The organism is Thermomonospora sp. CIF 1 (genome assembly GCF_001896795.1).
Lineage (GTDB): Bacteria > Actinomycetota > Actinomycetes > Streptosporangiales > Streptosporangiaceae > Thermomonospora > Thermomonospora curvata.
The window spans coordinates 1-112,333 of the sequence record NZ_MOYN02000027.1 but is presented as its reverse complement, the minus strand read 5'-3'; the positions used below and the strand labels follow the sequence as shown (position 1 = coordinate 112,333).

The 112,333-nt window shown below is 70.6% G+C and carries 103 protein-coding genes, 3 tRNA genes, 1 other RNA gene and 4 pseudogenes; 59 read left to right on the top strand and 52 right to left on the bottom strand.

Going from position 1 to position 112,333, the window contains the following annotated elements; all coding sequences use genetic code 11:
* The first annotated feature begins 132 nt into the window (after window positions 1-132).
* Window positions 133-840 (top strand): hypothetical protein, encoded by a 708-nt coding sequence (locus tag BUE48_RS24330; RefSeq protein ID WP_012855265.1) that lies wholly within the window; start codon window positions 133-135, stop codon window positions 838-840.
* Between the two features lie 103 nt (window positions 841-943).
* Here the strand turns inward: BUE48_RS24330 and BUE48_RS24325 are convergent, their stop codons facing one another.
* The gene (locus tag BUE48_RS24325) at window positions 944-2,416 is read right to left on the bottom strand and encodes a CCA tRNA nucleotidyltransferase (RefSeq protein ID WP_012855264.1); all 1,473 of its coding nucleotides are present in this window, start codon (window positions 2,414-2,416) and stop codon (window positions 944-946) included.
* Between the two features lie 188 nt (window positions 2,417-2,604).
* On the opposite strand from BUE48_RS24325, the gene BUE48_RS24320 reads away from it, so the two are divergent.
* From BUE48_RS24320 to BUE48_RS24295, 6 genes are all read left to right on the top strand, one after another.
* Window positions 2,605-3,129 (top strand): aminoacyl-tRNA deacylase, encoded by a 525-nt coding sequence (locus tag BUE48_RS24320; protein WP_012855263.1) that lies wholly within the window; start codon window positions 2,605-2,607, stop codon window positions 3,127-3,129.
* A gap of 117 nt (window positions 3,130-3,246) precedes the next feature.
* On the top strand, window positions 3,247-5,550 hold the full coding sequence (locus BUE48_RS24315; RefSeq protein ID WP_353745312.1) for a DUF6049 family protein: 2,304 nt from the start codon (window positions 3,247-3,249) through the stop codon (window positions 5,548-5,550).
* A gap of 22 nt (window positions 5,551-5,572) precedes the next feature.
* Window positions 5,573-7,252 carry a murein biosynthesis integral membrane protein MurJ gene (murJ, locus tag BUE48_RS24310; RefSeq protein ID WP_052305614.1) on the top strand — a complete coding sequence of 560 codons (1,680 nt, stop codon included), beginning with the start codon at window positions 5,573-5,575 and terminating at the stop codon, window positions 7,250-7,252.
* 193 nt (window positions 7,253-7,445) lie between these two features.
* Window positions 7,446-9,044, top strand: coding sequence for a phosphopeptide-binding protein (locus BUE48_RS24305; RefSeq protein ID WP_012855260.1), 1,599 nt, complete (start codon window positions 7,446-7,448; stop codon window positions 9,042-9,044).
* Window positions 9,045-9,282: 238 nt separating this feature from the next.
* A complete protein-coding gene (gene sigM / locus BUE48_RS24300) occupies window positions 9,283-9,912 on the top strand; it encodes an RNA polymerase sigma factor SigM (protein ID WP_012855259.1) in 630 nt (209 codons plus the stop codon).
* The gene (locus tag BUE48_RS24295; RefSeq protein WP_286991130.1) at window positions 9,909-10,700 is read left to right on the top strand and encodes an anti-sigma factor family protein; all 792 of its coding nucleotides are present in this window, start codon (window positions 9,909-9,911) and stop codon (window positions 10,698-10,700) included. The genes sigM and BUE48_RS24295 overlap by 4 nt, the downstream gene beginning before the upstream one ends.
* 51 nt (window positions 10,701-10,751) lie before the next feature.
* Here BUE48_RS24295 and BUE48_RS24290 read toward each other — a convergent pair whose 3' ends face one another.
* On the bottom strand, window positions 10,752-11,321 hold the full coding sequence (locus BUE48_RS24290; protein WP_012855257.1) for a dienelactone hydrolase family protein: 570 nt from the start codon (window positions 11,319-11,321) through the stop codon (window positions 10,752-10,754).
* 182 nt (window positions 11,322-11,503) lie between these two features.
* Between BUE48_RS24290 and trxB the strand changes: the two genes are divergently transcribed.
* Window positions 11,504-12,463 carry a thioredoxin-disulfide reductase gene (gene trxB / locus BUE48_RS24285; protein ID WP_012855256.1) on the top strand — a complete coding sequence of 320 codons (960 nt, stop codon included), beginning with the start codon at window positions 11,504-11,506 and terminating at the stop codon, window positions 12,461-12,463.
* A 234-nt stretch (window positions 12,464-12,697) separates the two neighbouring features.
* Window positions 12,698-13,849, top strand: a complete 1,152-nt coding sequence (locus BUE48_RS24280) for an NDMA-dependent alcohol dehydrogenase (protein WP_012855255.1) — start codon at window positions 12,698-12,700, stop codon at window positions 13,847-13,849.
* Between the two features lie 120 nt (window positions 13,850-13,969).
* Here BUE48_RS24280 and BUE48_RS24275 read toward each other — a convergent pair whose 3' ends face one another.
* On the bottom strand, window positions 13,970-15,049 hold the full coding sequence (locus tag BUE48_RS24275) for an inositol-3-phosphate synthase (RefSeq protein ID WP_286991129.1): 1,080 nt from the start codon (window positions 15,047-15,049) through the stop codon (window positions 13,970-13,972).
* A gap of 46 nt (window positions 15,050-15,095) precedes the next feature.
* Complete coding sequence (locus BUE48_RS24270; protein ID WP_012855253.1) at window positions 15,096-15,734, bottom strand: PadR family transcriptional regulator; 639 nt, start codon at window positions 15,732-15,734, stop codon at window positions 15,096-15,098.
* A gap of 72 nt (window positions 15,735-15,806) precedes the next feature.
* Here BUE48_RS24270 and BUE48_RS24580 point away from each other — a divergent pair.
* The 4 genes and pseudogenes from BUE48_RS24580 to BUE48_RS24260 all read left to right on the top strand — a co-directional run.
* Window positions 15,807-16,157: pseudogene (locus tag BUE48_RS24580) on the top strand (DUF5318 family protein); the annotation flags it as partial.
* Window positions 16,108-16,383 carry a DUF5318 family protein gene (locus BUE48_RS24575; protein WP_217265430.1) on the top strand — a complete coding sequence of 92 codons (276 nt, stop codon included), beginning with the start codon at window positions 16,108-16,110 and terminating at the stop codon, window positions 16,381-16,383. The pseudogene BUE48_RS24580 and the gene BUE48_RS24575, both read left to right, overlap by 50 nt.
* Window positions 16,384-16,809: 426 nt before the next feature.
* Window positions 16,810-19,251, top strand: coding sequence for a transglycosylase domain-containing protein (locus tag BUE48_RS24265; RefSeq protein ID WP_286991128.1), 2,442 nt, complete (start codon window positions 16,810-16,812; stop codon window positions 19,249-19,251).
* Window positions 19,252-19,362: 111 nt separating this feature from the next.
* Window positions 19,363-20,568, top strand: coding sequence for a mannosyltransferase family protein (locus BUE48_RS24260; protein ID WP_286991127.1), 1,206 nt, complete (start codon window positions 19,363-19,365; stop codon window positions 20,566-20,568).
* A gap of 67 nt (window positions 20,569-20,635) precedes the next feature.
* Here BUE48_RS24260 and BUE48_RS24255 read toward each other — a convergent pair whose 3' ends face one another.
* From BUE48_RS24255 to BUE48_RS24245, 3 genes are all read right to left on the bottom strand, one after another.
* Window positions 20,636-20,923 (bottom strand): hypothetical protein, encoded by a 288-nt coding sequence (locus tag BUE48_RS24255; protein WP_286991126.1) that lies wholly within the window; start codon window positions 20,921-20,923, stop codon window positions 20,636-20,638.
* Window positions 20,924-21,009: 86 nt separating this feature from the next.
* Window positions 21,010-21,780 (bottom strand): deoxyribonuclease IV, encoded by a 771-nt coding sequence (locus tag BUE48_RS24250; protein WP_012855249.1) that lies wholly within the window; start codon window positions 21,778-21,780, stop codon window positions 21,010-21,012.
* Window positions 21,781-21,840: 60 nt separating this feature from the next.
* Window positions 21,841-22,143 (bottom strand): hypothetical protein, encoded by a 303-nt coding sequence (locus tag BUE48_RS24245; protein WP_012855248.1) that lies wholly within the window; start codon window positions 22,141-22,143, stop codon window positions 21,841-21,843.
* Window positions 22,144-22,492: 349 nt separating this feature from the next.
* Here BUE48_RS24245 and BUE48_RS24240 point away from each other — a divergent pair, with 349 nt between their 5' ends.
* From BUE48_RS24240 to BUE48_RS24215, 6 genes are all read left to right on the top strand, one after another.
* Window positions 22,493-22,672, top strand: coding sequence for a hypothetical protein (locus tag BUE48_RS24240; RefSeq protein ID WP_012855247.1), 180 nt, complete (start codon window positions 22,493-22,495; stop codon window positions 22,670-22,672).
* A gap of 154 nt (window positions 22,673-22,826) precedes the next feature.
* The gene (gene rpsF / locus BUE48_RS24235) at window positions 22,827-23,117 is read left to right on the top strand and encodes a 30S ribosomal protein S6 (RefSeq protein WP_012855246.1); all 291 of its coding nucleotides are present in this window, start codon (window positions 22,827-22,829) and stop codon (window positions 23,115-23,117) included.
* 44 nt (window positions 23,118-23,161) lie between these two features.
* Window positions 23,162-23,674: a single-stranded DNA-binding protein gene (locus tag BUE48_RS24230; protein WP_012855245.1), complete on the top strand. Its 513-nt coding sequence runs from the start codon at window positions 23,162-23,164 to the stop codon at window positions 23,672-23,674.
* Window positions 23,675-23,919: 245 nt separating this feature from the next.
* Complete coding sequence (rpsR, locus tag BUE48_RS24225; RefSeq protein WP_012855244.1) at window positions 23,920-24,156, top strand: 30S ribosomal protein S18; 237 nt, start codon at window positions 23,920-23,922, stop codon at window positions 24,154-24,156.
* Window positions 24,157-24,170: 14 nt separating this feature from the next.
* Entirely contained in the window at window positions 24,171-24,617 is a 447-nt protein-coding gene (gene rplI, locus BUE48_RS24220; RefSeq protein WP_012855243.1) for a 50S ribosomal protein L9, read from the top strand.
* An 846-nt stretch (window positions 24,618-25,463) separates the two neighbouring features.
* Complete coding sequence (locus tag BUE48_RS24215) at window positions 25,464-26,285, top strand: peptidoglycan recognition protein family protein (protein ID WP_012855242.1); 822 nt, start codon at window positions 25,464-25,466, stop codon at window positions 26,283-26,285.
* 493 nt (window positions 26,286-26,778) lie between these two features.
* Here BUE48_RS24215 and BUE48_RS24210 read toward each other — a convergent pair whose 3' ends face one another.
* Window positions 26,779-26,967 carry a hypothetical protein gene (locus tag BUE48_RS24210; RefSeq protein ID WP_012855241.1) on the bottom strand — a complete coding sequence of 63 codons (189 nt, stop codon included), beginning with the start codon at window positions 26,965-26,967 and terminating at the stop codon, window positions 26,779-26,781.
* A gap of 71 nt (window positions 26,968-27,038) precedes the next feature.
* A complete protein-coding gene (locus BUE48_RS24205) occupies window positions 27,039-28,385 on the bottom strand; it encodes an MATE family efflux transporter (protein ID WP_286991125.1) in 1,347 nt (448 codons plus the stop codon).
* Between the two features lie 393 nt (window positions 28,386-28,778).
* Between BUE48_RS24205 and dnaB the strand changes: the two genes are divergently transcribed.
* Window positions 28,779-31,604 (top strand): replicative DNA helicase, encoded by a 2,826-nt coding sequence (gene dnaB / locus BUE48_RS24200; RefSeq protein WP_286991124.1) that lies wholly within the window; start codon window positions 28,779-28,781, stop codon window positions 31,602-31,604.
* A gap of 67 nt (window positions 31,605-31,671) precedes the next feature.
* On the opposite strand, the gene BUE48_RS24195 is transcribed toward dnaB, so the two are convergent.
* The 5 genes from BUE48_RS24195 to BUE48_RS24175 all read right to left on the bottom strand — a co-directional run bounded on the left by BUE48_RS24195 (window position 31,672) and on the right by BUE48_RS24175 (window position 33,957).
* Window positions 31,672-31,758: transfer RNA gene (locus tag BUE48_RS24195), tRNA-Ser, on the bottom strand.
* A 41-nt stretch (window positions 31,759-31,799) separates the two neighbouring features.
* Window positions 31,800-32,237, bottom strand: coding sequence for a tRNA adenosine(34) deaminase TadA (tadA, locus tag BUE48_RS24190; RefSeq protein WP_041440391.1), 438 nt, complete (start codon window positions 32,235-32,237; stop codon window positions 31,800-31,802).
* A gap of 141 nt (window positions 32,238-32,378) precedes the next feature.
* Entirely contained in the window at window positions 32,379-32,816 is a 438-nt protein-coding gene (locus BUE48_RS24185) for a tRNA adenosine deaminase-associated protein (RefSeq protein WP_012855237.1), read from the bottom strand.
* Window positions 32,817-32,925: 109 nt separating this feature from the next.
* Entirely contained in the window at window positions 32,926-33,411 is a 486-nt protein-coding gene (locus tag BUE48_RS24180; RefSeq protein ID WP_083790033.1) for a tRNA adenosine deaminase-associated protein, read from the bottom strand.
* A 363-nt stretch (window positions 33,412-33,774) separates the two neighbouring features.
* On the bottom strand, window positions 33,775-33,957 hold the full coding sequence (locus BUE48_RS24175; protein WP_286991123.1) for a hypothetical protein: 183 nt from the start codon (window positions 33,955-33,957) through the stop codon (window positions 33,775-33,777).
* A gap of 78 nt (window positions 33,958-34,035) precedes the next feature.
* On the opposite strand from BUE48_RS24175, the gene upp reads away from it, so the two are divergent.
* The 4 genes from upp (at window position 34,036) to BUE48_RS24155 (ending at window position 37,614) form a co-directional block, all read left to right on the top strand.
* A complete protein-coding gene (gene upp, locus BUE48_RS24170; protein WP_041440390.1) occupies window positions 34,036-34,674 on the top strand; it encodes a uracil phosphoribosyltransferase in 639 nt (212 codons plus the stop codon).
* Between the two features lie 251 nt (window positions 34,675-34,925).
* Complete coding sequence (locus BUE48_RS24165; protein ID WP_012855233.1) at window positions 34,926-35,216, top strand: hypothetical protein; 291 nt, start codon at window positions 34,926-34,928, stop codon at window positions 35,214-35,216.
* A 225-nt stretch (window positions 35,217-35,441) separates the two neighbouring features.
* Window positions 35,442-35,966 carry a PH domain-containing protein gene (locus tag BUE48_RS24160; RefSeq protein ID WP_012855232.1) on the top strand — a complete coding sequence of 175 codons (525 nt, stop codon included), beginning with the start codon at window positions 35,442-35,444 and terminating at the stop codon, window positions 35,964-35,966.
* Window positions 35,967-36,150: 184 nt separating this feature from the next.
* Window positions 36,151-37,614: a helix-turn-helix transcriptional regulator gene (locus BUE48_RS24155; RefSeq protein WP_012855231.1), complete on the top strand. Its 1,464-nt coding sequence runs from the start codon at window positions 36,151-36,153 to the stop codon at window positions 37,612-37,614.
* Window positions 37,615-37,627: 13 nt separating this feature from the next.
* On the opposite strand, the gene BUE48_RS24150 is transcribed toward BUE48_RS24155, so the two are convergent.
* Together BUE48_RS24150 and BUE48_RS24145 are read right to left on the bottom strand one after the other, a co-directional pair.
* Window positions 37,628-38,662, bottom strand: coding sequence for an EamA family transporter (locus BUE48_RS24150; protein WP_286991122.1), 1,035 nt, complete (start codon window positions 38,660-38,662; stop codon window positions 37,628-37,630).
* On the bottom strand, window positions 38,662-39,348 hold the full coding sequence (locus tag BUE48_RS24145) for a B3/B4 domain-containing protein (RefSeq protein WP_012855229.1): 687 nt from the start codon (window positions 39,346-39,348) through the stop codon (window positions 38,662-38,664). Before BUE48_RS24145 ends, BUE48_RS24150 begins: the two co-directional genes overlap by 1 nt.
* 255 nt (window positions 39,349-39,603) lie before the next feature.
* Here BUE48_RS24145 and BUE48_RS24140 point away from each other — a divergent pair, with 255 nt between their 5' ends.
* Window positions 39,604-40,167 (top strand): helix-turn-helix domain-containing protein, encoded by a 564-nt coding sequence (locus BUE48_RS24140; protein WP_012855228.1) that lies wholly within the window; start codon window positions 39,604-39,606, stop codon window positions 40,165-40,167.
* Between the two features lie 145 nt (window positions 40,168-40,312).
* Window positions 40,313-41,584 (top strand): beta propeller repeat protein, encoded by a 1,272-nt coding sequence (locus BUE48_RS24135; protein WP_286991121.1) that lies wholly within the window; start codon window positions 40,313-40,315, stop codon window positions 41,582-41,584.
* A gap of 384 nt (window positions 41,585-41,968) precedes the next feature.
* On the opposite strand, the gene BUE48_RS24130 is transcribed toward BUE48_RS24135, so the two are convergent.
* The 4 genes from BUE48_RS24130 to BUE48_RS24115 form a co-directional block, all read right to left on the bottom strand.
* Entirely contained in the window at window positions 41,969-42,268 is a 300-nt protein-coding gene (locus tag BUE48_RS24130; protein ID WP_012855226.1) for a type II toxin-antitoxin system VapB family antitoxin, read from the bottom strand.
* A 500-nt stretch (window positions 42,269-42,768) separates the two neighbouring features.
* Window positions 42,769-43,230 (bottom strand): hypothetical protein, encoded by a 462-nt coding sequence (locus tag BUE48_RS24125; protein ID WP_286991120.1) that lies wholly within the window; start codon window positions 43,228-43,230, stop codon window positions 42,769-42,771.
* 297 nt (window positions 43,231-43,527) lie between these two features.
* A tRNA-Ser gene (locus BUE48_RS24120) sits at window positions 43,528-43,615 on the bottom strand.
* Window positions 43,616-43,625: 10 nt separating this feature from the next.
* Window positions 43,626-43,949: a DUF952 domain-containing protein gene (locus BUE48_RS24115; protein ID WP_012855224.1), complete on the bottom strand. Its 324-nt coding sequence runs from the start codon at window positions 43,947-43,949 to the stop codon at window positions 43,626-43,628.
* A gap of 128 nt (window positions 43,950-44,077) precedes the next feature.
* On the opposite strand from BUE48_RS24115, the gene ffs reads away from it, so the two are divergent.
* The 5 genes from ffs to bagB all read left to right on the top strand — a co-directional run bounded on the left by ffs (window position 44,078) and on the right by bagB (window position 49,851).
* Window positions 44,078-44,173: signal recognition particle sRNA small type (ffs, locus tag BUE48_RS24110), an RNA gene on the top strand.
* A 21-nt stretch (window positions 44,174-44,194) separates the two neighbouring features.
* Window positions 44,195-46,342 carry a DNA polymerase III subunit gamma and tau gene (locus tag BUE48_RS24105; RefSeq protein WP_286991119.1) on the top strand — a complete coding sequence of 716 codons (2,148 nt, stop codon included), beginning with the start codon at window positions 44,195-44,197 and terminating at the stop codon, window positions 46,340-46,342.
* Between the two features lie 95 nt (window positions 46,343-46,437).
* Window positions 46,438-47,457, top strand: a complete 1,020-nt coding sequence (locus tag BUE48_RS24100; RefSeq protein ID WP_286991118.1) for a pyridoxal-phosphate dependent enzyme — start codon at window positions 46,438-46,440, stop codon at window positions 47,455-47,457.
* Between the two features lie 189 nt (window positions 47,458-47,646).
* Complete coding sequence (gene bagA, locus BUE48_RS24095; RefSeq protein ID WP_286991117.1) at window positions 47,647-48,642, top strand: ATPase BagA; 996 nt, start codon at window positions 47,647-47,649, stop codon at window positions 48,640-48,642.
* 48 nt (window positions 48,643-48,690) lie between these two features.
* Window positions 48,691-49,851: an ATPase BagB gene (gene bagB, locus BUE48_RS24090; RefSeq protein WP_012855220.1), complete on the top strand. Its 1,161-nt coding sequence runs from the start codon at window positions 48,691-48,693 to the stop codon at window positions 49,849-49,851.
* A gap of 386 nt (window positions 49,852-50,237) precedes the next feature.
* Here bagB and BUE48_RS24085 read toward each other — a convergent pair whose 3' ends face one another.
* Entirely contained in the window at window positions 50,238-50,546 is a 309-nt protein-coding gene (locus tag BUE48_RS24085; protein WP_041440384.1) for a WhiB family transcriptional regulator, read from the bottom strand.
* Between the two features lie 305 nt (window positions 50,547-50,851).
* Here BUE48_RS24085 and BUE48_RS24080 point away from each other — a divergent pair, with 305 nt between their 5' ends.
* Window positions 50,852-53,140, top strand: coding sequence for a penicillin-binding protein (locus BUE48_RS24080; RefSeq protein ID WP_148233122.1), 2,289 nt, complete (start codon window positions 50,852-50,854; stop codon window positions 53,138-53,140).
* Between the two features lie 102 nt (window positions 53,141-53,242).
* Here BUE48_RS24080 and BUE48_RS24075 read toward each other — a convergent pair whose 3' ends face one another.
* A complete protein-coding gene (locus BUE48_RS24075) occupies window positions 53,243-53,698 on the bottom strand; it encodes a GatB/YqeY domain-containing protein (RefSeq protein ID WP_041442932.1) in 456 nt (151 codons plus the stop codon).
* A 263-nt stretch (window positions 53,699-53,961) separates the two neighbouring features.
* On the opposite strand from BUE48_RS24075, the gene BUE48_RS24070 reads away from it, so the two are divergent.
* Both BUE48_RS24070 and BUE48_RS24065 read left to right on the top strand, forming a co-directional pair.
* Window positions 53,962-54,834, top strand: a complete 873-nt coding sequence (locus tag BUE48_RS24070) for a metallophosphoesterase (RefSeq protein WP_052305732.1) — start codon at window positions 53,962-53,964, stop codon at window positions 54,832-54,834.
* 94 nt (window positions 54,835-54,928) lie between these two features.
* A tRNA-Pro gene (locus BUE48_RS24065) sits at window positions 54,929-55,002 on the top strand.
* Window positions 55,003-55,053: 51 nt separating this feature from the next.
* On the opposite strand, the gene BUE48_RS24060 is transcribed toward BUE48_RS24065, so the two are convergent.
* Complete coding sequence (locus BUE48_RS24060; RefSeq protein ID WP_012855215.1) at window positions 55,054-55,719, bottom strand: TetR/AcrR family transcriptional regulator; 666 nt, start codon at window positions 55,717-55,719, stop codon at window positions 55,054-55,056.
* Window positions 55,720-55,971: 252 nt separating this feature from the next.
* On the opposite strand from BUE48_RS24060, the gene BUE48_RS24055 reads away from it, so the two are divergent.
* The 7 genes from BUE48_RS24055 to BUE48_RS24025 all read left to right on the top strand — a co-directional run bounded on the left by BUE48_RS24055 (window position 55,972) and on the right by BUE48_RS24025 (window position 63,062).
* Window positions 55,972-57,228 (top strand): YncE family protein, encoded by a 1,257-nt coding sequence (locus tag BUE48_RS24055; protein WP_012855214.1) that lies wholly within the window; start codon window positions 55,972-55,974, stop codon window positions 57,226-57,228.
* A gap of 313 nt (window positions 57,229-57,541) precedes the next feature.
* On the top strand, window positions 57,542-58,330 hold the full coding sequence (locus BUE48_RS24050; protein ID WP_041440382.1) for a CARDB domain-containing protein: 789 nt from the start codon (window positions 57,542-57,544) through the stop codon (window positions 58,328-58,330).
* Window positions 58,331-58,789: 459 nt separating this feature from the next.
* The gene (locus tag BUE48_RS24045; protein ID WP_052305613.1) at window positions 58,790-59,560 is read left to right on the top strand and encodes an EcsC family protein; all 771 of its coding nucleotides are present in this window, start codon (window positions 58,790-58,792) and stop codon (window positions 59,558-59,560) included.
* Between the two features lie 109 nt (window positions 59,561-59,669).
* Window positions 59,670-60,566 carry an oxygenase MpaB family protein gene (locus tag BUE48_RS24040; protein ID WP_012855210.1) on the top strand — a complete coding sequence of 299 codons (897 nt, stop codon included), beginning with the start codon at window positions 59,670-59,672 and terminating at the stop codon, window positions 60,564-60,566.
* Between the two features lie 244 nt (window positions 60,567-60,810).
* The gene (locus BUE48_RS24035) at window positions 60,811-61,122 is read left to right on the top strand and encodes a hypothetical protein (protein ID WP_012855209.1); all 312 of its coding nucleotides are present in this window, start codon (window positions 60,811-60,813) and stop codon (window positions 61,120-61,122) included.
* A gap of 33 nt (window positions 61,123-61,155) precedes the next feature.
* Window positions 61,156-62,421: a hypothetical protein gene (locus BUE48_RS24030; RefSeq protein WP_012855208.1), complete on the top strand. Its 1,266-nt coding sequence runs from the start codon at window positions 61,156-61,158 to the stop codon at window positions 62,419-62,421.
* Window positions 62,418-63,062 carry a hypothetical protein gene (locus BUE48_RS24025; protein WP_286991116.1) on the top strand — a complete coding sequence of 215 codons (645 nt, stop codon included), beginning with the start codon at window positions 62,418-62,420 and terminating at the stop codon, window positions 63,060-63,062. The genes BUE48_RS24030 and BUE48_RS24025 overlap by 4 nt, the downstream gene beginning before the upstream one ends.
* Window positions 63,063-63,180: 118 nt before the next feature.
* On the opposite strand, the gene BUE48_RS24020 is transcribed toward BUE48_RS24025, so the two are convergent.
* Entirely contained in the window at window positions 63,181-63,660 is a 480-nt protein-coding gene (locus BUE48_RS24020) for a YbaB/EbfC family nucleoid-associated protein (protein ID WP_012855206.1), read from the bottom strand.
* Window positions 63,661-63,952: 292 nt separating this feature from the next.
* Window positions 63,953-64,237, bottom strand: coding sequence for a hypothetical protein (locus BUE48_RS24015; RefSeq protein WP_286991115.1), 285 nt, complete (start codon window positions 64,235-64,237; stop codon window positions 63,953-63,955).
* Between the two features lie 229 nt (window positions 64,238-64,466).
* Here BUE48_RS24015 and BUE48_RS24010 point away from each other — a divergent pair, with 229 nt between their 5' ends.
* Both BUE48_RS24010 and BUE48_RS24005 read left to right on the top strand, forming a co-directional pair.
* Window positions 64,467-65,768 carry a helix-turn-helix domain-containing protein gene (locus BUE48_RS24010; protein ID WP_012855204.1) on the top strand — a complete coding sequence of 434 codons (1,302 nt, stop codon included), beginning with the start codon at window positions 64,467-64,469 and terminating at the stop codon, window positions 65,766-65,768.
* Window positions 65,769-65,779: 11 nt separating this feature from the next.
* Complete coding sequence (locus tag BUE48_RS24005; RefSeq protein WP_041440379.1) at window positions 65,780-66,256, top strand: hypothetical protein; 477 nt, start codon at window positions 65,780-65,782, stop codon at window positions 66,254-66,256.
* Window positions 66,257-66,286: 30 nt separating this feature from the next.
* Here the strand turns inward: BUE48_RS24005 and BUE48_RS24000 are convergent, their stop codons facing one another.
* On the bottom strand, window positions 66,287-68,551 hold the full coding sequence (locus tag BUE48_RS24000; RefSeq protein ID WP_286991114.1) for a hypothetical protein: 2,265 nt from the start codon (window positions 68,549-68,551) through the stop codon (window positions 66,287-66,289).
* Between the two features lie 694 nt (window positions 68,552-69,245).
* Entirely contained in the window at window positions 69,246-69,869 is a 624-nt protein-coding gene (locus tag BUE48_RS23995; protein ID WP_286991113.1) for an SGNH/GDSL hydrolase family protein, read from the bottom strand.
* 177 nt (window positions 69,870-70,046) lie between these two features.
* On the opposite strand from BUE48_RS23995, the gene BUE48_RS23990 reads away from it, so the two are divergent.
* From BUE48_RS23990 to rfbD, 4 genes are all read left to right on the top strand, one after another.
* A complete protein-coding gene (locus BUE48_RS23990) occupies window positions 70,047-70,577 on the top strand; it encodes a hypothetical protein (RefSeq protein ID WP_286991112.1) in 531 nt (176 codons plus the stop codon).
* Between the two features lie 442 nt (window positions 70,578-71,019).
* A complete protein-coding gene (locus BUE48_RS23985; RefSeq protein WP_286991111.1) occupies window positions 71,020-72,096 on the top strand; it encodes a glucose-1-phosphate thymidylyltransferase in 1,077 nt (358 codons plus the stop codon).
* Between the two features lie 87 nt (window positions 72,097-72,183).
* The gene (rfbB, locus tag BUE48_RS23980; RefSeq protein ID WP_286991110.1) at window positions 72,184-73,152 is read left to right on the top strand and encodes a dTDP-glucose 4,6-dehydratase; all 969 of its coding nucleotides are present in this window, start codon (window positions 72,184-72,186) and stop codon (window positions 73,150-73,152) included.
* Window positions 73,149-74,006: a dTDP-4-dehydrorhamnose reductase gene (gene rfbD, locus BUE48_RS23975; protein WP_353745313.1), complete on the top strand. Its 858-nt coding sequence runs from the start codon at window positions 73,149-73,151 to the stop codon at window positions 74,004-74,006. The genes rfbB and rfbD overlap by 4 nt, the downstream gene beginning before the upstream one ends.
* Window positions 74,007-74,033: 27 nt before the next feature.
* On the opposite strand, the pseudogene BUE48_RS23970 reads toward rfbD, so the two are convergent.
* Together BUE48_RS23970 and BUE48_RS23965 are read right to left on the bottom strand one after the other, a co-directional pair.
* Window positions 74,034-75,821 (bottom strand): annotated as a pseudogene (locus BUE48_RS23970) (ABC transporter ATP-binding protein); the annotation flags it as partial.
* Between the two features lie 446 nt (window positions 75,822-76,267).
* Complete coding sequence (locus tag BUE48_RS23965) at window positions 76,268-76,501, bottom strand: hypothetical protein (RefSeq protein ID WP_286991109.1); 234 nt, start codon at window positions 76,499-76,501, stop codon at window positions 76,268-76,270.
* 397 nt (window positions 76,502-76,898) lie between these two features.
* Between BUE48_RS23965 and BUE48_RS23960 the strand changes: the two genes are divergently transcribed.
* Entirely contained in the window at window positions 76,899-77,828 is a 930-nt protein-coding gene (locus BUE48_RS23960) for a serine hydrolase (RefSeq protein ID WP_286991108.1), read from the top strand.
* A gap of 28 nt (window positions 77,829-77,856) precedes the next feature.
* Here BUE48_RS23960 and BUE48_RS24570 read toward each other — a convergent pair.
* Window positions 77,857-78,468: pseudogene (locus BUE48_RS24570) on the bottom strand (WD40 repeat domain-containing protein); the annotation flags it as partial.
* Window positions 78,395-78,730: pseudogene (locus BUE48_RS24565) on the bottom strand (protein kinase domain-containing protein); the annotation flags it as partial. The pseudogenes BUE48_RS24565 and BUE48_RS24570, both read right to left, overlap by 74 nt.
* A gap of 220 nt (window positions 78,731-78,950) precedes the next feature.
* On the opposite strand from BUE48_RS24565, the gene BUE48_RS23955 reads away from it, so the two are divergent.
* Window positions 78,951-80,714 carry a S9 family peptidase gene (locus BUE48_RS23955; protein ID WP_286991107.1) on the top strand — a complete coding sequence of 588 codons (1,764 nt, stop codon included), beginning with the start codon at window positions 78,951-78,953 and terminating at the stop codon, window positions 80,712-80,714.
* Between the two features lie 332 nt (window positions 80,715-81,046).
* Here the strand turns inward: BUE48_RS23955 and BUE48_RS23950 are convergent, their stop codons facing one another.
* Window positions 81,047-82,657, bottom strand: a complete 1,611-nt coding sequence (locus BUE48_RS23950; RefSeq protein ID WP_012855195.1) for a right-handed parallel beta-helix repeat-containing protein — start codon at window positions 82,655-82,657, stop codon at window positions 81,047-81,049.
* Window positions 82,658-82,932: 275 nt separating this feature from the next.
* Window positions 82,933-83,601: a TetR/AcrR family transcriptional regulator gene (locus BUE48_RS23945; protein ID WP_012855194.1), complete on the bottom strand. Its 669-nt coding sequence runs from the start codon at window positions 83,599-83,601 to the stop codon at window positions 82,933-82,935.
* 270 nt (window positions 83,602-83,871) lie between these two features.
* Between BUE48_RS23945 and BUE48_RS23940 the strand changes: the two genes are divergently transcribed.
* Window positions 83,872-84,492 (top strand): TetR/AcrR family transcriptional regulator, encoded by a 621-nt coding sequence (locus BUE48_RS23940; RefSeq protein WP_012855193.1) that lies wholly within the window; start codon window positions 83,872-83,874, stop codon window positions 84,490-84,492.
* 85 nt (window positions 84,493-84,577) lie between these two features.
* Here BUE48_RS23940 and BUE48_RS23935 read toward each other — a convergent pair whose 3' ends face one another.
* The 4 genes from BUE48_RS23935 to BUE48_RS23920 all read right to left on the bottom strand — a co-directional run bounded on the left by BUE48_RS23935 (window position 84,578) and on the right by BUE48_RS23920 (window position 90,800).
* Window positions 84,578-85,549 carry an NADPH:quinone oxidoreductase family protein gene (locus tag BUE48_RS23935; RefSeq protein ID WP_012855192.1) on the bottom strand — a complete coding sequence of 324 codons (972 nt, stop codon included), beginning with the start codon at window positions 85,547-85,549 and terminating at the stop codon, window positions 84,578-84,580.
* Between the two features lie 176 nt (window positions 85,550-85,725).
* The gene (locus BUE48_RS23930) at window positions 85,726-88,233 is read right to left on the bottom strand and encodes a S8 family peptidase (RefSeq protein WP_286991106.1); all 2,508 of its coding nucleotides are present in this window, start codon (window positions 88,231-88,233) and stop codon (window positions 85,726-85,728) included.
* Window positions 88,226-89,206 (bottom strand): AAA family ATPase, encoded by a 981-nt coding sequence (locus tag BUE48_RS23925; protein WP_012855190.1) that lies wholly within the window; start codon window positions 89,204-89,206, stop codon window positions 88,226-88,228. The genes BUE48_RS23930 and BUE48_RS23925 overlap by 8 nt, the downstream gene beginning before the upstream one ends.
* Window positions 89,207-89,465: 259 nt before the next feature.
* Window positions 89,466-90,800: an NsdA family TPR-like regulatory protein gene (locus BUE48_RS23920; RefSeq protein WP_012855189.1), complete on the bottom strand. Its 1,335-nt coding sequence runs from the start codon at window positions 90,798-90,800 to the stop codon at window positions 89,466-89,468.
* A gap of 582 nt (window positions 90,801-91,382) precedes the next feature.
* Here BUE48_RS23920 and BUE48_RS23915 point away from each other — a divergent pair.
* Complete coding sequence (locus tag BUE48_RS23915) at window positions 91,383-91,664, top strand: hypothetical protein (protein WP_286991105.1); 282 nt, start codon at window positions 91,383-91,385, stop codon at window positions 91,662-91,664.
* 566 nt (window positions 91,665-92,230) lie between these two features.
* Here the strand turns inward: BUE48_RS23915 and BUE48_RS23910 are convergent.
* The gene (locus BUE48_RS23910; RefSeq protein WP_012855187.1) at window positions 92,231-92,791 is read right to left on the bottom strand and encodes an NADPH-dependent FMN reductase; all 561 of its coding nucleotides are present in this window, start codon (window positions 92,789-92,791) and stop codon (window positions 92,231-92,233) included.
* A gap of 492 nt (window positions 92,792-93,283) precedes the next feature.
* Here BUE48_RS23910 and BUE48_RS23905 point away from each other — a divergent pair, with 492 nt between their 5' ends.
* Window positions 93,284-94,309: a hypothetical protein gene (locus BUE48_RS23905; protein WP_286991104.1), complete on the top strand. Its 1,026-nt coding sequence runs from the start codon at window positions 93,284-93,286 to the stop codon at window positions 94,307-94,309.
* A gap of 191 nt (window positions 94,310-94,500) precedes the next feature.
* On the opposite strand, the gene BUE48_RS23900 is transcribed toward BUE48_RS23905, so the two are convergent.
* The 3 genes from BUE48_RS23900 to BUE48_RS23890 all read right to left on the bottom strand — a co-directional run bounded on the left by BUE48_RS23900 (window position 94,501) and on the right by BUE48_RS23890 (window position 98,243).
* Window positions 94,501-95,556 (bottom strand): aspartate-semialdehyde dehydrogenase, encoded by a 1,056-nt coding sequence (locus BUE48_RS23900; RefSeq protein WP_012855185.1) that lies wholly within the window; start codon window positions 95,554-95,556, stop codon window positions 94,501-94,503.
* Window positions 95,553-96,821, bottom strand: coding sequence for an aspartate kinase (locus tag BUE48_RS23895; protein ID WP_012855184.1), 1,269 nt, complete (start codon window positions 96,819-96,821; stop codon window positions 95,553-95,555). Before BUE48_RS23895 ends, BUE48_RS23900 begins: the two co-directional genes overlap by 4 nt.
* Window positions 96,822-97,106: 285 nt before the next feature.
* Window positions 97,107-98,243: a hypothetical protein gene (locus BUE48_RS23890; RefSeq protein ID WP_286991103.1), complete on the bottom strand. Its 1,137-nt coding sequence runs from the start codon at window positions 98,241-98,243 to the stop codon at window positions 97,107-97,109.
* Between BUE48_RS23890 and BUE48_RS23885 the strand changes: the two genes are divergently transcribed.
* The gene (locus BUE48_RS23885) at window positions 98,221-99,474 is read left to right on the top strand and encodes a hypothetical protein (protein WP_286991102.1); all 1,254 of its coding nucleotides are present in this window, start codon (window positions 98,221-98,223) and stop codon (window positions 99,472-99,474) included. The genes BUE48_RS23890 and BUE48_RS23885 overlap by 23 nt on opposite strands.
* A gap of 346 nt (window positions 99,475-99,820) precedes the next feature.
* On the opposite strand, the gene BUE48_RS23880 is transcribed toward BUE48_RS23885, so the two are convergent.
* The gene (locus tag BUE48_RS23880) at window positions 99,821-99,964 is read right to left on the bottom strand and encodes a hypothetical protein (protein WP_286991101.1); all 144 of its coding nucleotides are present in this window, start codon (window positions 99,962-99,964) and stop codon (window positions 99,821-99,823) included.
* A gap of 556 nt (window positions 99,965-100,520) precedes the next feature.
* On the opposite strand from BUE48_RS23880, the gene BUE48_RS23875 reads away from it, so the two are divergent.
* Both BUE48_RS23875 and BUE48_RS23870 read left to right on the top strand, forming a co-directional pair.
* Window positions 100,521-101,294, top strand: coding sequence for a hypothetical protein (locus BUE48_RS23875; RefSeq protein WP_286991100.1), 774 nt, complete (start codon window positions 100,521-100,523; stop codon window positions 101,292-101,294).
* A gap of 61 nt (window positions 101,295-101,355) precedes the next feature.
* Window positions 101,356-102,093 carry a hypothetical protein gene (locus tag BUE48_RS23870; protein ID WP_286991099.1) on the top strand — a complete coding sequence of 246 codons (738 nt, stop codon included), beginning with the start codon at window positions 101,356-101,358 and terminating at the stop codon, window positions 102,091-102,093.
* A gap of 22 nt (window positions 102,094-102,115) precedes the next feature.
* Here BUE48_RS23870 and BUE48_RS23865 read toward each other — a convergent pair whose 3' ends face one another.
* A complete protein-coding gene (locus BUE48_RS23865) occupies window positions 102,116-102,865 on the bottom strand; it encodes a MerR family transcriptional regulator (protein ID WP_286991098.1) in 750 nt (249 codons plus the stop codon).
* A gap of 331 nt (window positions 102,866-103,196) precedes the next feature.
* A complete protein-coding gene (locus tag BUE48_RS23860; RefSeq protein WP_286991097.1) occupies window positions 103,197-104,093 on the bottom strand; it encodes a LysR family transcriptional regulator in 897 nt (298 codons plus the stop codon).
* Window positions 104,094-104,193: 100 nt separating this feature from the next.
* Here BUE48_RS23860 and BUE48_RS23855 point away from each other — a divergent pair, with 100 nt between their 5' ends.
* Window positions 104,194-104,583: a YybH family protein gene (locus BUE48_RS23855; protein WP_286991096.1), complete on the top strand. Its 390-nt coding sequence runs from the start codon at window positions 104,194-104,196 to the stop codon at window positions 104,581-104,583.
* Here the strand turns inward: BUE48_RS23855 and BUE48_RS23850 are convergent.
* From BUE48_RS23850 to BUE48_RS23835, 4 genes are all read right to left on the bottom strand, one after another.
* Window positions 104,549-105,019, bottom strand: a complete 471-nt coding sequence (locus BUE48_RS23850) for a PaaI family thioesterase (RefSeq protein ID WP_012855176.1) — start codon at window positions 105,017-105,019, stop codon at window positions 104,549-104,551. The genes BUE48_RS23855 and BUE48_RS23850 overlap by 35 nt on opposite strands.
* Before the next feature lie 271 nt (window positions 105,020-105,290).
* Window positions 105,291-105,473: a GntR family transcriptional regulator gene (locus tag BUE48_RS23845; RefSeq protein WP_353745311.1), complete on the bottom strand. Its 183-nt coding sequence runs from the start codon at window positions 105,471-105,473 to the stop codon at window positions 105,291-105,293.
* A gap of 275 nt (window positions 105,474-105,748) precedes the next feature.
* Window positions 105,749-106,168 (bottom strand): GntR family transcriptional regulator, encoded by a 420-nt coding sequence (locus BUE48_RS23840; RefSeq protein ID WP_012855174.1) that lies wholly within the window; start codon window positions 106,166-106,168, stop codon window positions 105,749-105,751.
* A 24-nt stretch (window positions 106,169-106,192) separates the two neighbouring features.
* On the bottom strand, window positions 106,193-106,471 hold the full coding sequence (locus BUE48_RS23835; protein ID WP_286991095.1) for a winged helix-turn-helix domain-containing protein: 279 nt from the start codon (window positions 106,469-106,471) through the stop codon (window positions 106,193-106,195).
* A gap of 788 nt (window positions 106,472-107,259) precedes the next feature.
* Here BUE48_RS23835 and BUE48_RS23830 point away from each other — a divergent pair.
* A complete protein-coding gene (locus BUE48_RS23830; RefSeq protein WP_286991094.1) occupies window positions 107,260-107,460 on the top strand; it encodes a hypothetical protein in 201 nt (66 codons plus the stop codon).
* 171 nt (window positions 107,461-107,631) lie between these two features.
* Here BUE48_RS23830 and BUE48_RS23825 read toward each other — a convergent pair whose 3' ends face one another.
* From BUE48_RS23825 to BUE48_RS23815, 3 genes are read right to left on the bottom strand one after another with little or no spacing between them, the layout of a single operon-like run.
* Entirely contained in the window at window positions 107,632-108,189 is a 558-nt protein-coding gene (locus BUE48_RS23825) for a DUF5063 domain-containing protein (RefSeq protein WP_012855171.1), read from the bottom strand.
* Window positions 108,182-108,781, bottom strand: a complete 600-nt coding sequence (recR, locus tag BUE48_RS23820; RefSeq protein ID WP_012855170.1) for a recombination mediator RecR — start codon at window positions 108,779-108,781, stop codon at window positions 108,182-108,184. Before recR ends, BUE48_RS23825 begins: the two co-directional genes overlap by 8 nt.
* Before the next feature lie 48 nt (window positions 108,782-108,829).
* The gene (locus tag BUE48_RS23815; protein WP_012855169.1) at window positions 108,830-109,189 is read right to left on the bottom strand and encodes a YbaB/EbfC family nucleoid-associated protein; all 360 of its coding nucleotides are present in this window, start codon (window positions 109,187-109,189) and stop codon (window positions 108,830-108,832) included.
* Between the two features lie 273 nt (window positions 109,190-109,462).
* Here BUE48_RS23815 and BUE48_RS23810 point away from each other — a divergent pair, with 273 nt between their 5' ends.
* A complete protein-coding gene (locus BUE48_RS23810) occupies window positions 109,463-109,981 on the top strand; it encodes a hypothetical protein (RefSeq protein WP_286991093.1) in 519 nt (172 codons plus the stop codon).
* A 13-nt stretch (window positions 109,982-109,994) separates the two neighbouring features.
* Here BUE48_RS23810 and BUE48_RS23805 read toward each other — a convergent pair whose 3' ends face one another.
* Window positions 109,995-110,513, bottom strand: coding sequence for a hypothetical protein (locus BUE48_RS23805; RefSeq protein WP_286991092.1), 519 nt, complete (start codon window positions 110,511-110,513; stop codon window positions 109,995-109,997).
* A gap of 147 nt (window positions 110,514-110,660) precedes the next feature.
* Here BUE48_RS23805 and BUE48_RS23800 point away from each other — a divergent pair, with 147 nt between their 5' ends.
* The gene (locus BUE48_RS23800) at window positions 110,661-111,740 is read left to right on the top strand and encodes an alanine racemase (RefSeq protein WP_286991091.1); all 1,080 of its coding nucleotides are present in this window, start codon (window positions 110,661-110,663) and stop codon (window positions 111,738-111,740) included.
* The last annotated feature ends 593 nt before the right edge of the window (window positions 111,741-112,333 follow it).

The window sequence follows — 112,333 nt, the reverse complement described above, 5'->3', positions numbered from 1 at the left end:
CGACAAGACAACCGGTTCAGTGCGCGAAGCGTCCCTTTGATGAATGAGTTAACCAAGGGGATGAAAGAGGACAGGGCTAACATCTAGACTCTCTGAAACAGAGAGATATTGGTCAACGAAGGAGTTGCGCCGATGAAGCGTTCAGTCACCTTGCTGGCCGCCACGGCGACGCTGGTCCCGCTCCTGTCGCCCGCCACGGCTCACGCGGCCCCCGCCGCCACCCTCAGCGTCAGCCCGAAGACGGTCGTCCTGACCGCCCAGAAGTCCACCACCCTGACGATCAAGCTCAAGGCCCCCGGCCTGTCCGACGAGTCGTGGGTGAGCTTCGACCTCCACGGCCCCCAGGGGGACTACAAGTACGGCGGCACCGCCGAGGACCCCGACGGCGACGGCGTTTTCGTCTCCTCGGTCCGCTTCGACCGTTACGACGCGGCCGGCAAGTGGATCGTCGAGACGGAGCTCTACGACTACGACAGCGGTGAGGACTACGTGGGCCCCTCCGCTTCCTTCTACGTCAAAAGGGGCACCCGCCTGACCGCCAACGCCGGGCCCGAGCCGATCAAGAAGGGCAGGACGCTCAAGGTCACCGGCAAGCTGACCCGGCTGAACAGCACCTACCCCTTCAAGTACGTCGGCTACAAGGGCCAGCGCGTCTACATCTACTTCAAGCGCAAGGGCACCAAGAAGTGGGTGCTCAAGGGGTACGCGACGACCAACAAGAAGGGCGTCTACCTCAAGAAGTTCAAGGCCCGGCACGACGGCTACTGGTGCGCCCGCTTCAAGGGCACCACGCTGCACGCGCCGGTGCTGAGCTCCGGAGACTACGTGGACGTCCGCTGACGTCCACGCCATGACGCGGTGGCCGATCGCGGAGTGGGGATGGACCGGCCACCGCCCGGCGCCGCAGGGGCTGCGGCGCCCGCGGGCCTGCGGCCGCCTGCGTTCACGATGACGACGCCGGCGGCTGCAGGCCCTGTTCGGCCGCCCAGCGCAGCAACTCGGCGGTGGCGGCCTCCTTGCCGATCATGCCGCGGTCCAAGCGCAGATCCAGCAGGAATTTGTAGGCCTTGCCGACCAGCGGGCCGGGCTTGATGCCCAGGATCTGCTGGATCTCGTTGCCGTCCAGCTCGGGACGGATCTTGGCCAGCTCCTCCTCGGCGGCCAGCCGGGCGATGCGGGCCTCCAGGTCGTCGTAGGCGCGGCGCAGCCGCTCGGCCTTGCGCCGGTTGCGGGTGGTGCAGTCGGCGCGGGTCAGCTTGTGCAGCCGGTTCAGCAGGTGACCGGCGTCGCGCACGTAGCGGCGCACCGCCGAGTCGGTCCACTGGCCGTCGCCGTAGCCGTGGAAGCGCAGGTGCAGCTCCACCAGGCGGGAGACGTCGGCCACCACGTCCTTGGGGTAGCGCAGCGCGCTCAGCCGGTGCCGGGCCATCTTGGCGCCCACCACCTCGTGGTGGTGGAAGGTCACCCGGCCGCCCGGCTCGAACGAGCGGGTCTTGGGCTTGCCGATGTCGTGCAGCAGCGCCGCCAGCCGCAGCACCAGGTCCGGGCCGTCCTCCTCCTGGGCGATCGCCTGCTCCAGGACGATCAGAGTGTGCTCGTAGACGTCCTTGTGCCGGTGGTGCTCATCGATCTCCAGCCGCAGCTTGGGCAGCTCCGGCAGCACGTGCTCGGCCAGCCCGGTGTCCACCAGCAGCGTCAGCCCGGCGCGCGGCCTGGGCGCGCAGATCAGCTTGGACAGCTCATCGCGGATCCGCTCGGCGGAGACGATCTCGATCCGGCCGGCCATGTCGCGCATGGCGGCCACCACCTCGGGCGCCACCGTGAAGCCGAGCTGGGCGGCGAAACGCGCCGCGCGCATCATCCGCAGCGGGTCGTCGTTGAAGGAGTCCTCCGGGCGGCCGGGGGTGCGCAGCGTCTTGCGGCGCAGGTCGCCCAGCCCGCCGAACGGGTCGACGAACTCATGGCCGGGCAGCCGCGCCGCCATCGCGTTCACCGCGAAATCGCGCCGCGCCAGGTCCTCGGTCAAGGACTTGCCGTAGGAGACCTCCGGCTTGCGCGACTTGGGGTCATAGGACTCGCTGCGGTAGGTGGTGATCTCCAGCTGCAGGTCGCCCTTGCGCAGCCCGACCGTGCCGAACTCGATCCCGATCGTCCAGATCGCGTCCGCCCAGCCCTCCACCAGCTGCAGCACCTGCTCGGGCGTGGCGTCGGTGGTCAGGTCGACGTCCTTGCCGGGACGGCCCAGCAGCGCGTCCCGGACCGGTCCCCCCACCAGCGCCAGCTCGTGCCCGGCGGCGGCGAAGCGGCGGCCCAGCTCGTCGGCGGCCGGCGGGATCACCCGGCCGAGCAGTTCCCGGATCGCCTTGAGCTGCTGCGCGGTCGGTTCTTCGGGGGAAGACGCGGTGGGCACGGGCATCGAGCGTAGAACCTCACAAGACGGCTTACAAACAAAAAATCTTGGCGGCGAACGCCCAATAAAGTGAAGGACTTTTGCTGCCGCTCTTCACAGGGCGCTATCTCCGAGTTACGTTCTGGGCACCCCGTGGTCATCCAGTGAATCACGCCGGGTACGCGGACGGTCCACCTCGGCACCGGAGGTCGACGATGAAGGACGCCCTCACCATCCACCGGACCCTGCTGGAGCGGGAAATCGCACATGAGATCGTACGGCTTCCCCGCCCCATCGCGCACGCCGACGACCTGCCCGGGGCGCTGGGCCTGCCGCCCGAACGCTGCCCGGTCACCCGCATGTACCACTGCCTGGACGCGCTGCGCGGCGAGCGGTTCCTGGCGGCGCTGATCACCCCCGCCGGCAGCCGGACCGTCCTGGAACCGGTGCGCCGCGCGCTCGGCGCCCGCCTGATCCGGCCCGCCCGCCCCGACCTGATCAACTCCGTCACCGACTACCACGCCGACCTGGTGTGCCCGCTGCTGCTGCCCGATGCCGTGCCGGTCCTGATCGACCGGGCCGGCCTGGGCGGGGTGGCGCCCGATGAGGTCGTCTACACCCCCACCGGGGAGCCGCTGACCGCCCTGGCGGTGCGCATGGCGGATCTGCGCGAGCTGAGCGGCGCCAAGCCCATCGGGTCCGCCTGGGAGGAGGAGCTTCCGGCCGCCCGGCCCGCTTAAGGCCCGTCCCGGCCGGACGCACCGCGGGGCCGCCGTCCCCTCCGGCGACCCCGCGGTGCGTCGCCCACCCGGTGCGTTGCGTGAACAAACCGTGCGAAGGGGGCATCTACCTGGTAGATGGTCTGCAACGGTCGGAGGGATCATCCGGCGGCACTACCATCGAGCCGTGATCCGGAGCTCCGGCACCCTTCGCAAATGGACGGTTGTGGCTTGAGGGTGTGGCGACGCGCGGCCCTTTCAGCCGTGCTTTTCTGTTGCGTCACCGCGACTCCCGCGCTGGCGTCTCCCCAGCAAGCCCAGGTGAGCCTCGCCCAGTCCCGGCTCGCGCCGGCGGCCGCCCCGGCAGGCCAGGCCACCGGGGCGCAGACGGTCATGGCCGGGCGCAGGCAGACCCCCGTGAGCCTGTCGATCACCGCCATCGCCCCCCGCACGGTGACCGCGCGCAGCAAGATCACCCTGCAGGGGCATGTGGTCAACCGCTCCGGCCAGCCGCTGGCCGGCGTCCGCTACCGGCTCCGCTACAGCAACCGCGCCGTCGTCAGCCGCGGCCGGCTCGCCCAGCTCGCCCAAAGCGACGTGGCGGCCCTGCCGGGGGTGACCGCCGACCAGATGCTGGGCGACGGGACGCTGGCCGCCGGCGACGCCCAGGTGCCCTGGAAGATCCAGGTGGCGGCCAAGTCCCTGCACCTGGAGAACAAGTTCGGCACCTTCCCGATCGGCGTGGAGTTCTACACCCAGGCCGGGCAGGTGCTGGCCGGGCAGGTCACCTTCCTGGTCTGGCAGCCCCCGGGCCGCAAGTGGTTCAAGAAGACCTCCATCGGCTGGGTGTGGCCGCTGGCCGACCGGATGCACCGCTCGGCCGACCACATCTTCCTCGACGACCGGCTGGAGACGGACCTTTCGCCGAACGGGCGGCTGGGCCGGCTGGTGGCCGCCGCCGAGAGCACCGACACCCCGCTCACCTGGGCGATCGACCCGGCGCTGCTGGACGACGCCCGGGCGATGACCGCGTCCAAGGGCTACACCGTCCGGCCCCCGGGACGCGCCCCCGCCAAAAAACCCGCCAGCGCGACCGCCCGCGCCTGGCTGGATCGGCTCAAGCGCGCCTCCTCCCGCGACTCCTACTTCGCCCTGCCGTACGCCGATGTGGACGCCGACGCGCTCGTCCGCAACGACCTGACCGGGCACCTCAAGGCCGCCTACAACCACCGCCGGGTCGCCCAGGAGGTGCTGGGACGTCCCGCCGACGCCCAGATCGCCTGGCCGGTGCCGGGGGTGTCGGAGAACCGGACGCTGGCCTGGATGTCCCGGCTGGGCAGCGACACGTTCCTGATGAGCAGCGCGGTCTTCCCGCCGGCCGGCAACGTGACCTACACCCCCAGCGCCACGGCGTCCCTGCCGACCCCCTCCGGCCCGCGGCCGGTCGTGGTCTACGACCAGACGCTCAGCAAGATCGTCAGCGTCGACACCACCGACCCCGGCCAGCGGCTGCTGGCCGAGCAGCGCTTCCTGGCCGAGACCGCGATGATCACGGCGGAGCTGCCGCAGCTGGCCCGCACCATCGTGATCGCCCCCAGCCGGTACTGGAACCCCGGCCCGCAGTTCGCCGAGCACCTGCTGGAGTGGACCGCCAAGGCGTCCTGGCTGCGGCCGGCGAAGATCGGCGACATCGCCCGGGCCCGGCCGCAGCAGCTGACCTTCACCGGCTACCCGGACTCTTATGCGGCCTATGAGCTGGGCCCCAAGTACCTCGGCGAGGTCCGCAAGATCGCCGGCCGCGCCAACGGCTTCGCCGCCATCCTCAACCCGGTCAGCTACCCGCATGCGCGGGCGATCCTGCGGATGGAGTCCGGCTCCTGGCGCGGCAGCCGGACGCTGGCCCAGCGCGCCCGCTCCGCCCGCGACCAGCTCGGCGACCACGTCGCGGCGGAGATCAACCGGGTGGGGCTGGCCCGCCGCGACAACGTCGTCCAGCTCGCCGGGCGCACCGGCAACTTCCTGCTGACCATCAACAACGAGCTGAGCGATCGCAGCGTCCGGCTGCGCATCGAGATCACCCCGCGGATCCCGGCCCGGCTGCAGATCGGCGAGTATGAGTCCGACATCGTGCTGGGCCCCAACGAACGGGCCTCGATCGACGTCGAGGTGGAGTCCTTCGCCCAGGGCCCCACCCAGGTGGACGTCAAGCTGCTCACCCCAGAGGGCAAGACGTACCGCACCCACGTCCTGACGATCAACACCACCGGTTATGGGACCGTCGCCCTGCTTATCACCGGGGGCTCGCTTGCCGTACTCTTCGTCGGCGTCGGGTTCCGAGCGATGAGGGCGCGGCGCCGCAACAAGATGGAGGCATCTGGTGACGGGTCACCCGGAGGCGAATCACCCTGGGCACAGGCCCCCGGCCGGCCCACCGGCGGGTGATCCGGCGCCCGCCGCGCCGGCCGTGCAACCACCGCCTCCCCGGCCCGCACAGGACGGGGCGCCCGCCGGGGACGCCCCGGGCGGCGGGCGGGCGTCCAGCCTGCTGAGGTCCGGGGCGCTGATGGCGCTGGGGACGCTGACCTCCCGGGTCACCGGTTTCCTGCGCACCGCCATCCTGGCCGCGGCGCTGGGCACCGCCGCGCTCGGCGACGCCTACAACACCGCCAACACCATCCCGGTCATCGTCTACGACCTGCTGCTGGGCGGCATCCTGACCGCGGTGGTGGTCCCGCTCATCGTCCGCGCCAAGGAACGCGACCCCGGCTACGGCGTCCGGTTCGAGCAGCGCCTGTTCACGCTGGCGGTGGTGGGCCTGGCGGCGATGACCGTGGTGGCCATGCTGCTGGCCCCGGTCTTCATCGACTACATCTACGGACGCGACTTCACCGGCGACAAACGCGACCTGGCGGTGCTGTTCACCCGCCTGTTCGCGATCCAGATCTTCTTCCTGGGGCTGAGCGCGTTCTGCGGGGCCATCCTCAACACCCGCAACCGGTTCGCCGCGCCGATGTGGGCGCCGGTGCTCAACAACATCGTCATCTGCTGCACCGGCGTGCTGTTCATCCTGGTGACCACCGGCACGGTCACCCCCGAGTCGATCAGCGGGACCGAGGTGGCGATCCTGGTCTGCGGCACCGTCGGCGGGATCGCGACCCAGACGCTGGCGCTGTGGCCGTCGCTGCACGCCTCGGGGTTCCGCTGGCGGCCCCGGCTGGACTTCCAGCACGGCGAGCTCGGCCAGATCGGCCGGATGGCCGGCTGGAGCCTGGTGTACCTGGTGCTGACGCAGACCGGTTTCGCGGTCACCACCTCGCTGCTCAACAGCGCCGGTGAGCAGGCCCCCGGCTACGGCTACAGCCCTTACTCCTACGCCTACCAGCTCTTCCAGCTGCCGTACGCGATCATCGGCGTCACCGTGATCACCGCGCTGCTGCCGCGGATGAGCGCGCACGCCGCAGAGGGCAAGTCGGCGCTGGTGCGCGACGACTTCTCCAGCGGGGTGCGGCTGGCCTCGGTGATCATCCTGCCCGCCGCCGCGCTGATGGTGGTGCTCGGGCCGGAGATCATCGCGGTGGCCCTGGAGCACGGCGAGGTCGACCGCGAGGCCGGGCTGGCGATCGCGCACATCATGCAGGTGTTCGCGGTGGCGCTGGTGCCGTTCGCCGCCTACCAGCTGATGCTGCGGGTGTTCTACGCGCACAACGACACCCGCACCCCGGCGTTCATCGCCGTGGCCACCGTCGGCACCAACATCGCCGCGGCCATCACCGTCTACAACGTGCTGGAGGCCGAGAAGGTCGCCATCGGCATCGCCGCCGGCTTCGCCGTGGCCAACACCGTCGGCCTGCTGGTGTCGTGGGCGGTGCTGCGCCGCAAGCTCGGCGGGCTGGACGGGCGGCGCATCACCGGCACCCACCTGAAGCTGCTGGTGGCGGTCTGGCCGCTGGTCGGTTTCGCTTATGCCGCCCAGGCGGTCATGGAGGCCTGGCTGGGCACCGGGTTCGTGGCGGCGCTGCTGGCGCTGATCATCGGCGGCACCGGCGGGTGCGCCCTTTATGTCCTCTTCGCCCGGCTGTTGCGGGTCGCGGAGGTACAGACGATGCTGTCCATGGTGGCGCGTCGGCTGCCCGGACGGGGCTGAAGGCCGCCGAGGCCGATGGCGGGCGGCGGCCAAGAGCTACGGCGTTTGTCCCGTCCGATCAACCGGGCAACCACTACCATGTTGGAGAATACGGCTTGCCGGGCTACACCCTGCGGACTGCAAAGAGGAGGGCCGGAGGCGTAAGCTGCCACGCCACGATGATGGGATCTGATCACTTGCGCAGGACGTTGCCGTGAGCACGTCCATCATCGAACCCGGCACTCGTCTGTCCGGCCGGTACCGACTTGAGGAACGGGTCAGCCAATCGGGCGGATCCACCCTGTGGAAGGCGACCGACGAGATCCTGGCGCGTGCCGTGGCCGTGCGGACCTTCGACCCGGGGTTCCCCCGCGTCAGCGAGGTGGTCACCGCCGCCCGCGCCGCCAGCCGGCTCACCGATCCCCGCCTCACCCAGGTCTTCGACGCCGACGACAGCGGTGAACAGGCCTATGTGGTCAGCGAGTGGGCGGCCGGCGAGAGCCTGGAGGGCATGCTCAAGCGGGCCCCGCTGGAGCCCGGCCGTGCCGCCACCTTGCTGTATGAGGCGGCCGAGGCCATCGCCGCCGCGCACGCCGCTGGGCTGTCCCATCTGCGGCTGTGCCCCCGCGACCTGCTGTGGACCACCGGCGGCACGGTCAAGCTGCTGGGCGTGGCGGTGGACGCGGTGCTGGCCGACGTCCGCTCCGAGAACCCGGCGCTGGAGGACACCCGCGCGCTGGGCCGCATGCTGTATGCGGCGGTGACCGCCCACTGGCCGGGCGACCCCGCCGACTGCGACCTGCCGCCGGCGCCCAAGGGCGAGGACGGGGCCTACCGGGCCGCCCGCCAGGTGCAGGCCGGGGTCTCGATGCTGCTGGACGGCATCATCTGCCGGGCCGTCGGCCTGCCCGCTCCCGACGGCCGGCCGCCGCTGACCACCCCGGCCGAGCTGGCCGCCGCGCTCAAGAGCGTGCCGCGCACCCCGCTGCCGCTGTTCGCCGGACCCACCGTGGGCCCGCCGCCGGCGGTCGTCCCCAGGCCGTCGCGGCCCGCACCGGCCACCGCGGGCCGCCCGCCCGCCGAGCCGCGGCCGCCCGCGGCCTCCCAGCCGTCCCCGCAGCCCCGGCAGCAGGGCTTCCCGCCCGCCGCCGCGGCCGGTCCCACCCGGCCCACCACGGCGCCGGCGCCCCAGGGCGGGCAGCAGCTCAGCCGGCCGCTGCTGGCCGTCGCCGCCGCGGCCGTCACGGTCATCGTCGGCATCGGCGCCTGGGCACTGTTCGGCGGCGGAAACAAAGACGGCGCCCCGCAGGCCCAGCAGAAGACGCCGACCGCGAGCGCCTCGGCGCGCCCGGCCGCCAAGAAGCTGCCGATCGAGAAGGTCACCAGCCGCTATGAGAACCGGCCGGGGCAGGGCGACCACCCCGACAGCTCCATCGTGCGGACGGTCCGCGCCATCAACGACGGCAAGGAGCGCACCGTCTGGCACTCGCAAAGCTACGCCGACCCGGAGTTCGGCAACTACCTGACCGGCCTGGGCGTGGTGCTGGACATGGGCTCCAGCGTCAGCATCGACCGGATCGAGCTGACCGTGCCGCCCGCGGGCGCCGGCGCGGCGCTGGAGGTCAGCGTCGGCGACAGCAACGTGCGCGAGTCCATGCAGAAGATCGGCGACCGCAGCACCAGCGCCGGGACCTTCCAGATCACGCCCGGCAAGACCGTGCGCGGCCGGTACGTCCTGCTGTGGTTCACCCGGCTGCCTCCCAGCAATAAGGTGCAGGTCGGCGAGGTCGCCGTCTACGGGTGGGCGAACTGAGAGGGCCGCCTGCGGCGGTGCGCGCCGGCCGCTTCCGCCCTTTGGCGAGGGCGCTCGGGACGTTCGGGCGCCGCCCGCCCGGGATGTCCCGCTTGTGCCGGGGCGGCCGGTGATGTGACGGGTCGTGCCCGGCGAGGGCTTAGTCGGTATCGTTCCTGTGAGTGAACATGTCCCCATCCCCCCTGGAAACCGTGGTGTCGTCTCCAATGACCGCTACCGAGAACCAGGACGCTCGGCCGTGGCGTCCGTGAGCGCGTCGCCCGTGGACGAGCTCTCCGACAAGGAGCTGATGTCCCGGCACGCTCAAGGAGACCCGCACGCCTTCGGCCAGCTGATCGTCCGGCACCGGGAACGGATGTGGGCGGTGGCGATGCGGACCCTGGGCGACCAGGAGGAGGCCGCCGACGCCCTGCAGGATGCGTTCCTGTCGGCCTACCGGGCGGCCGGACGGTATCGCGGGGACGCGGCAGTGACCACCTGGCTGCACCGCATCGTGGTCAACGCCTGCCTGGACCGGTTGCGCCGCAAGTCGATCCGCCCGGCCACTCCGCTGGGCGACGAGGCCAAGATCGACGCGCTGGCGCCCAAGCTGCCGGACCCCACCGAGGGGCACGGCACGCTGCTGGAGGTGACCGCGGCGCTCGGTGAGCTGCCGTTCGAGCAGCGGGCCGCGTTGATTCTGGTCGACATGCTGGGGTACGGCGTGGACGATGCGGCGGAGTTCCTGGACGTTCCGCCCGGCACGATCAAGAGCCGCTGCGCCCGCGGCCGGGCCCGCCTGGCCCGCCGGCTGGCGCATCTGCGGAACCGTGCAGGGCGCGCAAACGTCGAAGGTTCGAAGAAGGAGGGAGGTGGCCTGCCCAAGTGAACCCCGCGCACCTGGACTATGAAGCCCTGGCTGACCTGGCCGAGGGGCTGCTCGACGACGATGAAGCCGCCTCCGCCAACGCGCATCTGGACGATTGCGCCCTGTGCCGGGAGCGGTCCGCCGAGATCGCGGACGTCTCCCGGCTGCTGGCGGACGTTTCCGTGCCCCCGATGCCCGAGGAGCTGATCGAACGCATCGACGAGGCCATCCGGGCCGAGGCGGAGAAGTCCGCCCCGGTCGCGAGCCTGCCGCACCGCGCCCTGAAGCGGCAGCGGGCCGGCGGGTGGCGCTCCCGGTTCACCCCGCTGCGGCTGGTCTCGGCCGCCGCGGCCGCGGTGGTCGTGCTCGGCGGCGGGGCGGTCCTCGGGGGCGTCCTGCTCAACGGCTCGCTGAGCGGCGACGACCACGCCTCTCACGTGCCGGCCGACAGCAGCCGGGGCAAGGCCGCGGTGCTGGCCGAGGGGTCTTTCACCGTGCGGCGCAGCGGCACGGTCTACCGCAGCGCCACCTTGGCCCAGCAGGCCGATGAGATGGTCCTCAAGGCCGGCTCCCTGCCCGTCCTGGAGGACTCCCCGGGCCGTCTGGTCGGGTGCGTCGACCAGGTCGCCTTGGGCATCAAGCCGGTGCTGGTCGATGTGGCCCGCTTCGAAGGCCGCGAGGCCACCGTCATCGTGGTGCCCACCGAGGGCTCCACCTGGCGGGTGGTGGTCGTCGGCCCCAAGTGCACCGACACCACCTCCGATGTGATCGAGGAGACCACCATCCCCGCCCACCGCACCACTCCCTGACCGCGCCTTGGGACGACCCGCGCTGCTCGTCCGTCCGCCTCGGCCGGGCCGTCACAGCCCGGCCAGGAAGTCCTCGACGATCCGCCAGGTGCGCTCGGCGGCCTCTGCGTCGTAGTCCGGCAGGTCGGGGTCGGTGTACAGGTGGCCGGCGCCCCGGTAGCGGAAGACCTCCACGTCGGCTCCCGCCCGGCGCATCCGCAGGTACCAGAAGTTGAGCCAGTCGTCGGTCTCATACGGGTCGGGGTCGGCCACGTGCAACTGGACGGGGATGTCGGTCGAGACGTCCTCGGGCAGGTCCGAGGTGCCGTGCAGCAGCACCAGCCCCCGGGCGTGCTCGTCGGCCAGCGCCAGGTTCTGGGCCAGCGCCCCGCCCAGTGAGAACCCGGCGTACACCAGGCCCTGTTCAGAGTGCGGGGCCGCCGCGGCCACCGCCCGGCGCAGCAGCTCGTCCCGGCCCAGTTCCGCCCTGATCTTCTCGGCGTCCTCGGGCGTGTCGGCCACCTTCCCGGCGTACAGGTCCGGGACGTGCACCTCGTGCCCGGCCGCGCGCAGCCGGTCGGCCGCGGCGTGGACGGCCGGGCGCAGCCCGTACATCGAATGCAGCAGCAGGATCCGCGCCACTGTCCCCCCTGTTCGACCGTTTCGGACGGGGGCATCCTCCCACCATCCGGGCCGCAGGGCACGCCGGGAATCCCCCGGCCCTAGGATCGGTTGACGCCACTGGCGGACCCGGTCACGCCAAGGCCGCGCCGGGTGGCGGCGGCCCGAACCGACCGATTTGCAGGGAACGAAAGGCGCACAAGTTGAGCGACGTCCGCAACGTCATCATCATCGGCTCGGGCCCGGCGGGGTATACGGCCGCGATCTACGCGGCGCGGGCCGACCTCAAGCCGCTGGTCTTCGAAGGCTCGGTGACCGCCGGCGGTGCCCTGATGAACACCACCGAGGTGGAGAACTTCCCCGGCTTCCCCGACGGGATCATGGGGCCGGACCTGATGGACAACATGCGCAAGCAGGCCGAGCGGTTCGGCGCCGACCTGATCGCCGATGACGTCACCGAGGTGGACCTGACCGTCCACCCCAAGGTGGTCAAGACCGGCGACACCGAGTACCGGGCCAAGGCGGTGATCATCGCGACCGGCTCCGGCTACCGGGAGCTGGGGCTGGAGAACGAGAAGCGGCTGTCGGGCCGCGGGGTCTCCTGGTGCGCCACCTGTGACGGGTTCTTCTTCCGCGACCAGGACATCGCGGTGGTCGGCGGCGGCGACAGCGCGATGGAGGAGGCCATCTTCCTGACCAAGTTCGCCAAGAGCGTCACCGTGGTGCACCGCCGGGATCAGCTGCGCGCCAGCAAGATCATGCAGGACCGGGCCTTCGCCAACGACAAGATCCGCTTCGTGTGGGACAGCGAGGTGGTGGACATCCTGGGCGAGGACCGGGTGACGGGGGTGCGCGTCCGCAACCGCAAGACCGGCGAGGAGAGCACCCTGCAGGTCACCGGCCTGTTCATCGCGATCGGCCACGACCCGCGCAGCGAGCTGTTCAAGGGCCAGCTCGACATCGATGAAAACGGGTACCTGGTGGTGGACTCCCCCAGCACCCGCACCAAGATCCCGGGGGTGTTCGCTTGCGGCGACGTGGTCGACCACACCTACCGGCAGGCGATCACCGCGGCCGGCAGCGGGTGCGCGGCGGCCATCGACGCCGAGCGCTGGCTGGCCGATCAGGGCGAGGCCGAGCTCGTCCACCAGCCCACCGCCTGATCGTTCCATGTCTGCAGGGCCCCGCCGGACCGGGCTTTCCGGCGGGGCCCCGCTGCGTTGTGGGCGAGTCCAAAACGGTCCGAAGAGAGTGGTGTTTCCCCTGGTGGGGGGTGGACTACCGAATCGAATTCGGATATGAACTTATTGACTTTCACCGTGCCCAGTCGGGAGCATCCCGGCACAGCCCTTGCCAGAGGGCGATCCCGGCAAACGGGCCGATCCGAGGAGGCGCAAGTGCAGACTCGAGCCGCGATCCTGTGGGAGCCACACACCGAGTGGAGCGTCGAGGACATCGAGCTCGACGACCCCAAAGCGGGAGAAGTCAAGATCAAGCTCACGGCGTCGGGTCTGTGTCACTCCGACGAGCACATGGTCACCGGGGACATGGCGATGGACCCCGAGGTGGCCAAACTGATGCAGGTGGAGCAGTACCCGATCATCGGCGGACACGAGGGCGCCGGTGAGGTGGTCGAGGTCGGCCCGGGCGTCACCACCCTCAAGGAGGGCGACCACGTGGTGCTCTCCTTCATCCCGGCCTGCGGCCGCTGCCCCTCCTGCGCGCAGGGCCGCCAGCACATCTGCGACCTGGGCGCGGTGCTGCTGGCCGGGCGTCAGATCAGCGACATGACGGCCCGGCACCACGCCAAGAAGAACGGCGCGGACCTGGGCATCATGTGCTGCACCGGCACGTTCGCCCCCTACACCGTGGTCAACGAGGCCACCTGCATCAAGATCGACCCCTCCATCCCGCTGGACAAGGCCGCCCTGGTCGGCTGCGGGGTGACCACCGGGTGGGGCTCGGCCGTGTACGCCGCCGACGTCCAGCCGGGTGAGACCGTGGTGGTGATCGGGCTGGGCGGCATCGGGATGAACGCGGTGCAGGGCGCGGCCTTCGCCGGCGCCCGCTACGTGGTCGCCGTGGACCCGGTGGAGTGGAAGCGGCAGAAGGCCCTGGAGACCTTCGGCGCCACCCACGCCGCCGCCTCCATCGAGGAGGCCATCTTCCTGGTCAACGAGATCACCTGGGGCGCCAACGCCGAGAAGGTCATCTTGACCACCGGGGTGGCCACCGGCGACCTCATCGCCCCGATGATGAGCATGGTCGCCAAGGGCGGCCGCGGCGTCGTCACCGCGGTGGCCCCGATGTCCCAGGAGGACGTCAAGCTCAACCTGTTCGAGCTGGCCATGACGCGCAAGGAGCTGGTGGGCTGCATCTTCGGCAACGCCAACCCCCGCCGCGACATCCCGCGCCTGCTGCACCTGTACCAGGACGGCAAGCTCAAGCTGGACGAGCTGGTCACCCGGACCTACACCCTGGACGAGATCAACCAGGGCTACCAGGACATGCGCGACGGCAAGAACATCCGCGGCATGATCAAGTACTGAGCCCGACCGGTGCGCCGGGCGTCCCGTCCGGCGCACCGCGCCCGGCATGGGAAAGGCCCGGCCGGAACCGAGTCCGGCCGGGCCTTGTCAGCCGTTCAGCCTTGCACGGCAGGGCTCAGCTCAGCGCTCGACCTCGCCGCGGATGAAGGCCTCCACGGCCTCGCGGGCCTCGTCGTCGCTGTACTGGACCGGCGGGGACTTCATGAAGTAGGAGCTGGCCGACAGGATCGGGCCGCCGATGCCGCGGTCCTTGGCGATCTTGGCGGCGCGGATGGCGTCGATGATCACGCCGGCGGAGTTGGGCGAGTCCCAGACCTCCAGCTTGTACTCCAGGTTCAGCGGGACGTCACCGAAGGCCTTGCCCTCCAGGCGGACGTAGGCCCACTTGCGGTCGTCCAGCCACGGCACGTGGTCGGACGGGCCGATGTGCACGTCGCTCTTGGCCATCTCCCGCGGGATCTGCGAGGTGACCGACTGGGTCTTGGAGATCTTCTTGGACTGGAGCCGGTTGCGCTCCAGCATGTTCATGAAGTCCATGTTGCCGCCGAAGTTGAGCTGGTAGGTGCGCTGCAGCTCAACGCCGCGGTCCTCGAACAGCTTGGCCATCACCCGGTGGGTGATGGTCGCGCCGATCTGCGACTTGATGTCGTCGCCGACGATCGGCACCCCGGCGTCCTCGAACTTCTTGGCCCACTCGGGGTCGGAGGCGATGAACACCGGCAGCGCGTTGACGAACGCCACCCCGGCGTCCAGGGCGCACTGGGCGTAGAAGCGGTCGGCCTCCTCCGAGCCCACCGGCAGGTAGGACACCAGCACGTCGGCCCGGGTGTCCTTGAGGACCTGCACCACGTCCACCGGCTCGGCGTCGGACTCCTCGATCATCTGCCGGTAGTAGTGGCCCAGCCCGTCGAGGGTGTGCCCGCGCTGCACGGTCACCCCGGTCGGCGGGACGTCGCAGATCTTAATGGTGTTGTTCTCGCTGGCGACGATGGCGTCGGCCAGGTCCATGCCGACCTTCTTGGCGTCCACGTCGAAGGCGGCCACGAACTCGATGTCACCGACGTGATAGTCGCCGAAGCGCACGTGCATCAGGCCAGGCACCCGTGAGGCCGGGTCCGCATTCTTGTAGTACTCAACGCCCTGAACGAGCGAAGCGGCGCAATTGCCCACGCCGACGATGGCTACGCGCACCGAACCCATCCGAATGCTCCTTCTCGTGATCAGGTGGGACGTACAACCGGCCTGCTTAACGGTCGTCGTCCGAGCTGGTGTCTGCGGACTTGCCTGACGGCTTCTCCCGCTCGGCCCGCTGGTGCTCTCCTTGTTGCTCGGCGCGTTCCCGGCCGATCAGCTCGTTGAGCCAGCGGACCTCGCGTTCGACGGATTCGAGCCCGTGGTGGTGCAGCTCGAGGGTGTAACTGTCGACCCGTTCCCGGGTCCGCGCCAAGGCGGCGCGGAAGCTCTCCAGCCGCTCCTCCAGCCGGCTGCGCCGGCCTTCGAGAATGCGCAGGCGCACGTCGGCGTCGGTGTGACGGAAGAAGGCGAAGCGCACGCCGAACCCCTCGTCCTCCCACGCCGCCGGGCCCGCCTCGGTGAGCAGCTGCTGGAGCCGCTCCTTACCGTCGGCGGTGAGCTTGTAGACGATCTTCGACCGCCGACTCTGCAGGCTCAGCGCGACATTGGGCTCCTCCGGCCGGTCCTCCACGATCAGCCCCTGCTCCAGGAGCTTCTTGAGGCACGGATAGAGGGACCCGTACGAGAACGCCCTGAACATGCCGAGCAGCGCGTTGAGGCGCTTGCGCAGTTCGTAGCCGTGCATGGGGGCCTCGTGCAGGAGTCCGAGCACGGCGAGCTCCAGCACCTCCGTGCCCCTCCTGCCTGCCATGCCGTCCTCCGCATCCACGACCTCGTTCGCTGCGCGGCGGTCTCGGCCGTCTCGTTCAGATGTATCGCGCCAATGTATCGCTTCGATACATCGATACGATACGTACTCGTTAAGCCTCTTCGCAAGCGGGCATCAACTTCGCGATTTTCCCCGTTGTCGGGACGGGATGCACGGAACCCGGCGCCTTCGTCCGGGCCGGGTTGCGGGAGGGCGCCCACCACGGCGGGGAAGCACCGGTGCCCCGGACCCCGGGGCCGCCCCGGCTGCGGCACGGTGGTCACGCGCTCACAGAGAGAACGATCCCCCTTGCAACGCCTCTGTAAAGCGGACATATGTGACGTCCGCCCCTGCCCCCTTCGGGTGGCCAAGTACCATGACGAGCCGACCGACAAGAGGTGTCCGGTCTGCCGCAAAGGGAGGCTCACCCAATGTCACCTGCGTCTACGGCGACGAACTCGGACCTTATGCCGGTCGTGTCAAGCCAGCCCACTGTGAACTCGCTGACATGGCCCGTGAATATGGTGAATTCTGGGTCTTTGTGGGCGAAGTGTGCGAAGGTTGTACTTGGAACCACTTGACGGTGTCGTACGTCCTCGGTCATGGCACACGGCCCCGCAGCCGGCGGGGACCGATGGCCAAGGGAAGCTGAGGGAACCCGAACCGCTCCGCAACGTCGCGGGGCGACCAGATCGTGCGTTCCTCCACCGGCGGCCTCCCGTGGCCGAGGGCGGGATCGGACGCTGCACGGCGGTCGCCCCCTCATTCGCCTGCGCAGTACTGTCGGACGACGCACCAACGCCGTATCCCAGTAGCCGAACGAGGTCGCGTGAGTTACCCAAGCCAGAACGGACCGCAACGCGGACCGGGAAGAGCGGGGATGCCCGGCGTCCCCACCCCCGGCCACCGGTCCGGTGCATCCGGCGGCATGCCGGGTGGCTCGGCCGGGCGCGGGCGAGCCATGGCATCCGGACCGGGCGGCGCTCCCGGACGCCCCATGGGCCCAGGCCGGCACGGCTCTCCCGGCGCACCCGGCAGCAGGCCTCGCGTTCCCGCGGGCAACCAGATGGGGCCGGGCATGCCCGGCCGTCCTCCTCGTCCCGGCGGCCCGGGCGGGCCCCGGCCGGGCCGTCCCGGCGGCCCGGGAGGCCCCCCCGGACCCCCTGGACCCGGCGGGCCGGGCGGCCGCGGCGGATCGGGCGGCCGCGGCCGGCGCTCCGGCGGCGACAAGCCGGAGAAGACCGGCTGGCGGCGCTTCGTGCCGTCGTGGAAGGTCATGCTCGGCGTGCTGGGCCTGTGCATCCTCAGCTTCTGCACGCTGATCGGAGTGGCGTACGCCATGACGCCGGTGCCCGAGGCCGGCAACGAGGACGCCACCAAGACCGCGGCGATCTTCTACTACGACGACGGCAAGACCGAGATCGGCCGCATCGGCACCAACCGTGAGCTGGTCGATCTCAAGGACGTGCCGCTGCACGTCCAGGAGGCCGTGATCGCGGCCGAGAACCGCAGCTTCCGCACCGACCCGGGCTTTTCCGTCAAGGGCATCCTCCGCGCGGTGTGGGTCAACCTCACCGGCGGCGAGATGCAGGGCGGTTCGACGATCACCCAGCAGCTGGCCAAGAACTACTACCTGTCCAACGAACGGACGATGAGCCGCAAGTTCAAGGAGCTGTTCATCTCCGTCAAACTCGGCCAGCAAAAGGGCAAGGACCAGATTCTCGAGGACTACCTCAACACCATCTACTTCGGCCGGCAGGCATACGGCATTCAGGCCGCGTCCAAGACCTATTTCGGCGTTCCGGTCAACAAGCTGCGCCCCGACCAGGGGGCGATGCTGGCGGCGATCATCCAGCGTCCCGGCCAGCTCGGCACCGAGGACTACGAAAAGGAGACCCTGGACCGCTACCGGTACGTCCTGGACGGCATGGTCAAGACCGGTGCCCTGACCAAGGCCGACTACGACAAGTACCAGGCCCGCCTCCCCAAGACGCGGCCGATCAACAGCGGCCAGACCTTCGCGGGCCAGAACGGCTACATGATCCGGCGGGCGCTCAAGGAGCTGGAGCGCGACCAGGGCATCACCGAGGACGAGATCATCCGCAACGGCCTGCACATCGTCACCACCTTCAACCAGGCCAAGATGAAGGCGGCCCAGTACGCCGCCGAGCGGACGATCTCCTCCCTGCACCCCAAGCGGAAGTCCGAGCACATCCGGGTGGGCATCGCCTCGGTGGAGACCGGCACCGGCCGGGTGGTCGCCTTCTACGGCGGTCCCGACTACCTCAAGCAGGAGTTCGACAACGTGTGGGCGGGCTCCGCGCAGGCCGGGTCGGCGATGAAGCCGTACGTGCTGGCCACCGCCCTGAAGGAGAACTGGAGCCTGAAGACCCTGGTGGAGGGCCGCTCGGGCATCGCCTTCGACAGCCAGGGCAACCCGGTGCCGCCCGGCACGCCCGGGGCCACCATCCCCATCCCCAACGGTCACCGTGAGCCCCCGGCGATCGACCTGATCGAGGCCACCAAGAACTCCATCAACACCGCCTACGTCCAGCTCGGCATGAAGGTCGGGCTGGGCGATGTGATCGAGACCGCGACCGACGCGGGGATCGCCAGCGACCTGCTGGAACCGCACCGCCACGCCTACGGTCTGTCGCTGGGCATCAACGACATCCGCCCGATCGAGCAGGCGGCCGGGTACGCGACGTTCGCCAACGGCGGCACCTACTACCAGCCGCACGTGGTCGACAAGGTCCTCACCAAGGACAAGAAGACCTACAAGACCCTCAAGTGGAAGAAGCGGGAGAACATCTTCTCCAAGGAGGTCGCCGCCGACGTCACCTACGCGATGCAGGCGGTCGTCAACGGCGGCACCGGCACCGCGGCCAAGCTGGCCGACGGGCGGCCGGTGGCGGGCAAGACCGGTACCACCGACAAGAACGTCGCCACCTGGTTCGTCGGCTACATCCCGCAGCTGTCCACCGCGGTGGCGGTCTACAACGACCAGAAGGAGACGCTGGTCCTGGACGGCGCGGTGGTCCAGGGTGGCACCGTCCCGGCCAGGCTGTGGAACGTCTACATGACCCAGGCCACCCGGGGCATGGAGATCCAGCAGTTCCCGCCGCCCGCCTATGTCGGGGTGGCGCAGAAGTTCGCCACCGTGCAGCCGTCTCCCTCGGAGACCCCGATGTGCGAGCCGGGGCAGGAGAGCACCGAAGAGGAGCCCTGCCGGGAGCGGCCGCGCCGGCACCGGCCCTGCATCCCGCCGGGCTGCGGCGGCAACCGGCCGCCGGAGGACAACGACCCGCCCGGTCTGTGCGAGCGCTTCCCGAACGCGCCGGGCTGCCGCAACCCCGGTCCGACGCCGAACCCGAGCCCCAGCGGCGACGGCGGCGGTGACGACGGCGGCGGTGGCCCCGGTGACGGCGGTGGCGGCCCCGGTGACGGTGGCGGTGGCCCCGGTGACGGTGGCGGCGGCCCCGGCATGGGAGGGGCGCAGGCCGTCAGACCGCCCGACTGAGCAAGGGTGCAAGCGGCTGTGGCGGGCCCGTTCGACGGCGGGTCCGCCACAGCCGTTTCACATGGCGGGCTTTATGCCCGGCTTACCTTCGAGGCCGCAGGTTAGGATCCCGTGACGTTGCTCCACGACCACGACAAGGACGCCGCGACGCCCGTCCCGCACAAGGGCGCCGCGGTTTTCTCACGCATCCGGCCCGTCGATCGCCTGGCACTGTCCGTGTGGGCGGGCGCGTGGGCCGGTGTGATGTTCTTCGTCGCGGTCATCCCCAGGGTGCTGCCGACCATCTACGACGGTCGCTCCTATCTGGAACGGTGGGCGCAGTGGGACGCCGTCCGGTTCATCAACCTCGCCACCTACGGCTATGACGGGGTGCCGGGGCAGCCGGACCCCGGGTGGCCGGCCTTCTTCCCCGGCTACCCGCTGCTGTTGCATGCGCTCGGGATGGTGATCCCCGACCTGCGGATCGGCGGGCTGCTGCTGTCGGACTACCGGTTGATCGGGCTGGCGGTCTCGCTGGTGGCCGGGGCGATCGCCATGGTGGCGCTGGCCCGGCTCGGGGAGCGGGAGGGCGGCGCGGGCGCCGGGCGCCGGACGGTGATCGCGCTGCTGGCCGGGCCGCCCGCGGTGTTCCTGTTCGCCGGCTACTCCGAGGCGGTGTTCCTGGCGCTGGCGCTGCCCGCCTGGCTGCTGGCCCGCCAGGGGCGGTGGGCGGCCGCCGCGCTGCTGGCCACCCCGGCCTCCGGGGTGCGGATCACCGGGCTGTTCCTCGCGCTGGCCCTGATCGTGGAGTTCTGGGCGGGCGAGCACGGCCGCCGCGCGGTGGGGTGGCGTCCGGCGGCCTGGCTGGCGCTGCCGTTCACGCCGCTGCTGGCCTACTCCTGCTACCAGTGGACGCGCACCGGAGACTGGCTGGCCTGGCAGCACGCCCAGGAGGCGGGCTGGGACCGGCATCTGGTGTGGCCCTGGGAGTCGTTCATGACCACCTGGCGGGCCGCGTTCCAGACCGACTATGAGTTCACCCTGGCGTTCCGGATCGAGATGTTCGCCGCGCTGGTCGGCGTCCTGCTGTGCGGGTACCTGCTGGTCAGACGGTGCTGGCCGGAGCTGACCTACGTGGGGCTGCAGCTGGCGGCGCTGCTGCTGTCGTCGTACTACCTGTCGGTGGGGCGGGCCATGCTGCTGTGGTGGCCGCTGTGGATCGCCCTGGGGCGGCTGGGCGCCCGCCGTCCTGCGCTGTATGCGGCCATCGTGGCGGCCTCCGTGCCGTTCGCGGTCCTGATGCTGCTCACCTTCACCTCGGGAGGCTGGGCGGGCTGACCGGGAGGAGGCCCGGCTGTGCCGAGGGACGGCGTCGCCGTCGCCGGGTCAGGCGGGGAAGCGCCGGTCAGAGGAGAAAAACGGCCAGGACCACGGCGACGACCGCGAGTGCGTCGACCACCGCGAAGATCCCCCACGACCAGGCCACCAGTTTGCGGGCGCTCTGCGGGTCGGTCTGCACCCGCTCCAGCCCTCTGTCGTTGAGGACGATGCCCAGTACCCCCAGGGGCAGGGCGGCGAAGACGGCCAGTGTGCCCAGCACGAAGGCGATCGGGACGGCCCTGGGGGTGAGCGTGCCGTCGGCCTGGACGCCGAGCGGCAGTCGGGTCGTCCCGGGGGCGGGGGCTCCGGTCATGGCGTCACCTCGGGGTGGGGTGGTGTCCGAAAGGTATGACCCGGGACACACTTCCCTAAACCCTCGGCGGCCCGCCGGGGCCGGGGTCAGGTGAGCGCGGCGCGCAGCAGGGCGATGTCGGCGGCCTGACCGGCCGGAGGGGTCTCCACCACCACCGGGGCCCCGGCCGACCGCACCACCGACACGATCAGCTCGGTGTCGATCGTGCCGCTTTCCAGGTTGGCGTGCCGGTCGGCGCCCGAGCCGAAGGCGTCCCGGCTGTTGTTGCAGTGCACCAGGTCGATCCGGCCGGTGATCGCCTTGATCCGGTCGACCACGTCGATCAGTTCCTCGCCGGCCGCGTGCGCATGGCAGGTGTCCAGGCAAAAACCGAGCTTGCCGTCGATGCCGGGGACCTGGCCCAGCACCTCCCACAGCCGGGCGATCCGGTCGAGCCGGCGGGCCATGGCGTTGCCGCCGCCCGCGGTGTTCTCGATGTAGATCGGGATCGGGCAGTCGATCCGCTCGAAGACCTTGCGCCAGTTCTCAAAGCCCACCTCGGGGTCGTCGCCGGACAGCACGTGCCCCCCGTGCACGATCAGCGCCTTGGCGCCGATCTGAGCGGCGGCCTGCAGCTGCTCGCTGAGGATCCGGCGGCTGGGCACCCGGATCCGGTTGTTGGAGGTGGCCACGTTGACCACGTACGGGGCGTGGATGTAGACGTCCACCCCGGACCCGTCCAGTTCGGCGACCGCCTCGGGCACCACCGGCTTCTTCCAGCCCTGCGGATCGCCGAGGAAGAACTGCACGACCTCCGCCCCGACGGCGCGGGCGCCCGCCAGGGGGTCGTGCTGGTCGACGTGGGCTCCGATGCGCATGAACTCGAGCCTAGCCGTCGCAGGTGACAGCGGGCGCCCGGTGGCCGCGGCCCGCCCGGATCACAGGGAGAAGCCGCCGTGGCGCAGGGCGAAGGCGGCCCCGACGAACGCGCAGATCATCGCGATGACGTTGAAGAAGCGTTCACCCGTGGTGTCCGAGATGAGCTGCGCGTACAGCGCGACCGGCAGCCCGATCACCCCGGCCAGCGCGCCGAAGAAGTGGGTGGCCGGGATGAATCCCAGCACCAGCGCGGCCACTCCCAGCACGAAGGCGGTCAAGGTCAGGGCGTTCTGCAGCGGGTGGCGTCCGCCGTCGGTGTTGAGCAGCCGGCGGCCGCGCCGCTTTTCGAGAGTGTCCGGCATGGGGAGCACCCCTCTCCTGGCTGGGGACAGGGACTGAACCTTTTCCAACATGTGGCCCAAGGCCCGGGGACGGGACCCTCGAGGGTCTCCGGCGCCGTGACGCTGCGGGTCACGGCTTCGCCTCAGACTGCGAGGCCCCGTCTCGGCCTGCGGAGACGTCGTGTTGGAAAAGGTTCACTGGCCGGGTGAGGATGCCCGCCCCGGCCGCCGTCAATCCAGAGCGGGGGGAGGCTATGCGGCCGGTTGCCGTTCCGGCGGCGCCACGGCCGAGAATGTCGGTGCCTGCAGGTAGTCTCGGAGATGACTTCGAACATCGCTTCGAATCATGAACGGATTCGAAAGGTGCCCGATGGACAACAGGGATCTCGCGCTCATCGGCGACGCGGAGCTCATCGAGGAACTGTCGATGCTGACCACCCAGACGGCCCGGATGCGGGCCCGCATGGCCGACATCATGGCCGAGCTGGACCGCCGTCGCGCAGCCGGCGCGGGACGCCCCGCCGGGCCGGCCCACCGGGTTCGGCGATGAACTTTCCAGTTGGCCTCGCCAAGGTCCGGCCCTTGGTAGCCTGGATCGGTTCCCGCAGGCCGCGTCCCAGCAGCGCGGCCCGCGGCCGGCGCCAGAGCCCTCCTGTCACGGAAGCGCCGTGACCGCATCAGTCCAGAGGAGGTAGGGACACAACATGCGTCGCTACGAAGTCATGGTCATCCTCGACCCCTCGATCGAGGAACGGGCCGTCGCCCCCTCGCTCGACCAGTTCCTCAGCGTCGTCAAGAACGGCGGCGGCACGGTGGAGAAGGTCGACATCTGGGGTCGCAGGCGGCTGGCCTACGACATCCAGAAGAAGAGCGAGGGCATCTACGCGGTCGTCGACCTGACCGCCGAACCCGCCGTCGTCAAGGAACTGGACCGCCAGCTCAACCTGAGCGAGTCGGTTCTGCGTACCAAGGTCATCCGCCCCGAGGTCCACTGAACACCCTCTTACGGTGGGCCGCCCCGACAGATGGAGCCAGCCCCATGGCAGCAGGCGACACTCAGATAACACTCGTCGGGAACCTCGTCGAGGACCCGAACCTGCGCTTCACCCCTAGCGGACAGGCGGTGGCGACCTTCCGCGTCGCCTCCACGCCGCGCTTTTACGACCGGCAGAGCGGGGAGTGGAAGGACGGCGAAGCCCTCTTCCTGACCTGCAATGTCTGGCGGCAGGCGGCCGAGAACGTGGCCGAGAGCCTGACCCGCGGCATGCGGGTGATCGTGCAGGGTCGCCTGAGGCAGCGGTCGTATGAGACCCGTGAGGGCGAAAGGCGCACCGTCTACGAGGTGGAGGTCGACGAGGTCGGCCCGTCGCTGCGCAACGCCACCGCCAAGGTCAACAAGACCCAGCGGCAGGGCGGCGGCTTCGGCGGCGGCGGGGGCTTTGACTCCGGGGGCGGCTTCGGCGGAGCTCCCGCCGGTGCCGGCGCTCCGGGAGGAGCGCCCGCCGACCCCTGGGCCACCGGCGGCGGTTTTTCCGACGACCCTCCGTTCTAGGCGAGCGCCCGCTGGTCCTGGGCGCGGCCCGGCCGGCCGCCGTCGCAGGACCGGGCGCCGCGAAAGCGGGCTCGCTTTCGTCCGGGTGAGAGCGAGCCGAACGTTCCGCCTTCGGGCGGGACGAGAACCAAGGCCCTCCGGCCGTGGGTCGGCCCGTGAACGGGTCGGCGTGCGGCCTTGCAAGAGGGGTCACTGACCGACAGACCATTCCCGCGCAAGCGGGGCTCTCGAACAGGAGCACCACGATGGCCAAGTCACCGCCGCGCAAGCCCAAGAAGAAGGTTTGCGTGTTCTGCCAGGAGAAGATCTCCTACGTCGACTACAAGGACACCGGCCTGCTGCGCAAGTTCATCTCCGACCGCGGCAAGATCCGTGCCCGCCGGGTGACCGGTAACTGCACCCAGCACCAGCGGGACGTCGCCACCGCGATCAAGAACGCCCGTGAGATGGCGCTGCTGCCCTACACCAGCACCGCGCGCTGAGGGGAGGACGTTCGATGAAGCTCATTCTCACTCAGCAGGTCAGCGGGCTCGGTGAGCCGGGCGACGTGGTCGAGGTCAAGGACGGCTACGGGCGCAACTACCTGGTGCCCCGCGGGCTGGCGATCCGCTGGACCCGCGGCGCCCAGCGGGAGGTCGACGCGATCAAGAAGGCCCGCGCGGCCCGTGAGATCGCCACTTTGGAGCAGGCCCGCGAGGTCGCCGAGCAGCTCGGCTCCCTGAAGGTGGTGCTGCGCAGCCGGGCCGGCTCCGGCGGCCGGCTGTTCGGCTCGGTGACCGCCGCCGACATCGTCGAGGCCGTCAAGGGCGCCGGGGGTCCGGAGCTGGACAAGCGCCGCATCGAGATCCGCAACCCCATCAAGACGCTCGGGGCCCACAAGGTCACCGTCCGGCTGCACCCCGAGGTCAGCGCCACCATCGACCTCAACGTGGCCGCCGCCTGAGGCACGCCGCACGGCAGGCCCGCTCGCAGACCGCTAAGCGGCCGGGACCTTCCGGATGCGCCGGGGAGAGGCATCACTCCCCAAGCTCCCGGAGGGCTCCCGGCCGTTTTGCGTGCATCGCGCGACCATGACCTGCCAGGCCTTGGAGACTTTGCCGGAGAACGGCTCGGGGTCTCCGCCGAGACGGCGCACTCGGGGAGCCGGCCTTCATCGCACCGAGGTCAACGATCGGCGCCGTCGAGATGCGGTGATGGGGCAGGAGGTGCGCGGACGTGGCGCCGCCGGTTTCGGGCGCCGGCGTCCGCCGGCCGGTCCCGGCGTGCCGCTGCCCGAAAGCGGTGGGGCTCAAGTGGGCGTTCCTTTTCGCTGAGAAACCTCGCCGATCTTTTCACCGGGCGACCGCAAGCGCCGACGGCAAAGCCCTGACGCCGCCCGGAGCTGCGACGTCCCTGACGGCCGGGCTGCTGCATACGAGCCGTGGGGCGGCGTGTTGAAAGATTCTCTGAGGAAACCCCGTCAAGCTCCTTTTGGATTCTGCGTGCGGGCTTTGCAGAGCCGAGGCCGAGCTGACGGAAACCCTTCGGAGAAAGTCACGGAAGCGGTGCCGGACCAGGTGGTTCACCGATGCTCCGTTGACCATTGGAGAGGGCGGTGAAAAACATTTGGCGGTGAGATCGAGTTGGAGGAATTTCAGCTGCCGATGTGCTGAGAGTGCAGCGTTCGAAATCCGGTTCCTGCCGTCGGTAATGGATGTCCGTTGTCCGTCAAGAGTCGGCGTAGACGCTTCGGCGGCATCCTTCCGGTCGCTACCTTCCGTAGCCGGATCGTGCGGCGGAAGGGGGACTTGTGACCGCATGTTCGCAGGGCTGGATCAGCCGCCGGACGTTTTTGAGCAGCGCGGCGGGGACCGGGCTGATCATGGCGTTTCCGCTGGTCGATCAGGCCGAGGCGGCGGAGCGGGGAGGCGGGGACACCCGGCGGCTGCTTCGCGTGCACGCCCGTGAACAGTGGGACGCCAGGCCGCCGCGGCAGCGGGCGCAGATTCTCAACCGGCCCCCGAACCGCATCGTCATTCATCACACGGCGACCGCCAACACCAAGGACTATTCACTGGAGCATGCATACCGCTTGTCGCGCCTGCTGCAGCGATTCCACATGGAACGCAACGGCTGGGACGACATCGGGGAACAGCTCACGATCAGCAGAGGCGGTCATGTGATGGAGGGGCGCAACCACACCCTGGCGGCCATCAAATCCGGCCGTCATGTGGTGGGCGCCCAGGTACGTGGCCACAACCACCACACCATCGGCATCGAGAGCGAAGGCACCTACTCCAACGCCCCGATCCCGGCGCCGCTGTGGTATTCGCTGGTGGACACATGCGTGTGGCTGTGCCACGCCTATGATCTCAACCCTTTCCTCGCGATTCGGGGCCATCGCGACTTCAATGCCACCGAATGCCCGGGCGATGTCCTGTACGCGGCGCTGCCCTACCTCCGCAAGGAGGTCGCCCGCCGTCTGCGGCGGCTGAACAAGTGGCTGCCGGCGCACGGCACCCGCCCCATCAGGCCGAACATCAAGGTCCCGGCGTTCCCGAAGCCGCCGCCACCGCCGAAGCCGCCGAAGATCCCCATCGTGGGCCGGACGAAGAACCGCACCGGCCGATGACCTCCTGACCGCGCGGCTTCACCGCCTGGTCCGGCGAGAGGCCCGAGTGAGGCGTTCCCGGCGATTCGGTGCCTTGGAGGACGGCGAGAGGGCCGAGGCCAGAGCGAGGTCCCTGGTGGGGTGCGGCAGGACGTCACCGGGCCGTACCGCTCACGGCCAGAGATGGGGAGAGAAGACGGCTGGGCCCGGCCGGTCGCGCCACGGCCCTGGCCGGGGGTGTCACGGTGCGAGGCGGGGTTCACTGAGAAAACTTCAGGGGGCTGCAGCGTTCTGCTGAGGGCGGTCTTTTCAGCGTGCGGCTTCGAGCGCCGGGGGCGGAAGGGCTTGGCGGCGCCCGGCGCTGTGATGAGCCTTTCCGGCCTGTGGTCTTGGAGGGCCGGGACGGGAGCCCTGAGGTCGGGACGCCGCAGCTCACGGCGTCGTCCCCGACCGCGGTGCCCCGTCCCGGCCCTCCGGGGAACGAGGTGGTGAAAGGCTCAGCGGACGGATCGGATCAGCACTCCGCAGGGGTGTAGCGGGTCCGGCGACGGGCGATTTCGGGGTCGATCCCCTCTACCAGCGACCAGATCCCGGCGACCCGCTCGGCCAGCGTCTCAGGTGGCAGGCCGACCAGCCCTTCGGTCGCCAGCTCGTCGATCGCCTGGGCCAGCCGGGCCAGCCGTTCACCCTTGTTGGAACACATGTTCGAATCTTAGCGGAGCCCGCTCGTTGTTCGAGCATATTTTCGAAAAGCTGTCACCAGGGTCACGCCGGTCAGCCGCGCACCGCACCGGTCACCAGCCACGCCTCGCCGCGCGCCCGCAGGCCGAGCGTGACCAGCCGGGTGAGCATCCACAGCCCGAGCGCCGTCCACAGGCCCGTCAGCCCGGTCTCCAGCCGGTAGGCCGCCAGCGCGGCCGGCAGGAACACCGCCGTCGCCAGGGCGGTGGTGGCCGCCAGGTACCGCATGTCGCCGGCGCCGATCAGCACCCCGTCCAGGACGAACACCACCCCGGCGACCGGCTGCAGCGCCGCCACCGCCAGCAGCGCCGCCAGCAGCGCCGAGCGCACCCCCTCATCGGAGGTGAACAGCGCCGGCAGGTACGGCCGCGCCGCCAGCACCGCCACGGCGAAGAACAGCCCGCTGAGCACTCCCCACTCCACCATGCGCCGGGTGGCCGCGCGCGCCCCGGCCGCGTCCCCGGCGCCCAGGTAGCGCCCGGTGATGGCCTGCCCGGCGATGGCGATGGCGTCGTGGGTGAACGCCAGCAGCGTCCAGATCTGGAAGCTCACCGGGTAGGCGGCGGTCTCGTCGGTGCCCATCCGGGCGGCCACCGCCGTGCCGGCGATCAGCACCAGGCGCAGCGCCAGCGTCCGGATCAGCAGGTGCACGCCGGAGGAGACGGCGGCGTGCAGTCCCGCCCGCGAGGGCCGCACGGAGGCGCCGTGCCGCCGGGCCCCGCGCAGCACCACGGCCGCGTACACCGCGGCCCCGCCGGTCTGCGCGATCACCGTCCCCCAGGCCGAGCCCGCGATCCCCCAGCCCAGGACGAGGACGAAGACGGCGTTCAGGACGAGGTTGAGGGCGAAGGAGCCGACCGAGACGTAAAGCGGTGTGCGGGCGTCCTGCAGCCCGCGCAGCACCCCGGTGCCGGCCAGGATCACCAGCATCGCGGGGATGCCCAGCAGGCTGATGCGCAGGTAGGTCTCGGCGTGCGGGGCGACCTCGGCGTTGGCGCCGAACGCCGCGACGATCCGGCCGGTGAGCGGCAGGCCCGCGGCGACGATCGCGCCGCCGAGCGCCAGCGCCAGCCACATGCCGTCGATGCCCTGCCGCAGCGCCGCCCGCAGATCGCCGGCGCCGACCCGCCTGGCCACGGCGGCGGTGGTGCCGTAGGCCAGGAACACGAACACATAGACCAGCGCGGCCAGGGCCTGCCCGGCGACGCCGAGCCCGCCCAGCGGCGCCGGGCCGAGGCGGCCGACGATCGCGCTGTCGGCCAGCAGGAACAGCGGCTCGGCCACCAGAGCGCCGAAGGCGGGGACGGCCAGACGCCAGATCTCGCGGTCGTGGGGGTGGCGCAGGGGAGGGCGGATGCGCCAGGCGGCGGGAAGGGGCATGACGAAGATCGAGACTACCCACCCGGGTAATGACCGTAACCCCTGCTGGAACCTTACTCGATCTTGCTGCCGGCCGGATCGGGCGCCTTGATCGCCCACAGCGGCCAACTTTTCTTCCCCCACAGCCGGTGGACAACGTCTTCGCAGCTCAGAGCGGGTGTCCTCGGTGAAGGAGAGGCTTTCTCCCCAACGTTGTCCACAGGTCGTGCACACAGCTCCCGGCGTGTTTGCACAACTCATCCACAGGGTTATCCACAGGAGGCTTTGCATGCCCTCCGACCCCGCCCGCAAAATGTCATACCCGTCGGTTAGACCCGTCAGTGGGACGGCGAGGCCGGCCGTCGCATCCACGGACGGACGGTTCGTGCGGGGACGAAGAGACGGGGTGGAACCGTGAGCGTGACCGAACTCGGGTCTCACGAACGGGAGTTCGAGCGCACCCCACCCCACGACCTGGCCGCCGAACAGTCGGTGCTCGGCGGCATGCTGCTATCGGCCAACGCCATCGCCGAGGTCGTGGAGATCCTGCGCCCGAGCGACTTCTACCGGCCGGCGCACCAGATCCTCTTCGACACCATCCTGGAGCTGTACGGACGAGGTGAGCCGGCCGACGCCGTCACCGTGGTCGCCGAGCTGACCAGGCGCGGCGAGATCAACCGGGTGGGCGGCGCGCCTTACCTGCACACCTTGATGGCGACCGTGCCGACCGCCGCCAACGCCGCCTACTACGCCAAGATCGTCCGAGAGCGGGCGGTGCTGCGCAAGCTGGTGGAGGTCGGCACCCGGATCGTGCAGCTCGGCTACTCCTCCGACGGCGCCGACGCCGACGAGATCCTCGACCGCGCCCAGGCCGAGGTGCTCGCCATCGCCGACAACCGCAGCGGCGAGGACTACCTGCCGCTCAGCGAGATCATGCCCGGCGCCCTGGACGAGATCGAGGCCATCGGCAGCCGCGGCGGCCAGATGACCGGGGTGCCCACCGGGTTCGCCGACCTGGACGCGCTGACCAACGGCCTGCACCCCGGGCAGATGATCATCATCGCCGCCCGGCCCGCCATCGGGAAGGCGCTCGCCCTGGACACTCCGCTGCCCACCCCGGACGGCTGGACGACCATGGGGCGGGTCAAGGTCGGCGACTACCTGCTGGGAGCGGACGGGAAACCCACCAGGGTCGTCGCCGCGACCGAGGTCATGACCGGCCGCCCCTGCTATGAGGTGGAGTTCTCCGACGGCGAGGTCATCGTCGCCGACGCCTGGCACCAGTGGCTGACCGTCGCCCGCGACGACCGCACGGCCGCGGCGGAACGTTCCGCCGCGGGGCGGGGGGCGTGCGCCCTCGGCGCCCGGGAGGACGCTCACAGGGGTTTGCCCGCGGCACTGCGCCGCGCACCCGAGCGCCGCCCCGCCGCGGCGCTCGGCCTCGGCCCGCACCGAGGGGTGGTGCGCGTCCCGGTCCGGGCCGGTGGGAGGCACGGCCGCGCCGAAGCGGAGCTGGTGCTCATGGACGAGGCCCATCTCTGGTTTCCAGCGCCGGGGGCCGTGTTCTCCCGCTGTGTGTCGGCCCTGACGAGGGACGAACTGCGGCACGGCCGCCGGGCCCCCGGCCGGGTGTCCCGTTCTTCCGTCCGCCGGGGCGGGTCGGTTGCGATCAGGACCACCGAGGAGATCGCCCGGACGCTCCGGGACGCCCAGGGCCGCCCCAATCACGCGGTGACGGTCGCGGCGCCGTTCGACCTGCCGCACGCCGACCTTCCCCTCGACCCGTACCGGCTGGGCGTCCTGCTGAGCCGGCGCCACGCCGGGGACCGCACCCGCCCCGGAAGCCGCGAGCCGTTCGCCCCGGACGGCCGTACCGATCTGCCGGGGTCCCGCCCCGGGCGGCGGGGGGACGCCGGCTCCGTCCCTGGCGTATCCGAGCGGCCCCTAGGGAGGGACCGGGCCGAGGAGGACATCCCTGCCGCTCGCCTGCGCGCCGCTGAGCGGCGGCGTCGCGCGCTGCCGGCCAGCGCCCCGGAGGCGTGCTCCGGCGGCGGCCTGGTCGGTTTCGGGCGGCGGGAACCCGGCCTGCCGGGGGCCTGCCCCGAGCGGCGAGAGAACGCCGCCGATCCCGGTGCGTCCACCCGGCCCTTTGAGAAGGACTGGGTGGAAGAGGGCCGCATCCCTGCCGCCTATCTGCGCGCCGCTGAGCGGCAGCGTCGCGCGCTGCTGGCCGGTCTGCTGGCCGGTGCCCCGGAGGCGGGCTCCGGCGACGGCCTGGCCCGTTTCACGACGGCGAACCGCCCGCTGGCCGAGGACGTCCGGGAACTGGTGATCAGCCTGGGCCACCGGGCCGCGCTGCACAGCCGGGGTGAGGGGGCCGCGCTCCGCCACGTGGTGAGCTTCGCCCCGGCCGCCGCCGAGCCCGGCGGGCCGCGCCGGCCGCAGGTGCGCCGCATCGTGGACGTGCGGCCCGTGCCGAGCGTGCCGGTGCGCTGCGTCCAGGTGGACAACGCCGACCACATGTACCTGGCGGGCCGCTCCTGCGTGCCCACCCACAACTCGACGCTGGCGCTGGACTTCGCCCGGGCGGCCTCGATCAAGCACGGGCTCACCTCGGCGTTCTTCAGCCTGGAGATGGGGCGCAACGAGATCACCATGCGCCTGCTGTCGGCCGAGGCGCGGGTGGCGCTGCACGCCATGCGCTCGGGCACCATGCAGGACGAGGACTGGACGCGCCTGGCCCGCCGGATGAGCGAGGTGGCCGAGGCCCCCTTGTTCATCGACGACTCGCCGAACATGACGATGATGGAGATCCGGGCCAAGTGCCGCCGCCTCAAGCAGCAGCACGACCTGCGCCTGGTCATCATCGACTACCTGCAGCTGATGACCTCCAACAAGCGGGTGGAGAGCCGCCAGGTGGAGGTGTCGGAGTTCTCCCGCTCCCTGAAGCTGCTGGCCAAGGAGCTGCAGGTCCCGGTGGTCGCGCTGTCCCAGCTCAACCGCGGCCCCGAGCAGCGCACCGACAAAAAACCGATGATCTCCGACCTGCGCGAGTCGGGGTCCATCGAGCAGGACGCGGACGTGGTGATCCTGCTGCACCGCGAGGACGCCTACGAGAAGGAGTCCCCGCGGGCCGGCGAGGCCGACCTGATCGTGGCCAAGCACCGCAACGGCCCCACCGCCACCGTGACCGTCGCCTTCCAGGGCCACTACAGCCGCTTCGTCGACATGGCCCAGTGAGATGGAAAGCGAGGCGGAAAACGAACGGGCCCCGGCCTGACGATGCAGGCGGGGCCCGTTCGGACAGCGGTGGTGGTGGGATTTGAACCCACGGATGAGTTGCCCCATCACACGCTTTCGAGGCGTGCGCCCTCGGCCGCTAGGCGACACCACCGTCGCGAAGCCTACCCGACTCTGCGGCGAGCGATGAAATCCTTATCGGGTTCTGCGGCGGGCGAAGAACTCCGTCAGCACGGCTCCGCACTCGTCGGCGAGGACTTCGGCGATGACCTCCGGCCGGTGGTTGAGACGACGATCACGTACCACGTCCCACAGGGAGCCCACGGCGCCGGCCTTCGGGTCGACGGCGCCGTAGACGATGCGGTCCACCCGCGCCAGCACGGCGGCGCCCGCGCACATGGTGCACGGCTCCAGGGTGACGACGAGGGTGCAGCCTTCCAGCCGCCAGCTCCCCAGCCGGGCCGCGGCCGAGCGCAGCGCCACGACCTCGGCGTGCGCGGTGGGGTCGGCGGTCTGCTCCCGCTCGTTGCGCCCGGTGGCGATGACCCGGCCGCCGGAGTCCAAGATGACGGCGCCCACCGGGACGTCCCCGCTCTCCATGGCGAGGCGGGCCTGGTCGAGCGCCAGCCGCATCGGCGGGGCGAACTCGGCGAGGATGGGGTCGCGTGCCTTAGAAGGCTGTGCCGGAGTGGGTGCGTGCATGGGGTCGCTCGTCGAGAGATCCGGGCGGGTGAACACCGATCGTAGGGGCGCAGGCGCCGCGTCCCGGAGGGGTCAGGCCCGCAGGTTGTCGAAATCGTCGCCGAAGCCGGCCTGTTCGGCGATCTCCAGCAGGGCGTCCGCGGGCAGCGCCCGCTCGGCGAGCTCGCCGAGCCGCTCGGCGGACACCCCCAGATCCGCCAGCAGGCCCGCCTCGCCGCCCGCCTCGCCCTCGGCGACCTCCCCGATCAGCTGGGAGAACAGCGCCGCCACTCCCTCGTCGCGGGCGGCCGACAAAAAGGCCCGCACCTCGCCTTCGTCGTCGAGCCGGGCGACGGCGAACCACTCGTCGTCCGCCTCGGCCAGCAGCAGCACCGGATCGCCCAGCGCCTCCATGGCGGCCTCGCGCATCAGGTCGGCGAGATCGTCGACGCCGGTCACCTCCTCCAGGGTGGTCTCGTCGCCGATCCAGCCCTGCGGGGTTCGCGCGAAGACCGCAGCGAAGTACGACATCCATTCATTCTGACCCCTCCTCTCAGAAAGAGGGAGGGCCCCGGCTCCCACCGTCCGGTGACGTTCTCCCAGCGCAGAAGGAGGACTTCACGCGGGGCGGGAGCCGGGATCACCCCAGGGTGTCCAGGGCCCGGTCGAACGCCTGGCCGAAGCCGAGGCGTTTGGCGATGTCGGCCAGCATCTCGTCGGGGTAGCGGTCCAGGTCCCCGGAGATGGCGCCGAGCTCCATCTCATCCAGCCCCAGGTCGACGAAGATGGACATGTCGCCGACCGGCAGCACCTGGTCCAGCTCCTCGTCCTCGGGGACGGGGATGTCCAGGTACTCCAGGACTTGCCGGGCCAGCGGCCAGTCCACCGAGGCCGTCACATCCGACAGGAACAGCATCACCTCATCGCCCAGCACCCGGATGGCGACGAAGAAGTCGTCGCCGACCGCGACCAGCCCGATGGTGCCGCCTATGCTGGGCTGTTGGCGTAGGGCATGGATCAGTCCATGCAGATCCCGGGTGAGAGCAACCGGGAGAACTTCGGCTTCCCAGCAGTCGTCTTCGCGATACACCACGACGGCGAAATCCGTCGCGTCAATATCCGTCATCATCACCCCACCGGCGCGGTACCTGCCTCGGCATGTTCGCAGATGCTGCACGCGCATGCGCACCCACCGGCAAAACTTGCAGGAAAGCACAGGTTCCGCGTGACGAACGGCACTCGGCCCGTGTATGCGGGCCCCCGCCCGCATGCACGGCGGTGAACGCGTCCGGCTCTGCGGCGGTCGCGGTGGACGCGTCGGCGCGGGCGGACGGGACCGGGCGGAGGCGGACGGACCCACCGGACTTTTCCGGCACGGGGTCTTGGGGCGCCGCAGACGGAGGCCTCGACGGTGCCCGGTGCTGCGACCTCCCACGTCACGGCGTCGTCTCCGACTGCGGGCCGGCGAAGACGGGGTGCTGCAGAAGGCTCAGTGCAGCCGGAAGGTCCGGCGGCGCAGGACGGCATGGATACGGGCCCGGCGGGAACGGTGCGGCGTCACCCGCCGCCGCAGCTCTCGGGCCTCGGCCAGCTCACGCAGGAAGACGGCACGCCTGCGCAGTCGATCCCGCACCTCCTCGGGGGTCGGCTCCTCATTGCGCTCTGTGCTCATTCTCTGGTCATTCCCCGGTCAACCTCCTCCATACCGTGCATATCACCCCCGATGTGTGCGGGGGATACCGTGATCCCCATGAAGATCCTGGCCGTCGACCATCCGCTGGTCGCCCACAAGCTGACCGTGCTGCGGGACGTGAACACCGACTCGCCGACGTTCCGCCGGTTGGCCGAGGAACTCGTCATGCTGCTGGCCTATGAGGCCACCCGGGACGTGCGGGTGGCCGAGACCACCGTGCGGACCCCGCTGGCGGACGCCCCGGGCGTGCAGCTGGCCGGGCCCAAGCCGCTGGTGGTGCCGATCCTGCGGGCCGGGCTGGGCATGCTGGACGGGATGACCCGGCTGCTGCCCACCGCCGAGGTCGGTTTCCTCGGCATGGTCAGGGACGAGGGCACCCTGCTGGCCGAGACCTACGCCACCCGGCTGCCGGAGGACCTGTCGGGGCGGCAGTGCTATGTGCTGGACCCGATGCTGGCCACCGGCGGCACCCTGGCCGCCGCCGTCAAGCTGCTGCTGGGGCGCGGCGCCACCGATGTGACGGCGGTGTGCCTGCTGGCCGCCCCGGAGGGCCTGAAACATCTGGAGGAGGCGTTCGCCGGCACTCAGGTGCCGCTTCGGGTGGTCACCGCGGCGATCGACTCGCACCTGAATGAGAAGGGATTCATCGTGCCGGGATTGGGCGACGCCGGGGATCGGCTGTACGGAGTGGTGTGATTCTGCGGCCGCATGGGCCGTTGCCGAGCCTCTGAAAATGGTTTGGTCCGTCTATCGGACGGGTTGGGGCGGCGTTCGATCTTCCATCCTCGCGTCATGACTGTGGCCGGTCCTGGTGTCCACGGCGGCGACGGGCTTTCGCCGCAAGGCCGCCGCGGGCAATAGTCGATTACGGAGCGTTGTTTTTCGCTCTTCTCCGTCATCAAAGCGAGCGGAGAACCGGACGGCGTGAGCGAGGTGCTGGGATCGGCATGACTTACCACAACGACGGCGACCTGCCCGGTTACCGGGAAGTCGGCGAGCGGCTGGCCAAAGAGTTCACCGGAGTCCACGACGCGGCCACCGTGACGCGGTGCGTCACGGCCGCCCGGCACGGCGCCCAGGACGTCACCGGCTCGGCGCCCCCCGATTTGGTGGAGCGGATCGCCCGCAAGCATCTGCAGGTCCTGGCCATCGTGGCCGCCGAGAAGAAGCGCCAGGTCGCCACGGGCGCCACCGCCGACCTTGGGGCCGGTGAAGGACCCGCCCAAAGCCAGGGGTAACGCCGCCTGGGAAAAGCGAGGTGAACCGCTCGGGCGAGTGTCTTTGCCGTGGGTGGCCGCTGATGTAAGACTGACTTGGGGTCAGTGGGTCACCGTGCTCGGGGAGGCAGTTGTGCCCACCAGGAAAAGCGCCACGGGGGCTGATGCGGTCTTTGCGGCCTTCCGTTCCGTGACAGCGGCCGATGCACAGACCGGCTCGCCGGTCCCGTCCGGGAACGGTGCGGCATGAGGCTCGTCACACCCGGTGACTCGGCGCCGGCCTCGGTCAACAAGTATCTGCTGCCCCACGAAAGCCAGGTCATCACCGTGCGGCGGCACCCGGCCGTGCTGATGACGCCGGTGGGCCTGGTGCTGGGCGGGTTGATCGTCGCCGGGGTGCTCAGCAACGTCGTCGGCGAGGGCCAGTCGCTGAACTGGATCTGGTGGGGCTGGCTGCTGCTGCTCGGCTGGTTCGTGTGGAAGGTGGCCGAGTGGTCGGTGGACTACTTCGTGATCACCAATGAGCGGATGATCCACACCAGCGGGCTGATCACCCGCAAGGTCGGCATGATGCCGCTGGGCAAGGTGACCGACATGAGCTTTGAGCGGTCGCTGATGGGGCGGCTGCTGGGCTATGGGGCGTTCGTGCTGGAGTCGGCCGGCCAGGACCAGGCGCTGAGCACGGTGGACTACCTGCCCTATCCCGAGCAGCTCTACTTGGAGGTCTGCGAGATGATCTTCCCCAACAAGAACGCCTCCGCCGACGACTGACCGGCGCGCGGTGCGGCGGGTGAGCCGGATGGGAGCGGTGGGAGGCTTGGGGAAAGAGGTCGCCAATGCGGCCGAACGGCAATCTTGTCGCTGTTGCTTGGGTTACTCTCGATGTGCGGCAGCCTGCAACATGCAATCATGTCGGCACCCCTGCCTCCTGATTACTTCCGCTAAGTGAGTTCACATGCCGGGTCCAGGCAACGTCGGCGAACGAGTCCGCAACCTGCGGCTGACCAGACGCATGTCGCAAGCTCAGCTCGCCGGCCATGATCTTTCCGACAGCTACATCTCGCTGATCGAGTCGGGCAAGCGCACTCCCACGCCCGCGGTGCTGCGGCTGCTGGCCGAGCGCCTGGGCTGCACCGCCGAGTATCTGGCCGAGGGCATCGAGCCGGAACAGCGCGCCCATCTGGAAGTCCGGGAACGGTACGCCCGGCTGGCCCTGAACGCCGGTGACGCCCCCGCCGCGCTGGCCGGGTTCGACGAGGTGATCTCCGGCAGCGACGATCCGGAGCTGACCGTGCGGGCCCGCTGGGGCCGCGCCCAGGCCCTGGAGGCGCTGGGGCGCCTGGAGGAGGCCATCGCCATCTTCGAGGAGCTGCGCGAGCAGGCCGAACGGGACCCCGGCCGCAGCAGCGCGCTGCCCGCCCTGGTGGCGCTGGCCCGCTGCTACCACGCCGTCGGCGACCTGGGGCAGGCCATCACGCTGGGCGAGCGGGTGCTGGCCCGGCTGCAGGAGCTGGGACTGACCGTCGGGGAGGAGCACACCGAGGTCGGCCGGGTGCTGCTGCTGGCCTACGTCGACCGTTCCGACCCCGAACGCGCCCACCGGCTGGGCCGCGAGGTGCTGGCCATCGGCTCCCCCGCCGAGGTGTCGCTGACCGACGCCTACCGGCGGGCCAGCGTGCAGGCGCTGGAGCGGGGCGCGGTCGGCGACGCCCTCCACCTGGCCGAACAGGCGCTGGCCGCCCAGGACGAGGGCGCCCGCGCCCGCGCGCAGGCCCGGCTGCACGTGGCCGCCGCCCGGGCGCTGCTGCGCGGCGTGCCGCCGTTCGGGGACGCGCCGCACCCGGCGGCCGAGGCGATGGAGCTGCTCCGCGGCGCCGTCCGGGACCTGCACGGGGCGGAGGCGGTCGACTGCGCCATCGAGACCGCGCGGGCGCTGGTGCTGCTCGGCGAGCCCGACAAGGCCATCGAGGCGGTGGAACGGGAGCTGGCCGCCGAGGCGGGCGCCACCTCGGCCGCATCCGCGCAGTCGAACGGCCGGGTCGAGCCCGGTCACGGGGAAGACGACCGGGCGCAGAGCCGTCCCGCCGACATCGGGGCCGGGGCGCGCGCCCTGCAGCTCATCCAGGCCAGGCTGATCATCGCCCGGGCCAGGCTGGCGCAGGACGCCCGGGAGGCCGCGCTGGAGGTGCTGCGGGACGTCGCCGGGCGGCTGGAGCGGCTGGACCGCACCGGCCGGGAACGCCCGGTCGCCCACCTGCTGCGGGAGCTCGGCGAGCTGTTCGAGGCCGCCGGAGACGCCGGCGGGGCCACCACCGCCTACCGCCGGGCCCTGGAGGCGGCCGGACTGCGTCCCTCCTTTCGCCACCAGCCGGTCCTCAACGGGGAGGTGACCTCCGACGCCGGCCTGTCCACCGCCTGAGCCGGCCGTCCGGTCAGCCCGCGGTGACCAGGGCGACGCCCGCGACCGCGACGACCAGGCCCAGGTGCTGCACGGCCCGTAGGCGTTCGCTGTAGACCAGCCTGGCGAGCAGCACGGTGATCGCCGGATAGAGCGAGGTGAGGACCGCCACCAGGCTGAGCAGGCCCCGGCCGGCGGCCACGAAGTACAGGGCGTTGGCCAGGGCGTCCAGCACGCCGGAGAAGGCGGCCAGGGCGAGCGTCGAGCCGGTCATGCCCCAGGGCAGCCGGCGTTCCCGGGCGCCGGCGAGCGCTGCCGGCCCGCCGGTGTGCCCGAGCTCCTGGCGGGGGCGTGTCCTTGCGGCCTTCTCCCGTTTCGAGGCGGGCGGTTCGCCGGGCTGCGGATCCGCCCCCGGCGGGGAGCCGAACGCGCGGGCGCGGTGGATCCGGCGGGCGGCGACCGCGGCGAGGACGACGCACAGACCCGCCAGGCGGGCCGCCGTCGTCGGCCACAGCCCGCCTCCGTCGCCCGCCCGGTGCAGCAGGACGAAGAACATCCCGAAGGCCGCCCCGGACAGCAGGCCCAGGGCGGGGCCGCTGCCGGCCATCCGCCGCAGCCCGGCCGGCCCGGAGGCGGGGGAGGTGGGCCGAGCGGCCGGCTGCGCGGACTGTTCCATGCTGACCAGGCCGATGGCGATCACGCACAGCACGACGCCGGCCAGCACCGCGGGATCCAGATGTTCCCCGTGAAACGTCCCCACGATGACCGGCAGCACCGCCGCGGCCAGCGCCGAGACCGGGGCCACCACGCTCATCGGCCCTTGGGCCAGCGCGCGGTAGAAGGCGATCAGGCCGGCGCCCCCGGCCAGCCCGGCGGCCGAGCCCCACAGCAGGCCCGGCCGGGTGGGCGCCTCGCCGGCCGCCAGCGAGGCGGCCACCAGGCACACGATCCCCGCCGGGAAGCTGATCAGCAGCACCCGCAGCACGGCGAGCCGGCGGGAGGCCGCCCCGCCCATGAAGTCGGCGACGCCGTAGGCGATCGCGGCGGACAGGGCGAGCAGGGTCACCATCAGGCCGCCCCGATCAGCCTGGTGCGGATCCGCACCCCGGGGGTGATCGTGCGCAGCCGGCCGGCCAGGTCGTCGGCGGCCTCCTGCAGCCGCTGCAGCGGGTAGGGCTCCAGCCGTTCCAGCAGGAACAGCGCGTTTTGCGTGGTCTCGGTGATGTGGGTGCGCACGCACTGCCGCCAGTTCCAGCGTCGGCAGGTGACCCCCAGGTCGTCCCGCCAGACCACCTCGCCGGGCTCGGGGTGCTCCACCACGGGCTCGCCGCCCGCCCTGGTCTCGAAGTCCTCATCGCCTTGCGCCCGCACCAGCCGGGCCGTGCCCCGGTAGGCGTCGAGGTCCTCGCCGCCGATGGGCAGCGCGTACTCCACGCTCACCGCGTTGTAGGCGTCCACGACCCGGTTGATGGCCGGCAGCCGGTCGGCTCTGCGCAGCAGCGCGTCCACGGAGGGACGGGTGCGCTGCGGCTTGGCGCCGAAATCGCGGTAGGCGTCCCGCCAGGCGAGCACATGGGGGTCCTCCCCGGCCCGGGCCTGCGCGGCCTCGGCGGCGCGCCGTCCCGCCGTGCGCAGCCAGGCGGTCGAGGTGTCGTCGCTGGCGGCGTTGACCAGCCCTTCGGCCGTCATGGCCAGCACGACGAAGTCCGGCCGCAGCTTCTGGACGGCCTCCTCGATCCAGATCTCCGCAAGCATCCGCCCGCTCCTTCGAACTCCCGGTTCCCGGTCATAGTAATGACATGTACGGTTTATCAAAACGACCGACAGCGGGGGCGGCCCCGCCCCTGGGCCGTGCGCGGCCGGGGCGCCTAAAGTGCGGCCTTGTGCGCCGCGTCCCCCCGCAGGCCCGCCGGCCGGGCCGGCGGGTGCGCGGAGTTGCGGGACGAACCGAGGCATGCGGCGAGGAGGAGCGGTGCTTCAGGACGCGCCGAAGGTGAGCGGGAGCGGGCGGTGAACGACCAGTCGACGATCGGTGCGGCCGTGGCGCGGACCGTGCGCTCGCTGCGGGCCGGGCACGGCTGGAGCCTGGACCAGCTGGCCGTGCGCGCCGGGGTGAGCAAAGGCGTGCTGGTCGCCTTGGAGCAGGGCCGGGGCAACCCCAACCTCGGCACCCTCATCCGCATCTCGCAGGCGCTCGGGGTGCCGCTCACCCGCCTGGTCCAGGTGGAGGAGGAACCGGCGGTGCGGGTGTTCCCGCCCGAGCGGCAGGTGGTGCTCTGGCGCGGCCCGGACGGCGGGAGCGGCGTCCTGCTGGCCGGCAGCGAGGCCCGTCCCTCGGTGGAGCTGTGGCGCTGGGAGCTGCGTCCCGGCGAGCCCCGGCACAGCGACCCGCACGCCCCGGGCACCCGCGAGATCCTCTACGTGGAGGAGGGCACGCTCACCGTGACCGTGGACGGGCAGTCCCACCCGGTCGAGGCCGGCAGCGCCGCCCTCTTCGCCGGCGACCGCCCCCACTCCTACTCCAACGAGGGCACGACCGTCTGCCGGTTCGTGCTGACCGTGCTCGACCTGTAGAGCGCCGGAATCCGGGTGGGACGGCCGTCCCGGTGCGGCTGAAGGGCGCCCGTCCCTCACAGCGGAGGAACCGCCTGGAACGACTTCAATGCGTTCAATCGTTGTCACGGTGTGGAGTCGCATATCGGAAACCCGGTCGTGAACGATGACCCCGGCCGATGACCTTTCGCCGCGTCCGGATCGGCCGCCCGCCGACCGGTGGCCGGGCGAGGTCGAGGGCGTCGCGATGTTCCTGGCCGGGGCCGGCGGAGAGCGCCTTCCCGCGGATCGGCGGGCCTCCCCATGGCGGCTGCCGCCACCGCTGCCCGCCGGAAGGCCGTGCGTCCTGTTAGACGTGGCCGCCGCCTCCCCCGAGGAGGTGTGGGTGGTCGGCCGGACCCATGGCCGTCCCCTGGCCGCCTGCTGGAACGGCGCGTCCTGGACGATGCCCTTAGCGCCCCCTCCGGCCGCCGCGCTGATCGGGGCGGGCCTGGAAGGCGTGACCGTCGTGCGCGCCGTCTCCGGTGACGGCGATCCGGCCCCCGGCATGAGCCGTTTCGCCGGGGAAGAGGGACGGGAGGCCTCGCCGCACCCCGGCGGCCCGGCCGAGGTGATCGCAGTGGGAGGCGCCTACGACCGGTTGATCGGCACCGAGATTCCGCTGATCTGGCAGTGGGACGGCGCCGAGTGGACCCAGGTGCCCGCGCCCGTCCTGCCGGACGGCTCCCTGAGCGGGCGACGGGGCCCTGCCGGCGAAGACCGCGATACCGCCGAAGATTACGTGCTGACCGACGTCGCGACGGTCGGCTCCGCCGAAGTGTGGGCGGTCGGGCACGGCTTCCCCGCCCGGGGCGGCGGGCCGGTGGCCCTGCGCCGGCGTGACGGCCGCTGGCGGCCGGTCGCCGGGCTGCCCCGCGTCGCCCAGGGCAAGCTCCTGGCGGTCGGCGGCACCTCGCCGCAGGACGTGTGGGCCGTCGGCGCCGCGGACCGGACCGGGCTGGTCGTCCACTACGACGGCGGCTCCTGGCGGCGGATGCGGGTGCCCGTCACGCGTTTCCCGCTCACCGACGTGGCCGCCGTGGCGCCCGACGATGTGTGGTGCGCCGGCGGCGATGCCGTGTTGCGCTGGAACGGCCGCAGGTGGTTCCGTGTCGAGGTCCCGGTCGCGTCCGCCAACACCGTGACCGCGCTGTCGGCCACGGACGTGTGGGTGGGCGGTGCCCGGGGGGACCTGGCCCATTACGACGGGCACCGCTGGGTCTGCGTGGCCGCCCCGGAGGACCTGCACGATACGGCCGTCTGGTGCGCTTCCACCGCCGGACGCCCCCATCGCGGCGGCATGCCCACCGCCGTCTGGATGGTCGGATCCCGGCGCCTGAACCGGCCCAGGGCCGCGCCCCGGCACTGCAGATTCACCAGTTGGTCCGGCAAGGGCTGAGCGCCCTGCGTCAGCGGACCTTTGGCAACACGTGGCCCGAGGCGCCGGGAGCCTGCTGCTGTGGCGTTCCAGGTCACGGCATCGTCCCCGACTGAGACGTCCCACCTCGACCCGCGGAGACGGCGTGCAGAAAAGACCCGGCGGCCTTGGGGCCGGCTGCGACGGTGTCGGGGCGCAGCGCTCTGACCGATGCGCAAGACCGGTGAACCTTTGCAACGCGCCGTTTCCGCAGCCCAGGACGGAGATATCGCAGCCGGGAAGGAGGACGTCACCTGCGATGGCCCGGTACCGCGCGCATCCGAGGCTCCCGCCTCAGGCACCGGAGAGCACGTGTTGAAAGAGGTTCAGTGAACGCCCGGCCGATTGCGGAGGGAGCCGGGGCGGTCAGCGGGCGTCCAGGTCCAGGACCCGGGCGTGCAGGACGAGCCGCTGGTGGAGGGCGGCGCGCAGCGCCCGGTGCAGCCCGTCCTCCAGGTAGAACTCACCCCGCCAGTGCACGACGTGCGGGAAGAGGTCCCCGTAGAACGTGGAGTCCCGGGACAGCAGCGACTGCAGGTCCAGTTCTCGCTTGGTCGTGATCAGCTGATCCAGCCGGACCTGGCGGGGCGGTATCTTCGCCCAGTCCCGAGACCCCAGACCATGGTCGGGGTAGGGACGTCCGTCACCGACAGCCTTGAAGATCACCCCACGAGTCTACGGGGTCCGACCCGACCCCAAGAAGTGTAGAACTTGCAGCTCAGGGCAGTGATGATCGTGGGTAAATGACTTACCGGACGGCCTTTGCCGCCGTGAGGAAGAAGCGAAGAACGATCCCCGCTGAACTCCGGGCATAGCGCGCCCCTTGAGGCCTTCCCGCTCTGGGAGTCCGAATCGGGCGTTATGTGGCGTTGAGGTTTTCTCGGTGAACCGGTGCCGTCCTGCCCGTGCCCCGGGGCGTGTCGTCGCAGGCCACAGCGTCGCCCCGAACTTCGTTGCGGCATGCGCGATCTGCGAGAAGACCCGGTTCGGAACCCGCGCAAAGCGCCCGGCGGGCACCGCCCAGCAGAACCGGCGCGGACCGCTCACGGGCACGGCGGCCGCCGCCGCGCCACCTGCCGCTGTGAGCCGTGGAATCCCGTGAGCGACCGCGCGCCGGGCGAAAAGGCCCTGCCGCGGGGATGAGGGCCGTTCAGGGGGGGTGCCGGTCATGCGGCCAGGCCGATGGCGTGCTTGGCGGCTGTGAGGGTCGAGGAGGCGAGCCCGGCGGCCCGTTCGGCGCCCCGGCGCAGCACGGCTCCGGCTCCGCCCGGTCGGCGGCCAGTTCGGCATGGCGGGCCTGCAGGGGCTCCAGCAGGGTGATCACGGCGTCTGCGACGTCTCGCTTGAGGGCGCTGTAGGACGAGTAGTGTTCCGCCGGCGCCTGCAAGGTCCCCTTCGCCGAGACAGCCGCCGAGGATCTCCAGCAGCGCCGTCTGCCGGGTGAGGGCGCGCAGCCGCGCCGGGTCGTGCTCGACGGTCAGGGCGTGCAGATCGACCACCGAGAAGATGCACAGGCCGGTGTGCTGGACGGCCACGAAGTGCCGCAGGGCGCCCGGGTAGTTGCCGAGGGTCAGCCGCCCGCTGGGTTTGATGCCGGAGAAGATGACGCGCCGCCGGTGCCGTGTCATGGGTCCGCTCCCTGCGGGTCGGACGTGCCGCCCGGCGGGATCGGCCCACGGACACTTCGGCCGCCCTGACGGGGGCGGCCTGTCTGCGTCAGCCTGCTGCGCGCACGTTCGGGAAGACCGGCCCACCACGCATGGATCCGTGCACGCACGCAAGGGAGCGTGTCCGCCGCGCGAACGCCCGGACAAGAACCCCGGAGGAGGACTCGGCGGCGTCCCGCCGCGGCCGAAGGGGGCACAGGACGCGTGTAGGCCGGCACCCCGTGGGGTGCCGGCCTACACGTTCTGCCTGTTCAGGCGTGGCGGAGGATGCGAGATTCGAACTCGCGAGGCGTTGCCACCAACACGCTTTCCAAGCGTGCGCCCTAGGCCGCTAGGCGAATCCTCCACGGCAAAGCCTACCTGGTTTCGAGCACAGACCTGACATCAATTACGGAAGTGAGCGGCAAGGGCTGGTAGACGTGGGGAAACGTGTCGTCCCCGACCCTCTCGTAGCGGACGTCCAGGCCGGTGGGGTCGATCACCAGCAGCACGAGATCCTCCGGCGCCGCGTCGCGGTAGTACCGGTGCACCACCCCGGCGATCTGCTCTTCGGAGCCGCAGCAGTGGATGAAGCCCTCTTCGGCGAAGGTGCGGCCCCTGGTCGACCCCTCGTAGGGGCCGCCTTCGGCCCGGGCGGCGTCCCACACGGCGCGATCGGCGATATGGAAGATCTCACCCATGGGCCGCCAGCGTAACCACCTCCCGAAAAGCCGCGCCCAGCGCCCGTTCCCGGTGGATTCGCCGGCGGGGGAGCCGGATGAGGGACGGGAGTGGTGCCCAGGGGGAGGCCGGATGACATAGACTCAGGGGTGACCCCTCGCATGGCGTCATCCTGTGAACCTCCCCAGGGCCGGAAGGCAGCAAGGATAAGCAGGCTCTGGCGGGTGTGCGGGGGGTCCTTTCTCTCTCACTGGACGGACCCCCGATGAGCCTGGCTCTGTACCGCAAGTACCGGCCAGCGACGTTCGCCGAGCTGAAGGGGCAGGAGCACGTCGCCGAGCCCTTGCAGCAGGCACTGCGCAACGGCCGCATCAACCACGCCTACCTGTTCAGCGGCCCGCGGGGTTGCGGCAAGACCTCCAGTGCCCGGATCCTGGCCCGCTCGCTCAACTGCGAGCAGGGCCCCACTCCCGACCCGTGCGGCAAGTGCGAATCGTGTGTGGCGCTCGGCCCCGGCGGCAGCGGCCACATCGACGTCATCGAGATCGACGCCGCCTCGCACGGGGGCATCGACGACGCTCGTGACCTGCGGGAACGGGCCTTCTTCGCCCCGGTGTCCGCGCGCTTTAAGGTCTACATCATCGACGAGGCGCACATGGTCACCACCGGCGGCTTCAACGCGCTGCTGAAGCTGGTGGAGGAGCCGCCGCCGCACCTGAAGTTCGTCTTCGCCACCACCGAGCCCGACAAGGTCATCGGGACCATCCGGTCGCGGACCCACCACTACCCGTTCCGGCTGCTGCCGCCGGGGACGCTGCGGGAGCTGGTGGAGGAGGTCCTCCAGAGCGAGGGAGTGCCGTACGAGCCGGCCGCGCTGCCGCTGGTGGTGCGGGCCGGGGCGGGCTCGGCCCGCGACACCCTGTCGATCCTGGACCAGCTGGTGGCCGGCGCCGACGAGTCCGGCATCACCTACGCGCGGGCGGTGTCGCTGTTGGGCTACACCGACTCGGCGCTGCTGAACGAGGTGGTGGACGCGTTCGCGGCCCGCGACGGGGCCGCGGTGTTCGCCGCGATCGACCGGGTGATCGAAAGCGGCCAGGACCCCCGCCGGTTCGCCACGGACCTGCTGGAACGGGTCCGCGACCTGGTGATCTTGGCGAACGTCCCGGAGGCGGGCTCCACCGGACTGCTGGATGTGCCGCCCGACGAGTTGGAGCAGATGCAGCGCCAGGCGTCTGCCATGGGCGCGGCGACGCTGTCGCGGGCGGCGGACCTGCTGCACGCCGGGCTGCGGGAGATGCGCGGGGCGACCTCGCCGCGCCTGGCACTGGAGCTGGTGTGCGCCCGGATCCTGCTGCCGGCCGCCTACCAGGACGAAAGGTCCCTGCTGGCCCGCGTGGAGCAGCTGGAACAGCGGATCGCCCAGGGCGATATCGGCACGGCGGTCACAGGCGGAGCTTCCCCTGCAACCGGTGCGCCGGCCCCGAGCGCCCCTGCGCCGCAAGGGCTGGCCGCGCCTGCTGCCGCACCCGCATGGCCGTCCGCCGAATCGGCGAGCCGGCAAGCTCCTTCCGCATACCCGACTGCTCCTTCCCGACCGCCTGCGCCAGAACCCCCCGCCCAAGGACCGTCCAACCAGAGCGCTGGGGCCTCCCCGGCCCCGGTACAGGCCGTGCCCGCTGCCCCGCGTCCCGGCGGAGCGGGCTGGGGGGCCGCTGCCACCCCCAGTGTGGGTGGCGGGATCCCGGCACCGGGAGCCGAAAACCGTTCTGTGGATAACCGGTGGGGCGCGCCCTCCCCGCCCGCACCGGCGTCGAGCAACGCCCCGGCAGGTGGCGGCCCGGATGTGGCGGCGGTCCGGCAGGCGTGGCCGAACATCGTCGAGGCCGTCAAGAAAAAGAGCAAGGTCGCCTGGACGTCGATCATGTCCGGGGTCCAGCCGGTCTCCCTGGAAGGCAACCTGCTCACCCTCGCCTTCGAGGTCCCCGGCGCCCGCACCAACTTCGTCAACGGCCGCCGGGACACCGTGCTGCGCGAGGTCTTCCGGGAGTTCTTCGGGGTGGACTGGCGAATCGACACCGTGCTGGCCGGTGCCGCCCCGGCCGCCCGCCAGGCGGCGCCCGTGTCACCGGCCCCGTTCACCCGCCCGGCCCCGGCCGCGCCGGCGGCTCCACCCGCTGCGGCGCCCGCGCCCACCCGGCCCGAACCGGTGGCCGGCCCGCCCCAGCCTCCGCCGCCCCCTCCGCCGCCGGACGAGCCGCCTCCGCCCCCGCCCAGCGCACCGTTCGACGAGGTCGATGAGGTCGATCCGGAAGGCGACGCCGACGCCGATGCCGAGGCGGCGCTCACCGGGATGGAGTTGATCAAGCGCGAGCTCGGCGGCCAGATCATCCGCGAGATCGACAACTCCTGATCTGCGGCGGGGTTCTCGAGCCCGTCCCTTTGGGCCGCTGACGCCCCCGGACGAATCTCGTGCCCGGGCCCAAGGCCGCGGTTACGCTGCGGCCCGTGGAGTCTTCGCGGGCATGGGCGGCCGCCGCCATCGCTCGAGTGGAGCAGGACACGGTCGTCACGCCGTTGCGGGAAGTGCCGCTGCCTCCCGAGTGGGGGATCGGGCTGTATCTGAAGGACGAGTCGGCACAGCCCTCGGGCAGCGTCAAGCACAGGCTGCTGGGAGCGGCGTTCGTCCACGCCCTGGCGGCGGGGCAGATCGCCGAGGGGGACACGGTGGTGATGGCCTCGGCGGGACCGGCCGCCAAGGCGGGGGCGTATTTCGCTCGCCTGCTGGGGCTGGATTTCATCGCGGTCGTTCCCCGATCGACCCGGCCCGAGAAGATCGCCGAGATCGAGGCCGCCGGCGGACGCTGCCATCCCCACCACCCGCCCGTCGCGATCTACCGGGAGGCCCGGCGGCTGGCCGCCGACATCGGCGGCCACTACCTGGACCACTTCGCGGTCGCGGCCCACGTCATCGACTGGCGCGGCGAGGCGGGCAACATCGCCGCGGAGATCCTCCGGGGGTGTGCGCGTCCGCCGGAGTGGATCGTGACGGGGGCCGGGACCGGCGCGACGTCCGCGACGATCGGGCGTCATCTGCGCTACCACGGCCACCGGACCCGCCTGGCGGTGGCCGACCCGGAGAACTCCGCGTACTTCCCCGGGTGGGTCAGTGGCGCGTCCGACTACGCCACCGGCATGCCCTCGCGCATCGAGGGCATCGGCCGGCCGCGCATGGAGCCCGGCTTCCTGCCGTCCGTGGTCGATCTGGTCGTGCCGGTCCCGGACGCGGCCGCCGCCGGGGCGCTGGCCCACCTGCGGTCGTTGACCGGGATCACCGCCGGAGGCTCCACCGGAACCTGCCTGTGGGCCGCCTGGCGGCTGATCGACAAGATGCGGACCGAGGGCAGGACGGGCGATGTCGTCGTGGTCATGGGCGACGCCGGCAGGGCCCCCGCCCTGGACGGCACCGCCTATGCGGAGGCCATCGACCGTTTCCTGGCCACCGGCGTCCTTGTCGTCCCCTCATGACCGGTACAGAACGCGCACTGCGGGAAATGCCTGATCTGTGAGGTTCAGGGTGCCCCTGGGGCGGGGAGGGAAGCTCTGGAGAGACCGGGTAGTGCTTTCCGGAGGGCCGGGCGGGCTGTGTCAGGGATTACTTGCATACGACCGGGTGCGGCCCGGAGCCGCCGCTGACCGAGCGATATTGTGAATCGAGTGAGCGCGAGAGACACCGATTGGGACGGCGTCCGGCTGCACGTCGTCACCGGCAAGGGCGGCGTCGGCAAGACGACCGTGGCGGCCGCGCTCGCGCTGGCGCTGGCCGCGGGCGGACGCAACGTCCTGTTGGTGGAGGTCGAGGGCCGCCAGGGCATCGCCCAGCTCTTCGACTGCCCGCCGCTGCCGTACGAGGAGCGCAAGGTCGCCATCGCCCCGGACGGGGGCGATGTGTACGCCCTGGCGGTGGACACCGAAGAGGCGCTCATCGAGTACCTGGAGATGTTCTACAACCTCAAGCGCGCCGGGAAGGCGATGAGCCGCCTTGGCGTGGTCGACTTCGTCACCACGATCGCCCCGGGCCTGCGCGATGTCATCTTGACCGGCAAGACGAGCGAGGCCGTGCGCCGCAAGCGGCCCGACGGCTCGTTCGTCTACGACGCGGTGGTGATGGACGCCCCGCCGACCGGGCGGATCACCAAGTTCCTCAACGTCAGCGAGGAGGTCTCCGGGCTGGCCAAGGTCGGGCCGGTGCGCAACCACGCCGACATGGTGATGCGGGTGGTGCGCAGCCCCGAGACGGCGGTGCACTTTGTGACGCTCCTGGAGGAGATGCCGGTCCAGGAGACCCTGGACGGCATCCAGGAGCTGAAGGACGTGGGGCTGCCGGTGGGCGGCGTCATCATCAACATGGAGCACCCGCCGATGCTGGACGCCGAAGCGCTGGCCGCGGCCGCGGCCGGGCGGCTGGACGCCGACGAGATCGTCCGCGGGCTCAAGGCCGCCGGGCTGGAGCACGACGCCGAGCAGATCGCCCGCGTCCTGGCCGCCGAGGCCGCCGACCACGCCAGGCGCACGGCGCTGCAGGCGCGCGAGAAGGAGCGGCTGGCCGCGCTGCCGCACCCCAAGTACGTGCTGCCGCTGCTGCCGGACGGAGTGGACCTGGCCGGGCTGTACGACCTGGCCGACGCCCTCCGCGAGCAGGGGGCGGCCTGACCCCGTCCGAAAGCCCCGCGGCCTCGACCACGACCCAGTGAGGAGCCCATGAGCGCCCACAGGACCCCGCCGGTGCTGGACGTCGACGCGCTGATCGACGACCCCCGCACGAAGATCATCGTGTGCTGCGGGTCGGGCGGCGTGGGCAAGACCACCACCGCCGCGGCGATCGGGCTGCGCGCCGCCGAACGCGGCCGGGACGTGGTGGTGCTGACCGTGGACCCGGCCAAGCGGCTGGCCCAGTCGATGGGATTGACGGAGCTGGACAACAACCCGCGCCGCATCGAGGGCATCGCGGGCGACGGCGAGCTGCACGCCATGATGCTCGACATGAAGCGCACCTTCGACGAGATCGTCGAGGCGCACGCCGACCCCGACCGGGCCAAGCAGATCCTGGCCAACCCCTTCTACCAGTCGCTGTCGTCCAGCCTGTCGGGGACGCAGGAGTACATGGCGATGGAGAAGCTGGGGCAGCTGCACCGCTCCGGCGCCTGGGACCTCATCGTCGTGGACACCCCGCCGTCGCGGAACGCGCTGGACTTCCTGGACGCGCCGGAGCGGATGGGCCGGTTCCTCGACAGCCGGTTCATGAAGATCCTGGTGGCGCCGGCCCGCACCGGAGGCCGGCTGGGGGTGAAGGTGTTCACCGCCGGGTTCGGCATGTTCGCCGGCGTGCTCAACAAGGTGATCGGGCTGCAGCTGCTGCGGGACGTGCAGACGTTCGTGGCGGCCTTCGAGACGATGTTCGGCGGCTTTCGGGAGCGCGCCGAGAAGACCTACCGCCTGCTGCAGACCCCCGGCACGGCGTTCCTGGTGGTGGCGGCCCCGGAGACGGACGCGCTGCGGGAGGCGTCCTACTTCGTGGAGCGGCTGGCCGAAGAGCGCATGCCGCTGGCCGGGATCGTCATCAACCGGATGCAGACGGTCGATCCCGGCACTCCCACGGCCGCCCGCAGCCTGGCGGCGGCCGAGATGCTGGAGGAGCGCGGCGAGCACCCGCTGACCGCCGCCCTGCTGCGGCTGCACGCCGACCGCAGGCAGCTGGCCGCCCGCCAGGAGCGGCTGCGGGAGCATTTCACCTCGGCCCACCCCACCGTCCCGGTGGCCGTCGTGCCCGCCCAGTCGGAGGACGTCCACGATCTGGAGGGGCTGCGCCGGGTGGGCGCCGACCTGGCCGCCAAGTGGACCTCCGCCGCCAAGCCCGCCTGACCGAGCCGGGCGCTCGCCCCAAACGGTGCGCGCAGGGTGCTGGACGGGATGAGTCCGCCAGAGGGCTTGAAACCTGGTACTAGGGAGAAAAATAGTCGAAATTGCCTAGTCCATTGCCGGCGGGTGGGCTGTGGAACTCTGACCGGCGGCCGAGCCGAGTAAACGATCATGGCCACATCCGGCCACCGCGCGGCCGTCACCTCTGTGACACCGCACTGCCTCGGGCGCGCCGGATCGTGCGGCGGCGGAACCGCGCAGACACGATCAGGGGCCGCACCCGTCACGGATACGGCCCCTGATCACGCTAGCTCTCAGCGTGCTGTGATCCGCACGTGCACTTCCAGCGGCCCGCGATGAACAGGTTCACCGGCCGGTCTGCGGTGCCGTCAGCTGGCGACCAGCGCGTTCCGCTTCTCCACGGACCGCTCATACTCCTCCTTGGCCGTCTCCAGCAGCGCTCGCCAGGAGGAAACGTCCGGCCGCCGCCGCAGCAGAGCCCGGCGCTCGCGCTCGGTCATCCCGCCCCAGACACCGAACTCGATCTTGTTGTCCAGAGCGTCCGCCAGGCACTCGGTCCGCACCGGGCAGCCCCGGCAGATCAGCTTTGCTCGGTTCTGGGCCGCACCTTGCACGAACAAGGCGTCCGGGTCCGCGTTACGGCAGGCGGCACGGGCGGTCCAATCCGTGATCCACATCTGGCCCCACTCCCCTAGGGTCTGCTGTGTCGATTGCGCTCCATTGGCCGGACGGGCGCGGACGTCAGGCCGCCAAACGAAAGCCGTGGGGAAGAACTTACGGAAGTAAGGACGGTTCCAACAGTCCCCGATGGGCCCATTCTCGATATAGCCCGCCCGGGCCATCCCTCCGGAACGGACTAGTCACCCCTCTGTGGTAGAAGCGCCCCGCCCCGTCTCACCGGCCCGGCCGGGGGACTTGTGCGCGAGCCCAGCTCGGGCGACCGATCCGGAAGTATGGGGCATCCGCGGGTACCGTAGATCCCGTGCTTGCGCAAAAAGAGGGTCGGAGGAACGCCTTCGCCCAGCTCATGCGGCTGCTGGGGGCGGGCGTGGTGGCCGGCGTGCTGGTCGCGTTCATCGCGCTGCCGGGGGTGGGCGGCGCGGGGCTGACCGCGCGGGACGCCGCCAACGGCTTCCAGAACATGGACGCCGAGCTCAACACGGCGCCGCCGCCGGAGAAGACGGTGGTCTACGACGCCCGCGGCAACCAGGTGGCGGTGTTCTTCGACAAGTACCGCGAGTCGGTGCGGCTGGACCAGATCGCCCCGATCATGAGGAAAGCGGTCATCGCCATCGAGGACTCCCGCTTCTACGAGCACGGCGCCCTCGACCTCAAAGGCACCCTCCGCGCGCTGGTCAACAACGCCAGCAGCGGCGGCGAGACCCGCCAGGGCGGCTCCACCCTCACCCAGCAGTACGTCAAGAACCTGCTGGTGGAGAACGCCAAGACCGACGAGGAGTACCGCGCGGCCACCGCTCCGACGCTGCAGCGCAAGATCAACGAGCTGCGGTACGCGCTGCACCTCGAGGAGACGATGACCAAGGACGAGATCCTCGAGGGGTACCTGAACATCGCCTACTTCGGCGGCGGCGCCTACGGCGTGCAGGCCGCCGCCAAGCGCTGGTTCAGCAAGCCCGCCTCCAAACTGGCCCTCCCGGAGGCCGCGCTGCTGGCCGGCATCACCCAGAACCCCAGCGCCTACGACCCCAAGCTGCACCCCAAGGCGGCGCGCCAGCGGCGGGACACCGTCCTGTACCGCATGGCGGAGCTCAACATGATCACCAGGGAGGAGGCCGAGAAGGCGGCGGCCCAGCCGATCGAGCTGAACGAGGACAAGCCCGTCGGCGGCTGCGAGACCAGCAAGGCCCCCTTCTTCTGCGAGTACGTCCGGTACGAGATGTACCAGATCCTCTCGGACGGCAAGTACTGGAAGCTGTCCAAGGAGCGTCAGGCCGAGGTGGAGAGCCGGCTCAAGCGCGGCGGGTACGTCATCCGCACCACGCTGGACATGAAGGCGCAGAACGCGCTGGACCGGGCGCTGCGCAGCCGGGTCTCGCCGACCAGCAACAAGGTCGCCGCCGAGGCCATGGTGCAGCCGGGCACCGGGCACATCAAGGCGATGGGGGCCAGCAAGCAGTTCGGCGCCGGCAAGGGCAAGACCACCCTCAACCTGGCCGCCGACGCCCAGCACGGCGGCGGCGTGGGCGTGTCGGCCGGCTCGACGTTCAAGACCTTCACGCTGGCCGCGGCGCTGGAGGAGGGCATCCCGGTCCGCACCAGCATCCACTCGCCCAGCCGGATGGTGATCGGCGGGTTCACCGACTGCGAGGGCAACGTCCACCACGGCTGGAACGTCGGCAACGCCGACCCGGCCGAGAACGGCCCCTACAACCTCAAGACCGGCACCTGGCTGTCGGTCAACACCTTCTACGCCCAGCTGCAAAAGCGGGTGGGACTGTGCGACGCGGTCAAGATGGCCGAGCGGTTCGGGATGAAGCAGGGCAACGGCCAGCCCCTCAAGCAGGTCATGTCCCAGGTGCTCGGCGTCAACGAGGTCGACATGGTGCACCTGGCCGCCGCGTACGCCGGGTTCGCCGCCCGCGGCAAGTACTGCGAGCCGGTGGCCGTCACCGAGGTCGTCGGCCCGGACGGCAAGAAGCTCAAGCTGCCCAAGAAGGAGTGCCGCCAGGCGGTCTCCCAGGACGTGGCCGACAAGGTCAACGAAATCCTGCAGGGCGTGCTGACCAAGGGCACCGCCAAGGGCCACGGCATCGGCCGGCCCGCCGCGGGCAAGACCGGCACCTGTGAGGCGTTCACCTGCGCCGCGTTCGCCGGGCACACCCCCAACCTGGCCGCCGCGGTCGCCTACTGGGACTACCGCGGCCCGTGGAAGTACAAGGTCTACGGCGTCTACGGCGCCACCATCCCGGCGCCGATCTGGGCGGCCAGCATGCGCGGCGCCCTGGCCGGGGAGCCCGCCCCGTCCTTCAACACCCCCGCCCGCGACTTCGGCGACACCGAGGAGGTCCCGGACGTGCGGGGCCGCCGGGTCCGCGAGGCCATCGCCATCCTCCGGCGCGCCGGGCTGACCTGGGAGATCGTGCCCAGGCGGGTGCCGTCGGACCGGCCGCGGGGCACGGTGGCCACCACCTCGCCCGGCCCCGGTGACGAAATCGAACCGGGCGGCAAGGTGATGCTCTACATCAGCAGCGGCCGGGACCGCGGCCGTCCCGAACGCAACGAGGGCTTCCGGTGGCCCTGGGAGGACTGACCCTCCCCGGCCGGGCGGCCTGAGGAAGACCGCATGAGGCCCCGGCGGCGCGCGCCGCCGGGGCCTTTCCGCGTGCAAGGGCCTGACCGCCGGGCCGGCCGGTCAGGCGGTCAGCTGGCGCTTGACCTCGGCGGCCACCCGGGAGCCTTCGGCGCGGCCGGCGACCTTGGGGCCGATGGCCTTCATGACCTGGCCCATCGCCTTGGGGCCGGAGGCGCCGGTCTGCGCGATCACCTCGGCGACCAGGGCCGTCAGCTCCTCGTCCGACAGCTGGGCGGGCAGGTACCCGGCCAGCACCTCGCTTTCTGCGCGCTCGGCCCGGGCCTGCTCGGCCCGGCCGGCGCCGGCGAACGCCTCGGCCGCCTCCCGGCGCTTTTTGACCTCCCGCGTCAGCACCTTGATGATCTCGTCGTCGCTGAGCTCCCGGGCCTGCTTGCCGGCCACCTCCTCGTTGCGCACCGCCGTCAGCGCCATGCGCAGCGTGCGGGTGCGCAGCTCGTCGCGTGCCTTCATCGCGGCCGAGAGGTCGGCTTCCAGCTTCGCCTTGAGAGCACTCATGACGACCATCATGCCCGCAGTGGTCCGGGCGGCTCATCCCCATTAGCGGGACGCCGGGGCGAACCTGTTCCAACCCAGGGCCATCGTTCCCCTAGGGGACTGCTCCTGCGCCGAGCCGTGACGCCCTTTGTGCACCATCTGGGGAAGCAGTGGGCGAAAAGGTCCATTCGGCAGACCGGCGCATCTCTGACAGCATGGAAACCTCGGGAAGGCCGGGCTGGTAGGAGAAAACCGTGCGCAAGCTACACGCCATACCGCTGGGGATGGTGGCCGCCGGTGCCGCCACGTTCGGCTATGCCTCGCTGATCGAGCGGAACTGGTTCCACCTGCGCCGGCTCGAGGTTCCCGTGCTGCCCCCCGGCCGGCCCTCCATCAAGGTGCTGCACCTGTCCGACGTGCACCTGACCCCGGGCCGCAAGCGGCTGGCGCGCTGGATCCGCACCCTGGACGAGCTGGAACCCGACCTGGTGGTCAACACCGGCGACAACATCTCCCACCGCGAGGTCATCGGCCCGCTCCTGGACGCCCTGGGCCCGCTGCTGGACCGCCCCGGGGTGTTCGTCTACGGCTCCAACGACCTGTACTCCCCGGTGCTGAAGAACCCGCTGCGCTACCTGTGGCGGACCAGCCAGGCCGACTACCGGCGCCGCCAGCGCCTGCCCGACCTGCCCTACCGGGAACTGGGCGCGGCGTTGACGGCGGCCGGCTGGCTGGACCTCAACAACCGGATCGGCCGCCTGAAGGCCGGCGGGCTGGATGTGGAGTTCGGCGGCATCGACGACTCTCACGTCAACCGCGACCGCTACGACCGGATCGCCGGGCCCGTCGATCCCCAGGCCGACCTCCACGTGGGCGTCATGCACTCTCCCGAGCCCCGCAACCTGGACCGCTTCGCCGCCGACGGCTATGACCTGCTGCTGGCCGGGCACACCCACGGCGGCCAGGTCTGCGCCCCCTTCTACGGCGCGCTGGCCACCAACTGCGGCATCGACCGGTCCCGCGCCAAGGGGCTGCACCGCCACAACGGCGCCTGGCTGCATGTGTCCGCGGGGCTGGGGACCTCCCCGACGGCCCCGTTCCGCTTCTGCTGCCCGCCCGAGGCGTCCCTGCTGACCCTCGTCCCCCGCACCTCGTGATCGCCGTTGCGGGAAAACCGGAACGCACCACTGCCAACCATCCGCTAGACTCATCAAAGCACCGGGACTGAAGTTGCTTCCCGGGCGACCGCACCGGGGTGTAGCGCAGCTTGGCAGCGCGCTTCGTTCGGGACGAAGAGGTCGTGGGTTCAAATCCCGCCACCCCGACACTGGTCACAGAGGCCGGTTCCCAGCTCAGGGGACCGGCCTCTTGGCCGTTCAGGGGCCTTCGGGCTCCTGTGCGGCGGTGATGTGGAGCCTGCTCAACAGCATCTGCAGGAGCTCGTCGATGACCTGCTCGCAGGTGGCGTCCACCCAGCCGACGGCCCAGTCGTGCATGAGGCCGTTGACGGCGCCGACGAAGGCGGTCGCGGTGACGCGGTAGTCGCGGGCGGGGATCTCACCGCGGGCGATGGCGGCCTCGGCCTGCCGGCACAGGAAGTCGACCCAGCGGGCGCGGCGCTCCAGGCGCCGGCGGTCCAGGCGCGGGCTGACGCCGATGACTTCGACGAAGGCGATGCGGGTGTGGCGGGGGTCGGCGGTGACGGCGGTGGCGTAGGCGCGGAACAGCCGGGTGTAGCGGTCGATGGGCCCCAGATGCTCCACTTGGGGCAGGGCGGCCTGGACGGAGCGTTCGGCGACGTCGTTGACGTGCAGGTACAGCTCGCCCAGCAGGTCTTCCAGGTCGTGGAACTCTTCGTAGAACTGCCGGGTGGACAGCCCGGCGGCCCGGCAGACATCGGTGACCTTGGTGGCGCGGTAGCCGGGGCCGGCGCCGAACAGCTCCAGGCCCGCCTCCAGGAAACGCCTGCGGCGTTCGGCCTGCCGTTCGGCCGCGGACCTGCCCGCGTACCGGCCCGCCGCCGGTGTGATCCTGCCCGCCACGTTTCCTCCGCTCGGTGCCGTACCGATTCTGGCGCATCGGGTCTTGTGTGGCCCGTCACATCCGCCTACTATCGGGTAACCAATCTGAATACGGAGATATTCAGAGTCTGGATGCAGGGCTCACCGAGTACGCGGGCTTTCCGGCAGGTAACGCTCGATTGCCATATTCCGCCCGGGTGAGGATTTCCCGTCCTCACGCGGCTTTCAGATAGCGGAGCCCACTCCGTGTTTTCCCGCCCCTGGAGGAGGAACATGCCCGCCTCGGTCTTCGGACATTGGCGCAAATCCCTGCTGAGCGGCGCCATGACGGCGGTATTGGCCGCCGGCGCCGTCGTTTCCGCGAGCCCGGCGAGCGCCGCGCCGCAGCTGCAGGAGGTGATGCTCGTCGGCAACAACTGGGAGGGCACCGCCGACGTCATCAAATCCACCGGCGACTTCGCCAAGATCGGCCGGATCAACTTGATCCCCGACAAGCGGGACCGGCTGCGCGAGATCTACCTCGACCCCATCCGGCTGGCCTTCTTCCTGGGCATCCGCTACACCGTCGGCGAGGGGCACGACCAGTTCGTCGACGACATGTACACCACTCCCGACGGCTCGGCCATCGTGGTCTCCCGGCCCAGTTTCGCCGACGTGGCCTCCATCGACACCGCCACCGGCAAGCTCAAGTGGCGCTTCCGCGTCTCGGGCTTCCGCTCCGACCACATGGCCGTCTCCCCCGACGGCAACCGGGTGGCGGTGTCGGCCTCCACCGGCAACGTCGTCCACGTCCTGGACATCAACACCGGACGGGAGCTGGGCTCGTTCGCCACCGGCGACAAGCCCCACGAGAACGTCTTCACCCGCGACGGCAAGATCTGGAACATGTCGATCGGCGAGGTCAACAACGACTTCGACGCCCCCTGGCAGGACTTCCTCAAGGGCGACCGCCGCATCACCATCGCCGACGCCGAGACCTACAAGCGGGTCAAGATCATCGACATGCGGGACCGGCTGGACGCCTTCGGCCAGAAGAAGATGTCGGACGCGGTGCGTCCGGTCGCCTTCACCCCCGATGAGTCCAAGCTGTACTTCCAGGTGTCCTTCTTCAACGGCTTCTTCGAGTACGACGTGGCCGCCGACAAGATCACCCGGATGAAGACGCTGCCGAAGAACCCCGCCACCAGCGACGACCGCACCACCTTCGTCAACGACTCCCGCCACCACGGCATGGCCATGAACCCCGAGGGCACCAAGCTGTGCGTCGCCGGGACCATGGACGATTACGCCACCGTCGTCGACCGCGCCACGCTGCAGGAGGGCCCGCTGGTGCCGGCCGCCAAGCCGTACTGGGCCACCGTCAGCGGCGACGGCAAGGCGTGCGTCATCTCCGAAAGCGCCGCCGACCAGGTCACCGCCATCGACTTCGCCACCGGCCAGAAGATCACTTCCGTGCCGGTCGGCGACCACCCGCAGCGGGTGCGGCTGGCGCGCCTGCCGGTCGGCTGGACCGGGCCGTCCGGCGGCTGAGACCACGCGGAGAAAAAGAGGATCGACATGGGTGCCGGCCCCGTCCGAGGCGGGGCCGGCACCCGGCCCGGACGGCGGCGGGGCGGCCCCGGGCGGGCCGGCCGCCGCAAAGAACCTGCTTACAGCCCATTTTCGAGCGAAATCACGGGGAGGCTGGGCGTTTTGTGCAAATGATCGCTACTATGCCGTTTGCTGTTGTTCTCGTGGCCGTCCCCGGCATCTCCAAACCGCCTTCGGACAAAGGAATCCGATGAAGCGAGGCCTTCTCCTGTCTGCAGTCGCAGTACTGACCGCGTTCGCCTCCTCCAGTCCGGTGAGCACCGCGGCGGCCCAGGCGCAGGGCGGCGACCTCGCCGTCACCATCGGGGGGCCGTCGAGGGTCAAGGCGGGCACCGAACTGACCTACCAGGCCACGGTCCGCAACAACGGCCCCGGCGTGATGTCCGGGGCGATCCTCCACATCGACCTGCGCGGCTCCACCGTCCTGAAGGCGGCGGGCTGCACCCGGGGCCGGTACATGGGCGACCTCTACGCCGACTGCAAGCTCCCCGCGCTGCAGCCCGGCCAGTCGCAGACGGTGCGCTGGACCAGCACGATGCCCAAGCCGAGCCCCACCGCCGACTTCCACGTGGTGCAGACGTTCGCCACCGTCTACCCCGAGAACTACGGCAGCGACTCGGACCCGACCAACAACTACGCCTTCATGTGGACCGAGTCGTTCCGCCAGAAGGGCGACCTGCGGGTCGGCGTGCAGGGCCCCAAGACCGCGGCTCCGAAGTCCACCATCAAGTACCGGGTCAAGGTGTGGCACTCGGGCAGGCGCGCCGCTGAAGGGACGAGGCTGGTGGTCAAGGCCTCCAAGAACGTGACCTCGCTGCGCGCCTCCGGCTGCACCTGGCGGGCCAAGAAGCGCCAGCTGGTCTGCTCGCTCGGCCTCATCTCGGGCCAGGGCCTGAGGAAGACCATCACCATCCGGGCGGTCACCAAGGCCAAGGCCGGCAGCAAGGTCACCGTGGCGGCGAAGGTCACCGCCGTCGCCCCCAAGGACCCGACCCCGGCCAACAACAAGGCCAAGGCCGTCACCTCCATCGTCAAGCGCTGAGCCCCTCAAGGCTCCTGCGACCTGCACCGCGCGAGGCGGGCTCTCCCGCCCGTTGGTCCGCAGGCTCGTGAAGGGGGCCTCGGCGTCCCGGGGAGCAAAGCGCCTGTCCTGAACTAAGGAAATGGTGCCTTGAAAAAGTCCGGGCGCTGAAGGCCGTGACGGGGAGATCCGCAAAGCCAGAGCTCAGTATGAGCTCTGGCTTTTATCCTTGCGGCATCTCTGAAGCTTTTGAGGAAACCCCCTCCCTGTCCTCTTACCGGATGTCCCCTTATGAGGAACGGCGGTGGGCGGAGCTGCAGCGGCACTGGGCGAAGAAGGCCGAGCGGCGGCAACTGCTCCCACCGAAGGTCCGGGCGGCCCTCGGTGAAGCGGGCGGGCAGGTCAAAGGTGTCGCTTCGAAAGCGGGCAAGGCCGTCTCGAACGTCACTCCCCCCGCGGTGAAGAGCGGCATTGAAAAAGGTGAGCGATGCCGCACTGGCGCCCACCGTCGCGGCGGTGGTCCACCTTCTCGACCTGGTCACCGAGTGGACGACCGAACTCATGGATCCCGAGAAGGTTCTGGAACACCACCGGGCGGCCGGACGCGAGGTCACCGAGCTTGCGGACCTCAAGGAGCTCGACCTTGAGCACCTTGATGAGTTCACCCGGAGGATGGCCCTGAAGTGGCGTACGAGCGGGGCACTCCAGGGCGGGGCGATGGGTGCGCTCGCAATGATCCCGTATGCGGGCGGCGTGGCGGCCATCACGCTGGACATGGTGGTGATGCACGTGCTGTCCACGGCGATCGCGACGCGCGTCTGTTACGCCTACGGGTTCGATGTGAGCGACGACGAGATGAGGCACCTGGTCGACCGGATGGTCCGGCGTGCCTATCGCAACCAGGCGCCGAAGATCCAGGCCGCGCGGGAGGCCAGTGCGGCGTTCACCGCCGCCAAGGGGCGGGTGCGGTGGAGCGCGAAGCTGCGCAACGACCACAGGCTGATGGCGGCCGTTGAGAGGCTCATGAAGCAGTTCGCGAACGGCCGCGCGGTCCCGGTCAGCAGGGTGGCCAAGGCGATGCCGGTGATCGCCGTGTTCGCCGGGGCGGGGACCAATGCCTACGTCCTGGGCGATGTGGCGCATCAGGCTCGCCTCTATGCCCAGACCCTCTTCCTGGCCGAGAAGTACAGGCTGCCCCTGCCTGAGAATCTCCGGCACCAGGACGACGACGAGTGGTCTCCCGAGGAGTAGCCGATCGTCACGGCGTCCAGGGGCACGGTCGCACGCACCCTGACCGCGGCATCATCTGAGATGTGAGACGAATATTGATTCGTGTCTCAATGGATGTAAGCATGTGCTTATGAACCTGCGCAGCAAGATCGATGAGTCCTACTGGTCGCTGCTGGCCGCCGCGCACCTGCCGGGCGAGCAGTACACCGAGCCGGTCGGCGATCCCGGGTACTTCGGTCCCGACTCGGCCATCTGGTACGTGCACGGCGATGTGTCCGGGGTGATCGGCGGCGTCTCCGGCCTGCTGCTGGGGACGCTGAACGAGCCGGTCATGCACGGCACCAACCAGCACTCCAGCTACCTGCAGGACCCCATCAAGCGGCTGGGCTTCACCGCCAGCTTCGTGCTGGGCGTGACCTACGGGTCCACCCCGGTCGCCGACAAGCTGGTCGGGATCGTCCGCAACATGCACAAGCGCGTCCAGGGCGCCATGCCCGACGGCCGGCCCTACTCGGCGACGCGTTCTGAGGACATCATCTGGACCGGCGTCACCCAGGCGTACTCGACCCTGCGCGCCCACGTCCGCTACCACCCCAAACCGCTGCGCGGCAAGGACCTGGACCGCTACTTCGCCGACTACGCCGTCATCAACGAACGGCTGGGGGCCAACGCCGCCGACATCCCCAAGTCCCGCGAAGAGGTCGAAGACTACTTCGCGATGATGCGCCCCCGCCTGACCGTCAGCGAGGAGACCCTGGAGGCCGTCCGCTTCCTGCGCGGCGCCTACGGCAACGACAAGCTCACCCAGGTCAGCAGCCAGATCATCAGCCGCGTCGCCACCGACCTGCTGCCGGATTGGGCCAAGCGGCTGCTGGGGCTGAAGCCCCGCACCCCGGTGACGCCGCTGCTGGCCCGGGCCGCCGGCATCGCCATCACCCGCACCCTCCGCTACGGCGTCCGCCACCGCAGCATCGAGGAGGCCCACGCCCGCGTCGGCGCCCCTTACACCCCGCCTTCGGCTCTTTAAAGGAACGCGTCCTCAAGATCTGTGCCCCGGAGCGCACACCGGACCTTTCGCCTGCTGCACGGCCTTGCCGGTGGCCTGGACGGATGTGTGATCTGGGGCACGTGCTTTTTTGCATCGGCGCCGCTTGCGGGCTGCTCCGTTCGGGACAAGAGGTTTCATCGGGGACGAGAAGGCTGTGATCAACTTCGCTGCGTAGTAGTCTTCGCACCGAATCGTCACGGCCGCCCCAGCCGACGGAGCCAGCATGGGAAACCCCGAACTCGAGTTTCGCACCGGGAACATCAAGAAGCTCTCCGGCGACCTGAAGAACACCGTCGCCCCCAAGTTCGACCAGGCCATGAAGCACATCGACGGTGACGGCACCATCGAGGGCGGCGACTTCAGCATCGTCGGCACGGTGGCGGCCATGTCCTACCCGATCGGCCTGCAGTACGCCTTCCAGGACCTGGCGACCCACAAAAGGCAGGTCGAAAAGTACGCCGACGCCGTCGCCGCGAGCGCCGAGAACTACCGCAAGTCCGAGGAGAGCAGCACGGTCAAGCGCACCCCCAAGTGACGCCGCGGCCGACCGACTGGAGAGGGCCCCCGCATGAGCCTGTACGGCAACGACAAGATGCTGATGGGCATCGCGAAAGCCGAAGTGACGGCCGCGATGCCCGTGCTGCCGCCCGCCTGGATCGTCAACTTCCTGTTCAAGCTGTCTGAGGGGGACGCCGCCAAGCTGGAGAAGGCCGCCACGGCGTGGGAGAAGACGGCCCAGGAGATCAGCGGCATCATCACCTCCATTCGCGACACCGCGGGCAAGCTGGCCAAGGAGGACTGGAACGCCGAGTCCCGGCAGATGTTCGAGCAAAAGGTGGACGCCATGTGCGAGCAGCTCGAACAGTCCCGGGCCTTCTGCGAGGTCGTCAAGAACGCGCTGCTGGTGTGCGCCGCCGCGCTATTGGCCTACGCCGTCTTCGCCGCGGCCATGGGCGCCTACCTGGCGGTGCTGGCGGCGGTCTTCGTCGCGGCGATCGCCGGGGTGGTCACCGCGCCCGCCGCCTCCAGCGCCATGGCGACCGCCGGCGTCTGCTTGAAGATCACCTATGCCGCGACCGCCGTGCTCGGCGGCGTCCTGAGCATCGCCGGGTCGATCTTCGGCATCCACGCCTGGGTCACCTCGGGCCGGCAGGAGAAGCTGGGCAACACCGAGGCCCGGGCCGACTTCAAGCAGGCCATGGTCAGCGGAGGCGTGACCGCGCTCACCAACCTGGCCCAGAACGCCGCCAACACCGGCTTGGCCTACGTCAACCGGTTCGACATGCCGCACAAGCCGTCCGGCCTCCCGCTGCAGAAGATCGACCTGGACGCCGACCGCAACAAGGACGGTACGTGGACCGTCGGCGGGGGCGGAACCGTCGGACGGGCCGGTTCCCCCTTCTCCATCGAAGGCGGCGGGAACATCAAGTTCAGCCGCAATGACGGCGACTTCCTGTTCAACGGGCTGGGGGCAGAAGGCAAGTACTCGCACACCCCGCCGGGCGGCCCCCAGTGGAGTGCCGGCGGCAAGCTCGACTACAGCGACGAGGACGGCGTTTTCCAGGGTCCCAAGAACGGTGAGCTCTCGGGCGGCCTGAACGGTGAATGGGGGATCGGGAACGGCGGCGCCAAACTCGAAACCGAGGGCAAGAAGAATTTCGAGGACGGCTCCTGGAAGATCTCCGGAAGCGGGGGCGGCACCTACCAGGGCGGTGACGTCGCCGGGTACAAGGGCGAATACGAGGTCAACGAGAAGGGCGAGGGCCAGTACCAGGGAACCTTCAATAACCCGATCTACGACATCCTGCACGGCGGTGATCAGGGGAAGAAATGAGCGCCGTCCATGTGTTGCCCGTCCTCAATGTGGAGCAGGTGAGTCCACATCTGGATTATCGGATCAGTGACGAGCATGGCAATGTCGTCGCTCAAGTGGACCAGACCTCCGGTCCCCGCCCCGGCTGGTGGAAGCGCAACGTCTTCGGCATGGTGGACCACTCCTCGGCCGTGACGCTCGATGCCCGCTCGGCCGACGGTGCTCCGATCTTCCGCCTGTGCCGTGACGCCTCGGAGAGCAAGGAGGGGCAGAACTTCTGCCGGCTGCTGGCGGCATCCGGGCAGCCGCTGGGCCGTCTGGAAAAGCAGCAGGACGAGTACCTGGGTTTCTCGGCCGGGCTGTTGAACACTCCGACGACGACTTTCGTCGCGAAATACCGGCTGTACGGGGCGGACGGGAGCCTTGTGGGGGAGGCGGTCTCCGAGCCCATTGAGATGAGGATTCGCCAGGGCGGGGATGCCGTCTCGGCGACCGGCGATCACTATGTGATCAGCGACGCCTCCGGGCAGGAGGCGGCACGGCTGGAGGGCACCACCCTGGGAAGTCCGGACAAGCGCTTCACGCTCCGGTTCCAGCCACGCCTGCCGGCCGACCTGCGTATCTTCGCACTGGCCACGCCGTTTGCGATGAAGCTGGTCTAGCAAGCCGCGTTTTTCGCAACTGCTCTGCCGGTGGCGGAAAACCCGGTGATGCGCCGCTTCAGCTCACGGTGTCGTCCCTGACCTGCGACGACCTGTATATGGGGGTGGCGGAAAAGGTTCAGTCGAGGTCGCGGGGCGGGGTCATGCGGCCGGCGATGTCCTTGGCCCGCTGCTGCTGCACGCTCAGTTCGCGGGCCATGTCCTGCAGCTGGACGGCGAAGTTGTTGCCGAGCTCTTCGATCTTCGCCAGCAGGGCGGACGGGTCGGCCAGGATCTTCTCCGGGTCCTCGCCCTGCGCGCCGTAGAGCTCTGCGGCCAGGGAGCCGGTCTTGTCCTGGAAGTCCTTGAAGGCGGCGTTGACCGCGGCGCGGATCTCGGTGCTGATGTCCTCGACGGGCATCCGCAGCACGCGGGGATCGATGTCCAAGACGGCCAGGCCGTTTTCGCTGTCGACCTCGGCTGTGATCCGGCCCTCGGCGGCCTCGCCCTTGCCGCGCACCTGGGACATGCGCTCCTGGAAGTCACGCATGCGTTCGACGTCTTTTTCCATCGCGCTTTGAAAGCGCTCGAAGCCGGCGTTGGCAACGGAATAGTCCATCGCGCCTGTGTCCTCCCTGGGGGAACCCGGCCAGCCGTGCCGGATTGAGGAGATGTCCTCACCCGGTGGCCGATGCGAACGTCGTATGCGCGCCGCCGGGCATGCTTCCGCAGTCGGGAGAATATCGCGATTTGAGACGGCCCTGCCGAAGCTTCGGACATGCGGCCGCGGGAGCGCCGTTGTGCTCGGCGAGCCGAATGCCGTCCGGTGAAACCGGAAGCGCGGCCACCGGGCCCGTCCGGGGTCCAGGCGGGTGGGACGGGACCGGTGGCCGGCCGAATCGCCGGGGTGGTCAGCGTCGCGCGGCCACCGCGCCCTTGATGGCCACCACGGCGTCCTGCAGGTGCTCGCCGCCCGCCGGGGCGATCGCCGCGCCGCCGACGAAGCGGAACCATGGCTCCCCGCCGCAGTCCTCCCGGTAGTCGCAGCGGACCTGCACCGGCGAGCCGGACGGGACCGGGATGACCAGCAGCGGTTCGGACTCGGCCACCTCCACCTCGTACCCGTGGGCCTTGAGCGCCTGGGTCAGCGCCCACACGCGGACACGGCGGGCGTCGGTATCGCGGGGATCGTCCATTGCCGCTGATTCCTTCTGGTGCGCCGAACCTTCCTCAGGCACCCGCCCACCGACGTGACGGCCGGCTCCCGCCACGGCTGGGCCGCCTGCTTGAGAAAGATTCACTGGTGATGGGCTTGTGACAGCGATACTCGGGTGCCGGACCGCCGCTGCGGAACCGGCGACCACTCATAGGATTACCGCGATTACCAGCAGAACTCCCGCAGGTTGCAGGCGTGGCGCGTAGCCTATGGTCGTGTACCGGAAACCCCGTAGCCTTCCGCCGGACTTCTGGTTCGCCCCTGCGGTGGTCAATGCCTTGGCAAATTGCGACATTCCGGTTCTTCTTGAAGAAATCCGGCGTGCGCACGGTTGGACGCAGTCGGACCTGGCCGCGGCGGTCGGCTACTCCCAGAGCTGGGTTTCCAAGGTGATCCGGCGCGCCCAGCCGCTCACCATCGACCAGGTCCGCGAGATCGCACGCCGGCTCGGCATACCGGCGGGGCTGCTGCGGATCGGCGACCCGGGAGGTGACGACCCCACGAACCGCCGAGAGTTCGGCAAGGCACTGGGGATGGCCTTGCTGCCCCTGCCGCGCGGCGCCCGGGTGGACGAGACCACCGCGGCCACGCTGACCGCCATCACCGGCGGCCAGCGGCGACTGGATGCCACCACCCCGGCCCGGGAGCTGGCGCGCGGCGTGGTCGCGCACGTCAAGATGGCCGACCGGCTGTATGCCCGCTGCGGCGGCGGCCGGGCCGCGGCCAAGGTCGCGGCGGCCATCAGCGAGGCGGCCGGGTTCGCCGCCTGGCTGCACATGGACATGCAGGACTTCGGGAGTGCGCGCGCCTACTACCGGCTGGCCGTGGAACGCGCCAGACAGGCCGGGGACGATCTGCTGGCGGCCTACATGATCGGCAGCCTGGCGGCGTTCGAGGTCGACGCCGACGACCCCTTCCTGGGCCTGGGGTACATCGCCGAGGCCCGCAAGCAGCTCGGCCCGGCCTCCCACCCCACCTCGCGCGCCTGGCTCGCCTCGATCGAGGCCCTCGCCCATGCCACCGCCCACCGCAACGAGCTCGACGCGCAGCGGGCCGAGCAGGCGCTGCAGGCGGCCGAGCGGGCCATCGCCGAGGCCCCGGCGGCCGATCCGCCGCCCTGGCCGTGGGTGTTCCCTTTCGACCGTGCCAAGCTCGCCGGGTACCGGGCCTTGGTGGCGGTGCGGCTGGACCGGCCCGAGCAGGCGCTGGCGGCCTTCGGCGAGTCGCTGGCCAGCGCCCAGCCCGCCCCCAAGCAGCGCGCCGCCGTCATGCTGGAGGTCGCCACCGCGCTCCGGCAGGCCGGGCAGCGCGAGCACGACACCGAGCGGATCGAGGAGGCCTTCCGGCTGGCCGGGCAGGCTCTCCAGATCGGGGTGTCGCATTCCTCCGAGCGCGTCATCCAGCGGGCTCGCCGCTTCTACCGGGCCTATCGCGGCCCGCGGACGCCCGCGGTCGGTGAGTTCGGCCACCGGCTGCACACAGCTCTCCAGATTCGTGCCTCTTTGGGGTAAAACGACCAAGTATGCCCCGTATTGCCATCTCAGGTCATCGTGGCCTGCCGCCCGCCACAGAGCGCCTGGTGGACAAGGCCCTGCGCGACGCCCTCGCCGCGGCGGGCCCGGCCGTCACCGGCCTGTCATGCCTGGCCGACGGCGCCGACCAGATCTTCGCCCGCGCCGTCCTCGACCACGGCGGCACACTCGAGGTCATCGTCCCCGCCCGGCGCTACCGCCAGGGACTCCCCGAGCAGGCCCGCCCCGATTACGACCGCCTGCTGGCCGCCGCCGCGCGAGTGCACCGCATGCCCGCGGAGGAGTCGGACGCCCAGGCGCACATGGCCGCCGGCGTCCGCATGCTCGAGATGGCCGACGAGCTGTGGGCGGTCTGGGACGGCAAACCGGCCCGGGGCTACGGCGGCACCGCCGACGTGGTCGCCTGCGCCCGCGACCGGGGCGTCCCCGTCCGCGTGTTCTGGCCGAGGGGCGCCCGGCGCGACTAGCGCCTCACCGCCGCGTCCCGCACCGGCCGGTCACGGCGAGTCGGGAACCGTCGCATCCAGCTCATCGGCGCGCTCCAGCAGCGCCCGGGCCTGGGCGTGCCGGCCCAGGGCGGACAGGGCGCGGGCCTTCTCCCGCAGCGCTATGCACAGGCCGCGCACATGGGCGGGGACGTGGACGGGCAGCCGCTCGAAGATGGCGGTGGCCCGGGCCGCCACGCCCAGCGCCTCCACCGGACGCCGGCAGGCGCGCAGGTGATGGCTGAGATCGTTGAGCAGGAGACCCAGCTGCGCCGCGTGCGGCCCGTCACCGTGCTCATCCGGCTCCAGCAGGGCGATGCTCCGGCGGATGAGCCGGACCGCCTGCACGGGGTCGCCGAGCCCATAGCGCGACCACGACATCCTGCCCAGGGCGACGGCCCGGGAGAGCGGGTCCTGGGCGCACAATGCCTCGGCGCGCCGCAGCACGGGCAGCGCCTCCTCATACCGCTGCAGTTCGTTCAGGTACCCGCCCAGGGTGATCAAAGTCCTGCCCAGGTCCAGGCCGGCCTGTGCGCCCTCCAGGGCTTCGAGCACTTCCGCGTCCCGGGTGGCGACGCGGACGGCGGCCTCCAGATCACCGATCACCGCCAGGCGGGAGGCGGTGCGGGGGAGCACGTTCAGCAGCTCGGGACCGTAGCGGGCCGGGTCGCGCTCATACAGCTCCTCGAGGATCTCGGTGGCCTGCACGCAGGCCGCCGCGGCCTGCTGCGCCTCCCGCAGCGCCGCATGGTGGTCCGACAGGTTCGCCAGCACCTGGGCCAGCCGCAGCCGGGTGTGCGGATCGGTGCCCAGCTGCGCCAGCGCGTCGGCGGCCTGCCGGGCGGTGTCGCGGGCGGCGGCGTGGCGGCCGAGCCGCTGCAGGCACACCGCCAGGGAGTTCAACGCGCCGGGACGCTGGGGATGGCCGGTCTCCAGCAGGTCGAGGGCGCGCCGGACGGCGGCGGCCGCCTCCTCCAGGCGGTCCAGGGCCAGCAGCCGGTTGCCCAGGTGCTGCCAGGCGCGGGCCAGGTCCTCCCGGTGCCGCTCGGGGTCTGCTTCGGCCAGCTCCCGCCAGCAGCGCAGGGCCCGCCGGGCCGCCCGTTCGGCGTCCTCCTCCGCGCCGGTGCGGGCCAGCAGCCCGCTGAAGTGCTCGTGGGCGAGCGCGAGAGGAAGCTTGGACGGCAAGGGCTCGGCGACGGCCAGCGCCCGCTCGGCCAGGCGCCGCGCGTCCCGGTGCCGCCCGGTCAGCAGGCGGTGGGCGGAGACCCGCAGCAGCGTCTCCACATAGGCGGGAGCCCACTGGGGGTCGTCTTCGGCGAGCGACTCGTGCAACGGCAGGGTCGCGGCGACGGTCTCGGCGGCCTCTCCCGGCAGGCCCGCCGCGGCCAGCGCCTCGGCCAGGCGGCTCAGTTCCCGGGCCAGCACCGGGCGGCAGCGGGGCGTCGCCGACGGCAGCGCCTCGGTCAGCACCTCCCGCGCCTGCAGCGGGCGTCCCCCGCCTGCCAGCAGCCGGGCGTAGCGGGACCGGGTGAGGGTGCGCAGCCACGGGTCGAAGGGCACGGCGGCGTCCGCGGCCTGCACCGCGCCCTTGGCCAGGAGCGTCCGCTCCGGCAGCAGCTCGCGTTCGTCCTCTCCGGCCGACAGCTCATGGAGCATCAGCGCCAGCCGCCTGGCGTGCCGGGGGACGGCGGCGGCCAGGTCGGCCGACAGTTCGGCCAGCTCCCGGGCGAAGGGCCCGGCCTCGGCGGACCGCCCGGCGTCCAGCAGGACCTTCAGGTGCTCGCGCAGGGCCAGGATCAGGGCGTGCCACAGCTCGGTGTCCCGGGGGGAGAAGGCGTCCCGCAGCAGCGCAAGGGCGCGGCCGGAGACCTCCAGGGCCTCCTCGTGCCGTTCCAGGGCGCGCAGCTCCTCCCGCAGCGCCGACAGCGTCCCGGCCACCTCGACCGGGTCGGCGGCGGGGTCGCAGGTCAGCAGGTCGATCGCGAGCCGCCGGGCGAACAGGTGGTGCTCCAGCATGCCCAGCTGCCGAAAGCGCCGGCCCAGCTCGCTTGCCGCCTCGCTCAGCTCCCCGTAGGGCAGGCCTGTCCGGTCGCCGGTCCACTTCCAGGCCAGCCCGGTGCGCCTGGCCATGGCCTCCAGGTGCCGCAGGTCCCGCAGGAGGCGGCCGGTGGACGGCGCGCCGGGACGGGCGGGAAGGGCGAAGGAAGCCGTCGGCCGCCCGGCCGGTGCGGGCTGTTCCTCCGCCTCCCGGTGCCTGGACGGGGTTGCGCGGTCCATGGCCGGTGCGCTCCTTTCTGTCCTGCTTCTCCTGGGCCGGGCTCACGCCCCGGGGCCGGGGTCGGGCCGGCGCGGTGCGGTGAGGTCGCGGCGCTTTCCCGCAGCGGCCCGGTGCGGACCGGGAGGTGTCCCGGGCGGGCGGCTGCAAGATCCATCACCTGGTGCGGTTCTTCCTGATCAGGGGCGGGGCGTCGGCCGGCGGCCGGGGGCTGTTGCGGTCTTCTCGTGCGGGGGCGGCGGGGTCACTCGGTCGGGATCGGGGGTGCTGCGTGCTCGGGCGGGGGGAAGCGGCCGGGTCCACGGGCCCGGTGGGCGCCGGCGGGGGCGGTGTCCGGGCGTGCGGTCATGGAAGTCTTCGTGGACGGGCGGAAGGCGGCGCCGCTTCGGTGGCGCCGCCTTGCCGGGCGGCTCGTTCCGCGCGGCGGTGATGCCCGCGATCTGTCCCCGGACGGGCGTCCGTCACCGGCCGCCCACCAGGTAACGGATGTCCCGTCAACGGTAAGACACAGTGTGAATGTAATCAACCAAAATGCCCCTGGATTCTCAAAACCCCGAGGTCACAGTATGTGCACAACCCGGACAAAGCGAATCCGTCCGTCCGGCGGGACGGGCGGCAGGGGCGGACGCGAAACGGCCTGGCCGCGGAGGGGTGGGGCATCCGCGGCCAGGCCGGGCCTGGAGATGGGGGCGTTCTTCAGGAGGCGATGGCGCCGGTGAGGACGGGCAGGTAGCCGAGTCGGTGACCCTTGGCGGTCGGGTGGATGTTGCCGGAGTCGATCCACGGGTCGGAGGCGCAGATCCCGTGGCCGGCGAAGGCCGGGCGGGCGTCGCCGAAGGTGAAGCCGGCCCGGTGCGCGGCGGCGGCGATGACGTTGTTGAGGACGTCGGCGCCCTCCTTGAGGATCTGCCGCTTGGTGGCGTTCATGCTCAGGCAGATGCCGCCGGTCTCATACAGGTAGGGGTAGCCGAGCACGACCACCTTGGCCTGCGGGGCGCGCCGCCGGATCTCGGCGTACAGCGCGTCCAGCTCACCGGGCAGCTGGTTTTCGACGTAGTCGCGGCCCTCCTCCACGGCGCGCCGGCACGCCAGGGTCGTCAGCAGCTGGCAGCGCAGCATGGTCGAGGCGAACCCGGCGTCGTTGCCGCCGATGCTGATGCTGACCAGGGTGGTGGAGGCGCTCAGCGCCGAGAGCTGGTTGCGGCGCACATCGGGGATCTGGGCGCCGCCGCAGGCCACGAACCTGAAGGTCGTGCCGGGGTTGGCGGCGGCCCACAGCGCCGGGTAGGCGTTGGCGCTGCGGGTGCAGGTGCGAGGCATTGACGGGGAAAAGGGCCAGCGCGGCCGACGCGAGAGCTCCCAGGGCGATGGACACGACACGGGGCAAGCGCATGGGTCCTCCAGCGGGGTGGGATTGCCTCGCCAGTATTGCCGGACGGTAGTCGCGCGGAAAGAGATATGCGTTGGGAGTGTATCCCGATTATCGTCGTCCGGACGGTGAACCGTCACAATTGCTGTTGTTTCAACTGCGATGACGGTGCTTTTGCCGGGAATTCCCTGGAAGAGCTTTGCCGGATCCGTCTGCGGGATTTCATGCGGCCCCGAAGGGAACGCCGGTCTGCGGTGCGCTCCTTCGGCAGCGAAGCGGGACCGCTCATCGCGCGGGTGTCCGTGGGTGATCGCGGCGGTCGGGGCGAGTGGTTCATCGGCCGGTGGCAGGGATCGGACGGCGTGCGGGGTCGTGCGGCCGCCATGGCGCCCTCCAACCAAGTGAGCCCGCCGGTAGAGCTGCACCCCGGCGGTGGTGACCGCGTGCAAGGCAGCGGCGCACTGAGGGACATGGGGATGACCAAAGCGAGCCATTCGGTGAACGCCGCGACTCCGATGAGGATGAGGGACGTCACAGGCAGGGCCGTCAAACAAAAAAATCACCCAGTCCGTCGAGCTCGTCCCGATGGAGAGCCGTATCCGTGCGGAAAGACCATGGCCGAGATCATTCCCCTGTCCCCTGAAATGGTGATTTCGTGAATCCGGTGCGGCGGAACTCATAACACGGACACGCCGGGTCGATGCCCTGCCGCCGGAATTGTGGTGTCTCTGTCGGAAGCGGTGAAAGCTGCGTCATGACCGAGAAGCCGAAAGTGTCGGACAACGATACGGGCGGACTGGTGCGTGTGGTTCCTTGCGGCGCTCGGCGATCCGGCCGTTCCGGGATCGATCCGGCACGGCGGGCGCGGCGAGCAGCCGATGTGCAATCGCGGTGCGTCCGCCGAGCCCTAACCGGTGTGTCCGATTCCATATGGCAGGGGTGGACGGGGAGGTGATGGCCTAGTGTGGCTACCTGTAGCAGGTCAGATGGGGTTATCGCCGCATCTGGGCAGTGTGCTGGGTTGCCGCCCGAGTAGACGGCCTGTCTTGAGGAGAGCCGCATAGTGCGTCGTTTCCCGCGATCTGAGTCTGGAGGAGTCCGGTGAAGGCTCTGGTCCTGGCCGGGGGGTCCGGCTCCAGGCTTCGTCCGATCACGCATACGTCCGCCAAGCAACTGGTGCCGGTGGCCAACAAGCCAGTGCTGTTCTACGGGCTGGAATCGATCGCCGAGGCGGGGATCCGCGAGGTCGGCGTGGTGGTGGGGGACACCGCCCCGGAGATCCAGGCCGCCGTCGGGGACGGCTCGGCGTTCGGCCTGCAGGTCACCTACCTCAGGCAGGAGGCGCCGCTCGGGCTGGCGCACGCCCTGCTGATCTCCCGGGACTACCTCGGCGACGACGACTTCGTGATGTACCTGGGCGACAACTTCATCGTCGGGGGCATCAAGGAGATCGTCGACCAGTTCGCCGCCGAGCGCCGCACCAGCGACGTGGCGGCCCGGATCATGCTGACCCGGGTCTCCGACCCGCGCGCCTTCGGGGTGGCCGAACTGGACGAGCAGGGCCGGGTGGTCCGGCTGGAGGAGAAGCCCAGCGAGCCCAAGAGCGATCTGGCCCTCGTGGGCGTCTACCTGTTCAGCCCGGCGGTGCACCCCTTCGTGGAGCGGCTCAAGCCGTCCCGGCGCGGCGAGCTGGAGATCACCGAGGCGATCCAGGGCATGCTGGACGCCGGCCTGCCAGTGCACTCCACGGTGATCTCCGGCTACTGGAAGGACACCGGCAACGTCACCGACATGCTCGAGGTCAACCGGCTGGTGCTGGAGAGCCTGGAGCCGGCCCGGCACGGCGAGGTGACCGACAGCGAGCTGATCGGCCGGGTGCGCGTGGAGGCGGGCGCCGCCGTGCACGGCTGCCGCATTGTCGGCCCGGTGGTGATCGGCAGCGGCTCGGTGCTGCGCGACTCCTACGTCGGCCCGTTCACCTCGATCGACCGGGACTGCCGGGTGACCGACAGCGAGATCGAGTACTCCATCGTGCTGCGCGGCGCGTCGATCAGTGGGGTGCGCCGCATCGAAAGCTCGCTGATCGGACGGGAGGTGCGGATCACCCCCGCGCCCAGCGTCCCCCGCGCGCATCGGCTCGTCCTCGGTGACCACAGCCAGGTCCAGATCAGCGGCTGAGGCCACCGAAACCCTCCGTAGGTCCGTTCGCAGGCAAGGGAGAGAGCGGCGAACCGTCCCCCCGGGCGTTATGCGCCGCAGGCACAGATGACACGGATTCTCGTCACCGGCGGCGCCGGTTTCATCGGCTCGCACTACGTCCGCACCCTGCTGTCGGGGCCGGACGACCCTCCGCAGGTCACCGTGCTCGACAAGCTCACCTACGCCGGCAACCTGGCCAACCTCGCGCCCGTCGAGGGCCGCTTCACGTTCGTCAAAGGCGACATCTGCGACGCCGAGCTGCTCGCCGAGGTGGTGCCGGGACACGATCTGGTGGTCAACTTCGCCGCCGAATCCCACGTCGACCGCTCCATCGTGGGCGCCGGCGAGTTCGTGCGCACTAACGTGCTCGGCACCCAGACCCTGATGCAGGCGTGTCTGGAGGCCGGCACGCCCAAGATCGTCCACATCTCCACCGACGAGGTGTACGGCAGCATCGACAGCGGCTCCTGGGACGAGCAGACCCCGCTGTCGCCGAACTCCCCGTACGCGGCGGCCAAGGCGGGCGGCGACATGATCGCGATGGCCTACCACCGCACCCACGGGCTGCCGGTCACCATCACCCGCTGCGGCAACAACTACGGCCCCTACCAGTACCCGGAGAAAATCATCCCGCTGTTCATCACCAACCTGCTGGAAGGGCTGCAGGTGCCGCTGTACGGCGACGGCGGCAACGTGCGCGACTGGGTGCACGTGGACGACCACTGCCGGGGCATCCGGATCGTCGCCGAGCGGGGCGAGCCGGGGGAGGTCTACCACATCGCCGGCACCGCCGAGCTAACCAACCGCCAGCTCACCGAGCGGCTGCTGGAGCTGCTGGGGTACGGCTGGGACCGGGTCCGCCCGGTGGCCGACCGCAAGGGCCACGACCGGCGGTACTCGCTGTCGGACGCCAAGCTGCGCGCCCTCGGCTACCGCCCGGCCATCGATTTCGAGACCGGATTGGCCGAGACGGTCCGGTGGTACAAGGAGAACCGGCACTGGTGGGCTCCGCTGCGCGGCTGGAGCGAGCGATGAGGTGGCTGATCACTGGCGCCGCCGGGATGCTGGGCCGCGAACTGTCGGCCCGGCTGCAGGCCGCCGGCGCCGAAGTGGTGGCGCTCACCCGGGCCGACCTGGACCTGCTGGACGAACCGGCGGTGCGCAGGACCGTCGCCGCCTGTGCCCCCGACGTGGTCGCCAATTGCGCCGCCTGGACCGCGGTGGACGACGCCGAGACCGCCGAGGAGGCGGCGCTGGCGATCAACGGCCGGGCCGTCGCGGTGCTGGCGGAGATCTGCGCCGCTCGGGGCATACCGCTGGTGCAGCCGTCCACCGACTACGTCTTCCCCGGCACGGCCACCGCCCCCTACCCGGAGGACGCCCCGACCGCTCCGCTCAACGCCTACGGGCGCACCAAACTGGCCGGGGAACGGGCGGTGCTGGCCGCCGGCGCCGGGTACGTGGTCCGCACCGCCTGGCTGTACGGGGCGCACGGCCCCAGCTTCGTCCGCACGATGGTCAGGCTGTCGCGGGAGCGGGAGACCCTCACCGTGGTCGACGACCAGCGCGGCCAGCCCACCTGGACCGGGGACCTGGCCGAGCGGATCATCGCGCTGGTCGATTCGGGCGCCCCGTTCGGCGTCCACCACGCCACCAACTCCGGGGAGACCACCTGGTACGGGCTGGCCCGCGAGGTCTTCGCCCTGCTCGGCGAGGACCCGGACCGGGTGCGCCCCACGACCAGTGAGAACTTCCCCCGCCCGGCCGCCCGGCCCGCCTACAGCGTGCTGGCCCAGGACCCCGCCCGCGCCCCCGGACTGCCTCCCATGCGCCACTGGCGGAAGGCCCTCCACGCCGCCTGGCCGGAGCTGATCGCCGCCTGGTCGTGACCGCCTGACCGGACGGTTCAGGCGGCGGCGGGGGCGGATCCGGCCGCCTTCGACCACCAGGATCTGGTCGGCGGCGCGGATGGTGGACAGCCGGTGCGCGATCACGATCGCGGTGCGGCCGTGCAGCGCCTCGGCCAGGGCCTCCTGCACGGCGGCCTCGGAGGTGGAGTCCAGGTGCGCGGTGGCCTCGTCCAAGATCACCACTTGGGGGCGGGCCAGCAGCAGGCGGGCGATGGTCAGCCGCTGCCGCTGGCCGCCCGACAGCCGGTAGCCGCGTTCGCCGACGACGGTGTCCAGCCCGTCCGGCAGGCCGGCCACCAGCTTGTGCAGCCGGGCCCGGCGCAGCGCCTCCCACAGCTCTTCCTCGGTGGCGTCCGGACGGGCCAGCAGCAGGTTCTCGCGGATCGTGGTGTGGAACAGGTGCCCGTCCTGGGTGACCATGCCGACCGTCTGCCGGATCGACTCGAACGTCAGCTCGCGCACGTCCACGCCCGACAGCCGCACCGCGCCCTCGTCGACGTCGTACAGCCGCGGCACCAGCTGCGCGATCGTCGACTTGCCCGCCCCGGACGAGCCCACCAGCGCCACCATCTGGCCCGGTTCGGCGCGGAAGGACACCTGGTGCAGCACCCGCTCGCCGCCCCGGGCGTCCAGCGCGGCGACCTCCTCCAGGGACGCCAGGGAGATCCGGTCGGCGGGCGGGTAGCCGAAGCTCACCCGGTCGAACTCCACCGAGACCGGGCCGGCGGGGACGGCGCGGGCGTCCGGCCGCTCGGTGATCAGCGGCTCGAGGTCCAGCACCTCGAAGATCCGCTCGAAGCCGACCAGCGCGCCCATCACCTCCACCCGGGCGCCGGCCAGCGCGGTCAGCGGGGCGTACAGCCGGGTCAGCAGCAGCGCCAGCGTCACCACCGCGCCGGCGTCCAGGGCGCCGCGCAGCGCGTAAAAGCCGCCCAGCCCGTACACCAGGGCCAGCGCCAGGGTCGAGACCAGGGTCAGCGCGGTGATGAACGTGGTTTGCACCATGGCGGTGCGCACCCCGATGTCGGCGACCCGGCGGGCGCGGGCGGCGAACTCGGCCGACTCGCGCTCGGGGCGTCCGAACAGTTTGATCAGCGTGGCGCCGGGGGCGGAGAAGCGCTCGGTCATCTGGGTGTTCATCGCCGCGTTGCAGGCGGCGGCCTCCCGTTCCAGCCGGGCCAGGCGGGCACCCATCAGCCGGGCGGGCAGCACGAACACCGGCAGCAGCACCAGCGCCAGCGCGGTGATCTGCCAGGACAGCCGCACCATCACCGCCAGCGTCAGCACCAGCGTGACCAGGTTGCCCACCACCCCCGGCAGGGTGGAGCTGAAGGCCCGCTGCGCCCCGATCACGTCGTTGCCCAGCCGGCTGACCAGGGCGCCGGTGCGGGTGCGGGTGAAGAAGGCGATCGGCATCCGCTGGATGTGGTCGTAGACGGCGGTGCGCAGGTCCAGGATCAGCCCTTCGCCGATGCGCGCCGACAGCCACCGGCCCGCCAGCCCCAGCGCGGCCTCGGCGACGGCCAGCACGGCGATCAGCGCGGCCAGCGCGACCACCGTCTGCACCCGCTCGCCGCCGACGATGGCGTCGACCACGCTTCCGGCCAGCACCGGGGTGGCCACCGCCAGGGCCGCGGTCACCGTGCTGAGCAGCAGGAAGAGCACCAGCTTGGGCCGGTGCGGGCGGGCGAAGCGGCCGATCCGCCGCAGCGTGGCCGGTCCGAACGGCCGCCGGTCGTCGCCGGCGGACGTCGCGCTGCGCAGCGACCGCCATGCCGTCATCTCCATGTCCATGCGCACCACCCCGAATCGCCTCAGGTCGCCGTCACGCGCTTCAGGGTGCAACCTCAAGCACGGTTGAGGTCAACGCGATGACCGGGCGGTGGGCGCGGACAGGGTTTTCCCAGAAGGCGGCCGGACCTCGAATCCCATTTCGGGCTTGAAGAAGAGGACTCGGCGGCCTGGGGGCTTGGCGGGCGAGGTGGACCGAGCGGCGCTCTGGGATCCGTCCGGCTTGTCGCCCGGCCTTTTCAACACTCCGTTTCCGCAGCTCAGGACCGTGGAGTCGGGAAGGGGCAGAGGGCGGGTACCACCGGGTCAGGGGCCGAAAGGTTCACCGAACTCGGTGCTCGTCCCGGAGGCCGAATCTGCGGGGACGATATGTCGAGGGTTCGTTCCCCTGCAGGCCCCGAAAGGCCCGAGCCGGGTGCGCCGGCCGTCCAGAGCGGACGCCCGCAAGGTCACTTCCCGGATTTTGAACTCTTGGAGCTGCTCTTGCTCTTACTCTTGCTTTTCTTGCTCCCATCGCTGTCGGGCTCCCACTCGTAGCCGGGGATGCCCCTCTCGCAGTAGCTGTCGGCCACCTTCTGGTCGGTGGCGTCGTGTTCGCACCAGCGGTCCTGGGAGCAGGCGGTGAGTCCTGTGGCGGTGATCGCCAGGGTCACCGTGAGGGCGGCGAGACGAGCCTTCAGCATGAGACGACCTTTCCGTTGATCCTCGGGGGAGTTTCGCCGGCCGGGCCGGACCGGACCACGTGCCGATGAAGCGGCTGCAATGCACGGGAAGCGGTTCCGTTCCATGGCCGGGCGCCCCATCGCGTTCCGGTGGATCGACGACTCTTGAGACGCTGGAACAAGTTGTTCCGTTCCGTCGTTTTCTCATGAATCGGGTCCTTGGTCCACAGCGGAGGCCGAGGCGCTCTCATCGCCGCCGTCCCATGAGGCCGTGCCGAGTGCGGCCAGTTGTCCACAGGTTGTGGACAACTATTTCGGAAGTGCGGAGCCGCCGGTCATGGAAGTCCCCATCCAGAGGATGACGTGTCGTTGACCCCGATCCCGTTCCAGCGGCCGAACCCGTGATTACCGTGAGTGCATGGGCGGACCTCGCCGGGGCGTTCCGGGAAGACACCATGTGCTGCTCGCCACCGCGGCCGTCGCGGCGTCCGTGTCGTGGACGCCCGCGGCGCACGCCGACACCGCCGCCTGCACCTCCCGGCAGAGACCGGCGATGGCCCGGCGGCTGGACCGCGCCATCGAGAACGCCCTGCGCGGGCGCACCGGCACCGAATCGGTCGGCGTGCACGACCGCCGGCGCGGCATCCTGTGCTGGGTCCGCAAGGCCCGCCGCTACGACTCGGCCAGCATCGTCAAGGTCACCGTGCTCGGCGCCCTGCAACGCCGGGCGATGGAACAGGGCCGGGCGCTGACCTCCCGGGAACGCTCACTGGCCCGCGCCATGATCACCCGCTCCGACAACAACGCCACCTCCACCCTGTGGCGCTCCCTGGGCCGCACCCGGCTGCAGCGCTTCCTCACGTTGGCCGGCATGACGCAGACCCGGCTCGGACCCGGCGGGTACTGGGGGCTGACCCAGATCACCGCCCGCGACGAGATCCGCCTGCTGCGCCTGTACACCGGCTCCAACGAGGTCCTCAGCGACGATCACCGCGAATACGGCCTCAAGCTGATGGCCGAGGTCATCCCCTCCCAGCGCTGGGGCGTCCCGGCCGGCGCCCCCGCCGGGGCGGGCGTCCACCTCAAAAACGGCTGGCTGCCCCGGCACGGCCGGCACTGGCGGGTGCACAGCATCGGCTCCTTCGACGGCGACGGCCGCGACTACATGATCGTCGTCCTCACCCAGGGCGCCCCGTCGATGTCGTATGCCGTCACCACCATCGAACGGGTCGCCCGCGCCGTCCACCGGGTGCTGAACCCCGGCGAGCGGCAGGCCATCGCCCCCAGCGCCCCCGGCCCGTCCTGGGAGACCTCCGACGGCTCGGCCGTCCCCGAACCCGTCGGCTGATCTCACGCCCCCCCTGCCAGATCTTGGCGGTGTGGTCGTTGCCGGCGCCGGCGAGAGTGCCGCCGTCCGGGCCGAACACCACCGAGCCGATGGCGTCTTTGTGCCCGGTCAGGCTGGTAGTAGGGGTGCCGGTCGCGGCGTCCCAGATCCGCATGGTCTTGTCGTCGCCCGCGGTGGCCAGGGTGGTGCCGTCCGGGCTGAACGCCGCCCAATAGGCGGGAGCCCGGTGTTTGTCGAGGTGGGTGATGAGCGCTCCGGTTTTGGTGTTCCACAGCTTGGCGGTGCTGTCGGGGTCGAACGTCACCAAATAGACGGTGTCCGCGTGCCCGTTGAGTTCGGTGACGTGAGGGGCGGTTTTGGTGTTCCAGATTTTCGCGGCGGGGGCGCGGGGCGCGGCGGCCTGAGGGGAGCCGCCCGAGCCGGACGCGGCCCGGCCGTCCGGCTCCTTGCGGCCTTTGAACGCGGTGAAGACGACGAACGGGACGGCCAAAGCGCCCAAGGCGGCGGTCACCGTCAGCACGGTGCGGCGGGAGGGGCCGGATGCGGGCGGGCGGATGGTCGTCCAGTTCGGCGGCCAGGGTGCGGCCCTGCAGGAGTTCCATGACCAGGAACCACTGGCCGTCGTGCTCGCCGAAGTCATCGACCCGGGTGATGCCCGGGTGCTCCAGCCGGGCCGCGATCTTGGCCTCCTGGCGGAACTTGGCCACCACCACCGGCTTGTCCGTCGACATGCCGCGGTGCAGGAATTTCATCGCCACCGGCCGGTCCCGCAGCAGGTCCGCGGCCGCCCATACCTCACCGAAACCGCCCTGGCCCAGCAGCCGCTCCAACCGGTAGCGCCCCGCGATCTCCGACCCAGGTTCCACCCGGCACCCCCTGCCCGTTCCCGACCTGAGGGACATATTTGCCGACCAAGAAGCCGCAGGCTCGGAAACGGGATATCGGGATGGTCACACCGGCACTCACCGAAGAACGGACATCAATGGAGAAACATCGCATAATTTCTGGCCGTCACTTCTGCGGCCAGGCGAAACTGATATCAAAAAGGGGCGTCTTCGTACGGTTGTCCACAACGGTGCGCGCGGTGCCGAGCGGTCGTACCGCTGGGCGATACTGGGCCTCATGGTCGACGAGGAACGCTGGAAGGCGCGGTTCCGCGCCGCCCGGGTGAGCCTGCCCGGCTGGGCCAAGGACGCCCCGAGCCGCTGCACCTACCGCTCCAACGCCACCGGCACCTGGGAGATCTACGCCTGGGACCGGGAGAGCGGGAAGCGGCGGCAGGTCACCGACCGGCCCAACGGCACCTGGATGGGCGGCGTCGACCCCACCGGCGAGTGGATCTGGTGGTTCGCCGACACCGACGGCGACGAGTTCGGGGTGTGGATGCGCCAGCCCTTCCACGGCGGCCCCGACGAGCCCGCCGTCCCCGGCCTGGAGCCGGCCTACCCGGCCGGGCTGGCCCGCGGCTCCAGCGGGCTGGCGGTGGTGGGCCGCAGCACCGACGACGGCACCACCATCCACCTGTGCCGTCCCGGCGCATCCCCCGAGGTCCTCTACCACCACGCCGAAGACGCCCACGTCGCCGGGCTGAGCCGGGACGAGACCCTGATCGCCATCGGCCACAGCGAGCACGGCGACAGCCGCCACATGGCGCTGCGCGTCGTCCGCCCGGACGGCACCACCGTCGCCGACCTGTGGGACGGCGAAGGCAAGGGCGTGTACTCCTGCGGCTTCTCCCCCGTCGCCGGGGACAGCCGGCTGCTGGTCAACCACGAGCGCCGCGGCCGTCCCGAGCTGCTGATCTGGGACCCGATCGCCGGCACCGAGACCGAGCTGCACATCGACCTGCCCGGCGAGATCGACGCCGACTGGTACCCCGACGCCTCGGCGCTGCTGATCTCCCACTCCCACCACGCCCGCGACGAGCTGTACCGCTACGACCTGGCCGGCGGCACGCTGCACCGCATCGACACCCCGCGCGGCGTGATCACCGGCGCCACCGCCCGCCCCGACGGCACGGTCGAGTTCGCCTGGAGCAGCGCCGCCGAACCCCCGGTGATCCGCTCCAGCGCCGGCACCGTGGTGCTCACCGCCGAGGGCCCGCCCGCCCCGCCGTCGGTGCCGGTGGAGGACGCCTGGGTGGACGGCCCCGGCGGCCGCATCCACGCCCTGATCAGCAAGCCCGGCGGCCCCGGCCCCCACCCCACCGTCTTCGACATCCACGGCGGCCCCACCGCCCAGGACGACGACTCCTTCTCCCCGGCCGTGGCCGCCTGGGTCGATCACGGCTTCGCCGTCGTCAGAGTCAACTACCGCGGCTCCACCGGGTACGGCTCGGCCTGGCGGGACGCGATCGAGCACCGCGTCGGCCTCACCGAACTGGAGGACATCAAGGCCGTCCGCGACTGGGCCGTGCAAAGCGGCCTGGCCGACCCCGCCCGCCTGGTGCTGACCGGCGGCTCCTGGGGCGGCTTCCTCACCCTGCTCGGCCTGGGCACCCAGCCCGAGGACTGGACGGTCGGCATCGCCTCCGTCCCCGTCGCCGACTACTTCGCCGCCTACGAGGACGAGATGGAGGCCCTCAAGGCGTTCGACCGCTCCCTGTTCGGCGGCTCCCCGGAGGAGGTCCCCGACCGCTACCGCCGCTCCTCGCCGCTCACCTACGTCGAGCAGGTCCGGGCCCCGGTCTTCATCCTGGCCGGCGAGAACGACCCCCGCTGCCCCATCCGCCAGATCGACAACTACCTCAAGCGCCTGGACGAGCTGGGCAAACCCCACGAGGTCTACCGCTATGACGCCGGCCACGGCTCCCTGGTGGTCGAAGAACGCATCCGCCAGATGGAAATGGAGATCACCTTCGCCCGCAAGCACCTCGGCCTGCTGTGACGGCGGCCCCGCCGGCGGCGCCGGGGAGCACCGGCCGCCGGGGCCGCCCGTGCCGGTCGCGTGCCGGTGAAGTGTCCCCACCGGCGGGCGGCTGGTGACTCTCCGCCACAAGGCCTCATCCGGCTCACCGGGATCTCGGCGTGGCCGAACCCTGGCCGGGCGGCGGCGGCCCACCGCTCGGAGGGCGGTGCCCACCCCCGCGCCCGCTGGGCCCGGGGACGGGAGCGGCGAACATCCAGCACGGCTCTGCAGCCCAGGCCGCGCCCGCTGGGCCCGGGGACGGGAGAGACGGAAGCCCGTCGGCTCCCGGTGAGCGGCGCAGCGGGTCCAGGTCACTCCTCGTTGGCGTGCCAGCGAGTGTCCTGGGGCGGCGTGTCGAAACGGACGGGGGCGGGGTTGCCGCTCAGGTCGTTCTCGGTGACGCGGCCGCCGGCCCAGCCGCCCTCCTTGGTGATCCAGACGCCGTGGGTCTGAGTCGGGGAGGGCTGGTCGTCCCACATGCGGTTGCCGCGCAGGCGGGAACCGGTCACGGGAGCGGCGACGGTGAGGCCGGGGCGGTCGGCGGGCGGACCGGGAAGGTGGTAAGGCGAACCGTTGGGGGGCGTGCCGTAGCGCCAGGCGGTGCGCGCGCCGGGGCGGGCGGGGGCCAGCGTCAGCTCGGTGCGGGTGTTGTCCACCACCAGGGCGCTCTGCTCGCCCACGGTGAGGCGCTTGCCGCGGTGCCCGCCGGGGAGCCAGTCGGCCTTCTCGTCGATCATGGACAGCTCGGTGAAGCGCACCCGGGGGCCGCCGCCGGAGGTGCCCGGCGCGGCGCGGCGGCCGTTGTTGTGCATCCGGTTGCCGGAGATCTCACAGTTGCGCATCGGGGCGTCGACCCGGACCCCGTCGAGGCCGTTGTCCCGGATGTCGTTGGACTCCAGCACCACGTCCGTGACCGTCTCGTGCAGGCCGCGGGTCAGGTTGTGCTCCCAGTAGCCGTAGCGGCCGTTGTTGCTGATGCGGTTGCCGTGGAACGCGTACGGGCCGGGGGTGTTGCCGACCCGGACGCCGTCGCGGACGTTGCCGTCGATGAGGCAGCCGGTGACGCGGCCGCCCCGGCCGGCCACGGCCGTGGTGCCCAGCGAGGACACATCGAACCCGGCCTCGTGGTTGCCGATCATCGTGCAGGAGGAGACCAGCAGCCCGTCGGCGCCCCAGTCGGAGATGCCGAACCGGTTGTCCTGGGCGTGGCAGGCGGTGATGACGATGCCGCGCGGCGGCGTCCAGTACTCCTTCTGCAGCTCCACGAAGATGCCGTTGGTGCCGTTGCCCAGGGCGGTGCAGCCCGTCACGGTCAGCCGTTCGACCGGCCCCCAGCCGCCGATGCCGATGCCCAGGCCGGCCCCGCCCATCTGCTCCCCGTTGTCCAGCCGGCCGCAGCGCACGGCCAGCACGCCCTCCACGATCGTGTCCTGCAGGAAGTCGCAGCCGAAACCGGTGGCCGGGGTGTCGTGGATGTACAGGTCGCGGAAGCGGCCCCGCAGCACGTACTGCAGGCCCAGCCCCTTGGACAGCACGTCATAGGCCGGCAGCTCCACCCCGGACCCGTCGATCTCAAAGTGCGCGAAGGTGACGTCCGCCACGTAGTTGTCCGGCCCGGCGCCGTGCTGGGCGGTGGTGAACCACGCCAGCGGCACCGGCGAGGTGGGGGCACCGGGATTGGCCAGCACGAAGCAGGTGGCGCCGGGCCCGGCGCCCACCAGCGACACGCCGCTGCGCCAGACGATGCCCTGGTCGTGAATCGCATAGCGGCCGGGAGGGACGTGGATGGTCCGGGGGAGGCCGTCTGCGGCGTAGGCCGCTCCCAGCGCGTCGACCAGTGCGGCGAGCGCGGGCTGGTCGTTGGTGGTCCCGTCGCCGACCAGACCGTGTTCCCGGGCGTCGACTGCCAGCGGCATGGACATGCGGGTCTCCTTTCGATCGGCCCTGTGGCCGGCTCGTCCCGCCGCGCGGCCGGCCCGCCGAGGCCGGCGCGGTGAGCCCGTCACAAGGCCCGGTGACGGAACGGCATCCAAGGCCGCATGCTTTCGGCGCCTTTCGCCCCGGCCGCGGTCGTGACGGCTCGGGCGGGCGCGGTGACGCGCGGCGGCCGGACGTTTGTTTTTCCCGCACTTCCCCGTCACCGCGCGGGTATGCCACCGCCTGCGAAACCCCCGCCGGTGTGGGGGAATCCGTCCGGTCAGGCGCGGACGTCGCGGATGATGCCGACCAGCTCGCGGGTGACGCTCTTGAAACCCGGCAGCCGGGACATGGAGACCATCTTGTCCACCAGCGGCACGGTGCGCTCGACCAGCAGGTAGGTCTTGCGGCAGCCGGGGGAGGAGTCGTGCACCCAGTACAGCACGATGCCCATCGAGTACAGCCACAGCAGCTCGGGCAGCTCCTCCCGGAAGTCCGGGTCGATCTTGAGGGTGGAGCCGTTCACCACCTCGCGGTAGATGGCGATGGCCGCCGCCCGGGCCGGGCCGGATTCGGCGCTGAAGGGGTTGAGCGGGCTGGTGGGCTCGGCGGCGAACTTGAAGAACTTCCCGGCGAACTGGTGGTAGGGCACCATCGTGTCGATGCGGGCCTTCAGCACGCCCAGCAGCCGCGGGGCGAACTCGCGTTCGCGCTCCAGCACCGCGCGGCAGGCGGCCATGTGCGCTTCCTGCAGCTCGTCGTAGTAGGTCTGGAGCAGTTCTTCCTTGGAGCCGAAGTAGTAGTAGGCGTTGCCGACCGAGACCCCCGCCTCCTTGGCGATGGCGCGCATGGTGGTCGCCTCGTACCCGCGCTCCCGGAACAACCGCAGCGCGGTCTCCACGATCAGCGCGCGTGTCTGTTCGGATTTGGCCGACCTCGTCTCGGTCACACAGCAACCATAAGCGGACTGTGAACGCCGGGGACACGATCCCGCCGCCACGGTCCGCAGACGGCCACGGTGATCGCTTCGGGCGGACGCCGCCGGTCACGGTCCGCCCGATCGGCGTGTCCCCCGGGGATGCCGGCCGGATGACCTCTCTTCTGGATTTTCGTCGGCCCCTCGGGGGGAAGTAGGGGGTCCGGACGCAAAGACCGCGCCGGTCGCACCCTGCCCGGCGCCGGGCGTGGTGCGGTCGATCGACGGGGTGAAGTGGTGGAGATGAAGGCTGATCCGGAACTCGAGCACATCACGGACGTGGCCTTGCGGCTGTTCGCCGTCCTGGGCTTCGACGGCACCTCCACGGAGATGATCGCCGCCGCCGCCGGATGGGACGTCGACACCTTCGTGGCGCGGACCGGCGGCAGGCTCAAGCTGTACCTGACGATCATGGAGCGGATCCAGCGGGCCGAGCACGAGGCGCTGCGGGCCGCGGCGGCCTCGGCCGCTCCGGGCCTGCCGGGGCTGCTCCAGCTCGCCGACGCCTACCTGGACTTCCACGCCGCCGAGCCGCGCTTTCAGTGGATGTGGATGCACCGCTGGATGGGCGATGCGGCCGACACCGTCGAACTGGAGTCCTACCGCGAGTCGCTGACCTCCCTCATCGCCGATTTCGTGCGTCCCCTGGTGCCCGAGGACGTGGATGTGGACTACCTGCTGTGGACGATCGTCTGGTCCGTCGCCGGTTTCCTGACCGGCGGCGTCGTCCACAGCGACGTGCGGGCCAGGCCCGCGCGGGGCTTTTTGGACGCCGACCGGATCGAGGGCGTCGATCCGCGCGAGCTGGCCGCCTTCCGCTCCTTCCTGCACGTGTTCATCAAACGCATGGTCGCTCCCGCATGAGCCGCACGTCCCCGCCGCACAGATCGTCCGCAGGGCGGGCCGGAGGGAACCGGACGACCGGCGGGCGGGGAACGCCGGACGCGGGTCAGCGAACCTTCAGCAGCACCTTCCCGGTGGCCTGCCGCCGGTCCAGCACGCGCAGCGCCTCCGCGGCGTCCTCCAAGGGGAAGGACGGCCCCAGCACCGGGTCGATCGCCCCGGACTCCAGGTGGGGACGCAGGTCGGCCCACTGCCGCTGGACGTAGTCCATCTCGTGCAGCCACAGCTCCGGCCACCCGACGCCGATCACGGCGGTGTTGTTCAGCAGCAGCCGGTTCACCTTCACGGTCGGGATCTGCCCGGCGGCGAACCCGATGACCAGCAGCCGCCCCTCGCGGGCCAGGCTGCGCAGGGAGTCGGTGAACCGGTCCCCGCCCACCGGGTCGACGACCATGTCCACGCCGCGCCCGGAGGTCAGCTCCTTGACGGCGTCCTTGAACCCTTCGGCGAGCACCACCTCGTGGGCCCCGGCCTTGCGCGCCACCTCGCCCTTGGCCGCACTGGACACCACCGCGATCACCCGCGCGCCCATGACCCGCGCCAACTGCACCGCGGCCGTCCCGATCCCCCCGGCGGCGCCGTGCACCAGCACCGTCTCGCCCTCCCGCAGCCCGCCCCGCCGGGTGAGAGCGAAATGCACCGTCAGGTAGTTCAGCGGCAGCGCGGCGGCGGCCTCCAGCGGCACCCGGTCCGGCACCCCGAAGACCAGCCGGGGATCGACGGCCACCTGCTCGGCGAACCCACCCGTCCCGGGGAAGGCGGCCACCCGCTCCCCGACCCGCACCGGCGCGCCTTCGGGCGCATGCCGCACAATGCCGGACACCTCCGCGCCGGGGGTGAAGGGCGGCTCCATCCTGATCTGGTACTCGCCCCGCGTCAGCAGCACATCGGGAAAGGCCGCCCCGGCGGCGTGCACCTCGACGATCACCCTCCCGTCGCCCGGCACCGGCTCGGGCACCTCCCCGATCTCCACCGCGTCCGGCCCGTCGAGGCTGGTCACCCGCACTGCACGCATCATGCATCCTCCCCAGCGTCGCGCCTTCCGGCGATCTGGTCGCACCAGTGCCGAACGACCGTACAGCGGCAGCCAGCGACGCTTACTGGGAGGTGCCGAGCCCGCTTCGGGGCGGTTCGCCGGCTTCGCTATCGTGGTTTTGGGCCTGTCCGGTCGGCGAGGGCATCTGTGCCCGCGGGTCAGGTCGTGATCTCGGTGCCGATGCCGATCTGGGCCGCGATCGGGTTGTAGATGTCGGTGGGGATCGCACAGGTCAGGGAGACGAGGAGGCTGTAACGGACCGGGAGCTCCAGCCGGTCCTTGCGCTTGTTGCTCTTCCACCAGCCGCCGACCGGGATGATCGCGATGTAGCCGCAGTGGGCCAGCTCAGAGGCGTCGCCCGTCCACATGTCTGCATGCAGGGAACCCCGTTCCCGTCCTCGCGGGCCGATCAGCCAGTTGCGGTTGTCGGACTCTCTCCTTCTGCGGCCGGGGTTGTCCTCTTCCTCCTGTGCCTCCCGGCTGATCCGCTTCTGGAAGTCCTCGGCGCTTTCGTTTGGCTTCTTCAGCGCGAACTTGAGCCGGTGGGAGGGGTACTGGTACTGCTTCCACCCTCGGCAGGACGGGTTGGGCTCCACGAAGTACGACAACGTGATGCGCAGCCGCACGTCGCGGCCCGCCAGTTCCATGAGCCGCTTTCGGGGCCAGGGAAGTTGGTGCAGTCGCAGCGCTCGCATGGAGATGTCGCCGCGACGCAGTTCGAAGGGCAGGAATTCATCCTGCACGATCATCGTGACGTCTTCGTCCGCGCTGGCCAGGACTCGTTCCTCGGTGGGCACTCCCCACCCGTAGCGGCGCAGCAGTCGTACCCGGTCCCCTTTCTTGAGGCCCTTTGCGTAGAGCGCCGCCTTCATGGGCCGGGTCCACTCCGCTGAGTGAACGAGCAGACCTCGGACAGTCTCCGGCCACAGAGCGGGATACCGGTCCATGACCAGGGCGCACAGCCGGGCCGCCTGGGCGGTCGCCGCGCTGGTGGCGTTTGCTGTGGTGAGGCCTCCCCGGTGAGATGTGGTGATCAGTTCGAGTTCCTCGGCGGTGAGGGGAGGACCGTAACCGTCGACGACCAGATTGCCGGCCTCCATCAGGATGTCCGGCTTGGACGGCCAGAGCTCTCTCCACGTTCTGGCGGTCCGGCTGTGCGGCGACAACTCGCCCTGCGGAGCGAGCGGAGAGTAATTCTGGTACTCGGGCCTGGCGGGTAGCTCGGTCAGATCGGTGTAACCACCGACGGTGAGTACGTTCCATGCCTGGGAGGGGTCCTGGGCGCTTCTGAAATCACAGACGTCCAGGAAGTTTGAACTCGTCTGATCGTATCGGACGTTGCCCGCCGCGACGCAGAAAAGCCGGGCTTGCGCCGGGTTCGGACGTCCCAGCAGTTCCAGCCCGTTGGGAGTAGGGCGGATGTCCGTTCCGAAGGACAGCGCGTCCAGTGCTGCCGACCATGACGAAGGCCTGCCGTCGTTGTCCTCGCGCAAGGTGCTGACTGGAAGCGAGAACACCCGGGGCCGTCCGGGACGTGGGATCTCCACTTGGGAGGCGGCCGATGCCATAAGCGCCCCGTACAACGGCGGGGGAGGACTTATCTCCGGGCGGTTGGGTTGGTAGATCTTCACCGACTCCAGTCGATGTCTGAGCTGTACTTCACCGGAGCTCAGCAATGTGGCCGTCAGGTCACCGTACAGCGAGAGCCCCGCCATTTGCGTGCCGTGGCCGTGGCTGTCCGCTCCGGTGGTCGACGCCAGGACGCTGCGGGTCTCGTCGACGGAGTCCCTCAGCAGCCGGTGTCCGGCATTGACGCCGGTGTCCAACAGGCACACCGCCGGACTGTCCGGGTCGGCGGGCACGAGGCGTTCTTGCAGGTCTTCGGCGAGGGGGCGTTCCAGCTCTGCATCGTCGAGGATCTCGGAGACCACTGGAGGCCGACGAAGCTCAGCCACCACGGTATTGGTGGTCAACAACCGTCCCAGCTCGTCCGGAGAGCCATGAACGAGCCCGATCACTCGTTCCGGAAAACCCAGAGTCTGCTCATGGAACCGTAGCCCCAACTCACGGCAGACCTCCCCGAGCTGCTCGGACGGGTCTGGGTTGTCCGGTAGCCGTGCGAACCAGACCTCCCACCAGTGCGGCTCCTCGGTTTCCGGGAACGGCTCGCTCTCCTGCCAGAAGTGCCTTAGGACCGCCAACCGCAGCGCCGCGATGTTGGCCACCAGCCTCTCGTTCTTCCCCGCGGCCGCGAAGTCTTCGAGCTTGCGCAGAAAGACGCCAGCCGCGTCGTGCGGCACCCAGACCAGCGCCTGCTGCGGCCGGGAGTCCTCGGCGGGCAGCACTGTCAGCAGACGCAGCCCATGAACGTCGAGGCTGCTCAACGCCAGCTCATAGCCGGGTTCGTCGTTCCAGCCCTCGACGCACAGGGTGAATCCTTCGGCCTGGATCTCTTCGGGGAGTTCGAAGGCCGCTTCTAGAGCCAGTTCCCGGGCCTGGATGAATTCCCTCGTGAGCCGGGAGACGTGGGCTGCGGGGTCACCGATGGCGCGGATCTTCGGGGCTTTGCCGCCTCCTCGGCCCCGGTAGCCGACGTCTCGCCCCTGGCGGGGGACGATGATATGGGGCCGGGTGCGCCGGGCCGAGGGCTCGAGCGGCTCACTCACGGCGAGCGCTCGCGCGCTCGTTCAGAGCGGCGATCAGAGCTGCGGTGGACACCGCCTCTTCCCCCCGTAGGATGGCGTCTTTGGCGGCGGATTCGGCCGCTCGGACCAGTTCGGCGTGGCTCAAACCAGCTGAGTGGCTTTCGGCCGCCGACCAGTCGACTTCCGTGGTGTCCATCATCTGCAGGCGTCTCCGCAGGACTTCTTTGGCCTGGCCTCGGTCGGGTAGGTCATAGGCGATGACCGAGTCGAACCTGCGGAAAAGCGCACGGTCCAAGAGTTGGGGGTGGTTCGTCGCGGCGATGACCGGGCTCTCCGGTCGTGTCTCGTCCAGAAAGAGCAAGAAGGAATTCAGGATACGGCGGGCCTCTCCGACGTCGTTTGCGGCGGTGCGTTCCGCGCCGATGGCGTCGAATTCGTCGAACAGGTACACCGCCCGGGTCTTCTTGGTCGCCTCGAAGATGATCCGCAGCTTGGCCGCGGTCTCTCCCATGAACCGGCTGATCAGCCCGTCCAGCCGGACGGTGAACAGGGGCAATCCGAGTTCCCCGGCCAGCGCGGCCCCTGTCATGCTCTTGCCGGTGCCCGGCGGCCCCACCAGCAGTACCCGGTGAATCGGTTCGAAGCCATAGGACTCCAGGCGGGCGCGTTGCCGCTGCTCGTGCAGGATCCGCTGCAGTGCCGCGCGCACCGTCTTGGACAACGTCATGTCACGCAGCCGGACCTGCGGGTACTCGGCGGTGACCAGCTCGGCCAGCTCGCCCTTCGGCCTGATGACCGGGGTGGGGCCTACCTGGGGCACCTGCTCGGCCTTGGCCCGGTCGATCAGGTCCCGCAGCTCGGCCGCCAGCCGGTTGTGTCCCTGGCGCGCCGCCTTGGCGGCCATCTGCAGGGCGACGGCGTAGAAGCCCTCCTCATCACCTGCCGCGTGGGCCCTGACGAGGGCTTTGACGTGGTCTGCCGAGGCCGCCAACACACACCCCTCACCCGGTTCCGCCGTCCTCCCCGACTGTAACCAGCCGGTAGTGAGGGGGCGAGCGCCTCCCTGCAACCGACGGGAGGTTTCGATGAAACTCCTGGTGGTTGTAGGCGGACGCGCCTTTCAGGAATACCGGAGCAGGCGACGTGGGCGGGCACGTCCAGGTCACCGGCGGCACCCGTGCGGCAAGGGGCTGTCTCGCGTCCGCCTTTGATGCCTGCGATGCCCTTCGAAGCCGGGATGCCCTCGCGTGGGATCAGGTCTTGGCAGCGGCGAGGGCGCGGAGTTCTCGGGCGGCGGGGAGGGCGCGGGTTTTCTCGTCGGGGAGGGCTTTGATGATCTCCTCGGTGATGCGGCGGCGGCTTGAGCTGGTGGGCATGCCGTTCAAGGTGGTCGCGGCGTGGTTGAGGCCCTCGGTGATGTCGCGGTCGTGGACGAGGGCGAGGGCACGCATGAGGTTGAGATTTGTGCGGCTTCCCGAGCGCTCCTCGGGCATGAGGGAGAGGGCTTGGTCGATCGCGGACGTGGCGTGCTTTGTGTCGCCCAGCATCGCGTAAGTGAAGCTTTCGGCTTCTCGTAGGGCGCTCTCTGAGTAGCCGTGTGGTGATATCCGGTCTTGGAGGACGTGCTCAGGGAGCCGGCCGAATACCTCGTGTAGATCGCGGATCGCCTGCTTGGCTCCTGTCGCGTCCCCTTGGGTGGCAAGGAACTTGGCGCGTGTGCTGAAGGCTTTGACCAACCCGGAGGACGGTCTTCCAGCGGCGTGCTTGAAGGCGTCGTTGAGGAAGCTGTTGATGACCTCTGGGGGGCGATTTTCCCACAATGCGCTTGATGCCCGGTAGTAGCGGACCCAGGTGGCCAGGTCGTGGTCACCGGATTCATCGGCGGCGTGGGTGGCGGCCTGGAGGGCTCGGCCGGCGTCGCGGTAGCGGCCCAGGTCGCTGAGTTCCTGGGACATGTAGGTGGTGAGCTGGGCGCTGACCCGCAGCAGGTCGCGGCGGGCGGAGGGGTTCTTTTCGCGTTGCAGGGCCACGCCGAGATCCATGATGTCGGCGGCCAGGTCGCGCATCAGGGCGCCGACCGGTTGGACCCAGATCTCTTGGGAGTACTCCCAGGCGAGGTTCTGCCAGCCGGGGGCGTCCAGTTCGGTGGCGGGGGCGTCCAGGGAGCTTTCCAGGGCGGTGAGCACGGCGGCGACCGTGCCCGCGGGCACTGCCGCTCCGGCGCCGAGGGCGGCCATCAGTTCCAAGAGCGCACGGCGTTTCACGTCGTCATCCCCATTGTCGGGACGGGTCTCCTTTTCGACGGTACCCGTGGGAGTGGTGCTTTGACCCTCCGGAGGGCGGCATTCGGGGCCGAAAAGATCTTCTTTGGGGACTTTGAAAACGGTGGCGTAGGCGGTGGCCCAGTCGCGGGGAAAGACCTCTCCGGCTTCCCAGCGGTGGATCTGCCGGGCGAGGTTTCGAATCGAACCCCGTTCGATGTGGGATGCGGCCAGTAGCCGCCGGGCCATCTCGTGCTTACCCCATTGCCGGGCCGATCGTTCGGCTTCGAGCCTGACCGCCCATGCGGGGCGCCGCTTGTCGGTCATGGGCGCAGCCTCTCATTCGCTCCGGGGGGATGTGAGGTGGGCGCAAAAGTGTCCGCAAAGTGTCCGCATCGTGTCCGCCTGATGTCCGCCCTGACACCCCCCGAAAGTGTCTGCAAAGTGTCAACATTGTCAGCCTTCCGGAGATTGCGTGTCCTGTCCTTTACTGAACGTGACCGGAAGCGGCCTCGTGGGTAGGCGCGCCGGCGGCACCCTGGAGCGGGGTTATGCCGGAGCAGCAGCGCGCCTTCCCCGGGCCGGTCAGGTCGGCGGAGTCAGTGGACCTTTTTCAACCGCGTGGCATCGGGCATCCCGGGCCACGGCGTCCCCGGACGGCGATGCCTCCGTCTCAACCTGCGGAGACGGGCGTTGAAGAAGGCTCAGCGCCGGGAGCCGCGATCACCCCCGGATCGAGCACCGGCAGTGACCCGTCGCCGTACGGCGGCCCGCTCCTTCCCCCCGTCACCCGCGAACCGGAGCGGGCGCCGTGCGGCTTCGAACGAGATCGGGAAACGGAGGCGGCCTCGGGCCGATGCGTCCGCATCGGGCGTCCCAGGGCCTTGACCAGCAAGGCGGTGCTGATCTGTGAACGACCGCAGGATGCCGCAGGACTGGCTGGCGGCGCTCGCCGCGCACTTGGCGGCGCATCGGATGGAGGTGGACCTCAGCGACCGCGGCCTGCTCGTCCGGGACCAAGGGACCGGGACCGTGGTCGCCCTGGTCGTCTGCCGCCGGCGGGCCGAGGACGCCGGGACGCTGTGGTTCTTCACCGGTACGGGGGAGCCGCTCGCCCCGTCCGACCGGATCACCGACGCCGCGCTCGCGCTCAGGGGCCGACTGTCCGCGGGCGCGGGGGAGGCGCGGTGAGGACCGCCGCGCCGCCGGCACCGCTAGAAGAAAGGTGCGCGCCGGCCGTGCCGCCCGGCAGGTTCCCCGCGGCGTTGATCTGGCGGGGGAACCACACCGGGAGTTGGTGGGCCATGGTCCGCGATCGGCGAGGCAGAGACCGGCTTCTGGAGGCGGACAGCCCCGAGACGCTGGAACTCCGTCTGCTGGAGTTTTATCGGCGCGATGTCTCTCGTCCGGTGCGAGAGGTGGCCGTTCGGCCGGACGGGACTTGGACGCGGGCGGGTGCGGGACGAGAAAACGCTCGTCCGGCTCGGCATCCCGCACCAGGGCGGGCCGGCACGGCGGCACATGCGGCTTCGGCCTCCTGCAGGACGTCCCATATCGCCACGCCGTCCTGGTCGGCGCAAAGCGCCACCAGGCGTGGCGCCGGCACCCCTGCCCGTTACCGGGTGTCTCCTCGACCGGCAGGCCCGATGGAGGAAGCCATGGGCGGCCGTGCGCCTCGTTTCTGGTGGCGCCTGTGGCGGTTCGTGCGCTTCCGCCCTGAGCCGAGCTTGGAGATCCGCTGAACCGGGCCGCGAGGATCAAGCCACGTAAGGGCGGGCGGTTCGGGCGTCGCGCAGGGCGTGGGCCCACCAGGAGAGCTGCTCGAGCAGGGCGGTGGCGGCGGTTTCGCTGTCGGGGTCTTTGGGGTTGCCGTCGCCGTCGAAGCGTTCCCGGGCGCGGTGGAAGCTGACGGTGTTGCGGATGGTGGCGGCGTGCAGTTCGGCGAAGACCAGGCGGAGCTGTTCCACCGCGCGCAGGCCGCCGGAGATGCCGCCGTAGGAGACGAATCCGACCGGCTTGGCCCGCCATTCGGCGGTGTACTGGTCGATCAGGTGCTTCAGCGGGCCGGGGAAGCTGTGGTTGTACTCGGGGGTCACCACGACGAAGGCGTCGGCCGCCGCCAGGCGCCGGCCCACCGCGGTGCGCGCCGCCGTTGAGCGCTCCACCGGCGGCAGTTCCGCCGAGGCGTCGATGACATCGACGCTCAGGTCCGTTCGCCGTCGGGCGCGGTCGGCGAACCAGCCGGTCACGATCGGGCCGAGCCGGCCCGGCTGCAGGCTCGCCGTGAGGATCACGAGGCGGAGAGGGTCCTGGGACATGGTGGGCTCCTGATCTCGTCGCACGGGCTTTCCGGCCGGGTGACGACCAGCTTTCAACCTGAACCTTGCTTGAGGTCAATGGGGGCGCGGGCGCTGTGACGGGAGTCTCCGGGACGGGAGGGCGGGATCGCTTGAAAGCCGCCGGAGGAAATGCCCCGGCTTCACGCGGCGCGTGTCGTTTCCGCGGACTGGGGGATCTGGGACGGCAAGCCGGACCCTTGTCGGTGCGTCCCTTGAGGGCTGCTGCTCAAAAAGGCGTAAGGGCCGATGGCGGCGGGCGGGCACCCTACCGGCCGGAATCGGCGCCGTGCAGGGGGATCGGCGGCGAAGGTGACCTTTATGGGATGACCAAGTGCGACCGGCGGTAAGGCTGATCTAACCCTGAGGACAGGGTTACTGCGGAGAGTGGCGAATCACTAACCCTTAGCAATGAAGGGTCGCTGGGGTTCCCCGAGAGCCGGGGGCCCGTCAGCCGCATAGAGAGATCACTCCATGAAGGCAATCCAACGCACACTGGCTTGCGGCCTGTGCTCGGCGGTCGTCGGCGGTGCAATGATCACCGTGGCGGCCACGGCCGCGCAGGCGGTGGCCGTCCGTCCGGTCGTGCCGCCGCCGGCGGCGCCGTACGCCCAACTGCAGGCGCCGTCCCTGCCCTCCGAGCAGACCGACTACCGGCAGGGGGTGCCGGCGCGGCTCGCCGAGTACCTGGGCACTGAGCTGTACCAGCTGCCTCAGGAGTACCAGAGCCCTGAGGCGTACCAGGACCCGCAGGACTACCAGATCCCGCAGCAGCAGCCCGCCCTGGACTGGTACCAGGCGCCGCAGTTCCCCTCGGACGCCCAGGAGCCGAGGGCCGCGGAGTACTACCAGGCGCCGCAGCAGCCGCCCTACCTGAACCAGGCGCAGGGCCCTGAGCAGTACCAGCAGCCGATCTACCCGAGCCAGTTCCAGGAGCCGCCGGCTGCTTGGGGCCCGGAGTACCACCAGGTGCCGCAGCAGCCGGTCTACCTGGACCAGGCCCAGACGCCGCAGCGTCCCATGGGGCCGGAGCAGTACCAGCAGCCGCAGGCTCCGCAGCACTCCATGTACCTGGATCGGGCGCAGGGCCCTGAGCAGTTCCAGGTGCCGCCCGCGCCGCTGAACCCGGAGCAGTACCAGCAGCCGATCTACCCGAGCCAGTTCCAGGAGCCGCCGGCTGCTTGGGGCCCGGAGCACTACCAGGTGCCGCAGCAGCCGGTCTACCTGGACCAGGCGCAGAGCCCTGAGCAGTTCCAGGTGCTGCCCGCGTCGCTGAGCCCGGAGCAGTTCCAAAGCACCCAGGAGCAGCAGCCGCAGATCCGGCAGGAGACCCCGGCACAGCAGATCGAGTCCCAGGGGACCCGGGCGCCGGAGCTGCAGCAGCCGGTGCAGATCGCCCCGCAGCGGCCCGCCGAGGAGACCGCCGCGCAGCCCGCTGCGGAGACGGCCGAGCCCAAGCTGCAGCGCGAGTACGCGGTGAACATCTACTTCATGAACTGACCACGGGCCGAACGGCACGGGAGGAAGGAGAACCGTGCCGCCGCGGTCCTGCCCGGTGATTCGCGGTGCAGGTGCGGCCGGACGCCGCCGGTGGCGTCCGGCCGCACTGTTTCACGGGGAACACCCAGCGACGACGAACGGCCCCGGACGCAAGGCGCCTTGCGTCCGGGGCCGTTCGGCGAGCCCTGGGATCAGGAGGTCAGCTCGGCGGCCACCAGCTCGGCGATCTGAGCGGTGTTGAGCGCCGCGCCCTTGCGCAGGTTGTCCCCGCACAGGAACAGGTCCAGCGCGTTGGGGTCGTCCAGCGAGCGGCGGACCCGGCCCACCCAGGTGGGGTCGGTGCCCACCACGTCGGCGGGGGTCGGGAACTCCCCGGCCGCCGGGTCGTCCACCAGCACCACGCCGGGGGCGGCGGCCAGCACCTCCTGGGCCTCCCGCTGGTCCACCGGCTGGTCGAAGACCGCGTGGACGGCCAGCGAATGGGTGGTCACCACCGGCACCCGCACGCAGGTGGCGCTGACCCGCAGGTTCGGCAGGCCCAGGATCTTGCGGGACTCGTTGCGGACCTTCATCTCCTCGGAGGTCCAGCCGTCCTCCTTCAAAGACCCCGCCCACGGCACCACGTTCATCGCCAGCGGCGCGGGGAACGGCCCCAGGTCATCGCCGATCGCCCGGCGCACATCCCCGGCGCGCACCCCCAGCTCGCGGTTGCCGCCGACCTTCTCCAGCTGGTCGTAGAGGGTGTCGATGCCGGCCTGCCCGGCGCCGGAGGCGGCCTGGTAGGAGGCCACCACCAGCTCGCGCAGCCCGTAGCGGCGGTGCAGCGCGCCCATCGCCACGATCATCGACAGGGTGGTGCAGTTGGGGTTGGAGATGATGCCCTTGGGCCGGTTGCGGGCGGCCTCGGCGTTCACCTCCGGCACCACCAGCGGCACGTCCGGGTCCATGCGGAAGGCCCCGGAGTTGTCGACCGCCACCGCGCCGTGCTCGGCGGCGATCGGGGCCCACTGCTTGGACACCTCATCGGGGGTGTCGAACATGGCGATGTCCACGCCCTCGAAGACCTCGGGGGCCAGCGCCAGGACCTCCAGCTGCTCGCCGCGCACGGTCAGCTTCTTGCCGGCCGACCGGGGCGAGGCCACCAGGCGGATCTCCCCGTAGACGTCCTCGCGGGTGGACAGCAGCTCCAGCATCACGCTGCCGACGGCGCCGGTCGCGCCGACCACGGCCAAAGTGGGCTTGCTCATCGTCCGGTGCCTCCGTAAACCACCGCCTCGATCTGGTCGGCGTCCAGGTCGAAGGCCCGGTGGGCGGCGTTGACCGCGGCCTCCACATCGTCCTGGGAAACGATCACCGAGATGCGGATCTCCGAGGTGGAGATCATCTCGATGTTGACGCCGGCGTCGGCCAGCGCGGTGAAGAACTTGGCGGTGACCCCGGGGTGCGAGCGCATCCCGGCGCCGATCAGCGAGACCTTGCCGATCCGGTCGTCATACAGCAGCGACTCGAAGCCGATCTGGTCCTTGGCCTTGTTCAGCGCGGTCAGCGCGGTCTGCCCGTCGGTGCCGGGCAGCGTGAAGGAGATGTCGGTGCGCCCGGTGGCGGCGGCCGACACGTTCTGGACGATCATGTCCAGGTTGATCCCGGCGTCGGAGAGCACCGAGAAGATGGTGGCGGCCACGCCCACTTTGTCCGGCACGCCCACCACGGTGACCTTGGCCTCGCTGCGGTCATGGGCGACGCCGGAGATGATCGGCTGCTCCATCTCACTTCCCTCGGTGCTGTCGGTGATCCAGGTGCCGGGCTTTTGGCTGAAGGACGAGCGGACGTGGATCGGGATGTCGTAGCGGCGCGCGTACTCCACACAGCGCAGGTGGAGGATCTTGGCGCCGCAGGCCGCCATCTCCAGCATCTCCTCGTACGAGATGCGCGGGATGCGGCGGGCGGTCGGCACGATCCGCGGGTCGGCGGTGAAGACCCCGTCCACGTCGGTGTAGATCTCGCACACGTCGGCGCCGAGAGCGGCGGCCAGCGCCACGGCGGTGGTGTCGGAGCCGCCCCGGCCCAGCGTGGTGATGTCCTTGGTGTCCTGCGAGACGCCCTGGAAGCCCGCCACGATCGCGATGGCGCCCTCGTCCAGGGCGCTGCGGATGCGGCCGGGCGTGACGTCGATGATCCGGGCTTTGCCGTGGGAGCCGTCGGTGATCACACCGGCCTGGGAGCCGGTGAACGACCGTGCCTCATGGCCCAGGTTGGCGATGGCCATCGCCAGCAGGGCCATCGAGATCCGCTCCCCGGCCGTCAGCAGCATGTCCAGCTCGCGGGCCGGCGGCAGCGGGCTGACCTGCTCGGCCAGGTCGATCAGCTCGTCCGTAGTGTCGCCCATGGCGGAGACCACGACCACGACGGAGTTGCCCGCCTTCTTCGTGGCGACGATGCGCTGAGCGACTCGCTTGACGCACTCGGCGTCTGCAACGGAGGAGCCACCGTACTTCTGCACGACAAGAGCCACGGGTGGGTGCTCCTCGGAATCGGAATCGGCGTGTACCGTCCGTCGAGTCTACCGACGTCGGCCGGCTGGATTACGAACGGGTTTTCCCAGCATGCGAGATACCCGCCGGCGGGACCGACATTCCGGAGCCGTGCCCGGGGAACGCGGCGGCCGGGACACCCGCTCACCGGCCCGCAATGGGACGGCCGCAGCGTTGGCAGGGGTTCAATGCCGAGGACGCGCGGCGTGCCGTCCACCCGTTGCGCCTCCGCGCCCTCGGCGATGCCGCCCGCGCGCCACAAGAGATCAAGGTGTGGGCTGCGCCAGGCGAACCTCGGCCCTGCTCGGCTTGGCGGCCAGCCCGGGAAGGCCGCTGACGGCGGCACGCAGGGCGGGCAGGGCCTCGGGCGAGAGACTCGACAGCATGATGTCGTAGGCCAGGTCATGCACCCGCTCGGTGCCAAGGGCCGAGTTGACCATGGCCGAAATGGTCTCGGCGAGTACCCGCGCATAGTCCTGGAACTTCGCCGTGCCCGCCAAGGCGGGGTTCCACTCCAGCTCCTCGCCTTCGGTGATGTGCACGATCAGATCGCCGGTCACCGGGTCGACGCGGTCCAGATCGATCTCCGCGCCGACATGGCCGCGTGCCGCCGGGACTCCCTCGTCGGTGAACAGCAGGACGGGGACACGGAAGATCACTCGTTCCTCGGGAGTGCGCGGACGGATCTCGCCGCCCAACGGCGCCGGTGGCACCCGTACGCGGTCGAGTCCGGACAGCATCCGGAACGTCGCCAGGCCGATGAGGCTGTTGAGGGCCATCGCGGTCGCCCGGACCACCGTCTCCGGCCGGCCGGGTTTGCGGTCGAGGTAACCGTTGAAGGCGTAGGCGAGGATCCGGTCGCGGATCGGAGAACGCAGGAAGATGCGCAGGTGAACCCTGGCCACCGGGAGCGTGAACACCGCGTCGAACGCCTCCGAGCGCACGTACCCGTCCTCGGTTTCGGTCAGCAGACCCGTGAGCCGAAGGTCGGCCTCCTCGCCGGTGCGGATCAGTTTCAGCACATGCAACCGGCCGTCGTGCTCGACGATCACTTCATCGCCCAGCACCTCCGACAGCACATGGGCTGTTGTGATCAGCTCATGCAGGGTTCTGCGGGGCATCCGGGGATGCAGCACGTTGCGTGAGACCCGCCTGCCTTCGACGGTGGAGGTGACGTTCTCGACCTCTTTTTCGGCCTGCCTGGCGGTGTAGGTGCGCAGGCTGAAGGCGACCACACCATTGTCGGTCCGTACCCCGCACGTCGCTTTGAGCGCCTTCTTCGAGCTGAGCGGGTAGGGCGATTGCTTCCTGGCATACTCGGTCGCCTCGATGAAGATCGGCACGTTGTCGTCGAAGACACGCCGGATGTAGAACTCTTCCTTGACCTGTCGGCTGGCGACCACTCCACACCTCTTCCCGTCCGCCTTCGGCGGCAGCCGACCGGCGGTAACCTCGGAGACCGGACCTTCGGGTTCAGCACGATGCCGGTCGGGGACCGGCTTCGTCTCCGTAGATGACAATTTCTATGCGAGGCGGATCGGCAAGTTCCCGAAGGAATATGGTGCGTCCTCTCCCCTGGGAAGGACGGTCAGGTGTGTAGCCCCGGAACGCACCTACAAAGGAGAGGCGATGCGCAAGCCCACCGACTATGTACTCGCCGTCCGGACCGCCGGCTCTCCGCCGGCGCCCGAAGGCGTCAAGACCGTCGAGCTCGTCCCGGGAGAGGGTGATGCCGTGGCCTCGGCCGTCGCCGCGCTGGAGAACAGCGGGCTGACGGCGGCGGACATGCGGGCCCGTGTCCTCTACATGGCGCCGGATGGTCCCCTCGGACTGGTGATGTACGCGGCGCTGTGCGGGTTCGCGGGTCGGCGGGTGGACGCCTATGCCGAGGGGGTCGTGCTGGAGTTCTCCCGGCTGGCCCCCGACGGTGCGGCGTTCCCCGATGCCGGCCGGCCTTCGGAGTTCCTGATGTGGGCTCAGGTCGGTGGCCCGAAGGCGGAAGGGATACCGACCGTCTGGATCGACCCCAACGCGCCGGATCTGGTCACCCCGGAGGCCGCGAGCGTGATCCGGTACGCGGCGCGCCTGCGGATGGTTCCGCCGGATTCCACCAGGGATGCGCTGGCCATGTTCGTGCTTGTCGCAGCGCTGCGGCGGCGGGCCGATGACCGGTTCCCCTACCTGTCGACCGGGACTGAGCCCGTCCCATCCGCCAAGGACGATCCCCGTCAGGGAATCGACCTGGAGAAGATCCGGCAGGAGGCGGTGGCATACCGGCAGCGGCAGCGGGCCGCCCGGAATCGGCCCGAGATCGTGCCGCCGGTGCCGCTCTCTCCGCGCAACCGGCGGATCGCCGAGGCCAACGCGGCCGACGTGCGAACGGTGCTGGAACGGCTGGGCTCCTCCGCCGATGAGGAGGGGGTGTGGTACTGCCCGCGTCCGCAGCGACACCGCAACGGTGACCAGAAGCCGTCGCTGCGGGTGTACGGGAGCAACCGGGTCAGGTGCCAGGGCTGCGATGCCGAGAAGATCGGGCCGGTCCGGTTGGTGATCGACGTTCTGGGGGTGACACCGGATGAGGCCGCGAGTTTCATCCTGGAATCTGACCGGGTGGTCAATACGCGCGTCTCCTGAGAGACACCGGACGGAGGTGTTCTCGGCGCCCCGTCCGTCGGTGCCGGGCTGGACGGCCAGGCGGTCGGCGTGTCGTTGGGGCGTGCTCGACTGCGGATAAGACCGCCCCGGATACCGGGTGGGCGGTGCGAATGCCTGTCTTCCTGGCCGCGGACCGGTGCTGCCTGCCGGGCGAGAGCGCGGGCGCTCTGTGGGATGCAGAAAGCGTGGGTGTCGTGGCGGCCGTTGGGAGACGGGGGCAGGACCCGGCGGTCGGCTGCTGCGATGGGGCCGCTCGCGGCGCCGGCGATGTCGGCATCCTCGTCGCACCGGTCGCTTACCCCCGCTTCCCGGGCCTCCTGCTTGGTCATCGGGAAGACGCCCTGCGGGCCGTCGGCGTCGGTGCCCCACTTGCTAATCCGTAGCCGACCGGCAGCGTCTCCCCCACCAGCAGCCGGGTGGTCGCGGTGCGGCCCTCCTCGACGTCGTAGACGAGCTTGTCTCCTCGCACCGGCCGTCGGTGACCAGATGAGCTCGGGCATGCGGATGATCTCGCGGCGCCAGATGTAGATGATCTTGAGGCTGGCCGATCAGGGCTGCTCCCGGTCACGGGAAGGCGGGCTGCAGGGCGCATCGGAATCGGCGCCGTGCTCGACGAACGGGCCCGATGCCGTGATGATCTTGATCCGGTACTTGCGTGCGTTCTCTTTGTCCTCGTTCGAAGCCGGCCGTTGAAACCTCCGTCCCTGCTACAGGTCCCCAGCAGGGAAGATCACCCCAGGTCGTTCCCTAGACCATCGTGAGCGCGCCCGTTGAGACGGCGGTATGGACGCCGGTTCATTGATGACGATTCGAGCAGATGGTGTTCATTTGTTGGGTCTTTGGTGATCTGATGTTGGACCGGTGGTGTTCCGGTTCGCGCCGTCCCTGCGCGGGCGTGCGGCCTGAGGTTGCGGATCCGCAGGGATGCGGACTTTATAGGTCAGGGGCCTTGTGGCCGGCGGTGCCGAGCGGGCCTGGCGGGCGATGCGGCGACGGGCCGATGAGGACGAGAGGAAGCACGACCGGTGGGAACCATCCTGAGCGACCTTGGTCTGGAATCCCCGCTCGTCGGTATGACGGTGACCGGGCACATCAAGTCCAGCGGACCCGACGGTTTCCGCTGTGTCGTCTACGACGTCGGCACCGGCCGTCCCCGGGAGGCGCTGCTGCCCCGGACCGATGCCTACGACCTGCCGGAGGGGGCCTCGCCCCCGCAGCTCCGGCCTGGGGACACCATCGTCGCGTTGGTGACCGGGGTGTCCGATGAGCCGGAGGCCGACCGCCGCCGGCTGATTCTGTCGGCCACCGCGCCGGAGCTGGTCGGACGGATCCTGTGCGGTTTCGTTCCCGAGTTGCTGACCGGCGAGGTGGTGATCAAGAAGATCGCGCGAGTCGCCGGAACCAAGACCAAGATCGCTGTGGCGTCCACCACCAGGAGCGTGGACGCTCGCGGGGCCTGCATCGGCCGGGGCGCCAACCGCCTCAAGGGCGCCGAGCAGCTGCTCAACCGGGCCTTCGGACGGGAGCGGCTGGAGATCATCCAGTACTCCAGCGACCGGCGGGCCTTCCTGGTCAACGCGATGAACCCGGTGCAGGTCACCGACGTCCTGATCGAGCGTGACAACGCGGTGGTGGCCGTGGAGGAGCACCAGCTGTCGGGCGGTATCGGCGAGGGCGGTCTCAATGCGCAGCTCGCCGGGCAGCTGACCGGATTGTTCGTCCGGGTGACGGAGGCCGGCAGCGATCTGCGGGCGGCGTTGCGGCAGCTGATGGCCGATCGGGCCGCCAAGTCCGTGTGAGGTCCGGCTGCCGATGCCTGCCGTGGTGGTGCGCACCAGGACGGGGGTCATGCCAGGTGGCGTGGAGGATCTGGATGGCGATGGGCCGGTGCCGTTGCACCGCGACTGGCTGGTGATCGCCGGGCAGGCCATGATCTGGCAGGCGCCCTTCACCAGCGGCCGGCTCACCGCGGTTCCGATGGACGGGGCGTCGGCGGTGCTGGTGCGCACCGAGAGCGGCGCGGGCTTGAACCGGTGGCATGACAGGTTCGCCCGAGGGCCGGCGCACCGGATGGCCGGTGAGCCGGCCATAGCCTCGGTGACCGCCGGGCTGCTCGGCGAGGCGGGCCGCGCGGAGTGCGGTGAGGAGGCCGGGCTGCTCGACTCGGCGCTCGAAGGACTGACCCGGCTGCCGGCCGACCCGTCCGATGCTCGGATGTCCATGGAGACGGCCGATCGGATCGTGGCCGATACCGTCTGCACCCATAAGGCGCTCATCGGCGGGATCATCCACCAGTCGGTCACCGTCACCGAACGTCCTGGGTTCACCGTGCACACGGTGCGATCGGTCACCGACGAGATGTCCACAGCCGAGCTGGAGCGGATACGCGAGCGGATCGGACTGCCTTGGTCCATCTGGCACAGGGGGAGACCGACCACGAACTGGGGACGGTGCGTCCGGCGGCGTCGGTCAGCGGTTCACCGCAGGAACGCTCATCCTCCTGGTTTCACTTCCTGCGGGCGGGTGCTCGAGCGGCTGGGCCGCGGAGATCGGCATGCGGCGGAGGGAGGCGCGTCAGGAGCGGCGGGACGTTGGTGAGCGCCGTGGAGAGGACGACCCGTCACCGGCGTGCCTTCAACAGCGCCAAGGTCTGACGGAAGGTCTCGGTCTGGGCGGGCGATAGCTCGTGCGACAGCGTCTTCAGCCAGGAGGCCGACTCGCCGTCGTCCAGGTCATCGAGCAGCGAGACGATCTCGTCGGGGATGTGGTCGGCCAGGTCGGCGGCCAGTTCGGCGATACGGGGATCGTCGGGGGCGGCGTCGGCCAGTTCGTCCAGCCGCTCATACAGGACCCGTGTCCGTTCGGCCGTCTCCGGCGCGGTGAGGGGGCGCAGCAGCTCGGCCACTTCGGTGCGCTGCTTGGGGTCGGCGCCGGTGTCCATCAGCATCAGCAGGTCGCGGTCGAGAGCGGCGACCGAGGAATCCCCGGCGGGCAGGGCGCGCAGCACCTCGGCGGTCTCCGGCGAGAGCGCCGAGTCCGGGTTCAGCTCCGCCTCGGCCAGCAGCGCCGCCAGCCGGGCCCGCCGCTCGGCGATCGCCTCCTGCTGGCGGGCCAGGTCGGCGTCCAGCTCCGCGAGCACCTCCCGCAGATCCCGGTCCTGGTCGCCGGCGAGCACCTTGCGGATCTCCGCCAGCGACAAGCCCAGTTCGGCCAGCCGTCGTATCCGGGCCAGCGCCACCGCGTCCCGCAGCCGGTAGTCCCGGTACCCGTTGGCCAGCCGCCGTGGCTCCGGCAGCAGCCCCAGCCGGTGGTAATGCCGCACGGTCCGGGTGGACACCCCGACCAGCGCCGCGATCTCGCCGATCCGCATGCCTTCAGTACAAACGTTGACGCTGCGACAAGGTCAAGACGGCCGATCCGGACGCGTTCCGGCCGGAGCCGGAGGCCTCGCAGAGTTCGGCGGCTGCCAGATGCCGCATGCCTGGCCGCCAGGTTCCAGGGTGAGCCCATCAGTCAGTGGGCGTCTTCAACGCGCTGAGCCTTTTCAACAGGTGGTCTTCGGAGGGCGGGGACGGGAGCCCGGACGGTGTCCGAGGCCATGACGTTGCAAGTCACGACGCCGCCCCGTCTCGGCCTGCGGGAACGGCGTTCGCAAAGGGCTCGCAGGCCGGGGCGGTACGGGACCGGGCGCCCCGCCGGACTCACGCCCCCAGGGCCTGAGGCCACGTGGCGAAGGTCTTGCGGCAGTGGGCGAGCAGTTCGCGCGCGGCGGGGTTGGGTGTGGGCTTCCAGACCAGGGCCAGCAGGGCGGGGTCCGTGGCGTCCTCGATGGGCAGGGCGGTGAGCCGGTCGCGGTAGTGGCGGGCCATCGATTCGCTGAGGACGGCCACGCCCAGGCCGCGGGCGGTGAGATCGGCGATGGCGTCGGCGGCGCCGGCCTCCAGGGCGGTTTTCAGGCCGAGTCCTCGGGCGGCGCAGGCCCGGTCGAGCACCGTGCGCAACCCGGTGCCGGGCGGCATGCACACCAGCGGATGGTCGGCCAGGTCGCGCAGGGTGATGCGGCCTCGTCCCGCCAAGGGGTGCTCGGCGGGGACGGCCGCGACGAGGCGTTCGCTGATGACCGTCAGCGTCTCCAAGCCATCGGGCGGGGCGGCGGTGCCGACGAGGGCCAGGTCGAGGGCGCCGGAGCGGACGCTTTCGATGAGCTGGTCGGAGTCGTCCTCCCGCAGCGACAGCTCCACGCCCGGATGCGCCCGGTGGAAGCCGGCCAGCGCCTCAAACAGCGGCGTAATGGTGCAGCCGACGACCATCCCGACCGCGAGCCGTCCCCGGATCAGCCCGGCCGTCTCCTCCACCGCCCGGCCGACCGCCCGGGCGGCGGCGAGCGCGGCGCGGGCGTGTTCGAGCGCGGCTTTTCCGGCAACGGTGAGGGTGATGGTGCGCGCCGACCGGTCGAACAGCTCGGCGCCCAGCTCTCGTTCCAGCTGCCGGATCTGGGCGCTGATGCCGGACTGGCTGATGTGCATCCGCTCGGCCGCCCGGGTGAAGTTCCGCTCCTCGGCGACCGCGACGAAGTACTCCAGCTGCCGCAGCTCCATAACTAGAGATTCTAGTTTCCATCAGAACTATCTGTTGGACTTCTAGATCGGCGGCGGCCAGGCTGGAGACGACAAGAGATCCCGATGCCAGGAGGCAGCCGTGCCCGACTACGACAAGTACGAAAAGGCCATGCGCCCCGAAGACATCACCCGTCTGTTCGTCGAGCGCTCCAACGCCGGTGACGCGACCGGCGTCGCCGCCCTCTACGAGGAGAACGCGGTGATGGCCTACCCGCCCGGCAGCCAGACCGTGGGCCGGGAGGCGATCCGCCAGTTGTGGGAGAAGGTCCTGGCCTCCCGCCCCCACTTCGAGCCCGAACCCCCGCTGCCCACCCTGATCAGCGGGGACATCGCGCTCACCGCCACCCCGCCCAAGGACGACGCCGGCGCCCGCGCCCAGGTCGTCCGCCGCCAGCCGGACGGAAGCTGGCTGCGCGTGCTCGACCAGCCGGAGTTCAGGCCGCCGACAACGCCTCCTCCAGCCCGATGACCCGGGCGGTGGCCGTGGCGGTGGCCACGGTCACCTCATGCTGGTCGCTGAGGGACGCCTCCAAGAAGGCCAGATCGCCCGCGCGGTGCACCACCCGTCCCCGGCCGACCAGCCGCCCCGGCCGGACCGGACGCAGAAAACTGGCCTTCAGCTCCACGGTGGACTGGAACTGGTCGGGCCGCAGCGTGGCCAGCAGCGCCGGCCCCACCGTGTCGTAGAGCATCGCGGCCAGAAAGGCGCCCAGCACGTTGCCCAGCGGGTTGGTGAACTCCTCGGTCGCGGTGAACGCCACCTCGATGGTGCCTTCGTCGACGTCCGCGTCGATGAACTCGAACCCCAACGTGGCCGCCGCGGGCGGCATCGGCACCCGCCCCCGCACACCGTCCCAGAACGGCCCGGACCGCCCTCCGGTCGCCACCGACTCCATGTCCGCCATCTCGATCACCCCGCCTCTCAGGACGCGCCCGTCCCCGGCGGAGGCGGCCCATGACCACGAACGACGAACTTTCGGCGACCAACCGCTTTCCAGACCGCTCACTCGCAGCGGCGATCCCCGAACCAGACCACCGCCGCCTTCACCCGCCGGGCACGCCGAACACGCCCGCCGGTTCCGCACCAACCCCGATACCCCCAAGACCGCCCTTGCCACCTCGACCACTGAGCGGCGCCCCCGAACCGCCCTGCGGCCAGGGAATATCCGGTGCGCGCTATGCCTCGGCGTCCTCGCCGGCGCCTTCAGTGGCGTTCGGCTGGATGAAGTTCCCCTTTGCCGGGACGGTGATCACAAGTCCGCGCTCTCGCAGCTCTCGCATAGCGCGCCGGATCGTCAGGTACGCCACCCCATATTCCAGAGCGAGATCCCGCTCTGCCGGAAGCCGCTGGCCGGGCACCAGATCGCCGGCTGCGACGCGCGCGGCGAATGTGGTCGGCCACTTGGACTTAGACGTACGTCGGTCCCTCTGGGTCGGCCTGGAACGGCGGAACGCTCATGCAGGCAACGTACGGCTCCATGGGTCCTTCCCGCGCGGCTGCAGGTGGTCAATCGATGTTGCTCCGTGCTTCCCGGTCCGACCGGTCCACGACGTAGACGCCCATGCCGAGGACCGCTTCTACCAGCCCTTCGCCCCGAAGGACCTTGATCGGGCAGGGCGACGGGCTGAGATCTTCAGCCGTCCTCACCGGGAACCTGTAGCCGGATCCGATCCGCCGGGTACGTTCGGGGCTCTTCACCGGGCCGGGTCACCACGAAGACCGGAACCCCTTCCGGGATGCGCATCTGCCGCCGCTCGTTCACGCTGGGCATGCGCGCCTCAACCTCGTCTCCCGGCGCCAGCGTGACCACCTTGGAGGCTTCGGTAGCGCGCACGAACGTGCCCTGCCGCGGCACGGTGACGACCAGGCCCTCGGCGCGCAGTACCGCCAGAGCTTGACGAGCAGTTGATCGGGCCACGCCGAACTCGGCCACCATATGCGGCTCGGACGGCAGCGGCTGCCCCGGCTGGAGCCGACCGCTGCGGATCTGCTCGCGGAGGATATCGGCCACCTGGTGGTATACGGGCCGGTCTGCGGTCGGATCGATGGTCACATCTTTGGTGATATCTGGCGCGTGCTATGCCTCAGCGGCCTTGCCGGTGTCTTCGGAGGCGTTCCGCTGCACGAAGGTTCCCTTTGCGGGGACGGTGATCACAAGCCCGCGCTCGCGCAGTTCCTGCACTGCACGGCGGGCGGTGCCGATCGCTACACCGTACTCCTCGGCCAGTTCACGTTCTCCCGGCAGGCGTGCGTCCTGCGGTAGCTCACCGGCCGCGATCCGTGCAGCGATGTGGTCGGCGACCTCCATGTAGAGGTACGCCGACGGTTTGGGAGCGAACGGCGGAACACCGGACATGTGATCACTGTAGGGCGGCTCTGAGCTGCGGGGATAGGTCGGTAGCGGCATACCGCTATAGGCCGCGGCATACCGCGGCCTATGGTTACTGGTTGCAAGGTGTTCGTAACCGCGGAAACGAAAACGGCTCCGGGCGGCGCTGGCACACTCGCCCCGGGGCCTGGCCAGGAAGGCAGGTCCTGACGTGAGCCCAACTGTAGTGCCGCGCTTTGCGCGATGCGTCCCGCCGGTGGATCCCGGGCGGCAGTTGGCGGAGCTGCGGGCGATGTTCCCGCGTGCGCCTGCTGGTACGGAGAGGCGTCCGGGCTGTGGCTGGCCGCGCCGGTCGGGGCGGCGCGGCTGGTGGAGGCGCCCACGGCGTCGGGGCTGGCGCGGCGGCTCGCCGAGCACTACCGGCGGCATCCCGAGCGATCCCGTTCGGGGCGGGGACGCTCGGGCGGGCAGGCCCCGATGGGGCGGGCGTCCGCCCGACGCGGTTTTCCCGGCTCCGCCGATGTCCTACCGGGTGAACGGGACGAGGCGGGGAGGTCCTTTCGTCCTGTGCCCCCTCATGCGACGGACAGGGGCGTGGGGCGGGCGCCTCAAGGGGCGGCGGTGTCCCGGGCGCCGGTCGGGGGCTCGTCCTACGTCTCGGTCGGACGGGCGGGCGGCCGGAGGCGAGGCGCCGCCCCGGGCGAGTGCGGCCGGTGGCGGCAGATCATGGTCCGGCTGGGGCTGATGGCGGTTTCGGCGTGAGCGGTCCGGGTGGACGGAGTTCACCGAGGGAGGCTGAGAAGGCGGTCTACTGGGTGGACGTGGCGCCCTTCGGGCAGGCGTGCGAGGCGATCGTCCATGCGGACTCGCCGGTGCCGGCCGTGGTGCGGGCGCAGGACGGGTCGTGGTGGTGTGCGCTGCACTGGTGGCCGATCGCGCTCGCGGTGCTGCAAGGCGGCTACCGCATCGTCTACAGCCAGGCCGCGTGGGCGCGGCTGGGGCCCGGCGGCGGGTAGCGGCGGACCCGTGCCCCTGGTGTGCCGGGACGTCCCGGCACACCGGGCTTGCGCGACGCCGCTGCGGCCTGTCGTCGAAGTCCCCAGAAAGCGCCGGCGACGTTCCGCCGGGTGATCTGCCAGGCATCGCCGCGCCCGCTGGGCTTCGTCCGACTGCCGTGACGACGCGCCCTAGGCGGGGGTGACCTCTTCGGCGACCTTCAGGCGGGCGCCCGCCACGACCGCGTGCAGGGCGCGCAGGGCGGCGCCGGCGTGGTTGCCCCAGTGGTTGAAGTAGGAGTACTGCCACCACCACAAGGCCTCCAGGGGACGGCCCTGCTCGTAGTGGCGCAGGCCGTGGATCAGGTCGCTGGCCACGTCCACCAGGTCGTCGGAGAGACGGTAGGCGGTGGGCTCGGTGTCGCTGTAGGGGTCGAAGACCTCCACGTAGTCGTCCACCACGGCCAGGCTCTCGGCCAGGCCCTGGCGGAGGCCGTCCAGATCGGGGTCGGGGCCGACCTCCGGCTCCCAGTTGTCGGGCGGGATCACGTCGGTGCTGGCGCCCAGCTGGGCGCCGGCCATGATGACCTGGGAGACCTCCAGCAGCAGGACGGGGACCGTGCGGGAGGCGGCCTCCCCGCGGGCCACCGCCTCCAGACCGGTCAGGTAGGTGCGCACGTGCGCGGCGATCCGCTCGGCGAGCTTCTCCCACTCCCGGGAACTGCTGGGCTGGGCGGGAATGTCAGACATCGAGGAGTCTCCGTCCTTCGAACGCACGGCCCAAGGTGACCTCGTCGGCGTACTCCAGGTCGCCGCCCACCGGCAGGCCGCTGGCCAGGCGGGTGACCTTGAGGTTCAACGGCTTGACCAGGCGGGCCAGGTAGGTGGCGGTGGCCTCGCCCTCCAGGTTCGGATCGGTGGCCAAGATCAGCTCGGTGACCGTGCCGTCGGCCAGCCGCTGCATCAGCTCCCGGATCCGCAGATCGTCGGGGCCGACGCCCTCGATGGGGCTGATCGCCCCGCCGAGCACGTGGTAGCGGCCGCGGAACTCGCGGGTCTTCTCGATGGCGACGACGTCCTTGGACTCCTCCACCACGCAGATCACCGCGGGGTCACGGCGGGGGTCCCGGCAGATGCGGCACTCCTCCTCTTCGGCCACGTTCCCGCACACCCGGCAGAAGCGGACCTTGTCCTTGACCTCCTTGAGGGCCTTGGCCAGCCGGTCCACATCGGCCGGGTCGGCGGCCAGCAGGTGAAAGGCGATCCGCTGCGCGCTCTTGGGGCCGATGCCGGGCAGCCTGCCCAGCTCGTCGATCAGGTTCTGAACGACCCCTTCGTACAACGGGTGCCTCCCTGGAAAACCGTGTCGGTCGCGACGGTGTGGATCCGGCTACATCCCCGGCAGGCCGGGCAGCCCCGGCAGCCCGCCGGCGAGCCCCTCGGCCAGCGGCCCCATCTTCTGCCGCTGCAGCTCGGCGGCGGCCCGCTCGGCGTCGCGGATGGCGGCCAGCACCAGGTCGGCCACCGTCTCGGCGGTCTCGGCCGGATCGTCGACGTCGATCGCCTTGGGATCGATCACCAGCTTGGTCACTTCGCCCTGCCCGTTGACGGTGGCGGTGACGAGCCCCCCGCCCGAGGTGCCGGTCACCTCCGCCTCGGCGAGCTCCTGCTGCGCGGACATCAGCTGCGCCTGCATCCGCTGCGCCTGCTCCAGCAAGTGCTGGATGTTGAGCTGACCACCGGGTTCCACGGCTTCTCCGTTCTTTTCGGCCCGCAACGGAGGGTCTACCCCCGATCGCCGGACGTCTGTCGTCCTCCCGAGGTTACGGGGTCCGGCCCCGATCCGGTACGTGTGTTCGCTGCCATCTACCCGGTGACGGTCCTTGCGACACCGGCCCGGGGCGCCGGGCTCTGGCGTCTGCGACGAGAACGGACGCCCAAGGAACCGGCGGCGTCCCAGGTCAAGATCGGAAGATGTGCCACGGCGCGCCGTGGGACGTCGCCGCGCTGATGAAGAAACCCCTTGGGAGGGACAGTGGTGTTCGCCACCTCCGAACTGCTGATCGGTGAGGACGAGATCACCGACATGGACGGCATCGGGCTGGCGGTGATCCAGCGGCCGAAGGTGACGCTGCGCAGGCCGTTCACCGCCGCCCGGGAAGGGCTGAGCGTCGTCGGGACGGACGGTGCGACGCTGCTGCGGCTGGAACGCCCCGACGGCCCGACGATCAAGTCCCTGTGGGTGGAGAACGGCGCGGGGGAACGCGTCGGCGTGTTCACGGGCCGCAGCCGGTTCGCCCTCACCGGCGGCCGTTTCGAGATCTCCCGGGACGGCGCGGTGATCGGCACCGCCCGCTGCGGCGCCCTGCTGGATGAGCTGGAAGCGGCGACGAAGGACGGCGAGCGGGTCGCCACGGCCGACCGGCAGGGGGAGGAGTGGTTCGTCCGGCTGAGCCCCGGCATCACCGACGATTGGACCAGGCTGGTCGTGGCCTTCGTGATCGCCACCGAGATCGTGCGCTTCCAACGCCGGGAATGGTGAGGCACCGGCGCTTTCAAGGCCGGCGGTTGCGCCACTCGCTCAGCCGATGCCGCTGAACGTACTCCCGGATCTCCCGGACCCGCCGCTGGGACATGCCGCCCACCTCGTCCATGACCACGCCCAGCCGGAGCCTGCCCGGCTCCCGTTCGAAGTGACGAAGGGGTTTCGGCAGCTCCCCGACCTTGGCGGTGTCGTACCACACGGACAGTTCGGCAGGCCCGCCCCGCGGGCGCAGCAGCCCGATCCCCGTGATCACCTCCTTGGGAAGCACTCGCTCCTCGTCCCCGATCGAGTGGATCAGGCCGCGTTCGGTGATCCGCAGCCGGGCGGCGCCCTGCACCCGGTGCAGCACCCCGATGGCGACGCCGAGAGCGATCAGCAGGACACCGACCACGAGCAGGGGGACCGAGTACCACCCGTCGGTCAGCAGGCCCGCCCCGGCTGCGATGGAACCGCCGAACACGCAGGCGACGATGCCGAGCGGCGCGTAAGTGGAGCTGTCCGAGAGGACGATTTCGCGGGGGTTGTGCATCGCGGCGGTTCCTGTTGCGCTTGCGGTGAAGGCGGTCGTTTCCGCACTCATCGGGGTCGGCTCACGGAAGGTGACGATAAGCCCGCCCGGGGCGGATGCCGTCAACGCCTTTGCGCCGCTTCGAGGTCCGCGACACTGGGGCCTGTGATGACCGAGGGTGTGATGCGGCGGGCCGAGGAACTGGCCGGAAGCGGCGGGCTGCCCGCCTTCGTGTACGACCTGGGGGCGCTGCGGGAGCACGTGGCGGCGATCCGGAAGGCCCTGACCGGCGGCCCGGAGCTGTTCTATGCCGCCAAGGCCAACCCGGATGCGGAGATCCTCAAGACGGTGGCGCCCTACGTGGACGGCATCGAGGTGGCCTCCGGCGGCGAGCTGAAGCACGTCCGCGCGGTGCTGCCTAAGGCGCGCCTGGCCTTCGGAGGCCCGGGCAAGACGGACGAGGAACTGGCCCTGGCCGTCCGGGAGGCCGAACGGGTGCACGTGGAGAGCCCGCACGAGCTGTCCCGCCTGGCCAGGATCGGCCGGGACGTGGACGTGCTGCTGCGGGTCAACCTGGCCGGCGAGCGAAAGGGCGTGGCGCTGGCCATGTCCGGCCCGTTCGGAATGGACCCGGAGGCCATCGAGGCCTGCCATGAAATCCTCGCCGGCGCCCCCTGGGTGAGGCTCCGCGGCATTCACGCCCACCTGGCCTCAGGCCTGGAGGCCGAGGCCCTGGTGCGGCAATCGGAGGAAATCCTCCAGTGGGCCCGCCCCTGGCTGGAGAAGGCCGGCTGCACCCAGAACCCCGAGTTCAACCTGGGCGGCGGCATGGCCGTCGACTACACCGACCCCCACCGCCGCTTCGACTGGACGACCTACGGCCGCCAGATCGCCGCCCTGGCCCAACCGGGCGAGATCCTGCGCATCGAGCCCGGCCGAGCCGTGACCGTCTACGCGGGCTGGTACGTAACCCAGGTCCTGGACGTGAAAAAGGCCCACGGCCAGTGGTACGCCGTCCTCCGCGGCGGCACCCACCACATCCGCACCCCTGTCACCAAGAACCACAACCAGCCCGGACGTCTTCGCCCGCCAGGTCCCGGTGGACAGAATCGCGGTAGGCGACGTGGTGGCGTTCTCCATGGCCGGCGCCTACGCCTGGAACATCTCCCACCACGACTTCCTGATGCACCCCAAGCCAAGCTTCCACTATCTGTCTGTTTGAGTGGATTGGTGGATTTGTGTCTGTAGCTTAGGTGTCGTGACGTTTTAGCATATAAGGATGTATTTGTAGCTCTTTGTGAAGATAGTTCGTACCTACAGCTTGGTCGGCGGGTGGTCGGTCCCTACTCTCAAAGGGCGCGGGGGAAGCAGGAGCTCCACTGTCATGCTGTGAGCTTCCGGTCTGACGGTTCGCTGCCCGGTGACCGGCGCTCACGGCGGCCGACGACATGGGCGAGAGGGCGAGATAGCGACGCTTTTGATCCCAAGCAGCGAGCTCTGGAAACGGGGCGGATATCCGTCCGTAGCGAGGTCTAGCCTCTAGAGAGTTAGCGCAGTTCCGGCAACGGCAGCGAGTCCGCGCCCTTCCTAGGAAGGAAACCTCCACTGCGGGAGGCGACCAAATTGAGGAGGGATCAAGCGGAGAAATGGGCAATCGTAGTGTCTGTCGGGGCCGCTCTGATAGCGGCGTTGGCCCAGCTCATTGAGGTGATAACGCAACGTACACCTCATCGAAGGGTGTGGGACGTAGGCACCTTCGGTGTGTCAGCTCAATTGAACAACCCACTTGACAGTATGCGGGACGTGGTGGCTGACAGCGCAAGAGGATAGTTGCATTCATC

Bases quoted from the DNA above. Each gene is read 5' to 3' on its own strand.
- BUE48_RS24330 (WP_012855265.1), top strand. From the start codon at position 133: ATGAAGCGTTCAGTCACCTTGCTGGCCGCCACGGCGACGCTGGTCCCG.
- BUE48_RS24325 (WP_012855264.1), bottom strand. From the start codon at position 2,416: ATGCCCGTGCCCACCGCGTCTTCCCCCGAAGAACCGACCGCGCAGCAG.
- BUE48_RS24320 (WP_012855263.1), top strand. From the start codon at position 2,605: ATGAAGGACGCCCTCACCATCCACCGGACCCTGCTGGAGCGGGAAATC.
- BUE48_RS24315 (WP_353745312.1), top strand. From the start codon at position 3,247: ATGGTCTGCAACGGTCGGAGGGATCATCCGGCGGCACTACCATCGAGC.
- BUE48_RS24275 (WP_286991129.1), bottom strand. From the start codon at position 15,049: ATGGGTTCGGTGCGCGTAGCCATCGTCGGCGTGGGCAATTGCGCCGCT.
- BUE48_RS24270 (WP_012855253.1), bottom strand. From the start codon at position 15,734: ATGGCAGGCAGGAGGGGCACGGAGGTGCTGGAGCTCGCCGTGCTCGGA.
- BUE48_RS24575 (WP_217265430.1), top strand. From the start codon at position 16,108: ATGACGAGCCGACCGACAAGAGGTGTCCGGTCTGCCGCAAAGGGAGGC.
- BUE48_RS24265 (WP_286991128.1), top strand. From the start codon at position 16,810: ATGCCCGGCCGTCCTCCTCGTCCCGGCGGCCCGGGCGGGCCCCGGCCG.
- BUE48_RS24255 (WP_286991126.1), bottom strand. From the start codon at position 20,923: ATGACCGGAGCCCCCGCCCCCGGGACGACCCGACTGCCGCTCGGCGTC.
- BUE48_RS24250 (WP_012855249.1), bottom strand. From the start codon at position 21,780: ATGCGCATCGGAGCCCACGTCGACCAGCACGACCCCCTGGCGGGCGCC.
- BUE48_RS24245 (WP_012855248.1), bottom strand. From the start codon at position 22,143: ATGCCGGACACTCTCGAAAAGCGGCGCGGCCGCCGGCTGCTCAACACC.
- BUE48_RS24240 (WP_012855247.1), top strand. From the start codon at position 22,493: ATGGACAACAGGGATCTCGCGCTCATCGGCGACGCGGAGCTCATCGAG.
- rpsF (WP_012855246.1), top strand. From the start codon at position 22,827: ATGCGTCGCTACGAAGTCATGGTCATCCTCGACCCCTCGATCGAGGAA.
- BUE48_RS24230 (WP_012855245.1), top strand. From the start codon at position 23,162: ATGGCAGCAGGCGACACTCAGATAACACTCGTCGGGAACCTCGTCGAG.
- rpsR (WP_012855244.1), top strand. From the start codon at position 23,920: ATGGCCAAGTCACCGCCGCGCAAGCCCAAGAAGAAGGTTTGCGTGTTC.
- rplI (WP_012855243.1), top strand. From the start codon at position 24,171: ATGAAGCTCATTCTCACTCAGCAGGTCAGCGGGCTCGGTGAGCCGGGC.
- BUE48_RS24210 (WP_012855241.1), bottom strand. From the start codon at position 26,967: ATGTGTTCCAACAAGGGTGAACGGCTGGCCCGGCTGGCCCAGGCGATC.
- BUE48_RS24205 (WP_286991125.1), bottom strand. From the start codon at position 28,385: ATGCCCCTTCCCGCCGCCTGGCGCATCCGCCCTCCCCTGCGCCACCCC.
- tadA (WP_041440391.1), bottom strand. From the start codon at position 32,237: ATGCGGCTGGCGCTCGACCAGGCCCGCCTCGCCATGGAGAGCGGGGAC.
- BUE48_RS24185 (WP_012855237.1), bottom strand. From the start codon at position 32,816: ATGTCGTACTTCGCTGCGGTCTTCGCGCGAACCCCGCAGGGCTGGATC.
- BUE48_RS24180 (WP_083790033.1), bottom strand. From the start codon at position 33,411: ATGACGGATATTGACGCGACGGATTTCGCCGTCGTGGTGTATCGCGAA.
- BUE48_RS24175 (WP_286991123.1), bottom strand. From the start codon at position 33,957: ATGAGCACAGAGCGCAATGAGGAGCCGACCCCCGAGGAGGTGCGGGAT.
- upp (WP_041440390.1), top strand. From the start codon at position 34,036: ATGAAGATCCTGGCCGTCGACCATCCGCTGGTCGCCCACAAGCTGACC.
- BUE48_RS24165 (WP_012855233.1), top strand. From the start codon at position 34,926: ATGACTTACCACAACGACGGCGACCTGCCCGGTTACCGGGAAGTCGGC.
- BUE48_RS24160 (WP_012855232.1), top strand. From the start codon at position 35,442: ATGAGGCTCGTCACACCCGGTGACTCGGCGCCGGCCTCGGTCAACAAG.
- BUE48_RS24155 (WP_012855231.1), top strand. From the start codon at position 36,151: ATGCCGGGTCCAGGCAACGTCGGCGAACGAGTCCGCAACCTGCGGCTG.
- BUE48_RS24150 (WP_286991122.1), bottom strand. From the start codon at position 38,662: ATGGTGACCCTGCTCGCCCTGTCCGCCGCGATCGCCTACGGCGTCGCC.
- BUE48_RS24145 (WP_012855229.1), bottom strand. From the start codon at position 39,348: ATGCTTGCGGAGATCTGGATCGAGGAGGCCGTCCAGAAGCTGCGGCCG.
- BUE48_RS24135 (WP_286991121.1), top strand. From the start codon at position 40,313: ATGACCCCGGCCGATGACCTTTCGCCGCGTCCGGATCGGCCGCCCGCC.
- BUE48_RS24125 (WP_286991120.1), bottom strand. From the start codon at position 43,230: ATGACACGGCACCGGCGGCGCGTCATCTTCTCCGGCATCAAACCCAGC.
- BUE48_RS24115 (WP_012855224.1), bottom strand. From the start codon at position 43,949: ATGGGTGAGATCTTCCATATCGCCGATCGCGCCGTGTGGGACGCCGCC.
- BUE48_RS24105 (WP_286991119.1), top strand. From the start codon at position 44,195: ATGAGCCTGGCTCTGTACCGCAAGTACCGGCCAGCGACGTTCGCCGAG.
- bagB (WP_012855220.1), top strand. From the start codon at position 48,691: ATGAGCGCCCACAGGACCCCGCCGGTGCTGGACGTCGACGCGCTGATC.
- BUE48_RS24085 (WP_041440384.1), bottom strand. From the start codon at position 50,546: ATGTGGATCACGGATTGGACCGCCCGTGCCGCCTGCCGTAACGCGGAC.
- BUE48_RS24075 (WP_041442932.1), bottom strand. From the start codon at position 53,698: ATGAGTGCTCTCAAGGCGAAGCTGGAAGCCGACCTCTCGGCCGCGATG.
- BUE48_RS24070 (WP_052305732.1), top strand. From the start codon at position 53,962: ATGGTGGCCGCCGGTGCCGCCACGTTCGGCTATGCCTCGCTGATCGAG.
- BUE48_RS24055 (WP_012855214.1), top strand. From the start codon at position 55,972: ATGCCCGCCTCGGTCTTCGGACATTGGCGCAAATCCCTGCTGAGCGGC.
- BUE48_RS24040 (WP_012855210.1), top strand. From the start codon at position 59,670: ATGAACCTGCGCAGCAAGATCGATGAGTCCTACTGGTCGCTGCTGGCC.
- BUE48_RS24035 (WP_012855209.1), top strand. From the start codon at position 60,811: ATGGGAAACCCCGAACTCGAGTTTCGCACCGGGAACATCAAGAAGCTC.
- BUE48_RS24030 (WP_012855208.1), top strand. From the start codon at position 61,156: ATGAGCCTGTACGGCAACGACAAGATGCTGATGGGCATCGCGAAAGCC.
- BUE48_RS24025 (WP_286991116.1), top strand. From the start codon at position 62,418: ATGAGCGCCGTCCATGTGTTGCCCGTCCTCAATGTGGAGCAGGTGAGT.
- BUE48_RS24020 (WP_012855206.1), bottom strand. From the start codon at position 63,660: ATGGACTATTCCGTTGCCAACGCCGGCTTCGAGCGCTTTCAAAGCGCG.
- BUE48_RS24015 (WP_286991115.1), bottom strand. From the start codon at position 64,237: ATGGACGATCCCCGCGATACCGACGCCCGCCGTGTCCGCGTGTGGGCG.
- BUE48_RS24010 (WP_012855204.1), top strand. From the start codon at position 64,467: ATGGTCGTGTACCGGAAACCCCGTAGCCTTCCGCCGGACTTCTGGTTC.
- BUE48_RS24005 (WP_041440379.1), top strand. From the start codon at position 65,780: ATGCCCCGTATTGCCATCTCAGGTCATCGTGGCCTGCCGCCCGCCACA.
- BUE48_RS24000 (WP_286991114.1), bottom strand. From the start codon at position 68,551: ATGGACCGCGCAACCCCGTCCAGGCACCGGGAGGCGGAGGAACAGCCC.
- BUE48_RS23995 (WP_286991113.1), bottom strand. From the start codon at position 69,869: ATGCCTCGCACCTGCACCCGCAGCGCCAACGCCTACCCGGCGCTGTGG.
- rfbB (WP_286991110.1), top strand. From the start codon at position 72,184: ATGACACGGATTCTCGTCACCGGCGGCGCCGGTTTCATCGGCTCGCAC.
- rfbD (WP_353745313.1), top strand. From the start codon at position 73,149: ATGAGGTGGCTGATCACTGGCGCCGCCGGGATGCTGGGCCGCGAACTG.
- BUE48_RS23965 (WP_286991109.1), bottom strand. From the start codon at position 76,501: ATGCTGAAGGCTCGTCTCGCCGCCCTCACGGTGACCCTGGCGATCACC.
- BUE48_RS23960 (WP_286991108.1), top strand. From the start codon at position 76,899: ATGGGCGGACCTCGCCGGGGCGTTCCGGGAAGACACCATGTGCTGCTC.
- BUE48_RS23955 (WP_286991107.1), top strand. From the start codon at position 78,951: ATGGTCGACGAGGAACGCTGGAAGGCGCGGTTCCGCGCCGCCCGGGTG.
- BUE48_RS23950 (WP_012855195.1), bottom strand. From the start codon at position 82,657: ATGTCCATGCCGCTGGCAGTCGACGCCCGGGAACACGGTCTGGTCGGC.
- BUE48_RS23940 (WP_012855193.1), top strand. From the start codon at position 83,872: ATGAAGGCTGATCCGGAACTCGAGCACATCACGGACGTGGCCTTGCGG.
- BUE48_RS23935 (WP_012855192.1), bottom strand. From the start codon at position 85,549: ATGATGCGTGCAGTGCGGGTGACCAGCCTCGACGGGCCGGACGCGGTG.
- BUE48_RS23920 (WP_012855189.1), bottom strand. From the start codon at position 90,800: ATGACCGACAAGCGGCGCCCCGCATGGGCGGTCAGGCTCGAAGCCGAA.
- BUE48_RS23910 (WP_012855187.1), bottom strand. From the start codon at position 92,791: ATGTCCCAGGACCCTCTCCGCCTCGTGATCCTCACGGCGAGCCTGCAG.
- BUE48_RS23905 (WP_286991104.1), top strand. From the start codon at position 93,284: ATGAAGGCAATCCAACGCACACTGGCTTGCGGCCTGTGCTCGGCGGTC.
- BUE48_RS23900 (WP_012855185.1), bottom strand. From the start codon at position 95,556: ATGAGCAAGCCCACTTTGGCCGTGGTCGGCGCGACCGGCGCCGTCGGC.
- BUE48_RS23865 (WP_286991098.1), bottom strand. From the start codon at position 102,865: ATGCGGATCGGCGAGATCGCGGCGCTGGTCGGGGTGTCCACCCGGACC.
- BUE48_RS23860 (WP_286991097.1), bottom strand. From the start codon at position 104,093: ATGGAGCTGCGGCAGCTGGAGTACTTCGTCGCGGTCGCCGAGGAGCGG.
- BUE48_RS23850 (WP_012855176.1), bottom strand. From the start codon at position 105,019: ATGGCGGACATGGAGTCGGTGGCGACCGGAGGGCGGTCCGGGCCGTTC.
- BUE48_RS23835 (WP_286991095.1), bottom strand. From the start codon at position 106,471: ATGTCCGGTGTTCCGCCGTTCGCTCCCAAACCGTCGGCGTACCTCTAC.
- BUE48_RS23825 (WP_012855171.1), bottom strand. From the start codon at position 108,189: ATGTCTGACATTCCCGCCCAGCCCAGCAGTTCCCGGGAGTGGGAGAAG.
- BUE48_RS23805 (WP_286991092.1), bottom strand. From the start codon at position 110,513: ATGCACAACCCCCGCGAAATCGTCCTCTCGGACAGCTCCACTTACGCG.
- BUE48_RS23800 (WP_286991091.1), top strand. From the start codon at position 110,661: ATGACCGAGGGTGTGATGCGGCGGGCCGAGGAACTGGCCGGAAGCGGC.